Annotated in this window: 77 protein-coding genes, 2 tRNA genes, 1 other RNA gene, 1 pseudogene and 1 CRISPR repeat array; of the genes and pseudogenes, 42 read left to right on the forward strand and 39 right to left on the reverse strand. The window is 61.7% G+C overall.

Features of this window, described 5'->3' with window-relative positions; genetic code table 11:
* The first annotated feature begins 97 nt into the window (after positions 1–97).
* The 3 genes from BUB04_RS08565 (at position 98) to BUB04_RS08575 (ending at position 9,612) form a co-directional block, all read left to right on the forward strand.
* The gene (locus tag BUB04_RS08565; protein ID WP_073038590.1) at positions 98–1,072 is read left to right on the forward strand and encodes an ABC transporter ATP-binding protein; all 975 of its coding nucleotides are present in this window, start codon (positions 98–100) and stop codon (positions 1,070–1,072) included.
* A 46-nt stretch (positions 1,073–1,118) separates the two neighbouring features.
* Positions 1,119–6,563 (forward strand): SIS domain-containing protein, encoded by a 5,445-nt coding sequence (locus BUB04_RS08570; RefSeq protein WP_073038591.1) that lies wholly within the window; start codon positions 1,119–1,121, stop codon positions 6,561–6,563.
* Positions 6,564–6,951: 388 nt separating this feature from the next.
* Entirely contained in the window at positions 6,952–9,612 is a 2,661-nt protein-coding gene (locus tag BUB04_RS08575) for a PAS domain-containing hybrid sensor histidine kinase/response regulator (RefSeq protein ID WP_073038592.1), read from the forward strand.
* Here the strand turns inward: BUB04_RS08575 and BUB04_RS08580 are convergent.
* From BUB04_RS08580 to BUB04_RS19305, 3 genes are read right to left on the reverse strand one after another with little or no spacing between them, the layout of a single operon-like run.
* Positions 9,599–11,110, reverse strand: coding sequence for a DHA2 family efflux MFS transporter permease subunit (locus BUB04_RS08580; RefSeq protein WP_073038664.1), 1,512 nt, complete (start codon positions 11,108–11,110; stop codon positions 9,599–9,601). The genes BUB04_RS08575 and BUB04_RS08580 overlap by 14 nt on opposite strands.
* A gap of 38 nt (positions 11,111–11,148) precedes the next feature.
* Positions 11,149–12,426 carry an HlyD family secretion protein gene (locus BUB04_RS08585; protein ID WP_073038593.1) on the reverse strand — a complete coding sequence of 426 codons (1,278 nt, stop codon included), beginning with the start codon at positions 12,424–12,426 and terminating at the stop codon, positions 11,149–11,151.
* Positions 12,423–13,061, reverse strand: a complete 639-nt coding sequence (locus BUB04_RS19305; protein WP_073038594.1) for a TetR/AcrR family transcriptional regulator — start codon at positions 13,059–13,061, stop codon at positions 12,423–12,425. The genes BUB04_RS08585 and BUB04_RS19305 overlap by 4 nt, the downstream gene beginning before the upstream one ends.
* 631 nt (positions 13,062–13,692) lie before the next feature.
* Between BUB04_RS19305 and glyQ the strand changes: the two genes are divergently transcribed.
* The 3 genes from glyQ to BUB04_RS08605 all read left to right on the forward strand — a co-directional run bounded on the left by glyQ (position 13,693) and on the right by BUB04_RS08605 (position 17,550).
* Positions 13,693–14,571 carry a glycine--tRNA ligase subunit alpha gene (gene glyQ, locus BUB04_RS08595; RefSeq protein WP_073038595.1) on the forward strand — a complete coding sequence of 293 codons (879 nt, stop codon included), beginning with the start codon at positions 13,693–13,695 and terminating at the stop codon, positions 14,569–14,571.
* 178 nt (positions 14,572–14,749) lie between these two features.
* Positions 14,750–16,822, forward strand: coding sequence for a glycine--tRNA ligase subunit beta (glyS, locus tag BUB04_RS08600; protein ID WP_073038596.1), 2,073 nt, complete (start codon positions 14,750–14,752; stop codon positions 16,820–16,822).
* Between the two features lie 413 nt (positions 16,823–17,235).
* Positions 17,236–17,550, forward strand: a complete 315-nt coding sequence (locus BUB04_RS08605; RefSeq protein WP_073038597.1) for a BON domain-containing protein — start codon at positions 17,236–17,238, stop codon at positions 17,548–17,550.
* An 83-nt stretch (positions 17,551–17,633) separates the two neighbouring features.
* On the opposite strand, the gene BUB04_RS08610 is transcribed toward BUB04_RS08605, so the two are convergent.
* Positions 17,634–18,839, reverse strand: a complete 1,206-nt coding sequence (locus BUB04_RS08610) for an MFS transporter (protein ID WP_073038598.1) — start codon at positions 18,837–18,839, stop codon at positions 17,634–17,636.
* A gap of 429 nt (positions 18,840–19,268) precedes the next feature.
* Here BUB04_RS08610 and BUB04_RS08615 point away from each other — a divergent pair, with 429 nt between their 5' ends.
* A complete protein-coding gene (locus tag BUB04_RS08615; protein ID WP_073038599.1) occupies positions 19,269–19,931 on the forward strand; it encodes a YiaD family glycine zipper/OmpA-like lipoprotein in 663 nt (220 codons plus the stop codon).
* 561 nt (positions 19,932–20,492) lie between these two features.
* On the opposite strand, the gene rsmG is transcribed toward BUB04_RS08615, so the two are convergent.
* On the reverse strand, positions 20,493–21,992 hold the full coding sequence (gene rsmG, locus BUB04_RS08620; RefSeq protein ID WP_073038600.1) for a 16S rRNA (guanine(527)-N(7))-methyltransferase RsmG: 1,500 nt from the start codon (positions 21,990–21,992) through the stop codon (positions 20,493–20,495).
* A 61-nt stretch (positions 21,993–22,053) separates the two neighbouring features.
* On the opposite strand from rsmG, the gene BUB04_RS08625 reads away from it, so the two are divergent.
* The 6 genes from BUB04_RS08625 (at position 22,054) to BUB04_RS08650 (ending at position 28,027) form a co-directional block, all read left to right on the forward strand.
* A complete protein-coding gene (locus tag BUB04_RS08625; protein WP_073038601.1) occupies positions 22,054–22,842 on the forward strand; it encodes an RluA family pseudouridine synthase in 789 nt (262 codons plus the stop codon).
* Positions 22,843–22,929: 87 nt separating this feature from the next.
* Positions 22,930–23,472 carry a nitroreductase family protein gene (locus BUB04_RS08630; protein ID WP_073038602.1) on the forward strand — a complete coding sequence of 181 codons (543 nt, stop codon included), beginning with the start codon at positions 22,930–22,932 and terminating at the stop codon, positions 23,470–23,472.
* 293 nt (positions 23,473–23,765) lie between these two features.
* Entirely contained in the window at positions 23,766–25,088 is a 1,323-nt protein-coding gene (locus BUB04_RS08635) for an ABC transporter substrate-binding protein (protein ID WP_143156421.1), read from the forward strand.
* Between the two features lie 64 nt (positions 25,089–25,152).
* A complete protein-coding gene (locus BUB04_RS08640; RefSeq protein ID WP_073038603.1) occupies positions 25,153–26,034 on the forward strand; it encodes a carbohydrate ABC transporter permease in 882 nt (293 codons plus the stop codon).
* Between the two features lie 17 nt (positions 26,035–26,051).
* Positions 26,052–26,882 carry a carbohydrate ABC transporter permease gene (locus BUB04_RS08645; RefSeq protein ID WP_073038604.1) on the forward strand — a complete coding sequence of 277 codons (831 nt, stop codon included), beginning with the start codon at positions 26,052–26,054 and terminating at the stop codon, positions 26,880–26,882.
* Positions 26,883–26,920: 38 nt separating this feature from the next.
* Complete coding sequence (locus BUB04_RS08650; protein WP_073038605.1) at positions 26,921–28,027, forward strand: ABC transporter ATP-binding protein; 1,107 nt, start codon at positions 26,921–26,923, stop codon at positions 28,025–28,027.
* Between the two features lies 1 nt (position 28,028).
* On the opposite strand, the gene BUB04_RS08655 is transcribed toward BUB04_RS08650, so the two are convergent.
* The gene (locus tag BUB04_RS08655) at positions 28,029–28,829 is read right to left on the reverse strand and encodes an HAD-IIB family hydrolase (protein WP_073038666.1); all 801 of its coding nucleotides are present in this window, start codon (positions 28,827–28,829) and stop codon (positions 28,029–28,031) included.
* 32 nt (positions 28,830–28,861) lie between these two features.
* On the reverse strand, positions 28,862–29,377 hold the full coding sequence (locus tag BUB04_RS08660; protein ID WP_084076322.1) for a MarR family winged helix-turn-helix transcriptional regulator: 516 nt from the start codon (positions 29,375–29,377) through the stop codon (positions 28,862–28,864).
* Between the two features lie 149 nt (positions 29,378–29,526).
* On the opposite strand from BUB04_RS08660, the gene BUB04_RS08665 reads away from it, so the two are divergent.
* From BUB04_RS08665 to BUB04_RS08720, 12 genes are all read left to right on the forward strand, one after another.
* On the forward strand, positions 29,527–32,178 hold the full coding sequence (locus BUB04_RS08665) for a DUF3458 domain-containing protein (protein WP_218588404.1): 2,652 nt from the start codon (positions 29,527–29,529) through the stop codon (positions 32,176–32,178).
* Positions 32,179–32,560: 382 nt separating this feature from the next.
* Positions 32,561–32,971, forward strand: coding sequence for a Fur family transcriptional regulator (locus tag BUB04_RS08670; protein ID WP_073038608.1), 411 nt, complete (start codon positions 32,561–32,563; stop codon positions 32,969–32,971).
* A 107-nt stretch (positions 32,972–33,078) separates the two neighbouring features.
* On the forward strand, positions 33,079–33,654 hold the full coding sequence (gene rbr, locus BUB04_RS08675; protein WP_073038609.1) for a rubrerythrin: 576 nt from the start codon (positions 33,079–33,081) through the stop codon (positions 33,652–33,654).
* Between the two features lie 134 nt (positions 33,655–33,788).
* Positions 33,789–34,982, forward strand: a complete 1,194-nt coding sequence (locus tag BUB04_RS08680; protein ID WP_073038610.1) for an FprA family A-type flavoprotein — start codon at positions 33,789–33,791, stop codon at positions 34,980–34,982.
* Between the two features lie 360 nt (positions 34,983–35,342).
* Entirely contained in the window at positions 35,343–36,659 is a 1,317-nt protein-coding gene (locus BUB04_RS08685) for a cytochrome ubiquinol oxidase subunit I (RefSeq protein WP_073038611.1), read from the forward strand.
* A gap of 145 nt (positions 36,660–36,804) precedes the next feature.
* Positions 36,805–37,845, forward strand: a complete 1,041-nt coding sequence (gene cydB, locus BUB04_RS08690; protein WP_073038612.1) for a cytochrome d ubiquinol oxidase subunit II — start codon at positions 36,805–36,807, stop codon at positions 37,843–37,845.
* A gap of 593 nt (positions 37,846–38,438) precedes the next feature.
* Positions 38,439–38,996 (forward strand): menaquinone reductase multiheme cytochrome c subunit QrcA, encoded by a 558-nt coding sequence (qrcA, locus tag BUB04_RS08695; RefSeq protein ID WP_073038613.1) that lies wholly within the window; start codon positions 38,439–38,441, stop codon positions 38,994–38,996.
* Positions 38,997–39,104: 108 nt separating this feature from the next.
* Positions 39,105–41,474, forward strand: coding sequence for a molybdopterin-containing oxidoreductase family protein (locus BUB04_RS08700; RefSeq protein WP_073038614.1), 2,370 nt, complete (start codon positions 39,105–39,107; stop codon positions 41,472–41,474).
* Between the two features lie 15 nt (positions 41,475–41,489).
* Positions 41,490–42,254: a menaquinone reductase iron-sulfur cluster-binding subunit QrcC gene (qrcC, locus tag BUB04_RS08705; protein WP_073038615.1), complete on the forward strand. Its 765-nt coding sequence runs from the start codon at positions 41,490–41,492 to the stop codon at positions 42,252–42,254.
* Between the two features lie 36 nt (positions 42,255–42,290).
* Positions 42,291–43,532: a menaquinone reductase integral membrane subunit QrcD gene (qrcD, locus tag BUB04_RS08710; RefSeq protein WP_073038616.1), complete on the forward strand. Its 1,242-nt coding sequence runs from the start codon at positions 42,291–42,293 to the stop codon at positions 43,530–43,532.
* A 329-nt stretch (positions 43,533–43,861) separates the two neighbouring features.
* Positions 43,862–44,644 carry a hypothetical protein gene (locus BUB04_RS08715; protein WP_073038617.1) on the forward strand — a complete coding sequence of 261 codons (783 nt, stop codon included), beginning with the start codon at positions 43,862–43,864 and terminating at the stop codon, positions 44,642–44,644.
* 13 nt (positions 44,645–44,657) lie between these two features.
* Positions 44,658–45,113: a hypothetical protein gene (locus BUB04_RS08720; protein WP_073038618.1), complete on the forward strand. Its 456-nt coding sequence runs from the start codon at positions 44,658–44,660 to the stop codon at positions 45,111–45,113.
* A 357-nt stretch (positions 45,114–45,470) separates the two neighbouring features.
* Here the strand turns inward: BUB04_RS08720 and nadB are convergent, their stop codons facing one another.
* A complete protein-coding gene (gene nadB / locus BUB04_RS08725; RefSeq protein ID WP_073038619.1) occupies positions 45,471–47,150 on the reverse strand; it encodes an L-aspartate oxidase in 1,680 nt (559 codons plus the stop codon).
* A 154-nt stretch (positions 47,151–47,304) separates the two neighbouring features.
* On the opposite strand from nadB, the gene BUB04_RS08730 reads away from it, so the two are divergent.
* The 3 genes from BUB04_RS08730 to ffs all read left to right on the forward strand — a co-directional run bounded on the left by BUB04_RS08730 (position 47,305) and on the right by ffs (position 49,312).
* A complete protein-coding gene (locus BUB04_RS08730; protein WP_073038620.1) occupies positions 47,305–47,991 on the forward strand; it encodes an HAD family hydrolase in 687 nt (228 codons plus the stop codon).
* Positions 47,966–48,724 (forward strand): hypothetical protein, encoded by a 759-nt coding sequence (locus tag BUB04_RS08735; RefSeq protein WP_073038621.1) that lies wholly within the window; start codon positions 47,966–47,968, stop codon positions 48,722–48,724. Before BUB04_RS08730 ends, BUB04_RS08735 begins: the two co-directional genes overlap by 26 nt.
* A gap of 330 nt (positions 48,725–49,054) precedes the next feature.
* Positions 49,055–49,312, forward strand: an RNA gene (gene ffs, locus BUB04_RS08740) — signal recognition particle sRNA large type.
* A 28-nt stretch (positions 49,313–49,340) separates the two neighbouring features.
* Here ffs and BUB04_RS08745 read toward each other — a convergent pair.
* The 11 genes from BUB04_RS08745 to BUB04_RS08795 form a co-directional block, all read right to left on the reverse strand.
* Entirely contained in the window at positions 49,341–49,787 is a 447-nt protein-coding gene (locus BUB04_RS08745; RefSeq protein ID WP_073038622.1) for a hypothetical protein, read from the reverse strand.
* A gap of 223 nt (positions 49,788–50,010) precedes the next feature.
* A tRNA-Val gene (locus BUB04_RS08750) sits at positions 50,011–50,086 on the reverse strand.
* Between the two features lie 13 nt (positions 50,087–50,099).
* Positions 50,100–51,983, reverse strand: a complete 1,884-nt coding sequence (locus tag BUB04_RS08755; protein ID WP_178371944.1) for a tetratricopeptide repeat protein — start codon at positions 51,981–51,983, stop codon at positions 50,100–50,102.
* Between the two features lie 39 nt (positions 51,984–52,022).
* On the reverse strand, positions 52,023–52,784 hold the full coding sequence (locus BUB04_RS08760) for a pseudouridine synthase (protein WP_073038624.1): 762 nt from the start codon (positions 52,782–52,784) through the stop codon (positions 52,023–52,025).
* Complete coding sequence (gene trpS / locus BUB04_RS08765; RefSeq protein WP_073038625.1) at positions 52,774–53,781, reverse strand: tryptophan--tRNA ligase; 1,008 nt, start codon at positions 53,779–53,781, stop codon at positions 52,774–52,776. The genes BUB04_RS08760 and trpS overlap by 11 nt, the downstream gene beginning before the upstream one ends.
* Before the next feature lie 34 nt (positions 53,782–53,815).
* Positions 53,816–54,466: a site-2 protease family protein gene (locus BUB04_RS08770; RefSeq protein ID WP_073038667.1), complete on the reverse strand. Its 651-nt coding sequence runs from the start codon at positions 54,464–54,466 to the stop codon at positions 53,816–53,818.
* Entirely contained in the window at positions 54,453–57,128 is a 2,676-nt protein-coding gene (locus BUB04_RS08775; RefSeq protein ID WP_073038626.1) for a CBS domain-containing protein, read from the reverse strand. Before BUB04_RS08775 ends, BUB04_RS08770 begins: the two co-directional genes overlap by 14 nt.
* Before the next feature lie 33 nt (positions 57,129–57,161).
* The gene (gene xerD / locus BUB04_RS08780) at positions 57,162–58,046 is read right to left on the reverse strand and encodes a site-specific tyrosine recombinase XerD (protein ID WP_073038627.1); all 885 of its coding nucleotides are present in this window, start codon (positions 58,044–58,046) and stop codon (positions 57,162–57,164) included.
* 45 nt (positions 58,047–58,091) lie between these two features.
* Positions 58,092–59,741, reverse strand: coding sequence for a hydroxymethylglutaryl-CoA lyase-like TIM-barrel protein (locus BUB04_RS08785; RefSeq protein WP_073038628.1), 1,650 nt, complete (start codon positions 59,739–59,741; stop codon positions 58,092–58,094).
* Positions 59,742–60,238: 497 nt separating this feature from the next.
* A complete protein-coding gene (locus BUB04_RS08790) occupies positions 60,239–61,681 on the reverse strand; it encodes an acetyl-CoA carboxylase biotin carboxylase subunit (RefSeq protein ID WP_073038629.1) in 1,443 nt (480 codons plus the stop codon).
* 291 nt (positions 61,682–61,972) lie between these two features.
* The gene (locus tag BUB04_RS08795) at positions 61,973–62,236 is read right to left on the reverse strand and encodes a hypothetical protein (RefSeq protein ID WP_073038630.1); all 264 of its coding nucleotides are present in this window, start codon (positions 62,234–62,236) and stop codon (positions 61,973–61,975) included.
* 166 nt (positions 62,237–62,402) lie between these two features.
* Between BUB04_RS08795 and BUB04_RS08800 the strand changes: the two genes are divergently transcribed.
* Positions 62,403–62,479, forward strand: a tRNA-Trp gene (locus tag BUB04_RS08800).
* An 860-nt stretch (positions 62,480–63,339) separates the two neighbouring features.
* Here the strand turns inward: BUB04_RS08800 and BUB04_RS08805 are convergent.
* Genes BUB04_RS08805 through BUB04_RS08820 form a run of 4 tightly spaced genes read right to left on the reverse strand, consistent with a single transcriptional unit; the run spans position 63,340 to position 68,191 of the window.
* On the reverse strand, positions 63,340–65,475 hold the full coding sequence (locus BUB04_RS08805; protein ID WP_073038631.1) for a S16 family serine protease: 2,136 nt from the start codon (positions 65,473–65,475) through the stop codon (positions 63,340–63,342).
* A complete protein-coding gene (locus tag BUB04_RS08810) occupies positions 65,472–66,620 on the reverse strand; it encodes a hypothetical protein (protein ID WP_073038632.1) in 1,149 nt (382 codons plus the stop codon). Before BUB04_RS08810 ends, BUB04_RS08805 begins: the two co-directional genes overlap by 4 nt.
* Positions 66,621–66,647: 27 nt before the next feature.
* Positions 66,648–67,733 (reverse strand): hypothetical protein, encoded by a 1,086-nt coding sequence (locus BUB04_RS08815; protein ID WP_073038633.1) that lies wholly within the window; start codon positions 67,731–67,733, stop codon positions 66,648–66,650.
* The gene (locus tag BUB04_RS08820; protein ID WP_073038634.1) at positions 67,730–68,191 is read right to left on the reverse strand and encodes a hypothetical protein; all 462 of its coding nucleotides are present in this window, start codon (positions 68,189–68,191) and stop codon (positions 67,730–67,732) included. The genes BUB04_RS08815 and BUB04_RS08820 overlap by 4 nt, the downstream gene beginning before the upstream one ends.
* A 184-nt stretch (positions 68,192–68,375) precedes the next feature.
* On the opposite strand from BUB04_RS08820, the gene BUB04_RS08825 reads away from it, so the two are divergent.
* Both BUB04_RS08825 and csx20 read left to right on the forward strand, forming a co-directional pair.
* Entirely contained in the window at positions 68,376–68,675 is a 300-nt protein-coding gene (locus BUB04_RS08825) for a hypothetical protein (RefSeq protein WP_073038635.1), read from the forward strand.
* 135 nt (positions 68,676–68,810) lie between these two features.
* Positions 68,811–69,200: a CRISPR-associated protein Csx20 gene (csx20, locus tag BUB04_RS08830; protein WP_073038636.1), complete on the forward strand. Its 390-nt coding sequence runs from the start codon at positions 68,811–68,813 to the stop codon at positions 69,198–69,200.
* A 342-nt stretch (positions 69,201–69,542) separates the two neighbouring features.
* Positions 69,543–70,611: direct repeats of the CRISPR family, unit length 36 nt; unit sequence GTCCGAAGGCAGGCCCCGATTTGAGGGGATTGAGAC.
* Between the two features lie 70 nt (positions 70,612–70,681).
* Here the strand turns inward: csx20 and BUB04_RS08835 are convergent.
* Positions 70,682–71,368: a nucleotidyl transferase AbiEii/AbiGii toxin family protein gene (locus BUB04_RS08835; protein ID WP_073038637.1), complete on the reverse strand. Its 687-nt coding sequence runs from the start codon at positions 71,366–71,368 to the stop codon at positions 70,682–70,684.
* Entirely contained in the window at positions 71,356–71,664 is a 309-nt protein-coding gene (locus tag BUB04_RS08840) for a hypothetical protein (protein WP_073038638.1), read from the reverse strand. The genes BUB04_RS08835 and BUB04_RS08840 overlap by 13 nt, the downstream gene beginning before the upstream one ends.
* 291 nt (positions 71,665–71,955) lie before the next feature.
* On the opposite strand from BUB04_RS08840, the gene BUB04_RS08845 reads away from it, so the two are divergent.
* The 3 genes from BUB04_RS08845 (at position 71,956) to BUB04_RS08855 (ending at position 75,270) form a co-directional block, all read left to right on the forward strand.
* Positions 71,956–72,366 carry a hypothetical protein gene (locus BUB04_RS08845; RefSeq protein ID WP_143156422.1) on the forward strand — a complete coding sequence of 137 codons (411 nt, stop codon included), beginning with the start codon at positions 71,956–71,958 and terminating at the stop codon, positions 72,364–72,366.
* A 139-nt stretch (positions 72,367–72,505) separates the two neighbouring features.
* Positions 72,506–74,674, forward strand: coding sequence for an adenosine deaminase family protein (locus tag BUB04_RS08850; RefSeq protein ID WP_073038640.1), 2,169 nt, complete (start codon positions 72,506–72,508; stop codon positions 74,672–74,674).
* The gene (locus BUB04_RS08855; protein WP_073038641.1) at positions 74,671–75,270 is read left to right on the forward strand and encodes a hypothetical protein; all 600 of its coding nucleotides are present in this window, start codon (positions 74,671–74,673) and stop codon (positions 75,268–75,270) included. Before BUB04_RS08850 ends, BUB04_RS08855 begins: the two co-directional genes overlap by 4 nt.
* Positions 75,271–75,648: 378 nt before the next feature.
* On the opposite strand, the pseudogene BUB04_RS19820 reads toward BUB04_RS08855, so the two are convergent.
* The 8 genes and pseudogenes from BUB04_RS19820 to BUB04_RS08900 form a co-directional block, all read right to left on the reverse strand.
* Positions 75,649–76,314: pseudogene (locus BUB04_RS19820) on the reverse strand (putative CRISPR-associated protein).
* Positions 76,315–76,425: 111 nt separating this feature from the next.
* Positions 76,426–78,924: a TIGR03986 family type III CRISPR-associated RAMP protein gene (locus tag BUB04_RS08870; RefSeq protein WP_178371946.1), complete on the reverse strand. Its 2,499-nt coding sequence runs from the start codon at positions 78,922–78,924 to the stop codon at positions 76,426–76,428.
* Positions 78,924–79,520: a type III-D CRISPR-associated protein Csx19 gene (gene csx19, locus BUB04_RS19310; protein WP_073038644.1), complete on the reverse strand. Its 597-nt coding sequence runs from the start codon at positions 79,518–79,520 to the stop codon at positions 78,924–78,926. Before csx19 ends, BUB04_RS08870 begins: the two co-directional genes overlap by 1 nt.
* Complete coding sequence (locus BUB04_RS08880) at positions 79,517–80,980, reverse strand: RAMP superfamily CRISPR-associated protein (protein ID WP_073038645.1); 1,464 nt, start codon at positions 80,978–80,980, stop codon at positions 79,517–79,519. Before BUB04_RS08880 ends, csx19 begins: the two co-directional genes overlap by 4 nt.
* Positions 80,970–82,655 carry an RAMP superfamily CRISPR-associated protein gene (locus tag BUB04_RS08885; RefSeq protein WP_073038646.1) on the reverse strand — a complete coding sequence of 562 codons (1,686 nt, stop codon included), beginning with the start codon at positions 82,653–82,655 and terminating at the stop codon, positions 80,970–80,972. Before BUB04_RS08885 ends, BUB04_RS08880 begins: the two co-directional genes overlap by 11 nt.
* Positions 82,652–83,287, reverse strand: coding sequence for an RAMP superfamily CRISPR-associated protein (locus tag BUB04_RS19040; RefSeq protein WP_073038647.1), 636 nt, complete (start codon positions 83,285–83,287; stop codon positions 82,652–82,654). Before BUB04_RS19040 ends, BUB04_RS08885 begins: the two co-directional genes overlap by 4 nt.
* Complete coding sequence (locus BUB04_RS08895) at positions 83,284–84,906, reverse strand: hypothetical protein (protein WP_073038648.1); 1,623 nt, start codon at positions 84,904–84,906, stop codon at positions 83,284–83,286. The genes BUB04_RS19040 and BUB04_RS08895 overlap by 4 nt, the downstream gene beginning before the upstream one ends.
* A gap of 9 nt (positions 84,907–84,915) precedes the next feature.
* Entirely contained in the window at positions 84,916–86,094 is a 1,179-nt protein-coding gene (locus tag BUB04_RS08900; protein ID WP_073038649.1) for a PDDEXK family nuclease, read from the reverse strand.
* A gap of 280 nt (positions 86,095–86,374) precedes the next feature.
* On the opposite strand from BUB04_RS08900, the gene BUB04_RS08905 reads away from it, so the two are divergent.
* Both BUB04_RS08905 and BUB04_RS20285 read left to right on the forward strand, forming a co-directional pair.
* Positions 86,375–86,590, forward strand: coding sequence for a hypothetical protein (locus tag BUB04_RS08905; RefSeq protein ID WP_143156424.1), 216 nt, complete (start codon positions 86,375–86,377; stop codon positions 86,588–86,590).
* Between the two features lie 9 nt (positions 86,591–86,599).
* The gene (locus BUB04_RS20285) at positions 86,600–86,833 is read left to right on the forward strand and encodes an integrase core domain-containing protein (RefSeq protein ID WP_084076328.1); all 234 of its coding nucleotides are present in this window, start codon (positions 86,600–86,602) and stop codon (positions 86,831–86,833) included.
* A 232-nt stretch (positions 86,834–87,065) separates the two neighbouring features.
* On the opposite strand, the gene csm5 is transcribed toward BUB04_RS20285, so the two are convergent.
* Genes csm5 through cas6 form a run of 6 tightly spaced genes read right to left on the reverse strand, consistent with a single transcriptional unit; the run spans position 87,066 to position 94,572 of the window.
* Positions 87,066–88,757, reverse strand: a complete 1,692-nt coding sequence (gene csm5 / locus BUB04_RS08920; protein WP_073038652.1) for a type III-A CRISPR-associated RAMP protein Csm5 — start codon at positions 88,755–88,757, stop codon at positions 87,066–87,068.
* Between the two features lie 21 nt (positions 88,758–88,778).
* The gene (gene csm4 / locus BUB04_RS08925) at positions 88,779–89,801 is read right to left on the reverse strand and encodes a type III-A CRISPR-associated RAMP protein Csm4 (RefSeq protein ID WP_073038653.1); all 1,023 of its coding nucleotides are present in this window, start codon (positions 89,799–89,801) and stop codon (positions 88,779–88,781) included.
* Complete coding sequence (csm3, locus tag BUB04_RS08930; RefSeq protein WP_073038654.1) at positions 89,798–90,649, reverse strand: type III-A CRISPR-associated RAMP protein Csm3; 852 nt, start codon at positions 90,647–90,649, stop codon at positions 89,798–89,800. The genes csm4 and csm3 overlap by 4 nt, the downstream gene beginning before the upstream one ends.
* 15 nt (positions 90,650–90,664) lie before the next feature.
* Complete coding sequence (gene csm2, locus BUB04_RS08935) at positions 90,665–91,069, reverse strand: type III-A CRISPR-associated protein Csm2 (protein WP_073038655.1); 405 nt, start codon at positions 91,067–91,069, stop codon at positions 90,665–90,667.
* Entirely contained in the window at positions 91,066–93,591 is a 2,526-nt protein-coding gene (gene cas10 / locus BUB04_RS08940) for a type III-A CRISPR-associated protein Cas10/Csm1 (RefSeq protein WP_073038656.1), read from the reverse strand. The genes csm2 and cas10 overlap by 4 nt, the downstream gene beginning before the upstream one ends.
* A 3-nt stretch (positions 93,592–93,594) precedes the next feature.
* Entirely contained in the window at positions 93,595–94,572 is a 978-nt protein-coding gene (gene cas6, locus BUB04_RS08945; RefSeq protein ID WP_073038657.1) for a CRISPR system precrRNA processing endoribonuclease RAMP protein Cas6, read from the reverse strand.
* A gap of 287 nt (positions 94,573–94,859) precedes the next feature.
* On the opposite strand from cas6, the gene BUB04_RS08950 reads away from it, so the two are divergent.
* The 6 genes from BUB04_RS08950 to csx2 all read left to right on the forward strand — a co-directional run bounded on the left by BUB04_RS08950 (position 94,860) and on the right by csx2 (position 102,401).
* Positions 94,860–96,041, forward strand: coding sequence for a putative CRISPR-associated protein (locus tag BUB04_RS08950; protein ID WP_073038658.1), 1,182 nt, complete (start codon positions 94,860–94,862; stop codon positions 96,039–96,041).
* A 217-nt stretch (positions 96,042–96,258) separates the two neighbouring features.
* Positions 96,259–97,686: a tetratricopeptide repeat protein gene (locus BUB04_RS08955; protein WP_073038659.1), complete on the forward strand. Its 1,428-nt coding sequence runs from the start codon at positions 96,259–96,261 to the stop codon at positions 97,684–97,686.
* A 177-nt stretch (positions 97,687–97,863) separates the two neighbouring features.
* Positions 97,864–99,552, forward strand: a complete 1,689-nt coding sequence (locus BUB04_RS08960) for a CRISPR-associated primase-polymerase type A1 (RefSeq protein ID WP_073038660.1) — start codon at positions 97,864–97,866, stop codon at positions 99,550–99,552.
* 105 nt (positions 99,553–99,657) lie between these two features.
* Positions 99,658–100,707 (forward strand): CRISPR-associated endonuclease Cas1, encoded by a 1,050-nt coding sequence (cas1, locus tag BUB04_RS08965; RefSeq protein WP_073038661.1) that lies wholly within the window; start codon positions 99,658–99,660, stop codon positions 100,705–100,707.
* Positions 100,708–100,721: 14 nt separating this feature from the next.
* The gene (gene cas2 / locus BUB04_RS08970; RefSeq protein WP_073038662.1) at positions 100,722–101,006 is read left to right on the forward strand and encodes a CRISPR-associated endonuclease Cas2; all 285 of its coding nucleotides are present in this window, start codon (positions 100,722–100,724) and stop codon (positions 101,004–101,006) included.
* A 75-nt stretch (positions 101,007–101,081) separates the two neighbouring features.
* Complete coding sequence (gene csx2, locus BUB04_RS08975) at positions 101,082–102,401, forward strand: TIGR02221 family CRISPR-associated protein (protein WP_073038663.1); 1,320 nt, start codon at positions 101,082–101,084, stop codon at positions 102,399–102,401.
* The last annotated feature ends 361 nt before the right edge of the window (positions 102,402–102,762 follow it).

Genomic DNA, 102,762 nt, shown 5'->3' on the forward strand with positions numbered 1-102,762 from the left:
CAATTTTCGAGGCCCCTTCAACGGCCTTTCAGATAGTTAGATGAGCAAAATCGGCACACTGTCGCACTATGCAGCATATAGATGACAAACTTGGGTTATGACGGACACATCTCAATTGGTGCAAGTGCACAGGCTCAAAAAGTATTTTCCTATCCGTGGTGGCATCTTTTCAAAAGTCGTGGCTCATGTGAAGGCCGTGGATGACGTGAGCTTGCATATAGCCAAAGGAGAAATCCTGGGCCTGGTGGGAGAATCCGGCTGCGGCAAAACCACTGTGGGACGCTTGATTCTGGGGCTCATGCCACCCACTTCGGGAGATGTCCTCTTTGAAGGAGTGTCCCTCCAGCAGGTATCCCAAAACGAACTGCGGGTTCTGCGCCGACACATGCAGATCATTTTCCAGGATCCCTATGCCTCCTTGAATCCACGCATGAGTGTCGGAGAAATCATAGGCGAGCCCCTCTTGGTACACGGCCTGATGAAAGGCAGGGAAAAAGACGAGCGGGTCGCCCACCTCATGGAGACCGTGGGGCTGGATCCCCGGTACGCAAGTCGCTACCCCCATGAGTTCAGCGGTGGCCAGCGCCAACGCGTAGGGATTGCACGAGCCCTGGCCTTGCAACCCAAATTGATCATCTGCGACGAAGCCGTGTCCGCCCTGGATGTCTCCATCCAGGCTCAAGTCATCAATCTTCTTGAGGAGTTACAGGAAAAATTCAACCTCACCTACCTCTTTATTTCCCACGATCTGAGTGTGGTCAAACACATCTCTCATCGAGTAGCCGTCATGTACCTTGGAAAGTTGGTTGAAATGGCCCCCACCGAAGAACTTTACGGCAACGCCGCCCATCCCTACACACGTGCGTTGTTATCGGCGGTACCCGTACCGGATCCGGACTATCGCCCCGAAGAGATTCTCTTGAGCGGGGAAGTACCGAGCCCCATCGATCCGCCACCGGGCTGCAGGTTTCACACTCGTTGCTTTTTGTCCCGGGATGTCTGTCGACAGGTGGAGCCTGAACTTCAGGAAGTCGCCCCCGGCCATTTTTGCGCCTGCCATGTTTGTGATTGAATCGTCGTCTTTCCCATTCTAACTGGAAAGGAGTGCGCTGAGACTCATGTGCGGCATTGTGGGATATGTGGGAGGTGCCGGAAACAGCCTCACGCGGGTGCTCACGGCCATGTCCGCCCTGGTCTACCGGGCCCCGGACAGCACCGGCGTGGCGACCTTCGGAGATCCCTGGGAACCCGTTCGGGCCCTCAAGGCCGTGGGTCCCGTGGACCGGCTGGCGGAAGCGCTTCTCCACCGATCGTTGTACGGAGGGCACAGCGAAGCCCTGGCGGCCATCTGGTTCGACGCGGGCCGTGAGGCGGACCTGAAGCCCCTTCAGCGCCGCGTGTTGGCTCTGGAAGGTTTCACCCCGGAAGACTTCGAACCCTACCTGAACGGCGAAAAGACCCCTCCGCTCTTTGATTCTTTGGTGGATTTGGATCCTTCCAAGCAGCAAGTTCTCCGGCCCGGGACCCCGGGGCGGCCGGCGCCGCTGCCGCACCATACCATCCGCTCCCGGAAAGGCCTGGCTCAACTGGTGGATACTTTCGCTCTCCACTACGATCTTTCGCCCACCATCACACAGGCTCTCGTGCGCAAAGCCTTCCTGGACCGATTACGCCACCTGGACCCGCCCATGGGCCAAGGTTTTTCCGACGAGCAGATCAAATCGGCCTTCGACATGGTCTTTGAAAGGATCCTTCAGCACCAAGGCCCCCTGAGACGTTCCCGACTGGACTACCCGGCGTCTTCCAGTGCCGCTTCCCTCCACAAGCTCCTGTGGAAGACGTTGATCGGCACCCGGGTAACGATTCCTCCCGACTTTGATCGGGATGGTGTTCGCTGCGTCTTCCGGCTCCTGGATTCGGCCATCGTGGGTGAGCGCCTCTGGGAGGATGAACCCCGGCGGGACCGCATCCAGGCACTCTTCCGAGATCTCATCCAGGCTCCGGCCCTGGGCGGGAGTTCATGGCGTGTCGCCTACTGCGCCGAACGAGGTGCCAACGTCTACGGTTGGGCCGCCGCGGCTGTTCTGGAATTTCTGCGTGGGCATCTTCCTGGCTCGGCGCCGACTTCCTTGATCCAGGACACCCCCACAGAGGCCCGGCAACCCGGGACCACCGGCCCGTCTGCGCTGCGTTTCTTTTCCGCCCCCATCCTGGCCCATGGTCGCTACGCGCTGCAGTCCGCCGTCACCCAGAAAAACTCCCACCCCTTTTTCGATCGAGACAGGCGGCGGGCCATCGTTCTCAACGGCCAGTTCAGCCCCGCCGTGGAAAACGAGATCAAGGACTATCTGCGGCTCGCCGGATATGGCTTCCGATCGGAAAATTCCGCCGAGTACATGTCTCTTCTCTGGGGACACTACTTCGCGTGCTTTCAAAAGGACAAGGATCGGTTCGAGGCGGTCACCGCCCACACCCAGGCCGGGGTGGATCACATCTCGCCCGCTTCCCAGACCATCGACTTCAAGGTCTGGCACGAACTCAGAGACAAGGGCCTCGAGGACTTGGACCAAAAGGCCTTTGTGGAGGCCACCCGGCAGCTCGCCCGGGATGGCGGGCAGATCGCCGTGGCCGGCATCAGCACCCATTCGCCCGGCAGGATGTACGTGGCGTCGCACAATCGGCCCGTTTTCATCGTCCAGCGGCCGGAAAACGATGATTTCATGGTGGTCTCCGACGTGAACGCGGCCCTCGGCCTCTTCCCCCAGAAAATGATCCGTGAAAAGAGCGAACAATTGCGGGCCGCCCGGGAAGCTTTCGCTCGCGAGAGACGAGAGCTGCGTGGACGGGGCGCCTCCCCCGGAGAGCTCCGGGCGCTGGAACAGCGCCATAACGCGCTCCGCGAGCAGATCCTTTCACCTTTCCATGTGAAGGTGTACGCCCTGGAAGGGCCGGAGAATCTCGCCATCATCCACACATACCGCCTCGGGTCGGAGGTTCATCGCCGGGTGGCCTTCAAGAGCTTCGAGGGGGAGTTGCTCGAGGACCCGGAACCATTGGAGACGACCATCCATCCCTTGCAGGGGAGAAAGGATCTCGACCGGTCTTTCTTCGAATCCCACTTGAGCGATATCCCGGACCGCCTGGAGACCATCTTCCGATTCTACGCCCCGGACGGTCGGCCCGACCTCACACAAATACCCCTGCGGGTCCGCCGCCTGGAAAAGAAGTTCGGTGGACGACTCCGAAACCTGGAGCGGCTTTTCCTGGTGGGCATGGGAACCAGCTATCACGTGGGCGGTATGGCCACGGAGATCTTCAAGCAGATCGACCCGTCTCTCCACGTTCACGTGCTCAGCCCGATGGAGATCGAAGATCCTTCCACCCTCTTGGAACCCGATCGGGATCTTGTGATCTTCATGAGTTGGTCCGGAACCACGGCGGATGTGATCGAGTGCGCCAAGGCGTGCCTCGATCAGCGAGTGCCGATTCTGGCCCTCACGGAAAAGCCCTTTTCCGATCTGGCTCTGCTGACAGCCAAGAGCATGGGGGTTTTGCCTGTCATGAGCGGCGAGGAGGTGACCGTTTCAGCCGTCAAGAGCCCCCTGTGCATGCTTCACGGCCTCACCCTCTTCGGTCTCTGGCTGGCGTCGACACGGGGATCCGGCCTGGATCCTGACCAATATCTGCGGGTGGTGGAACAGTTGCCGGAGGCTGTGAGAAGCGTCCTGGAAGGTGAAGAAACACTGGCGTTTGCAAAGGCCATGGCCCGATTCTACAGCGGCAGCCATGCGGCCTTTGTGGTGGATCGCCTGGCCGGTGGATCGCCGGCTGCCGAAATCGCCTTGAAGCTGGAAGAAACCACATGGAGCACCGTGGCACGGGCGGTGGATTCCCAGCACCTGCCGCTCCGGGCCATGGGCGGAAAACCTTCCGAACACCTGGTCTGGGTGCAGGCCACTCGTTCCTCGTGCCTCAAGGCCGCCCGCACCTGCATGAAAGAACTCTTCTTGGCGGACATCGCCTTCATGGCCACAGCGTGCCGTGGACCTGACGACCAGGAACTCAAAGCCCTGTGTGGAGATCGTGTGCATTTCCTGCCGGAACTGCCGGAAGCTTTCCAGGTCTACGTGGATCTGCCTTTCGCCTACCTTTTCGCCTACCATTTCGGCAGGGCTCAGGGGCGACGAGAAGACGACTTCCCGCGCAATCTGGCGAAATCAGTGACCACGTCCCGGGCCCGCAAGGAAACGAGACGTTCCCGAAGCCGTCACTGGACCCGGATCAAAGAGGCGGCCCGCGCGGATGCGGATTTCAGTGAGGCGGTCCGGCGGCTCCGATCTCCTTCACGGCTGGAAGAAACCTCCACGTTTGACTACGAGCGCAGCCGCCTGAAAGCCCTACGTTCAGCAGCCGCAGCCCTTCTTCGCAATCCTTGGGAGCAGGTTGTTGAAGAGGCAAATCTGCCGCTGGAGACGATGCGCTCCCTGCTGGAAGAAGACTCGGATATTTCCGGGCAAGTCCTTCTCGTGCCGTCGGATCCGCCCGGGCTTTCGGCCGCCACCGCCGCTGCGCAAATGTGGAGACGTCTCCTCGGGCGCGCTTTCAGGGTCGTATCGTCCCACGAACTGCACCGCACTCGGCTCCAAACGGACGATTTCCTGATCCCCGTCTCGGGCTCTCCCCCCTGCCCGACGCTGGTGCATCAACTGCAGGAAGCCGGCACATCCAACATTGTGTGGATCGCGGCCGGCCCCTTCGAATCCCTCGCCGGATGTCCTTATAAGGTCCTTCCCACCCGCCGATTCCGACAGGACGGATGGATCGCCTGCTACCTCCTTTTGCTCCTCATGCTCCACAAGGTGGTGGAAGCCGTGCGCCCCGAAAAAGCCCGGATCCTCATGGACGCGTTCCGCGCGGGAGCCGCCGGCCTGGAGAGGCTTTTGAATCGCCCGCCCCTCCGCCAAGAGGTATCCAACGTCATGGGGGCCAATCGGAGCTATGCGTCCGCCTATCTCATCGGATCGGGCGCAAGTCCGGTATCCGGGTGGCTGGCCGCCTTCGACCGCACACGTTCCCTCACCCTCGCTTTTCACCCGTACGGGGAAAGCCCCCATGGGTCCTTGGTCACCGTGGATCCGCGCAGCGAGCTGAAGTACATCCGCATGAAATCCCGAGACCGCATGGTGGCCCGCTACGGGGAATCCGCCGTTTCCTCCTGGGAAGCAATGTTCCTGGGAGGGAGAACCGTGGACGATTTTCTGGCCCAGCCCGATACTACAGGCCTCACGGTCCCGGTTCGCCCCTTCTACGACGAACATTGGTACCTCCCCGTGCTGCGCCCGGACTACGACCCGGCACAGGACAATCTGATCTTTCTCGATGCCACGGACGCGCACACCCTACCCGCCGCCTTGGATGAACTGAACTCCTACGGATGTCGCGCGGCGCGCATCGTTCTCATCACCCAGGGTGCTTTTCTCCGGGGATCCGTCGGCAAGGCGCTTTTGGCCCAGCCCATCAGCCACCTTCTCACCCTCCCTTCCCCGGACACCGAATCGCCCGCACGTCCGATTCCGGACCCGGTCGTGCCCTTGTGCACCCACGCCTTGGCGGCGGTGCTCGCCGCCGAGCGATGCCGCCTGGAGCAGAGTCCGCTCGACGGCGAACCTTGGTCTGAACATTTACTCCGCGCCTTCGGGCCTCTGAGCCTCATTGTGCAGGACCAGAAGGCGGACCTGCCGTGTTTGACCCATCACCTCATCACCTCCCTCAGAAATCTGGCGCCCGTGATCGATCGGGTCCACACCATGACCACCCGGCGGGTCCGCAAGGTATTGGAGGAAAGGGAGTTAAAGGATCTCGCCGCGGCGGGAGCCCTGGCTTCCCCCGCAGAAGCGCTGGCCCGTTTCCGGATGCAAGCAAAGCGGGATGCCCCCTTTTTCCTCATCGCCCAGTCCCGGGTTGAGCCTTCACAAGGTTCACCACCCCCCCCGGCGGCGAAAGGCCATTGGGACACCCCCCTGTGGGTGGAGGCCCATGGCGATCCGTGGCGAGTTCTGGCCCATGGTGTGGTGGGCATGGGACCCGGGCCCAACGGGCAAGGCCTTCTCCTGATCCCCCTGCTGAACGACGGCCCCGGTCGCCTCGTCTTCCTGACCGTCTCTTACAAGGACTGGAGCGCAGAAGGCGACCTTTCTTCGGCCATTGATCAGACCTGCAAAGCCCTCGGCAAGGATGCCGTAACCACGGATTTTCAAAGTCCCCGTTACATGAAAATCGTCAGTCGCTTCAACAGTCTCATGTTTCCCGAAGGGGTTTCCTGGAATGATCGTTTTTTGCTTTCGGTCCCGAGGGCGCGGCTCTTTGTCGACAGGAGCCGGGTGGTGGCGGATTTCATTGCAGAGCAGGTTCGCTCAGCTCTGATGCTCGTGCCGCACAGCGCCGACCGCCCTCGTCTTTTTCTGCGTCAGATGGAGGTCTTTTTTCGAGAAACGTGTGGCGCTGCTGAAGCCCGGCCCGGGCGGCTCCCTTGGTGGGAATCTTTCCTCCGGTTCCTGAAATGACCGTGAAGCGGCTTCCTCGGCCTTCGTCCCCCGAGTGGGGGGAGCGTCCCGGCTCGGCCCGGAACCCTCGACGACGGAAACGGGCCATCCGCCTTTAGCTCCGCCCGCCTCTCCCTGTGCTTCGACTCGAAGGGACGCCGGCCCCTATATTGCCGTCCCACCCAACAGGGAGTGCCACCGTGTTTTGCGAAGTGCAGGTTCCCCCTCATTCGGGGATCCCGAAGCCAACGTAACATGGTTATTCACTTTCCCTCCCCTTTCCCGCCGTCCTCTCCAAAAAAACACTACAGGAACGCTGGAATTTTTCCGATCCATCAGGTACACGGAAGCACTGGGGACTGCAGCCCCAACCAAGCATCGAAATGCAGGAAGGAAACTCCTCAGGCCCATGGACGTTCAGCAAAACCGCGACCGTGTTTTCCCCATCGACCTTTACCGTTCTTTTCTGGAAGCCAGCGACAAGATCGCCCTGCGCATGACCCCGGACGGACGCATCCTCTATATGAACCCTTTCGGACTCCGATTCTTCGGCTACTCGGAAGTGGAGCTCATCGGTCAGAAGCTTTCCGACACCCTGCTCCCCTTCCGCAAGCCCGACGAACCGCTTTATGAGGACCTGGCCCCCCGCATCGCCTCGGATCCCGCCCGGCACCTTCATCACGTGAACCGGAACCGGCGTCGGGACGACTCCCTGGTCTGGGTGGCTTGGACCAACCTTCCCCTCTTCGACTCCGCAGGTCGGGTGGAGGAAATCCTCTGCATCGGGACGGACATCACCGACCTTATGACGGCCCAGAGCCGCTATCGGATCCTCTTTGAACACACCGGGCAGGCCATGGCCCTGCTCGACAAATCCGACACCATCCTCATGGTCAACCGTCGTTTCGAGGACCTGACCGGCTACAGCAAGGAAGAAGTGGAGGGCAGGCTGGCGTGGACGGTACTGATCCACGAGGAAGACAGCAAACACATGCCGGATTGTCGAGAAAGACGCACTACAGGGGACCCCGAAGCCCCGGCGCAATACGAGTTCCGGCTGCGGACCCGATCCGGACGGCAACGTCACGTCCTTGCGACCCTGACCCGGATGCCCGGAACCAAACAGACCATCTGCGCCCTGCTGGACATCACCGACCGGGTACGGGCGGAACGGGACCTGGAACTGCAAAAGGCTTATTTTGAAGCCATCTATCAGAACTCTCCGGACGCCGTGGCCCTGGTGGACCCTCAAGACCGCATCGTCTCGATCAACAACGCCTTCTCGCGGCTCTTTCAATATGAACCCGATGAGGTCATCGGCCTTCCCATCAACGACTTGATCACAGATGCCTCGTCCCGGGCCCATGCCGACAACCTCTCACGCCAGGCGCTGCAGGGCATTCCCTTCGAAGTGGAATCGAAGCGCAAACGCAGGGACGGTTCCCTGGTGGACGTGGCCATCGTGGCCGCCCCCATTCGCCTCGACGGTCGACTCGTGGGGGTATACGCCGCCTACCGGGACATCCGCCCCCGAAAAGAAGCGGAACGGGCCCTCCGGGAAATGGACGAAAAGTACCGGCTCATCGTGGACCATTCCAACGATGCCATTTTCGTTCTCCAGGACGGTTTCGTCCGGTTCTGGAACCCCCGGTTCCGTGCATGGACCGGATATAGCGATGGGGAAATCTCCCGGCTCCCTGCCGAGCAACTGATCCATCCGGAAGACCGCAGCTTCGTTCTCAACTACCACCGACGAAGGCTTGCCGGGGAAGACAACGTTCCTTCCAGCTATCGTTTCCGCGCTCTGACCAAAGATGGGTCCATCCTGTGGATCCACATCAACGCCATCGTCGTAGACTGGGACGGGCGGCCCGCCACGATCAACTTCGCCCGGGATTTCACGAGGGAAAAGGAGCTGGAGTCCCAACTGCTGCAGGCCCAGAAAATGGAAGCGGTGGGGACCCTGGCCGGCGGTATCGCCCACGATTTCAACAACCTTCTCCAGAGTATCCAGGGCTACACGGAGTTGCTGCTGCTCAACAAGGATCCGGACCATCCGGATCGAAGACGGATCCAGCGCATCCTGGAAAGCATCGAAAAAGGCACGGAACTGGCCCGGCAACTGCTCACCTTCAGCCGGAAGCTGGAAAGCCGCCTGAAACCTCTGAATCTCAACCGGGAGATCATACAGATCAAGACCCTCTTGGAGCGCACCATTCCGAAGATGATCCGGATCCGCCTGGATTTGGATCCCAACGTTCCGGCCATTCTGGCGGACACCGCTCAAATCACCCAGCTGATCATGAACCTGGTGGTCAACGCCAAGGATGCCATGCCGGAAGGAGGGCGGATCACCATAGCCACCGAGGGGGTTGCGGATCCGAGCAATCTGCCGCCTTCCCTTCCTCCCGGCTCCTATGTGCGGCTCACCGTGCAAGATACCGGCACCGGCATCCCGCCGGAAGTCCAGGACAAGATCTTCGAGCCGTTCTTCACCACCAAGCCCATCGGACACGGCACCGGCCTGGGCCTCTCCATGGTTTACGGCATCGTCCAGAACCACGGAGGAACCATTTTCTGTGACAGCGAACCCGGTCGTGGGGCGCGCTTTCGCATCTACTTTCCGACCGTTCCCGACAGGCCCGCCAGGAACATGTCTCAGGATTCATTCGGCCCGACGGCGCGGCGGGCGGGAAACATTCTCCTGGTGGACGACGAGGAGACCATCCGCGAGTTCGGTCGGGAGATGCTGGAGTACTGCGGCCACAAGGTCTTCACAGCCCGAGACGGCGAGGAAGCCGTGGACGTGTATCGGCACCACATCGGAACCATCGACCTGGTCGTCCTGGATTGGATCATGCCGGGAATGGGAGGACGGAAGTGTATGGAACAGATCCTGGCCCTGAACCCCCGCGCCAGGATCATCATCGCCAGCGGCTACTCGCCGACCGAAGCGCCCCAGGAGGTGGTGCGCGCAGCGGCTTTTGACTTCGTGGCCAAGCCCTATCAGATGCAAAGGCTTCTCGAGATCATCGACCGGGCTCTGGACTACTCCGTCAGTGAACCATGACCGGCCCCCCGGAAGCCTTGGGGCCCCGCATCACGAAGGTGAGCGGCACCAGGGCCGCCGTGAACCAGGCAAACAGCCAGAAGGTGTCGTTGAAGGCCATCATGGTGGCCTGCCGGATGACTTCCCGATAAATCCCCGCCAGAGCCAGCTTCCGGTCGTAAAAGGATGCGGGATCCCCTCCCAGCAGCGCCAGCATCTTGTCCATGGCCATCTGGAACGGCTTGGCGAACGGCGTCAGGTGGTCCACCAGCATGTTCTGATGGAACTGGGACCGCTGGGAAAGGACCGTGGTGGAAAAGGCCACCCCGAAACTTCCGCCCAGGTTCCGAAGCAGGTTGAAGATCCCCGTGGCGTTTCCCATTTGCTCCTTGGGAATGTTCACGTAGGTGGCGGCGGAAAGGGGAACGAAAAAGAGTCCCATGCCCAGAGCCTGTACGACCCGGGGCAGGGCTACAGTCAGGAAGTCCGCCTGCAGGTTGAATCGCGACATCTGCCACAGGGCCACGGCGGCAAAGACCAGGCCCACGGCCAGCAGCCGACTGGGCCGAACGCCCCGCTTCATGAGATTTCCGGCCACGGGCATGATCATGAGGCTCGCCAATCCGCCCGGTCCCAGCACCAGTCCCGCCCAGAGCGCCGTATAGCCCATGAGGTTCTGCAGATAGAGAGGCAGGAGCACGATGCTGCCGAATAGGCAGAAGAACCCTGTGAACATGATGATGTTTCCCGCCGTGAAGGTGGCGTCCGAAAAGACCCGGAGGTTCACCACCGGATGGCGCACCCGAAGCTCCACCACCACGAAGAGGGTCAAAGCCACCGCAGCGATCACCGAAAGCACCACGATGAAATGCGATTGGAACCAGTCTTCCCGCTCCCCCTTGTCCAGCACGATCTGCAGGCAGCCCAGGCCCACCACCAAAAGCGCCAGGCCCCAATGGTCGATGCGGATCTGGCGGGCCCGGATATAGGGCGGGTCGTGCACAAACAGGAACGCCATGAAGACGGCCAGCAGCCCGATGGGCACGTTGATGTAGAAGACCCAGCGCCAGGACCAGCTGTCCGTGATCCATCCGCCCACCACGGGCCCCAGGATCGGGGCGAACACCACGCCCATGCCGAAGATGGCCATGGCCACCCCGTGTTCCCGCACAGGAAAGGTCTCCAGCAGGATGGCCTGGGACAGGGGCTGCAGGCCCCCTCCCCCCAGACCCTGAAGAATGCGAGCCACGATGAGCATCTCCAGGGTGGGGGCCGCTCCGCACAGGATGGAACTCAACGTGAAGAGCACGATGGAAAAGATCAGGTAGTTGCGGCGGCCGAAGATGCTGGCCAGCCACCCCGTGATGGGGATGACGATGGCGTTGGAGACCAGGTAGGACGTGAGGACCCAGGTGACCTCGTCCACCCCCGCATTGAGGCTCCCCTGGATGTGGGGAAGCGACACGTTCACCACACTGGTGTCCATGACCTCGATGAAGGTGGGGATGATCACCGTCATGGCCACGGCCCACTTGCGGGCCTCCGGGTTGGGGGCGTTCACGACCGGCCTCCTCCAGGTGCCGCACGCAGCCGCGGTCCGCTCTGGTCCGACGTGTCCACCGTCACTTCCAGGCTGAAGCCCACACGCAGAGGGAATTCAGGGGAAAACGGCTCCTCCAGCTCGATGCGCACGGGCACCCTCTGGGTGATCTTCACCCAGTTTCCCGTGGCGTTTTCCGGCGGCAGCAGCGAAAAGGCCGCCCCGGTGCCCGAGCGGATCCCCACCACCCGGCCGCGGAAGGTCTTTCCCGGATAACAGTCCGCCTTCACTTCCGCCGGCTGGCCGATCCGGATCTCCTCCACCTGGGTTTCCTTGAAATTGGCCTCCACATAGACATCCTGGAGCGGCACCACGGCCAGAAGCGGCTGTCCGGGCTGCACCCGCTCGCCCACCTGGATCCGCTTCTGGGCCACATACCCGTCCAGGGGCGCCGTGACCCGACAGTAGGAAACATTGAGGCGGGCCTTTTCCAGCTTGGCCTCCAGTTCCTTTTCCTGGGCCCGCATGGCCGCGATCTTCCGCTCCTGCACCTGAACCTGAAGCCGGGCCGCCTTGGCTTCGTCCAGCCTGGCCCTCGCCAACAGGACATCCTTTTCCGCCGCCTCCACGGCGCTCACGGCAGCCCGGTAGCGGGCTTCCACGGACGAAAGTGCGGCTTCGGCCTTCCGAAGGGCCGTTTTCATGCGGTCCCGGTCCCGAACGGAGGCCGCCCCTTCCCGGGCCAAGGCGTCGAACCGTTCCCAGTCCCTTTTGGCGTGGCGCCAGTCGGCCAGAACCCCGTCGCGTTGTCCCGCCACCTCCTCAAGCCGCTCCTTGGCCCCCGCCAGCTGGGCCTCGGATGCGGAAAGGGCCGCCTGGGCGCCCTGAACGGACGCCTGCGTCGAGGCCTTGAGGTATTCGAGAACCGTGACGGCGGCCTCCATTTCCGCCCGGAGCCGCTTGAGCGCCGCCTCCGCCTCGGCCTCCTGCACCCGGTAGTCCGTGGGATCGAGGCTCACCAGTTCCCGTCCCCTTTCCACGAAGTCGTCGTTTTCCACATGCACGGCCACGATGGTTCCCGGAATCCGGGCGCTCACCGCCGCCACATCCGCCATCACATAGGCGTTGTCCGTGGATTCCTTGTTGCGGACAAAGAACCACCAATAGAAGGCGCCCAAAACCACGGCCCCCGCCAACACCAGGAACAGGACCTTCTTCACGTTGTTTCGCCTGGGAACGGACGTCGGTTCATCAGGCGTTCTCTCTTCCACCTTCTCCACCATGGTGACCTTCACTCCCGCCCTTCCGGGTCTTCACCACGAATCCCCCGCCAAAAGACATCCGCTATGGCGTCGCTCAAATCCTCCAGATCCAGGCCTTTGGTAAAGCCTTCCCCGAACACCTCCCGCAACAGCACCACGTAATGGGCCATGCCGATCAGCAGACGCGCCGCCAAATCCCCGTCCAGATCCCGCACGGTGCCATCGTTCATGCCTTTTCTGAGATAGGAGGATAGAAGCTCCAGAAACCGGGCCCGGGGACCCCGCACAAAGTCCCTGGCCAGCTCATGGCCTTCCAGGGCGCTGAAAAGCACAATGCGAACGAAGGCGGGATCCGAGGCGTGCCGTTGCAGGAAGGAACGGACCACGCGGCGCAGCACCGTGGGGACATCGCCCAGGGCCCCCCAGTCCAGATCCCAGGCCGAACGCATCTCCTCCACCTTCCCTTCCAGGATGGCGTGGTAGAGGGCTTCCTTGCTGGGGAAGTGCTGGTAGAGCATGGCTTCGCTCACCCCCGCCTGCCGTGCCAGGTCCCGGACCGTAGTCCCCTGGAAACCCTTCTGGGAAAAGAGCCGGATGGCAGCCTCCAGGATCTTTCGGCGCCGCTCTTCCGCCGACAGTCTGGATCTGGGTGGAGCCGAAGCCGTCACGCGTCCTGCCTCCCTTCGCACAAGTAAACATTTACTTAGTTTTTTAGACAATCGCCCCTGTCGGATCAACAAAAATCCTGCAAGTGAAGGATCCTCCTCCCCCGCAATGCAAAAGGGCACGCGTGAGGCCCGTCTCCACAATAATGCGTGGACGCCGGAAGCGACCGACGCACCATTTGGGGGACCTCTGAAAGCCGCGACAGGGGCGCCCGACCAGCCAAGAAGCTTTTCTGAGAACGGCATTTTCAAAGGAGCGCGGCCTTTGCGCCCGCTTCTCGTGCGGGCCGGAGGCCCGCATTCCCACGAGACCTTCGGGTTCGTTGTCGCACAGCCTCCGAGGACCGTGCCATCGCACTTCGCAGCACACCCGCACGACGCCCTGGTTTCACCCGTTCTTTCATCCATGCGCCGTGGGGAAACTCGCCCGGATCGTTCAGCTGGCCCCACCGCCGCAGGGGTGGATTGCGCATCCCCCGGACGTTGGAGCTTTTTCCTTGACTTTCCCGGCCGCAAAACACCATATAGTCAATTTTACAGCTTTTTCTTCGCTCATAAGGGGCCACCCCGTCCATCCCCCCGGTGGACGGCACCGGATTTCCAGACGACCCAATCAGGACAAGAGGAGCCGCACATGACGTTTCAGGAACTGATTCTTGCCTTGAACAAGTTCTGGTCCGACCGGGGTTGCGTCATCCAGCAGCCCTACGACCTGGAGGTGGGCGCGGGCACCTTCAACCCGGCCACCTTCCTGCGCGTGTTGGGCCCCGAACCGTGGAACGTGGCCTACGTGGAACCGTCGCGGCGCCCCACGGACGGCCGCTACGGGGAGAACCCCAACCGCCTCCAGCACTACTACCAGTATCAGGTGATCCTGAAGCCTTCCCCGCCCGACAGCCAGGACCTCTACCTGGAAAGCCTCAAGAGCTTCGGGATCGATCCCCTGGACCACGACATCCGCTTCGTGGAGGATGATTGGGAGTCGCCCACCCTGGGGGCGTCCGGCCTGGGCTGGGAAGTGTGGCTGGACGGCATGGAGATCACCCAGTTCACCTACTTCCAGCAGGTGGGAGGCATCGCCCTGAGCCCGGTGAGCGTGGAGCTGACCTACGGCCTGGAGCGCATCGCCATGTATCTGCAGGGCGTGGACAACGTGTATGATCTCATCTGGTGCGGCAACGTGACCTACGGGGACGTACACCACAAGGGAGAAGTGGAGTGGTCCCACTACAACTTCGAGGCGGCCGACGTGGACATGCTCTTCCAGCTCTTCAACATGTATGAAAAGGAATCCATGCGCATGGCCGACCTGGGGCTGGTGCTCCCCTGCTACGACTACTGCCTGAAATGCTCGCACGTGTTCAATCTGCTGGACGCCCGGGGCGCCATCAGCGTGACGGAACGCACCAACTACATCGCCCGGGTCCGCAATCTGGCCCGGCTGGCGGCTCACGGTTACACGGCCCAGCGGGAAGCCATGGGCTATCCGCTGTTGAAGAAGGCAAAAGGTTAAAGGGGAAAGGCTAAAGGGCAAAGGTTAAAGGTTAAAGGGGAGAGGAAAAAGGGAAAGGGGAGGCAAGCGGGTTCGCAGTATCCCCACACCGAGCCCCTTGCCCCTTGTACCTTTTACCTTGGGCCTTTCACCTTGCACCTTGGGTCACTCACCTCCCACCACTGAGACGAGGACGAATATGGGACAGGAATTCTACCTGGAAATAGGCAGTGAGGAGATACCGGCGGGGTACATCGGCCCGGCGCTGGAAGCCATGGCCCGCCAAATGGTGAACTTTCTCGACGATCACCGCATCGGCCACGGAGAGCCTGTGACCACGGGAACCCCGAGGCGGCTGTGCCTGTGGATTCCCGACGTTGCGGAAAAACAGCAGCCCACCAGCACGGAGATTATCGGCCCGCCCAAATCGGTGGCCTTCGACGAGGCCGGAAACCCCACCAAGGCGGCGGAAGGCTTCGCCCGCAACCAGGGCATCGAGGTGTCCCAGCTCACCATCAAGAGCACGCCCAAGGGCGATTACGTCTGCCTGGTCAAGGAAGAGGCGGGCCTGCCCACCAAGGATTTGCTGGAACGCATGCTTCCGGACTTCGTGGCCCACATCCCCTTTCCCAAGTCCATGCGCTGGGGCGGTCTTTCCGTGACCTTTGCACGCCCGGTCCACTGGATCGTTTGCCTGCTGGGCGACCAGGTGGTGGAGTTCACCTACGGGGATGTGGCCAGCGGAACCCGCTCCTTCGGCCATCGGTTCATGGCGCCGGAATGGATTTCCGTCAGCTCCTTTGCGGAGCACAAGAAGAATCTGGCTGCCCTCAAGGTCATCGTGGACACTGACGAAAGACGCGCCATGATCCTGGAGGGGATCCGCCAAAAGGCCGCCGACGTGGGAGGCGCCGTCCTGGAAGATCCCGATCTGCTGGACGAAGTGACCAACCTGGTGGAATTCCCTTATCCGCTCCTGGGAAGCTTCGAAGAAAAATACCTGGCCCTGCCGCCGGAACTGCTCATTACCGTCATGAAAGAACACCAGCGCTACTTCGCCATCACCGATGCCCAAGGGAACCTGATGCCCCACTTTGTCACCGTGGCCAACACGGTCCCGCGGGATCCCGCGCTGGTGGCTGCGGGCAATGCGCGGGTGGTCCGGGCCCGCCTGGAAGACGCCCGTTTCTACTACGAAGAAGACCAGAAGGTGCGGCTGGAGGACAGGGCCGAGGAACTCAAGAGCGTGGTCTTCCACGCCAAGCTGGGGACCAGCTGGGAGAAGGTGGAACGTTTCACCGCTCTGGCCCAGTGGCTCTGCGAGCGCCTCTGCCGCGAAAAGCAAGACCTGGTGGCCCGGGCCGCCTACCTGTGCAAGGCGGACCTGGTGAGTGGCATGGTGGGCGAATTCCCCGAACTTCAGGGCGTCATGGGGCGCGCCTACGCCCGGTTGCAGGGGGAACCGGAAGAGGTGGCCCAGGCCATCTACGAACACTACCTGCCCAACCGGGCCGGCGGGCCGCTGCCGCAGGGCATGGAAGGCACGATCCTGAGCATCGCCGACAAGATGGACACCATCGTGGGCTGCTTCGGCGTGGGGCTACTTCCCACGGGCACGGCCGATCCCTTTGCCCTCCGACGCCAGACCCTGGGCATCATCCGTATCGTGCTGGAAAAGAATCTGCGTTTTTCCCTGGGTGAACTCATTGACCAGGCCATTCCGCTTCTCAAGGAGAAGATGACCGAGCCCGAAACCACTGTGAAGGCCGGTGTCCTGGACTTCTTCCGCGGCCGGCTCCATCACCACCTGGTATCCCAGGAAAGGTTGCGTCCGGATATCGTGGAGGCGGCCCTCTCCGCGGGCATCGACGACCTGGTGGACGCCGTGGCGCGCGTGCGGGCGCTGGCCGCCTTCACGCAGCGGCCCGACTTCGAAAGCCTGGCCACCGCGTTCAAGCGCGTGGGCAACATCATCAAGGACGGCGAAAAAGCACCCGTGGAACCGGATGCCTTCCAGGCGGACGTGGAAAAGGCCCTCTACGGGGCCTACAGCGAAGCGGCCGGGCTGGTGGAAGCCCGGGTGGCTTCCGGCGACTACGACGGGGCTCTGGCGGCGGTCGCCGCCTTGCGGGATCCCATCGACGCCTTCTTCGACGGCGTGCTCGTCATGGACAAAGACGAAAAGGTCCGGCGAAACCGGCTGGCCCTGCTCACGGCCATCCACGATCTTTTCCATGGAATTGCGGACTTTCGCAAGGTGCAGACGGCCTGATCGGCCCACAGGGCAGACGTGCGCCACTGGGAGGATCCCACGGTGCTGAAGCCCCGCGGCTACGGTCCAATCTTTTGAGCCCTTAGGGGCGGTTCGCGAACCGCCCCTACACCGACCTTAGAAGATAACTTTCATGGCATCGCACGTGCGTCACGGCGCCGGCCCAAGGGCCCTTAGTTTTCCTAACGATCATGATCGCTCTTGCACCACCCGGCATGAATGGAAGAACCTGGGGCGGTGTAGTCTCTTTTTGTGGGAGCACCGCAAGACGCTATGAGTTCCCGGCCACACCGCCATTGAGTGGCCGGCCAACCGTTTCGCGGCTTTCGCCGCTCCCACATACCCGTCATTTCCATTTGCGTCTATTCGCGTTCATTCGCGGTTCTCTTTCACATCAAGGAGGGACCACAGCCATGCAACGATTCCGACCTGTCGCCTGTTTCCTGTTGGCGATCGTCCTGGTGGCCGGCCTCACCGCTTGCCAGACCCCGGCCGGCCGCAGCGCCGGCCAGGTGCTGGACGACGCCACCATCACGGCCAAGGTGAAAGCCAAGCTTCTGGACGACCCGCTGGTGAGCGGCCTGGCCATCGATGTGGACACCTTCCAGGGGGAAGTGACGCTCACGGGTGTGGTCAACTCTCCCAAAGCCCGCATCCGTGCCGAAGATCTGGCCAGAAAGACACGAGGCGTCCGTTCGGTGCGCAATCTGCTGCGCATCCAACCGTGAGAAGCGGATGAAGGATTAAAAGATTAAACATCCGAGAAGCGATGTTGGAAAGGCACCACCCGTAGGCAAGGGGGTGCCTTTTTTCATGCGGAAATCTTTTCGGCGGGCTGCACCAGGTGGAGGGTCCTTCGGATGCTCGGCAGCAGCGCCAGGGTGGCGACCAGAACAACCATTCCGCTCACCGCGAAGACCCCCCGGTAGCCCACGTGGGGCATCAGAAGTCCCGCGCCGTAGTTCCCCGCAAAGACCCCAACGGTGCGCACCGCATAAACCACCGCCGAATGGCCCCCCAGCCGTCCCGCCGGGAAGAAGGCCGCCGTCATGATGCTCATGGCCAGCATGACGGGGACATCCCCCAGGGTATGAAAGATCCGGACCAGAATCATCTGGGAAAGGCCGCCCGCAAAGCCCGTCAGCACCTGGAAGACCGAAGAAATCATCAACCCCAGGGCCAACAGCCGGATCACGCTCTGGCGCACGTCGAACCGATGCCCCAATCCGGGCGACACCAACGCCATCCAGACGCCGATGGCCAGGAAACACCAGCCGATCTGGGCATTGGTGAATCCCAGGCCCTTCTTCATGAGAAGCGTAAAGGCGGTGTGTTCCACTCCCAGGTGGGATGCGTAGATGACCCAGATGAGGAGGAACAGGAGGGCGCGGGGCTGTTTGAGGTCCTCCCTGTAGTCCTTGATCCCGAAGTGGATGGGCTCACTGTCCTCCAAGAGAAGCACGATCACCAGGAGCGCCACCGCTCCCACCACGGCGAAGCGAAGCATCCGGACGTAATCCATTTCCCCCCAGACCGTTCCGGCCAGCAGCGGGCCCATTCCGAACCCCAGGAAGGTGCCCATCTGGAAGATCGCGATCTTCAGTCCGCGGTGAGAGGGCTTGATGACCTTGAGAAAAAGGGCCTGCAACACGATCTGAAAGATCGCCCACGCGATCCCTCCCAGGCAGGCCATCACCAGGAAGGCGGCGGTGGTCCGGGCCACCCGCAACCCCAGGAGATGGAAAAGCAGCAAGACCGCCCCCGCCATCAGCACCTTTCTGGGGCTCACCCTGTCGGACAAAACCCCCAGAGGAAGCATCAAAAGGAGAGCGGAAATGGAATAGGAACCCATGATGGTTCCGATCATGGAATCGGAAATCCCCACCTCCTGCAGGTGGACGGGCAGGAAGGAAAGGGTCATCCACAGCACGGTCACGAACGTGAATCCGCACAGGGGGAAGGTGATGAGGCGCATGGGAAACGGGATTACCCGGGGAATCACAAGGGTCAGCTTCATATTATCGGCTCCAATCGCGGTGCACGCAAGACCTCCCACAAGGCAGAGGCGTATACTACAGCGCCCGCCGGGCAATGCAAGGTCATTGTTTCCATTCTTTCGTCTTGTTGCCGGCATGGGAAGGACTTAATATGAAAGAACTGTACTTTCGGTATCTTGCAGGAGCATCGGGAGCTCCAATCAACACCTAACAGGTGCGGCATCACCTGTGGGAGCACCATCACCTGTGGGAGCGGCGAAAGCCGCGAAAGGGATGGCCAGCCGTTCCGTGGCGTTGCGGCCACCACCCCATCGCGCCTTGCGGCGCTCCCACAAAGACTCCTTGCCCGGCCGGTTCTTTCATCTGTGCGGGGTGGCGCAAGGGGGACCATGACCGTTAATATGAAGGGGTCAGCAGGAAAATCGAGTCTTCAACCCGGGAGGTTTGACATGAAGCGTTCTCTTTCTCTTGTTGCTGTCCTTTTGGTGGTCTTCATGCTTGTGAGTGCATGCGCCGGTCCGCGCAACCGCACGGAAAAGGGCGCCATGATCGGCACCGGCGTGGGCGCCGCCACGGGTGCGGTGCTGGGCCAGGCCATCGGCCGCAACACGGAATCCACCCTGATCGGCGCGGCGGCGGGCGCCCTGGTGGGCGGGATCGCCGGCGGGATGATTGGAAACTACATGGATCGCCAAGAACAGGAAATGCGCCAAGCCTTGGCCGGCGTGGAGGCGGCGAGCATCCAGCGGGATCAGAATGTGCTGGCCGTCACCTTCCGATCGGACGTCCTTTTCGACTTTGATTCGGCCGTCCTGAAGCCCGGCGCCTACGATGAGATTGACCGGGTGGCCGGGGTACTCAACAACTACCCCCAGACCTGGATCCGGGTGGAAGGTCACACCGACAGCACGGGTTCGGAAACCTACAACCAGCAGCTGTCCGAACGGCGCGCCATGGCCGTCAAGAACGCCTTGGTGGCCCGCGGGGTGGATCCGGCCAGGATCGATGTGGTCGGCTACGGCGAATCCAAGCCCATCGCCACCAATGCCACGGAAGCCGGACGGCAGTTGAACCGGCGGGTCAACATCGTGATCACCCCGGTTCAGGGCTAGGAGCCTGTCCGACAACGTCGCGGACGATCTCTTTGCTCGTAGCGCAGCCCTTGAGGGCTGCGGAGGAACCCCCGGTCGTCGGATAGGCCTCGCATCCGGCCTGTGACTTCAAGGGGTTCCGATGGCTCTTTCCGCGGGGCTGAAGCCCCGCGGCTACAAAGTGATGGGACATTCCCGGCCTCCTGAGCCGGAAAAACATTCTCGGACCGGCTCCTAGGAGGCTGTCCGAGAACTCCGCAAACCGTCACTCCCGCGCAAGCGGGAGTCCATAGGTTCCCGGAAATCCTGGATCCCCGCTTTTGCGGGGATGACGAATGGGCGTTAAACGGCGCAAATCTGCCGTTCTCAGACATGCTCCCAGGAGCCGGGTATATATAAGATATAGCGATGTCCGTTCGGTACGCCCGGGCTTTAGGGGCGAAGGATCCTTCGCCCCTACCTGCATTTCTGGACATACGATCCCACACTCCCGTCCTTTGTATTTAAGTCTATTGGCGTTCATTCGCGGTTCTCGTTCACATTGGATGGCTGTGTCGGCGGTAGGCGCGGGCCCTTGCGCACCTATGTCTTTTCGGGCCGGGCGTGGTCCTTTTCTCGGGACCGGCCCCGCCGCGCCCATTCGTAGAGGGCCACGGCCACCGCCGTTGCGGCATTGAGGGATTCCACCCGGTCGGTCATGGGAATGGACAGCGCGCTTTTCCTCCATGCGGCGGGAAGCCCCGGGCCCTCCACCCCGGGAAGAAAGGCGAAGGTTTCCGGAAAGACGGCGCGATCCAAGGGCCGCCCCCCCTGGGACAAGGGGATGAGGGGAAGATCCGCGGGAAGGTCCTTGATGCCGGGCCCACGAAAAAGACGCAAATCCAGGGCGGCTCCCGCGGACGCTCGGAGCGCCTTGGGATGGAACGGACTGGCCCCCTCTTCCAGGATCACCACAGCGTCCACCCCGAAGGCGGCCGCGCTCCGCAGTACCGCCCCCACATTTTCCGGGTCCTGAAAGGGCACCAGGAGCGTGACGGGGGCAGGAAGACCCGATCCCGGGTCCCAGGGTTCCAACGCAGGCACGGAGATTTCCAGCAGAGGCGCCTCGGTGCCGAAAACATCCAATTGGCGAAAGAGAATCTTCTCCAGTTCGATCCACAGGGCGGCATCCGAAAGACCTTCAGGAGGCGGCGGCCCTCCCGGCCAGGACACCCAGGCGCGAACCCTTTCCGCATGGCGCCGGATCACATCCCGCACCACTTTCTCCCCGCACACCAGCGCAGCCCCCTCCTTGCGCACACCCTTGGCCGTGAGAATCTTCTTCAGTCTCTTGAAATGGGCATTGGCGGTGCTGGACACCACCTTCCGGCGGCCGGCCGCGTCAAACACCTTCCGGATCTGCGCCGGCCTTTGGGAAACCCGCCGGAAGACCACCAGCCGCCTCTTGTGCTGCGTGCCCGGAATCGTGTAGGCCAGGTCCTCCTTCAGCTCAAAGTGTCCGGTAAAACGCCGGGCGGCGTCGGCCACCTCGTCGTCGCAATGGGGGCCCTTCATGAAAATCGCCAGCCCGTCCCGGCACAGGCACCCTTCGATCCTCGTAAGTGTTTCTCCGATGGTTTCCACCGCCCGGGTGATCACCCCCTTCACCGGTTCATTGAAAGAGGCCGTGATCAGCCCGCCCTCGGTGCGGATACCTTCCAGCTTGAGTTCGTCCAGAACGGTTTGCAGGAAATCCACCCTCTTGGAACGGGCCTCGGCCAGGATCACCTGGAGACGGGGAAAGGCAATCTTGAGCGGGATGCCGGGCATGCCCGGGCCCGTTCCCAGGTCCAGCAAGGGGGACGGCAGGGAAATCAACTGGCCCGGAAGGATGGAATCCGCGTAGAGCTTCTCCACCATGTTTTCGAAATTGTGGATCCGGGTCAGGTTCAGCTCTTCGTTGTACTTTCGGAGCAGTTGGTGGTATGCCCACAGCTGGCGGATTTGCCCGCGATCCAGGGAAATCCCGCACCGATTGAGGATGTCGCCGAGCGGCTCAGGGCCCGGCTTCCGACTTTGGGAGACGCGGTCGGCTTTCTTCATTCACCTGTTCCTTTGTTTGCCGAGCGCCCGAACCGCCTTCGGCCTTTCAGGAGTCGACGTCATGGGGCAAGAAGAACCCAGGATCTTTTTCCACCCCGCCTGGCCGGTTCTCTACGAAGACAATCACATCCTCGGCGTATATAAGCCGGCGGGTCTTCTGGTTCAAGGAGATCGTACCGGGGATCCCTGTCTCTTGGAACTGGCCAGGCGCTGGATCAAGGAAGAGTACGGGAAGCCGGGAAACGTCTTCCTGGGCCTGGTCCACCGCCTCGACCGTCCCGTCTCCGGGGTCCTGGTCTTCGCCCGCACCAGCAAGGCCGCTTCCCGCCTGAGCCGGTCCTTTCGGGAACGGGAGACCGTCAAGGAATACCTGGCGGTGGTGGAAGGCCGTCCGAAGGATCCGGAGGCGACGATCGTCCATCACGTGCACCGGGTGCCCGGAGGGTCCACGCGCGTAACCGCGGGCACGCACCCCGCGGCCCAGCGCGCAAGCCTCAGCTACCGGGTCCTGGAAACGGGGGGATCCCGGTCCCTCTTGTTCGTGCGACTCGACACGGGACGAAAACACCAGATCCGGGTGCAGCTGGCCGCCCTGGGATGCCCCATCGCCGGGGACCTCCGCTACGGAGCCTCCAAGCCCTTGGCCAACCAGCAGATCGCCCTCCATGCCCGGCGGATTTGCTTCCCCCACCCCACGCGAGCGTCCATGGTGGAGATCGTCTGCCCGGTGCCCCGGCAGTGGCCCTGGGACGAGCCGCACATCCTGGAGGCCTCCCCTGCGAACATCCTTCGCCCCCTTTGGGCATGGGCCGATTATGAAAAATCCCCGCATCTTTCCCAAGTCTTGTAACCCCGGCATTCTTGTGAAAAAATGATATGTGAATGAAATTGTCTTTTCCCATTCCTTCAACCCACCTACATGCCAGGGAGGTGCCTCATGGCGGAATTGATGGATGTCATACGGTCCCGAAGAAGCATCCGAAACTTCGAAGACAAGGACGTCCCGGACGATCTTCTCAACCAGCTTCTGGATGCCGTGAAATGGTCCCAATCCTGGGCCAACACCCAGTGCTGGGAAGTGATCGTCGTACGCGATCCGGACACCAAGGCCAAGCTCCAGGAAACCATGGGCAAAGGGAATCCCGCCACCAAGGCCATCGTGGCGGCCCCGGTGGTTTTGGCCCTCTGCGGCAAACTCCAAACGTCCGGCTACTACAAGGGGCAGGTGACCACCAAGTTCGGAGACTGGTTCCTGTTCGACCTGGGCATCGCCACGCAGAACATCTGCCTGGCCGCCACGGACCTGGGGCTGGGCACGGTCGTGGTGGGCCTCTTCGACCAGGACAAGGCCAAGGAGATCCTGGGGGTTCCCGAAGGCTACGAACTGGCGGTGCTCCTTCCCATCGGTTACCCTTCCAAGGTGCCTTCGGCGCCCAAGAGGCGGGAAGTGGAAGAATTCACCCACTACGAGAAGTTCTGACGCGAAAACCGGGCCCCGACCCCTGTCGGGCCCCGGTTTTTCCATTCAAACTCAATTGGACATGGACTGCCACTTTCTCTAGAATCCGCCCGTTTTGACTTTGAGATACACTGTTTGAACACCCGATCCTTCGTTCTTGCGCGCTGTGGGATCCGTCCAAGCCCAAACGGACCCTCGGTGCCCGCTGTGTCATCCTTTTCGGGAACGCCCCGGCCGATGCACGGCCGCGCTCCCGCGGTGGGAGCAACGGAAACGGCCGGGAAACCAGCCTTACCACCACAAAGGAGGGACCGATGAAGTCAGGAAAATTCACAGGTGCGTTGCGAGGGGTCCTGGTGCTTGCCCTGGCCGCGGTGCTGTTTGCGCCGGCCTTGGCCCATGCCGTGACCAAGATCACGTTCTGGCATGCCATGAGCGGCAAACGGCTGCCAGCGGTGGAGCGCATCGTCAACGGCTTCAACGAGGCCCATCCCGACATCCAGGTGGAAGCCCAGTTCATGGGCTCCTACAAAGAGGTTTTGGCCAAGACCATCGCGGCCGTGAAGGCGGGAAACCCTCCCCACTTGGCCCAAGTCTACGAAGTGGGGCTCCAGACCATGCTGGACAGCGGCGTGATCGTCCCCGTCCACACCCTTTTTGAAGAAGGAGAGGTGGATTTCGGGGATGTGGTGGGCCCCATCCTGGACTATTACTCCGTGGACGGGAAACTCTATTCCATGCCGTTCAACTCCTCCACCGCCATCCTCTACTACAACAAGGACCTTTTCAAAAAAGCCGGCCTGGATCCCAACCGGCCGCCCACCACCTATAAGGAACTGGAGGAGATGGGCAAGAAGCTCGTGGAATCCGGGGTGGTTCCCAACGCCTTTTCCACCGGCTGGCCGTCCTGGGTTTTCGAGCAGGCCCACGCCTACCACAACCAGTTCTTCGCCAACAATGAAAACGGCCGCAAGGGGCGGGCCACCGAGGTTCTCTTCAACGGCCCGTTCGGCGTCAAGTACCTGGAAACCATGTCCCGCATGGCCAAGGAAAAGGTCTACATCTACGGGGGCCGGGAGTATTCGCCCAACAAGGCGTTTCTCGCCCAGCAGATCGCCATGCTGATCCAGTCCACGTCTTCGGTGGGCTCCATTGAGGCGGCCACGGAAGGGAAATTCGAGGTGGGCACCACGTTCCTGCCGCGCTTCGAAGGGTATCCGAGGGGCAATTCGGTGATCGGGGGCGCCACCCTGTGGGTTCTCAAGGGCCACAGCGACGAGGAATACAAGGCGGTCAAGGAATTCCTCAAGTGGATCATCCGCCCGGAAGTCACCGCCCAATGGCACAAGGACACCGGCTACTTTCCGGCCACCAACAGCTCCCTCAAGCTCCTCATGGACGAGGGATGGTTCTCCAACCATCCCAACCACCTGACCGCCTTCCTGCAGGTGCTTTCCGGGGTGAAGACGCCCATGAGCCAGGGGGTGCGGTTGGGCAACTTCGTGGAGATCCGGAACATCGTTCAGACGGCGCTGGAAAACTGCTTTGCCGGCAAGACGGATCCCAAGACGGCTCTGGACGAAGCCGCCCAGGAAGCCAACCGGGTTCTCAAGGAGTATTCGGAACTTTACAAGTAGCTTCTCCTTAGCGCGAGGGCCGGGGCGAGGCCCCGGCCCTTTTCAACCATCCCGAAGGACACCCATGGAAAGTCGCTTTCCCAACAAGATTCTTCCCTATCTGCTGGTGATGCCGTCGTTGCTGGTGGTCCTCGTCTTTCTCATCGTCCCGTCCATCCAGTCCTTTTACCTCAGCCTCTTTAGGGTGTCGCCCTTTGGAAACGTGCTCATCTTCAAGGGGCTTCAAAACTTCATCCATCTCTTTCAGGACCCCGCCTACTTGAACAGCCTGATCCGGAGCTTCTTCTTCACGGGCTTCATCGTGGTGGTGGGTCTGAGCATCTCCCTGGGCCTGGCTGTGCTGGCCAACCTGCCCCTGGCCGGAGTGGACATCTACCGCACGGCCCTCATTTGGCCCTTCGCCCTCTCCCCGGCCGTGGCCGGCACCATCTGGGCCCTGCTGGTGGACCCGTCCACCGGACCCATCACCTATTTCGTACAACTGGCCACCGGCTTGCGGCTCAACTGGATGACCAACGGCGACCTGGCTTTGCTCATCGTCACCGTCGCCGCCACATGGAAAATGCTGGGCTACAACGTCATCTTCTTTCTGGCAGGGCTTCAGAACGTTCCCAAGGAATTGCTGGAAGCCGCCCATATGGACGGGGCCGGATCCTTTCGGCGTTTCTGGAACGTGACCTTCCCCCTGCTCTCGCCCACCACCTTCTTTCTTTTCATCATGAATTCCTTGTACGGATTCTTTGAGGTCTTCGGGCTCATCGACGTGATGACCAAAGGCGGACCCGGGAAAGCCACGGACCTTCTGGTCTACAAGCTCTACGAAGACGGCTTCGTCAACTTCCGCACCGGCTACGCCTCGGCCCAGTCCATCGTGCTCTTCGTCTTCGTGGCCATCCTGACCATTCTCCAGTTCCGTTTCGCCGGAAAAAAGGTCTTCTACCGTTAGAGGGGGCGGCTTCCGTCATGCAGATCACCCGAACACAAAGCGTCCTGGCTCACGTCACGCTGATCGTGAGCATCCTTGTGATTGCGTTTCCCGTCTTTTTCGCTTTGATCACCAGCACCCATTCCTTCCAGGAATCCTTTTCCTTTCCGCCCAAGTTCCACGTGGGCTCCCATCTTCTGGAAAACTACCGGACCGCCTGGGAACGGGTGAACCTGGGAAGGCTTCTTTTCAACAGTACCCTCATCTCCGTGGCGGTATCCGCAGGAAAGATCCTCCTCAGTCTTCTGGCAGCCTTCGCCTTCACCTATTTCGGAGATTTCCGGGGCAAGACGACCTTCTTCATCCTGATCCTCATCACCCACATGCTGCCCCTGCCCATCCGGATCGTGCCCACCTTCGAACTGGTGGAAGACTTCGGCTGGATGAACACCTACTACGCGCTCACCATCCCCTTTTTCGCCAGCGCCACGGGCACGCTCCTTTTCCGCCAGTTTTTCCTCACCGTCCCCAACGATCTGGCGGACGCGGCCCGCATGGACGGTGCGGGCCCCATGAAGTTCCTGTGGAAGATCCTGGTGCCGCTTTCCAAGACCAACATGCTGGCGCTTTTCATGATTGAATTCATCTACATGTGGAACCAGTACCTGTGGCCGCTCATCGTCACGCACACGGACGACATGCGCGTGGTGCAGATCGGATTGAAGATGCTGCTGGCCGGCGAAGAACAGGCGGCCGAGTGGAACGTGATCATGGCCGGCACCATTCTGGCGATGCTTCCCCCGCTCATCATCCTGCTCATCCTGCAGGGGAGCTTCGTCAAGGGCTTCGCCATGCGCCAGGAAAAATAGGATTATAGTGCGATTTCCAAGGAGACCGGCAGGCAACCATGGCAGAAATCAAACTGGATCAGGTCAACAAACGATTCAAGAAGAATTGGGTGGTGCGGGACTTCACCCTGACCGTGGCCGACAAGGAGTTCGTGGTGCTGGTGGGCCCGTCGGGATGCGGCAAATCCACCACACTGCGCATGATCGCAGGACTCGAAGAGGTGACCAGTGGCGAGATCTCCATCGGAGGGCGGGTGGTGAACCATGTGCCGCCCAAAGACCGGGACATCGCCATGGTCTTCCAGAGCTACGCCCTCTACCCCCACATGAACGTCTACAAGAACATGGCCTTCGGGCTCATGAACCGGGGCGTCCCAAGAGACGAAATCGACCGGCGGGTGAAACAGGCGGCGGAGATCCTCGGCATCTCGGATCTGCTCCAACGCCGCCCGGCCCAGCTTTCCGGCGGCCAGCGCCAGCGCGTGGCCATGGGCCGCGCCATTGTCCGCGATCCCCAAGCCTTTCTCTTCGATGAGCCTCTGAGCAACCTGGACGCCAAGCTCCGGGTGCAAATGCGGGCCGAGCTGGCCAAGCTCCACGAACGCCTGCAGTCCACCATCGTCTATGTGACCCACGACCAGATCGAAGCCATGACCCTGGCCGACCGGATCGTGGTGATGAAGGACGGCAAGATCATGCAGGTGGGCCCGCCCCTGGAGGTTTACGAACGGCCCGCCAATCGCTTCGTGGCAGGATTCATCGGCAGCCCGTCCATGAACTTCCTGGACGTGCGGCTCGTGGAAGAGGCCGGAGATTTGTGGGTGGACGGAGAGAGCTTTCGACTCAAGGTCCCCCGACATCGCGCTCCCGCCTTCAGGGGCCACGTGAATCGCCCGGTGATCTTCGGCATTCGCCCTGAAGACGTCAAGGAGCGCCCGGGTGATGCTCTGCCGGAAGGGGTCGAGCCCTTGCGGGCGGAAGTGGACGTGCGCGAGCCCATCGGATCGGAGGTCATCATTACGGCCACCGTGGGATCCCACGCCTTCACCGCGCGGATCAGCCCCAATGTGGCGGTGCGCGTTCACGATCCCATCGATCTGGCCGTCAACATGAACAAGATGCACCTTTTTGACCCGGAATCCGAACAGGCCCTGAACGGCCTGTAGATCAGCAAGACAGAAGCGAGAGGATCTTTCGGGCCAGCTCCGCGAAGCCCTCGCCTCCGGTGCTGGGCGTGACATAGGCGGGTAGGTGCTCCATGCGGGAGGCGAACCGGGTGATGTTGGCCACCCCCACGGAAAGGTCAAAGGCGGCGAACATGGGTTCGTCGTTGGGCGAATCGCCGCAGAAGACGGCCCGGCGCCGGATGGTCTCCTCCGGAATTCCAAAGAGTTCCCGGGCAAGAAGCTGCGTGGTCCCCCGCTTGTCGTAATCGCCGAACCAGCCGTTCACGTGGATGGACGACACCTTGCAATGCGCTCCGTGGGTCTCGAAGATCCGAACGATCTCCTCCACCGCCTCCCAGCCCGCGTGCGACACGTCCTCGCAGTAATCCACCGCCAGATCCGCCTCCCGGTAGTGCTGGTCCGAGGCCAGGGCCACCCCGGGAACCCGCGCGCGAATCTCCTCCCACACCGCCTGGAGCCTCCGCCGGTTTTCCCGTCGCTCCGCCTCGTCCGCCAGGTAGCGCTTTCGCAGCTTTCCGGCCTCGGCGTCGTAGAAGAAGTAGAAAGCGCCGTTTTCCCCCACCACGGCGTCCACGGGCCACATGCGCGCGATATGATCGCACCAGCCCGCCGGCCTGCCCGTGATGGGAACGAGCTTCAGGCCCGATTCCTTGAGCGACCACAGGGCCGAATAGGCGCAGGCGGGAATGCGTCCCCGGGTGGTGAAGGTGTCGTCGATATCGAAAAGAACCCCCCACAGGTTCTGCACATCCTGCCTTGCGAGGGATTCCAGGGGCCGCATAACAGTTGAGGATCGACGGGAACCCACGGCCGTCACGACCTTTCCTCTTCCGTCTTGGATACCCCGACCGGTCCGGGCAATCCGGCAACGTCCAGCTGGTCCGGCACTCCCTCGCTGTCGGACGTCAAAAGCTGCACCAACCGCTCGATGGCCCACAGGATCGACTGCACCTCCTCTTCGCCCAGCTGTTGCAGCCGCTCCACGAACGTATCCTGCAGCGGAGTGGGCGCGTTCTTGATGAATTCCACGCCCTCATCGGTGATCTCCACGTGAATCTTTCTTCGGTCCTTGCTCACCCGGGTGCGTCGAACCAGGCTTCTTTTCTCCAGACGATCCACGATGCCCGTCACCGTGCTGCTGTTCAAAAAGACGATCTTGGTGAGCGCTCCCAGCGAAATGGGGCCGTGTTCGTAGATCTCCCGCAGGCAGATGAGCTGGGGCACCGTGATCTTGTAGGTTTCCTGGATGTGCTTGGAATGGATATCCAGCTCGCGGGCGATTTGGCGCAACCTCTTGGTAATGTGCACCACCGTGGGATCAACCATCATTGTTCCTCCGAACTACAAACAAAAATTCTGAAGCCCTCAGGGCTTCCTTGGGTTAAAAGGAATGCAACGCGCACGGGTCCTATAGCATATTTTTTCCCCATCGTCGTCGTGGAATGAAGGTCCCCCAGGATCGAAACGGAGGTCGAACGGTGAACACCCGACGGTTCAAGTACATGCGGTCCGACTTCGGAGAACTTCCCCTGAAGCTTCACCACATGGACATCATCCTTCGCTTTTTCGAAGACCGGGTGGAAGCGGAAAACCGCCTTCACCTGGAAGCCGCCATGGCCCGGGACTCCATCGCTTTGGACGCCAACAACCTGGAGGTCCGTTCCGTCCGGTTCGCCTGGGATTCGGGCAGTGCGGCCCCGGTTCCCTACCGGATCGACTCCCGGAACCACAAGCTCTTCATCACCCCGCCCCGCCCCCTTGAGCCCGGGGATCGTTTCGTGGTGGAAACCCACACCCTCTGCCACCCTTCCGATCACCTTCTGGAAGGGATCTACCGGGACGTGACCCCGCCGGGAGCCCCCCAGCAGTACATGTCCCAGTGTCAGCAATGGGGCTTCCAACGGATCATGCCCGTGGTGGACGACTGCCGGGCCAAGTGCACCATGACCACCACCCTGGAAGGGGACGCCCGCTACACCCACCTCATCAGCAACGGCAACATCAGCCGCACTCACAACCCCGACGGCGTCCCCGTGCCTCTGGAAGACGACCCCGGCCGCAAACGGATCACCTACCACAACCCCATCCCCATGGCGCCCTATCTGTTCATTGCCTGCGCCGGCACCTGGGATGAACTGAGCGATTCCGTCACGTATCCCTCGGGCCGAACGGTGCGCCTGGAATACCTGGTTCCGCCGGGCAAGGTCGACCAGGCGCGGATTCCCATGGAAATCCTCAAGCACTCCATCCTGTGGATCCACGAAACCCAGGGCTACGAATACCCAGGAGAAACCTACCGAACCATCTGCATGACCAAATCCAACTTCGGCGGCATGGAAAACGTGGGCAACACCACCATCGTCACCGACGCCGCCCTGGTGACGGAACACAGCCTGGACAGCCATCTACTCTACGCCCATGCCGTGATCGTCCACGAATTCGAACACAATCAATGCGGCAGCGAAACCACCATGGAAACCCCCTTCGACATGTGGCTCAATGAAGCCTACACGGTGGACGTGGAACGCCGCTATATGGCCTCCGTCTTCGATCCCACCTTCATGCGCCTGCAGCAGGTGGACAGCATCCGAAACCCCCTTTTGGGGCCGCTGGCCATTGAGGACGGAGGTCACGCCGGGCGAATCGTCCGCGAAGGCTTCAACGATCCGGACGAACTGGTGGACGGGGTCACCTACGTGAAAGCCGCCGAGGTGATCCGGATGCTTCGCCTCCTGCTGGGCGAAGACGCCTTCGAGGAGGGAAAGAACCTCTACTTCAGCCGCTACCGGAACGCAAACGCCAACACGGACCAATTCTTCCGGTGCTTTGAAGAGACGTCCGGGCGATCTCTGGAAACCTTCAAAAAGAAGTGGCTCCACACCATCGGCTATCCCAAGGTGACGGCCCGGTGTTCCTATGACGACACGACCGGCGTCTTCACCGTTCTCTTTCGGCAGGAGAACGGCGATGGCGCCGACCCGTTTCCGGTTCCCATCGAGCTGGCCCTGGTGGACCGCCGGGGGCGAGACATCCCGGGCACCCGCCGCACCTTCCTGCTGGAAGCCCCGGAAGCCCGATTGGAGCTGGAGGGCCTGGACGAAGCCCCCGCCTTCGCCTCCATCAACCGGGACATGTCCTTTTACGGTACCTTTCAGATACCGGAGGTTTCGGCCGAAACGCTCGCCCTTCAGGCCACCTTGGATCCCAACGCCTTCAACCGGGTGGAGGCCTTCCGGCAGTTGACGGATCGCCAGCGCCTCCGCCTCCTCCACGACCCCGAAGCGGAAGTCGATCCGGCATGGCTCGACCTCTACGGATCTTTCCTTCGGGACGACTCCCTTCCTGCAGCGCTCAAATCCTACTTCCTTCGGATCGACGAGCAACCGCTGGACCGAAGATTCGCCACGTGGTTTCCTGAACTGGCGGAGGCCCGAGATCGCCTCATGCGCGCCGTCAACTCCAGATACCAGGACGATCTGGTCCGGCTCTTCCGCCAAATCGACACCTATCGGCCTCCCGAACATCCGAGGGACGGTCTGGAAGAGCGTCTCCTCAAGGCAACGCTCACGGAACTCATCGCCGTGGCGGACACGTCCGAAGTCCACGGTCTCCTCCACGAACACTTCCGACGAGCCACCACCGCCACCGATCGCGTCTCGGCCCTCATGGCCCTCAACCGCAGCTCATGGCCGGAGCGCCGGCGGCTCCTGGAAGAGGCCTACCGGGCCTGGCATTCCGACGTGAGCGGATACGCCAACTACCTCAAGGTGGTGGCCTCGGGGACCCATCCGAATGTTTTCCAGGAAATCGCCGAGGAAAAGACCCGCCCCACCTTCGACATCACCCATCCCACCCAGAGCCGGGCGCTTTTCGTGACCATGGCCTTGAACACCAAGATGGTGTGGAGCGCAGAGGGCATCCGATGGGTCCGGGACCGGGTGATCGAGCTGGCGCCGGTCAATGCCACCGTGGCGTCCCGGCTCTTGAACACGTTCCAGCACGTGGGCTCCCTGAAGGAGGAGCTGAAGCGGCCCGTGGCGGAGGCCTTGCGGGAGATACGGGTGCAGGTTTCCGAGGAGGTCTGCCCCACGGTGGCGGGCCAGGTCGCGGCCTATTTGGAGGGGGTCTAGGAGCCGGTCCGACAATGTTTTTCCGGCTTGGAAGGCCGGGATTCCCCTCTCTCATCGTGGCCGCGGGGCTTCAGCCCCGCGGAAGGGGCCATCGGAACCCCTGGAAGTCGCAGGCCGTATGCGATGGCCTATCCGACAACCGGGGATTCCTCCGCAGCCCTGAAGGGCTGCGCTACGAGAAAAAAGATCATCCGCGGCGTTGTCGGGCAGCCTCGTAGGGGTTGGTTTTAGGCCTGCCCGCCGGACCTTTGGGATTGGAAGGAATCGTCCAGTTGATGCAAAAGTTTTTCCTTTGCCCGTTGACAAAGTGGCCCGGCCACCCTAAATAGTAATCGTTACTATTTGAAAAGGAGGAACCGTGCCCCGGAAAGAAGCACTTAAAATGACACCCCAAAGGCGCCACATCCTCCGCGCCCTGCGAAGCCGCCACTGGCACCCCACGGCGGATGAAGTCTATGCGGAGGTGCGTCGCGATCTTCCGCGCATCAGCCTGGGCACAGTCTACCGAAACCTTGAAATCCTGGCCAACACCGGTTTAATTCAAAAATTAGCAACAGCCGGTCCCCAAAAGCGCTACGACGGAAATCCCGTCCGCCACTTTCACCTCCGGTGCCGCCGCTGCGGCAAACTGGAAGACGCTCCCGTTCAGGAAGGGTTCGACCCCCTCGCCTTCCTGGCCGACCCTGCGGGATACGTGGTGGAAGGCTACGTGTTGGAATACCTGGGCCTGTGCGCATCATGCCGTGAGGCCGATGCGCACGCCCGGGATAATCGGAGCCCTGCTCCGTCATGAGAGAGCCGGTCCTCCGAGCCCCCCGTCCGGCGGCTTGGAGGACCCTTTGCAGGCAAAACCATGGAATCTGGTCAACGCCTGATTCAACCACAAGGAGGAGAGAAGAAATGAGTCGACTGAAAGGCACCCGCACGGAAAAGAATCTGCTCACCGCTTTCGCCGGAGAATCCCAGGCGAGAAACCGCTACACCTACTTCGCCTCCCAGGCCAAAAAGGAAGGCTACGTGCAGATCGCCCAGATCTTCGAGGAGACGGCAAACCAGGAAAAGGAACACGCCAAGCGTTTCTTCAAGTTCCTGGAAGGGGGGGAAGTGGAAGTGAGTGCCGCTTTTCCTGCGGGCATGATCGGATCCACCCTGGAGAACCTGAAGGCGGCGGCAGAAGGTGAACATTATGAACACACGGAGATGTATCCGGAGTTCGCCAAGATCGCCAAGGAAGAAGGGTTCGACGACATTGCGGCCGTCTTCATGAACGTCTCCGTTGCCGAAAAGCAGCATGAGAAGCGCTATCGGGATCTGGCGGCCAATATCGAACAGGGCCGGGTCTTCAAGCGCGAAGCTCCGGTGAAGTGGCGGTGCATCAACTGCGGGTTCATCTACGAAGGCGCGGAAGCTCCCGCCCAGTGCCCGGCCTGTGCCCATCCGCAGGCTTACTTCGAGCTGCTGGGCGAGAATTGGTAGTTGACGAATTGTCTTTTCACGTAGGGGCGGGGTTTATCCCCGCCCTTCAGGTACGCAGAGGCCCAGAAACCCAACAAAGAAATCGCTCCGTTATAGGTCATAGGTCCTTAGCGCTGAAGGAGGCCCGAAGATTCATGCATCCGGTTGAGATCAAAAAAGGCATCTACAATGTGGGCGTGGTGGACTGGAACATCCGGGACTTCCACGGGTATTCCACTTACAAGGGAACCACCTACAACGCCTATCTGGCTCTGGACGAAAAGAAAGCCCTTTTCGACACCGTCAAGAAACCCTTCTGGAGTCAGCTACTTCACAACATTCGAAAGCTCGTGGACCCGCGCTCCATCGATTACCTCATCGTCAACCACGTGGAGATGGACCATTCCGGGTCGATTCCCGAGGTGATCGAGGCGATTCAGCCGGAAAAGATCTTCTGTTCCGCCATGGGCAAGAAGGCTCTTGACGCCCATTTCGGGTCGGACCGCTGGCCTCTGGAAGTGGTCAAGTCGGGCCAGCAGATCTCTCTCGGCTCCCGGACCGTCACTTTCCTGGAGACGAGGATGCTCCATTGGCCCGACAGCATGTTCAGCTACATCCCGGAAGAGAAGCTTCTCATCTCCAGCGACGCCTTCGGCCAACACTGGGCCACCAGCGAGACCTTCGACGACGAGGTGGCCCTTCCCGAGCTCCTGCGGCACGCGGCCAAGTACTACGCCAACATCCTGCTCCCCTATTCCCCGCTCATTCAAAAGCTTCTGGGCACCGTGTCGGAGCTGGGCCTTGAGATCGACACGATCGCCCCGGACCACGGGATCATCTGGCGCAGCCGGCCGCAGGCCATCCTGGAGGCCTACGACATCTGGAGTCGGCAGGAAGCCCGACGCAAGGCTCTCATCATCTACGACACCATGTGGCAGAGCACGGAAAAGATGGCCCATGCCGTGGCCTCCGGCCTCGCCGAGGAAGGAGTGTCGTTCAAGATGATGAGTCTCAAGCACAACCACCGAAGCGACGTGATGACGGAGGTCCTGGACAGCCGCGCGCTCATCTTCGGCTCCCCCACCCTGAACAACGGCATGCTCCCCACCATGGCCGACATGCTCTGCTACCTCAAGGGCCTCAAGCCGGCCAACAAGATCGCTGCCGCGTTCGGATCCTACGGCTGGAGCGGGGAGGCGGTGAAGCTCATCACGCAGCAGCTGGAAGAGATGAAGATGGACCTTCTGGAGCCCGGCGTGCGCGTCCAGTATGTTCCGGACCACGATGCCCTGGCCCAATGTGTGGAGCTGGGCCGCAAGGTGGGCCGGGCCGTCAAGGAAACCACGTAGGGGCGAGCGGCCGTTCGCCCCTGCAGGTTCCCGTTTTTTCAAGGAACGTTCCGCTGGACCATCAAAACCTCGCGCTTATATGAAAAGCGACCTCGTTCTGTTCGTGCGGACCGTAGGGGCGAATAATCCTTCGCCCCTACAGGGGCTTGCTTCCCAACCGTGCGTTTGATCCTTCGCTGTCACGGGCCGCCCGTGACGGGGGTTGACGTGATAGCGAACCGCGAATGAACGCGAATAGACGTGAATAAGGAAGCGTTCCACCCGGCGATCAGAACCCTCTCGCAATTTCCGGTGCCGCCGCCGCTCTCCAAGCGGCGCGGCCCATGCAAACCAGGCAAGCCGCACAAAGGAGTCTTCCTTATGGATACCCTGCTTCTTTCCCGCCTGCAGTTTGCTGCAGCCACCTTTTTCCACTTCCTTTTCGTGCCTTTGACGCTCGGCCTGTCCATCCTCATCGCCGTCATGGAAACCAAGTACGTGCGCACCGGCGACGAGGAATACAAGCGGATGGCCAAGTTCTGGGGCAAGATCTTTCTCATCAACTTCGCCATAGGCGTGGTGACCGGCATCACACTGGAATTCCAGTTCGGCACCAACTGGTCCCGCTACTCCCACTACGTGGGCGACATCTTCGGGTCCCTTCTGGCCATCGAAGCCACCGCCGCCTTCTTTCTGGAATCCACGTTCATCGCCGTGTGGGCCCTGGGCTGGAACCGCCTTTCCGCCAAGGCCCACGCCGTCACCATCTGGCTGGTGGCGTTCGCGTCCAATCTCAGCGCCGTCTGGATCCTCATCGCCAATTCCTGGATGCAGCACCCCGTGGGCTACACCATCCGGAACGGCCGGGCGGAACTCACCGATTTCCTGGCCGTGGTCACCCAGCCCTTCGCGTGGCACACCATCTTCCATACCCTGGCCGGCGCCTACATTCTGTCCGGGATGGTGGTGATGGGCGTGAGCGCCTACCATCTGCTGCGAAAACAGCATGTTTCCTTCTTCAATCGATCTTTCCGCATGGCCGCGGTCTTCACCTTCGTCTTCGCCGTTGGCTCCGTGGTCCAGGGCCACGCCCACGGTGCGGAAGTGGCCAAGGTGCAGCCGGCGAAGCTGGCCGCCATGGAATCGCTCTGGGAAACCAAACAGCGTGCGCCCCAATATCTCTTTCTCATCCCCAACGAGAAGGAAGAAACCAACCTCGTGGAACTGGGTGAGCTTCCCGGGGTGCTGAGCCTTTTGGCCTACCACGACATGAACGCCACCGTGAAGGGCCTCAAGGACTTTCCGAAGGAGGAACGCCCGCCGGTGACCATCACCTTTCTAGCCTTCCGCATCATGGTGGGATTGGGATTCCTCTTCCTGGCCTTGGCCTTCTGGGCCTTCTGGAAGCGCAAGAACCCTGGCGACAGCCCGTTGCTCTTGAAAGCCCTTCTGCTGGCCATCCCGCTTCCCTACATCGCCCTGGAAGCCGGGTGGACCCTGGCCGAGGTGGGCAGGCAGCCCTGGGTCGTTTACGGGGTGATGAAAACCTCGGATGCGGTCTCTCCCATTGCCGCCTCCCAGGTGGGCGTTTCCCTGGCGGCTTTCATTATCGTTTATTCGCTTCTCGGTCTGGCGGCATTTTACCTCATGATCCAGCACGCCCGGCGCGGCCCCGAGGCAAAAGAAGCTGAGGCCTAGGAGCCTGTTCGAGAACTCCGCAAAGCGTCACTCCCGCGCAAGCGGGAGTCCATAACCTACTGGACATTCCGGATCCCCGCTTCCGCGGGGATGACGAAGGGCCGCTGAACGGCGCAAATCAATCGTTTTCAGAGGAGGTAATGCGATGCTTCCTTCCATTTGGTTCCTTTTGTGGGGTCTGTTGTGGGCCGTCTATTTCATGCTGGACGGCTTCGATCTGGGGCTGGGCGTCCTCAGCCCCTTTCTGGCCAAGTCGGAAACCGACAAACGGATCATCTACAACGTGGCCGGGCCGTTTTGGGACGGCAACGAGGTGTGGCTCATCGCCGCGGGCGGAGTCACCTTCGCCGCCTTTCCCACGACCTATGCCGTCATGTTCAGCAGCCTCTATTCCGCGCTCATGCTGGTCCTTTTCGGGCTGATTTTCCGCGGCGTGGCCTTTGAATTCCGAGGGAAGGTGGACAGCCCCGGCTGGAGAAAACTCTGGGATGCGGCCCTCTTTGTGGGGAGCTTCCTGCCCGCCTTTCTGCTGGGCGTGGCCTTCGCCAACATCTTTGCGGGCATCCCCATCGACGAAAATGGGGTTTACCAGGGAACACTCTTCACTCTTCTCAATCCCTACGGCCTGCTGGGTGGACTCCTCTTTCTCATGCTCTTCCTGGTTCACGGCGCCCTCTGGCTGGCCCTCAAGACGGAAGGGGAGCTCCAGGAGCGCGCCGGTGCCGCCGCCAAGGCCTTGTGGTGGATTCTGGCGGGCGTGGCCGTGGCCTTTCTGGTGGCCACCTGGTACGCCACCCGCCTCTACATGAACTACATCAAAAACCCCCTGCTCTTTTCCATCCCCATCGTGCTCATTCCCGTGGTGACGGTGGGGGCCCTTTTCGCCACCCGCTACTTCGCCGGCAAAGCGAACTGGGGCAAGGCGTGGGTGAGTTCGGCGGTGACCATCGTGGGGGCCACCTTCTTCGGTGTGGCGGGGCTCTATCCCAACCTGCTGCCGTCCAGCATCAACCCCACCTACAGCCTGACCATCTACAATTCCTCGTCCAGCCCCCTGACTCTCAAGATCATGCTCACGGTGGCGCTGATCTTCGTTCCCATCGTGATCGCCTACCAGGCGTGGACCTACCGGCTTTTCCACCCCAAGGTGACCCAGGAGGATCTGGCCTACGAGGAAGCCTACTGATCGGCATCCTGCGAGATAGATTCGTGCCATCAACGTGTAGTAGGGGCGGTTCGCGAACCGCCCCTGCAACCTATTCCCCCCATTGCTCACTGCCGACGTCCGAATCGGCCCGCTATCATCAGGTAGCTGCCCGCACCATTCGACAACCCGGACGACACGGTCATCGGGAAGGTATCCGCCCCTGGTTCCAGGGCTTCGCTCCACAACCTCTTCACCCCGCCCTCCATGCCGCCACGCCACCAGGAGGATGCCCGAATACTGGTCCAATGCCCATTCTCAGTAAAACGCCAGGGGCAGAGTGAAACAAGGAACGGAATATGTGGGAGCGGCGAAAGCCGCACCGGGATCGGTCGGTGAATGCCAGTGAAAGACGGATATGGTGCAGCACGGATCCCGGACTCCGGCTTACGGATCACGGATCTTGTCTTCTCTTGACAAAGGTTCGGAACTGCGGGTAAAAGGGAAGCGTTTGTGAAATTTTGCTTTTTCGGGGGTGGATCCCGCGCCCCTCACACCAAGAAAATCCTGGCCGTTTAGCGTGGTTGTTCAGTTTTTTCGAACCCGTTAACCTTAAGTCTTTGTGGGGCTGACTCATGGGCGAAGTGAAAAATAGCACGTCAAAAAAAGGCCTCGGCATCGTCTTCTTTCTGGCTGGATTCGTTGGAGCCCTCATCCTGGGATGGGTGGTCTTCCCGAACCTCCTCTATTCCAGCAAGACCCAGCCGGTCACCTTCCTCCATTCCTCCCACGAGGACAGCAGCTGCGAAGACTGCCACTACTTCCGTGACGACGGCTCTTATTCCGGTGTCCCCGGTGTGGCGAAATGCGCCGAATGCCACGAGGAGCCCATGACCGAATCGGAGGACGAGCGGATCCTGGTGGAAGAGTACATCCAGCAGGAACGCGAAATCCCCTGGCTCGTCTACGCCTGGCAGCCCGATAACGTCTATTTTTCCCACGCGGCCCACACGGAAGAGCAGGGCATCGAATGTGTCCGCTGCCACCGGGACGTGAGCGCCGAAGAGAAGATGCCCGTCTACAAGGAGAACCGCATCACCGGCTACAGCAAGAACACCATGAAGATGGTGGAATGCGAAAAGTGCCATGCCGAAAAGGGCGCCAGCAACTCGTGCCACATCTGCCACAAGTAGTGGGCAAACCCGGAATTTTGACGGATTTCATATCGAGGCCACAGGTCTGAACCGACCGAACGCGAGGGATTTGGAATGAGTCTAGGGCGAAGAGCTTTTCTACAGTTTGTGGGTGGTGCCATAGGCGGAACCCTGCTGACCCCCATCCCCTGGAAGCTGGCAGACGACTCCGCCATTTGGACCCAGAACTGGTCCTGGCGCCCCTCTCCGGAACGCGGGGAGATCACGGAGACCACCGGCACCTGCCTCCTGTGCCCCGGGGGCTGCGGCATCCAGGCTCGATTGGTCAACGGCCACCGGGCCATCTATGTCAAAGGCAACCCGGATCATGCGGTGAGCCGCGGCGGTCTCTGCCCCGTGGGAGCGGCCGGCTTGCAGTACCTTTATGCCCCCTACCGAATCACCCAGCCCCTGAAGCAGACGGGAAAACGGGGCGATCCCCAAGGGTTCCAGCCCATCGCCTGGAACGAGGCTCTGAAGATCGTCGCCGACAAGCTCGCGGCCGTCCGCAAAAAGGGCCTACCCCACACAGTGGCCTGCATCACCGGCCAGGACCGCTCCAGTGTGACGGACCTGTGGAAGCAGTTCTTCGCCGCCTACGGCTCGCCCAACCTCTACACCATGCCCCGGCACAGCGACAGCACGCGCCTCGCCGTGGCCCTTGCCACCGGGTATGACGCCGACTTGGGCTTCCACCTGGAAAAGGCCACCTACGTGCTCAACTTCGGGGCGCCCCTGCTGGAAGGCTGGGCCGCCCCGGTGCGGATCCAGCAGATTTTCTCCCGCTGGCAGACGGAGCAGCCCGGGCTACCCAAGACGGAACTGGTCCATGTGGAATCCCGCTGCTCTCTCACCGCCTCCAAGGCCGATCGCTGGATCGCTTGCAAACCCGGCACCGAGGCCGCTCTGGCCCTGGGAATCGCCCACGTGCTCATCCGGGAAAAGCTTTACGATGCCGCCTTCGTCTCCGAGAAGGTCTTCGGGTTCGAAGACTGGACCGATGCCGCGGGAGCCCTGCGAAAGGGCTTCAAAGCCCTGGTCCTGGCCAAGTACTCCCCCAAGGACGTGGCGGCCGTCACGGGGGTGGACGCCCAGGTCATCCAGGAGCTGGCCCGCGAGCTGGCCCGGCAGAAGAACGCCGTGGTTCTCTGGGGACAGTCCTCGGACACGCCCAACAACCTGTACCACGACCTGGCCTTCCTGGCTCTCAATGCTCTGATCGGAGCCCTGTCCGACAAGGCCATGGTCTCCCTGGTTCCCTCGCAGCCGTGGCAGGCGCTGCCGGAACCCGCCATGGACCTGGAGGCCTTCAAGGGACTGGGCCAGAAGCCGCTGGGACAGCCCACGTCGGTCCCCAAAACCAAGGTGCGTCCCAACACCCTGCACGCCTTCCTCAACGCGCTGGCCAACGGGGAAGAGTATCCCATCGAGCTCCTGTTTGTGCACGAAGCCAACCCCGCCTATGGGCTGTCGGAAAACACCTTGGCCGTGCAGGCCCTCCAGAAGGCGGGCATGGTCGTCTCCTTCGCCAGTTATCTGGACGAAACGGCCGCGTACGCCGACCTTATCCTTCCCAACCACAACGCCTTTGAGCGGCTGGACGACGTGATCGGGCTTCCCGGGGCTCCCTTCGCCTTCTACGCGGTGGCCACCCCCATCCTGAAGCCCCACTACGACACCAAGTCCACCGGGGACGTGGTGCTGGGGCTCGCCAAGACGCTGGGCGGCACCGTGGCCCAAAGCCTTCCCTGGAAGAATTACGAGGAAGTGCTGAAACTCCGGGCGGCCAAAATCGCCGAGGGGGCCACCGGGCTGCTCGTGGATGCGACTTTCGATCCGGCATCCGTAGAGCCCGGCGTTTCCCTGAGGGCCAACTTCAAGAAAGCCGCCGACGTGTGGAAGAAGCTCACCGCCGGGAGCTGTTGGGTCGAGGCGCCTCAGGCCTTGGATGCCTGCACCACCCCGTCGGGCCGCTTCGAGCTGGCGTGCCAGGGCCTTCTCGCCAGCGTGTCCACCAACGCGGGCGACGAGCTCTTCATGGCCCACTACAAGCCCTTGCCGCCGTCGGGCAATGCCGGCGAGCTGCCTCTCCTCCTCACCACGTACCGGTCCCTCAGTCTGGCGCCGGGCTACGTTCCCAATGCGCCGTTCATGAACAAGCTCCTCCCCGACGACCTCCTTTTGAAGCAAGACGTCTTCGTGGAGGTTCATCCAGAAACCGCACGGAAGCTCGGCCTGCGGCACAAGGCCAAAGCCGTCCTCAAGACCCCGCTGGGAGAGGCCCCGGTTCGCGTTCGGGTGGCTCCCACCGTCCCGGCGGATGTGGTGGCCCTGCCGGAAGGGCTGGGACATACCGCCTACGACGAGTACGTCCAGGGCAAGGGCGTCAACGCCAACAGCCTGGTTGAGGTACATCTGGATCCGGTGACGGGACTGGGAACCGTTTGGGCCACCAGAGCCCAGTTGCGCTTAGCCTAACAGGGGATAACACCGATGAGTGGAAATGCACATTCTGGACATGCGGAAAGCAAGGTCCGCTACGGCATGGTTATCGACCTAGACAAGTGCACGGGGTGCGGAGCGTGCGCCGTGGCTTGTCAGCAGGAGAACAACGTCTCCTTCCGACCGGATGAGAGCGACAAGCTGCGCACCATCGCCTGGATGACCTTGTACCGTCTCGACAACGGCAAGGATTACCCGGAGCACCGGGAGGCCATGTTGCCGCGCCCCTGCATGCAGTGCGACTCCCCGCACCATTCGCCGTGCACCTTCGTCTGCCCGGTCAACGCCACGGTGCGGGACGAGCACACCGGGATCGTGGATCACATCGCCGTGCGCTGCATCGGCTGCCGCTACTGCATGGTGGCCTGCCCCTACCATGCCCGGAGTTTCAACTGGTGGGATCCCAAGTGGCCCAAGACCATGGAGGCCATGCTTTCTCCCGAGGTGAGTCCGCGCATGCGCGGTGTGGTGGAAAAGTGCACCTTCTGCCACCACCGGCTCAACCGGGCCCGGGACCGGGCGCGTATCAACGGAGAGGACCCCGACGGGGTCGTTTACACGCCGGCCTGCGCGGAAGCCTGCCCCACCGGCGCCATCACCTTCGGGAACCTCAGGGACCCCCACAGCGACGTGGCCAGGCTTGCCAAGGATCCGCGGGCCTTCCGGATTCTGGAAAAGCTCCACACGGAACCCAAGGTCTACTACCTCAGTTCCGACCAATGGATCCATAAGCAGTCGGACAACGATCTGTCTTAAGAAGGGCGCACCCTCAACGTCTTCGAGGAGTCGATTATGGACAAGGCATTGATACCGGAAGGTGTAAAACGCTGCCCACTGCCGGTCTTCGGCCTCTGGATGCTGGTCCTCTTCGCCGTCATCGCCTGGGGCGTCTATGCAGGCCTGACGGTTCTCATCAAGGGCCTCCATGTCACAGGACTCAACAACTACTTCGGTTTCGGCCTCTACATCTGCGTGGACCTGGGAATCATCGCCTTGGGCGCCGGGGCCTTCTTTTCCGGGTTCATGTACTACGGCCTTTCCCGGTTCTTCCCACAGCTCAAGGAGCTCCATAAAATCATCAACCTGGCCGTCATTGTGGGGTTCTGCTGCTACACGGGCGCGTTGCTGGTGCTCCTTCTGGAAATCGGCCAGCCGCTCAGGGGCTGGTTCGGCTACTGGCACGCCAACGTCCACTCCATGCTCACGGAAGTGATCTTCTGCATTTCGTGCTACGCCATTGTCCTGGTGATCGAGTTCGTGCCCATCATCTTGGAAAACCGCAAGCTGGACGCCGTGAAGCCTTTGCACATCTTCGGCCACAATCTCCATGAGATCATGGCCATCTTTGCCATGACGGGCACCTTCCTGAGCTTCTTCCACCAGGGGTCCCTGGGCGGCGTTCCCGGCGTCATGTTCGCCCGCCCGTTCGCCTATCGCGAAGGCTTCTTCGTGTGGCCCTGGACCTTCTTCCTCTTCACCCTGTCGGCCATGGCCTGCGGCCCGGCCTTCACGGCCCTCATCTGCCGGCTCATGGAGAAGGTTACCCGCAAGCAGCTGGTGGACCGCAGCGTCTACGAACTGATCGGGAAGATCGAAGGGGTCCTGCTCCTCATCTATCTCATTCTAAAGGGTCTGGACACTCTCTACTGGGCCCTGGACACGGCGCCGGGCTTCGGCCTGAAGCTGAGCGATTTTTACAAGGAACCTTACGGGATGTGGCTCTTGGTCGCCGAGCTGGGGATTTGCGGTGTCATTCCCGTGATCCTGCTCCTCACCCCCCAGGCCCGCAAGGTCAACGGCCTCCTCTTCTTGGCCTTCTTCCTGGATTGCGCCGGGATCGTCATCAATCGGTTCGCCATGACCGTGGAAGCCCTGGCCATTCCGGTCATGCCCTTCGACCAATGGGCCGTCTACATCCCCACCTGGGCCGAGTGGGCGCCGTGCATTGCCATGCTCGCCTATGGGGCGGTGATCGTCTCCCTGTCGTACCGGTACCTGCCCATCTTTCCCCGGGAACGGGAACTCAACCCTTAACGGATTTTCCCGATGCCCTCGCTTGGCCTCGGTGGAAAGCGGGTACGATCTGCCAGAACACCTCAGCCTTGGGCGGGGTCCATGCGACCCCACCCAAGGCTTTTCTCTGCGCCCTACGGGACCATGCCGGGTGCGTTTCTTTTGCGGTGCTTGCCGGTGGGTTTTGCTCAAGGCTCCGAAGCAGAAGGTCAAGGAGACCCGCCCCATGAGGGGCCGAGAACGCCCTCCAACGCCTCCGGAACGTCCCGCTTTCGGTTTGACACGCCCCCAAGGGGGTGTTAGCTTCAAAGCTCCCGATTGAGGTGCAAGAGCCGAGGCAACGAAGACCCATGGCAACCAAGGCCCGACTGGCAGAGATTTTCGGCGGCAACCGCCACCCCAAGATCATCCTCAGCCTCACCGTGGCTTTTCTTCTCGTGCTGGAAACCCTCATCTACCTCACGGCCGCCAGCCAGGCGGGCGATCAAAGCCGCATCATCATCACCGACGCCTCCGGCGCCAAGGTGTACGAGACGACGGGAAGCACGCTCAGCAGCTACGAGAAGATGGTGTTCGAAAGCACCTTCGGTCCCTTGGAGCGCTACCGGATCCATCTCCAGACGGAATACCGCCCGTTTCCCTTTCGTGCCTGGCTTTCCGCCGCCATCGGCATCCCCATCGGCCTGGTTCTCCTGATCGCCTTCGCCGTCAAGGCCTTCTTGTCCCTCCTCTACGGGGAAGACAGCCCCCGGGCCTCCCAGGGGACCTCGGGAGCCTCCCCCGGTTCCCTCACCTCCTTTTGGCACCTTCTGAACGGAATCTCCGTTTTCCACGTGGGCGTCCTGGTGGTCGTGGGGGTCCTTCTCTTCTGGATGGTTCCCAACTTTCTGGGAGATCTGGGACGTGTCGCCGCTGGGTTCCTGGAGGAATACAGGATCCTGGTCCTCGGAGGTGCCGCTTTTTTGGCGGGCGTCTTGATTTGGGTGATCTATCTCCGTTACCGTTTATCCAAGCAGGTTCTCCAGAATCAGATGGAGATCGAAAGACTCAGGATCGAGCAAATGCGCTTACTCCCTAAGGATTCCTCCGAGCTCCTTCCTTCCCCGCAGGATGAAGCCGGCACGGACCGTTGAAAGGAATCGGAAGATGTTCTTCAACCGACGCAAGAAGAAAAAAGATGAGCCTGAGGAGAAGAAGCCCACCGTCAATCAGGGCATTTTCTACCTTTACGCCATCATCGGCCTGCAGGTGCTGTTCGTCTTCGGCCTGATGGCCGTCATCATCACCCTGGGCAAGGTTCTGGCCACTCCATTGTGGGTCTTCCTTTTCAGCTTGGCTGTGGGCGTCGCCGGCATCGCCTACGTCTATCGAAAGGCCAAAGCGCAGCTTCGCAAGGTCCGGGACGCCCTTAAGCACGTGGACCTTTCCGACCGAAACTACGAAATCAGCTTCATGGGCGGAGTGTTGACCATGCGGGTCGAGCACAACCCGCAGCGGCTCCTGGAGGATCGGTCCAACCCGCTGGTGGAGGCCGAGGTGGACGCGGAGCCCGTGGAAGCTGCGGCAACCCGCCCGGCCAAGGTGGTGGGCATGTCCAACTGACCGGAAGCAGCACCGCGTTTCGCGCCAAGGCGCGAAGCCGCAAAAAAGAATCGGGCTTTCACACACCCCGGAATACAGGGGCAAAGAATCTTTCGCCCCCTACATTGAACACCAAAACGACCGCTTGACACGCAGCGCAGCCCGTCAGGGCTGCGAAGAGACCCCGGACGACAGGCGGACATTCGCGCATTTCGCACGAGTCAACGAAACGGCGAGAACTCCTTTGCGCGGGGCGAAGCCCCGCGCCTAAGAAAAAGCGAAGTTTCCTGCCACCCGGGACGGCAGAGCCACCGTCTGGCAATCCTCCGCCCCCCGCTGGAACAGGACGGCATGCCCGGGACATGGGCATGCCGATCGTCATTCCGTGTTGTCCAGACCCCGCGGAACCCCCAGAAGCGGGATGCGGGGCTCCCGCCATTTGGCGATGACCGTATCCTTTTTCCAGTTGACATCGTCCTTCCGGGGATGGTCCAGGTTATAGTGGAGCCCCCGGCTTTCCTTGCGCATCAAGGCACACCGTACGATCAGTTCCGCCACCAGAGCCAGGTTCTGCAGCTCCACCAGATCCGTATTCAGGGGGATGTTGGGGAGATGCTCCCGAATCTCCATGCGGATCTGGGCGATGTGCTGGCCGGCCAGCTTGAGCCTCTTGTCGGTGCGCACGATCCCCACGTAGTTCCACATGAGCCGGCGGATCACGTCCCAGTTGTGGGCGATGAGAATCATCTCGCTCTGGTTGCCGTTTCCCGTCGGCAATTCCTTGGGCCAGCTGGGAATGTCCGGGAAAGCACGCTTTCGCCACTGCTGAATATTTTCGGTACAGTGCACCGCGCCCCGATGGGAAAAGACGGCCGCTTCCAGGAGGGAATTGCTGGCCAGGCGGTTGGCTCCGTGCAGACCTGTACAGGCGCATTCTCCGATGGCATACAGGTTGGCAATGGACGTCTGGGCCCACAGGTCCGTGACGATCCCACCGCACATGTAGTGAGCCGCAGGCACCACCGGGATAGGATCCTTGGTGATGTCGATCCCCAGGCTCAGGCACTTCTTGTAGATGTTGGGGAAGCGCTTCTTCAGGAATTCCGCGTCCCGGTGGCTGATGTCCAGATAGACGCAGTCGTCGCCCGTGCGCTTCATTTCCGTATCGATGGCGCGGGCCACCACGTCCCGGAAGGCCAAGTCCCTGAGAGGGTGGTACTTTTCCATGAAGGCGTTCCCGCGCTTGTCGATGAGACGCCCGCCTTCGCCCCGCACCGCTTCCGAAATCAGAAAATTCTTGGCGTGCGGGTGGTACAAGCAGGTGGGATGGAACTGGACGAATTCCAGATTGGCCAGTCGGGCCCCGGCCCGATAGGCCATGGCCAGACCGTCTCCTGTGGCCACGTCGGGGTTGCTGGTGTACAGGTACACCTTCCCGGCCCCTCCGGTGCACAGCAGGGTGGCGTGGGCCGCAAAGGTGTGCACCATGCCGCTTTCCGTGTCCAGCACATAAGCCCCCCAGCAGTACTGGTGCTGCTCCACCGGAACGGAGCCCACCCGGATGGCGTCGTGCTGGATGATGAGATCCAACGCCAGGTGGTTTTCGAAAATGGACACGTTGGGATGGGACTCCACCGCCTCGATCAGAACCCGCTCGATGGCCTGCCCCGTCATGTCTTCGGCGTGGACGATCCGGTTGCGGCTGTGGCCGCCCTCACGCCCCAGATCAAACGGGCAGGCCTGGGAGCGCCCGGGCGAAAACGGCACGCCCACCTGGGCCAGCTCGTGGATCCGCTCGGGAGCCGAACGCACCACCAGCTCCACCACCTCGGGCTTGCACAGGCCGTCGCCCGCCGTCAGGGTGTCCTCGATGTGCAACTGGAAAGAATCGTCGGGTCCCAGGGCCGATGCGATCCCCCCCTGGGCGTAGTTGGTGCTCGTCTCCAGCTTGTCCTTCTTGGTCACGATGGCCACCGTGGCGTGCTTGGCCACTTTGAGAGCGAAGGTCAGTCCGGCGATGCCGCTTCCGATGACGAGAAAATCGAAACGATGCTCCATGAATCTCCGCCTTTCCCTGTGAAAAGTCCCGACAAAGCTCCATCCGCGCGCCCTGCTTGACACGGTGGACTCTATTCGATTACAGGTCTGCTGTAAAGTATTGGAAGCTCAACGAAAATATGGTAACGCCGACAAACGGAAAGCGAAAGGGTTTATGAACGATTCCGCACCCCTGCAGACGCCCCACCGGACCGAGCCCATCTTCGAACCCGGCAGCCCCAGGGTGGTGGTCTTCGACTGCGACGGAGTTCTCTTCGACTCCCGGGAAGCCAACGTCCAGTTCTACAACCACATCCTGACCCGGTTCGGCCGTCCCGGAGTGCGACGGGAGCAGCAGGATTTCATCCATATGCATTCGGCTCGCGAATCCCTGGAATACCTGTTGGGCTCGGGCCCCGAGCTGGAGGAGGCCTGGCGGTACTGCCAGAGTATCGATTTTCGGATCTTCAACAAGTATCTCCGAAAGGAACCCCACTTGGAGGAGCTTCTCGCCTTTCTCAAGCCGCGATGCCGGATCGCCCTGGCCACCAACCGGACGGTTTCCACGCCCCAGCTCCTGGAATCCTTCGGTCTGAGGGACTACTTCGATCTGGTGATCACGGCCGCCGACGTGAGCCGGCCCAAGCCGCACCCTGAATCCATGGAAAAGATCCTGCAGGCTTTCAGCGTGCCTCCGCGACAGGTGCTCTTCATCGGCGATTCCCAGGTGGATGCCCTCCTGGCCGAGAACACGGGGGTGATCTTCGCCGCCTACAAGAACCCCGAACTCACGGCGGACATCCATGCGGACTCCTTCCGCGACATCCAACAATGGCTTGCCTCGTCCCTGGGGGACCACTGAAGCGCCGTCCCGTGCCCGGGTCATCCTGCTGGGCGCCTGTCATGGGGATCCCAGAGGGTACCGGCGCACCGCCGAGATCCTTCAGGCGCTCAACCCGGACGTGGTGGCCGTGGAAGTCAGCCCCTTCGCCTTGTGGTTTCGCAGGCACCATCGCCGCTTCCTCATGGACCGGCTTCGAAGGAGCATCGCCGTGGCATCGCGGCGACTTGGCATCCCCCCGGCCCAGGCCTACGGACATCCCCGGGTGCGCCGTCTTTTCATCCAGATCGCCCCGCCCTACGAATGGCGGGCCGCCCGGGCCCACCGCGCCGCCTTCGGAACGCCCTGCTATCCGGTGGACAGTTCCACATTCAGCCGGGCCTTGATTTCCCACTGGCCGGAACTATTGTCGCCGGACAACGTGACCGTCCTTCTCTCCCTGCCTTCCGATGAAACCCCTTCGGCTGATGCGGAATACCGCCGGGCGGCCTGGACGCTGAGCATGGGTCGATCCCTCCCCTTCTCGCCACCCGCCTCTCACGCCGCCCCCCTCTTTGAAGAACGCGAGCCGCATCTGGAGACCCAAGTGCGTGCCATCCTGCGGGCCCTGAAGCCTGCGCGCCTGGTCTACCTGGGCGGCTGGGAACATCTCCTCCCCGGCGCTTCGTCGCCCTCCCTCGCCCAGCGACTCCGGGACCTGCAGCCGACCCGTCTCCTTCTGGATGGAACCGTGGCGGGGGCGGTGGATGAGTGATGAGTGATGAGTGATGAGTGATGGGTGATGGGTGATGGGTGATGGGTGGGGTAGAGGGATATGGGGTACGGGGTATGGGGTGCGGGGTGCTGTTGAAGGTTCGGTCGGGGGCTTGGCCGGGCGGCCGATGACCCGCACCGGGCCCTCCCCCTTTTCAAACGGGGGCCGGGGAGGATTCCTTTCCACGCACGACGGGCTGGGAACGATGGTCCGAGGAATGGCGTTGAATTGCCCCCCCGTTTCTGATATCCTTCGCCACGCTTCGGGTGGGGAGTGGTAAACTCCTTCCCCGGGCATGGATCGTCAAGGAGGATCATCTTTCGCCCTTGGTCGTGCTAGGCGGGGAGCTAGCGGTTCCCTGAACCCGAAATCCGCTCAGCGGGGCTGAATCCCCCTTCGAGGGCTCGTGCCAGGACGATCCGTTTCGCTCTGCGGCGTCGGTCGGACACCGCGCAACAGACGGATGTGAACCCCGTCAGGTCCGGAAGGAAGCAGCGGTAAGCATTGCGGTCTGTGTCGTGGTTTACTCTGGCCAAGACCCGCAGGGATGGCGGATCGACACCGGCCGGTTCGACAAGGGGTGCACGGCCAAGGGTCTTTTGTTGCCCCTGCCCGGTCAAAGCATCTTTTCCTCGTCCAACGTGTGTTCCACGATATTGTAATGCTCGGCAAAGACGGGCCCGCGCCCCTTGAACATGCTCACGTGGGTCAGGATATATTCGGCCGCTTCCCGCCTTTTTTGTTCCGATAACGAGTTGAAATAGCGAAACATCTCCTCGTCACTCGGGGCCGCTTCCATGTGTCTCCAGACCTCTTCCGGCGTCACGTCCTCTTCTCCCTTCGCTTGGGTCTCCAGCTCCCGCAAGGCCGCGGCTGCCTTCTCCACCAGCCGGTCCGCTTCACGCTTCAAAGAATCCACCAGGCGGGAAAGATCCTCCACGCTGTTGCAAACGGCCAGCACCGCCCCCTCTTCCATCCCTTCCGCCGACACCCGCACCTCCAGGCTCGGCCCCGATGCATTCGGACCGGCCTCCCGAACCTTCAAATCAAGATACTTGCCCATGGATTCACCTTTCTCTACGCACGCAGTGACCCGCTGTTCGCATCAATGGTCTAAAGCTAACGCCCGCCCCGCCCAAAAACAACGGGGCAGGGCCCATCCTCAATTTCCCCCCCGCCCCCCAAACCCCATACCCCTGACTCCTCACTCCTCACTCCTCACTCCTCACTCCTCACTTCAAAACAAAAAGGGGTTGCGACCTTACGATCGCAACCCCTTTTCTTTCTGGTGGGCGGGGGGGGATTCGAACCCTCGACTTCCACCGTGTGAGGATGGCACTCTCACCGCTGAGTTACCCGCCCGAAACGTTGAGCCTTATACAACAAGGCTCCGTTCATTGCAATAGAAAAAGCCGGTTTTCTTGCTGCCCAAAAGCAGGAGCTTGAGACGCAGGTAGTCCTGCTTGGCTTCCTCATCACCCGGTGATACGTCCAGGATTCGCTTCGTCTTTTCCAGCGCCTCTTCGTATTGGCCCAGGCTTTCGTGGATCCGCGCCGCCTGCCTCAGGTACTTGACCTCCTTGGGCAGGAGGCGGCTGAGCTTTTCCAGGCTGCGAAGGGCCTTCTTCTGGTCGCCCTTCTTGAGGGCCCCGTAGAGCACGTACTGGTGGAAGGCAGCCACCTGCGGGTGCTGTTGCGCGGCCTTTTCGAAGATCTCCACGATGGCGTCGTAGTTCTTGGCCTGGTCGTAGAGAACGAACAGGGTATCGTAAAGGGAGAGATTGTCCTTGTCCAGCTCGATCAGACGCCGGAGTATCCGCACCTGCCCCTCTGCATCCTTTCGTTTCTGGTATAGGGCCAGGAGATAACGCAGGGGCTCGGGATTGGCCGGCTCCAGCTTCGCTGCCTTCTCGAAGGCCTCTTCCGCCTTCTCCCATTGCTCCAGCTCGTAGCTGAGGAGCGCTCGGTTGAAGTGCACCACGGCGTTTCCCGGTTCCAGGGCGGAGAGCATTTCGTAGGCCTTCAGCTGTTCCTTCCTGTCCCCCGCCTTGTCCAGGAGCGCCACCAGGCGGACCAAAGCCGTCTTCTGCTTGGGGTTCTTTTCAATCACCTGCTGGTAGATCGTCCTCGCCTTGTCCCTCTCTCCCAGCCTTTCATACAGAGCGGCCAGTTTCATCCGGTTGGCCTCATCGGTGGGATTGGCCTGCAGGTACTTTTCCAGGTCCGCGGCCGCCGAACGCAGATCCCCCGTCTTCGCCTTCACCACCGACAGATTGTAGTGGATGTTGGGATCCTGCACGCCCGCCTTGAGGGCCGACTCATAGGCCGAGGCCGCCTCCCCCCAACGTTTCTGCCGGGAAGCCAGTTCCGCGCGCACCAGGTGCCAGGGTCCCCGGTACCGGGCGGGCACCTCCTGCAGGTTTTTCTCCAGGAAGACCAAGGCGTTCTTGGGCGAAAGGTTCTTGTTCAGATAGGTCAGAAGAGATTCAAAGACGGCCGGATCGTCGGTGAGGCGCAAGAGCTCCAGGTAAGTCTTCAGGACTGCGTCGTGTTTCTTCTGTTTCTTGTAAACATCCACCAGGCGCTCCAGAACGGGCCTGGAGCGGCCCATCTGGAGGATCTCCCCGTAGAGCTTTTCGGCTTCCGCCAGGCGGCCCTGCTCGGCATAAAGGGAAGCCAGCTGGGTCCTCGCCAATGCATTCCCGGGATCCTCCGCCAGCGCCTGCTCCAGGTAGCGGGCCTTCTCGTCGGGGCTCCCGGCCGAAGCAGCCTTTTGCAGCCAGTCCTTGGCTCCCAGTTTCGCCGTAAAACAAACGGATCCCAGCTCCCGGTCGAACCACCGCACCCGGAGAGGCACGGTCACCGGCGATTCGAATTCTTCAGCCGGCAGAAGCTCCTTCAGGGTCAGGGAGGCGTCCGGACCTTCCGGCCACGGCTGTTCCCCCGCGGCAAGCTTCAGACCCCAGCGGATCCAACCGTCCGTTTCCACCCGAACGACCTTCAGGCGGTCCTGGGGATGGACGGTGCGCTCGGCTCCGGCCGGCAGGCGCTCCCGTTTTCCGTTGATCTCCACCTGGAGGCTCACAAGGGTGTGGGGCACCGGAAGATGCTGCAGAACCCTGTCGGTCAGCTGTGGAGTTTCCTGGAACCAAAAGACCCCGGCCGCCACCAGTCCCACAAGAAGGACCCACTTGAAAAAGGTCTTCGCCCGACTTTCTCTTCGCCTGGGTCGAAAGAGCGAGGTTTCGTAGTCTTTCACGTACCGCCTCCGGCGCCGGCCCCACATGGTTCAGGCCCCCTACCCGTTAACGTGCCGTCCGACCTCCATCCTCAGCCGATCCAATTCGTCCCTTCTCAGCGGGCGCCAGTGTCCGACCCGCAGGGTTCCCAGTTTAATGGGCCCGTAGGCCGTCCGGTGAATCTTCAGCACGGGGCATCCCACGGCCAGGCCCATCCTCTTGATCTGCCGGTACCAGCCCTGGTGCAGCACCATCCGGATCCAGGTGGCCTTTTCCCCCCGCCGGAGGATCTCCACCAGGGCGGGGGCGGTGACCCCCTCTTCCAGGCGCACTCCGGTGCGAAGCTTCTCCAGGGCCTCTTCGGAGGGAACCCCCTGCAGCTTCACCTCGTAGGTCTTGGGCACCCCGTAGCGCGGATGCAGGAGCCGGTTGGCCAGTTCTCCGTCGTTGGTGAGGATCAGGGCTCCCGTGGCGTCCCAGTCCAGGCGCCCCACGGGAAAGACTCTCCACGGCACGTCTCCCAGCACGTCCATGACCGTGGGCCTCCCTTGGGGATCCTTCACCGTGGTCAGGCAATAGCGCGGCTTGTGTAGAAGCAGGACGACCTTTTCCTGGCGGGGCTCCACCGGCCGGCCGTCCACCTCCACCCGGTCCCGCGAAGGATCGACGCTTACGCCCAGCCGGGTCACCACCCGGCCGTTCACGGACACCCGGCCTTCCTGGATCCACCGTTCCGCCTCCCGGCGGGACGCCAGACCGGCCTGGGCGATGTATTTATGGAGCCTTATTTTCGGCGTCTCTCTTTTCTCCTTAGATCCCATTTTCCACGCCGAGTCCCACGGCGGATCGGACCCGTTCCATGGTCTTTCGGGCCTCCTCCCGGGCCTTGGCCGTGCCGTCCAGAACCGCCCGGCGCACCTTGTCCATCTCCCGTTCCATCCGCTCGCGCCTTTCCCGGATGGGACCGAGATGGGCCAGCAGGTGTTCCAGGAGAATCTTTTTACAGTCCACGCAGCCGATGCCGGCCGTCCGGCACCCTTGGCTCACGTGGTCCATTTCCCCGGCCGTGGAATAGAGCTTGTGGTAGTCGAAGACCGGGCACTTTTCCGGATCGCCCGGATCGGTCCGCCGCGCCCGGGCCGGGTCGGTCATCATCTGGAGGACCTTGCGCCGGACGGTCTCTTCGGGTTCGGTGATGTAGATGCAGTTGTCGTAGCTCTTGCTCATCTTGCGCCCGTCGGTCCCGGGAAGCACGGGCACCTCCGTGAGCAGCGCATCCGGGACGGGAAAGATCTCCTTTTCATAGAGATGGTTGAACCGCCGCGCGATCTCCCGGGTCAGTTCCACGTGGGGCAGCTGGTCCTTTCCCACGGGCACGCCGTGGGCGCGATAGATGATGATGTCGGCGGCCTGGAGCACCGGATAGCCCAGGAAGCCGTAGGTCGAAAGATCCTTGGTGGTCAGCTGCTGCTGCTGCTCCTTGTAGGTGGGGTTCCTTTCCAGCCACGGCAGCGGCGTGATCATGCCCAACAGCAGGTAGAGTTCCGCGTGCTCCTTGACGTCCGACTGGATGAAGACCGTGCACTTGTCCGGGTCCAACCCGGCGGCCAGCCAGTCGAGCACCATATCCCAGGTGTTGGCCCGGATGGCGCCGGGAGTGGCATAGTCGGTGGTCAGGGCGTGCCAGTCGGCCACGAAAAAGTAGCAGTCGTATTGTTCTTGAAGTTGAATCCAGTTCTTGAGCGCGCCGTGAAGATTTCCCAAATGGAGACGGCCCGTGGGCCGCATTCCGCTCAGAATCCGCTTCTTCTGGGTCATTTTCCGCGTCACCTCCCCATATCATCCAACATCTCTAGAGAAAAAACCGGGCAAACAGGCTCACCACCGGATTCAACAGATGCCCCCACCACCCGGTGGCCAACAAAATCACCACGATCAGCATCCCGTAGCGCTCCAGACGCGCCACCTGCCAGGCCATCCGGGGCGGCAGGATCCCCGCCAGCACGCGCCCGCCGTCCAAGGGCGGTACGGGAAAGAGATTGATCACCATGAGAACCAGGTTGAACATGACCGAAAACTGGGCCATGAGAAAAAGCGGCCTCAGAATCATGGCCGCCGCCCCCACGGCGAAGCCCGAAGCAAACAGAAAGAGGATGAACCGGTAGATCAGGGCGCTGGCCGCGGCCAGCATCAGGTTGGTGAGCGGCCCCGCAACCGCCACCCAGGCCATGCCGCGTCGCCCCCCCCGAAGCCGGTGGAACTGCACCGGCACGGGCTTGGCCCAACCGAACATGAAGGGAGCGTTGGTCACCAGGAGCAGCAAGGGGATGATCACCGTCCCCACGGGATCGATGTGCACCAACGGATTGAGGGAAATCCGCCCCAGCATGCGCGCCGTGGGATCCCCCAGCTTTTCCGCCACCCACCCGTGGGCCACCTCGTGGCTGATGACCGCCAGAAGCAGCGGCACGGCGTAGATGCAGACGTCTCTAATCAGATCCATGAACATGTGATTCCTTGCCTTCCCCGGCCTCCAGCTCCCGCCAGGCCAGTCTTCGCGCCAGGGCCGCCTCTTCTTCCCGGCTCCTCACCTCCCCGTTCAAGCGGGCATCCAGGATGCGGTTGAGGATCTTGGCGTAAACGGGGCCCGGGGGAATGCCCATCTCCTTGAGATCCCTCCCCCGGATTTCCGGCTGCACGTGACGGTACCGGTGGAAATAGTGGCTGATGGCCCGCCGGACCTCTTCCCGCTGCGTGGTGGCCATCATGAACAGGATCTCTTCCGGCCTGAACGGTTGGAGTGCCCGATAGATAGCACTGGGGCGTTGGTGAGGCAACCGTAAAAAGTCCCCCAGGACCTGGTTAACCCTTTGAAACGTCCAGGCAATTCGCTCGCGCATGTTCTGCGCCAGATCCAGGCGCTCCATGACCTTCTGAAGGTCCTTGTGCGGCAGCCGGGAAAGCAGCCCCAGGAAATAGACCCACCACGATTCCAGCGGCTCATCGAGAAAGCTCAGTTCGTACCAGGAGAGCACCTCCTTGATCTGCAGAAGCGTCTCCTCGGCCTTGGCATCGAAGCACACGCTGGGGCAGATGACTCCCAGCACGCCGAATTCCGCCATCCGACGGATGGCCGGCACCGGGTCCTCCTCCATGAGGATGTGCTGGATCTCGTGAAAGAGCCTCTGTCCCCCCAGCCGCTCGATGAGCCCGATCTTCACCGCGTGCCGGATGAGGCTGGCCGTCTGTTTGCCCACCCGGAACCCGAACCGCTGTTCGAACCGGATGGCGCGAAGGATCCGAGTGGGATCCTCCACGAAGCTCAGGTTGTGCAGGACCCGGATGGCCTTTTCCTTGATATCCCGCTGGCCGCCGAAAAAGTCGATGAGCTGGCCGAATTCGTCGGGGTTGAGGGCCAGGGCCAGCGTGTTGATGGTGAAGTCTCGCCGGTAGAGGTCCATCTTGAGGGAGCCGAACTGCACCACGGGAAGGGCGGCCGGGTACTGGTAGTATTCCAGGCGCGCCGTGGCCACGTCCACCTTCAGGTTGTCGTCGAAGATGAGCACCGCCGTGTTGAACTTCTTGTGACACCGCGCCCGAATCCCCGCCCTTTCGGCGAACGCCTTGGCGAAGGTGATCCCGTCGCCTTCCACCACGATGTCGATGTCCAGGTTGGGGCGGCGGAGCAGCAGATCCCGAATGAACCCCCCCACCGCGTACACCTTATAGCCGAGCTCCTCGCCCAGTTCACCCAGGCGCCGGAGCAGCTCGATGATGTCCCGGGGCAGCTGCTCGGCCAGGACGCTGGTGATGTTCTTGCGGCGTCCCCACTGGCCCGCGGCCATGTCCTCCTTGAGGGCCACGGGCTCCCGGGACCGGTCCGTGATCAGGTGGTTCAGAAGATCCCGGCGGGTCACCACCCCCACCAGCTTGTCGTCTTCCATCACGGGCAGGATGCGCTGCTGGTGCTCCACCAGGTGCTCCTGGATCTCCACCAGGGTGGCCGTAGTCTGCACCGTGTTGAAGTCCCGGCTCATGTAGTCGGCCACCTTCTCGTCCCGCAGGCCGTGGTAGATGGCCTTTTCCACCACCTGTCGGTTGATGAGGCCCGCCACGCGCCCCTCTTCCAGCACGGGCATGGCGTTGATGTTGTAGCGCACCATGATCTCTTCCACCTGGCCCAGGGTGTTTTCCACGTCCACGGTGAGCACGGGGGAGCTCATGAGGGTGCGGGCGGTCACCGACGGCTTGATGGTGCTTTGGAGGAGCTCGAACAGGCGGTCTTCGGCCTGAATGAGGGTGAGGTCCCGGATGGTGGCGGACGCAGCCGTGGCGTGGCCGCCTCCGCCGAAGTAGGCCGCGATCTCGCCCACGTTCACGTCGGGGACCCGGCTTCTCGCCACCAGGTAGATCCGGTCCTCCATGCGCGCCAGGGCGAAGATGACGTCCAGGTTTTCCATGTCCTTGAGCTTGTGGACCAGGACGGCGAAATCCCCCACGTACTTGTCCACGGAGACCGTGGCCACGCACACGTCCACGCCGTTGATGTTGTAGGTGCGGGCGGACTGGAGCAGCTCATTGAGAAGCGCCACCTGTTCCGCCGTGAGTTCCCGGGTCACCAGGTCGGAGACCATGTTGAGATCGGCCCCCTGTTCCACCAGGTAGGCGGCGGCCCGAAAGTCTTCCGGCGTGGTGGACGAAAAGGTGAAGGACCCCGTGTCTTCGAAGATCCCCAGGATGAGCATGGTGGCCTCTTCCGGGGTGATGGAGATACCGCGCTCCCGGATGAGTTCGGTGAGCAGGGTCACCGTGGCCCCCACGGGCTTCACGATCTCCACCGACCCGTGCACGTCGTCTTCCGCATCGGGGTGGTGATCGTAGATGTGCACGTCCACCCGGCCCGCCTCGATGAGCTCCCGGAACTTGCCGATGCGGGACGCCTGGCGCGTGTCCACCAGCACCAGCCGGGTCACCTGGTCCAGGTCCAGTCCCTTCAGCTTGGTGAAATCGAAGAGATACCCGGCCGTGCTCACGAAAAACTCCCGCAGGTTCTTTTCCTGCGATCCGGGAAAGACGAGCAGGGCGTCGGGATAGAGCTTCTTGGCCGCCACCATGGACGCCATGGCGTCGAAGTCGGCATTGAGGTGGGTGGTGATCACATCCATTGGAAAGCACCTTGATTGCGTATGTCGGGACCCTCATCCCCGCGGGTGGTGGGCCTGGTGGATCTTCTTGAGCCGCTCCCGGGCCACGGCCGTGTAGATCTGGGTGGTGCTGATGTCCGCATGGCCCAGCATCACCTGGAGCAACCGGAGATCGGCGCCGTTTTCCAGAAGATGGGTGGCGAAGGAATGGCGGAGCACGTGGGGACTCACCTTCCCGGACACCCCGGCGGCCGCGGCGTACTTTTTCACCATCTTCCACACGCCCTGTCGGGACAGCCGTGCGCCCTGGGCGTTCAGGAAGACCACGTCCCGATCCTTCCGGCACGCCAACTGAGGCCGTCCCCATTCAAGATAAGTCTTCAGGGCGTCCACGGCATATTCGCCCAAAGGCACCAGGCGCTCCTTGTCCCCCTTGCCGCGAACGATCAGGTAGCCCGCTTCCAGGTTGAGCTGCGGGAATCGCAGATCCACCAGTTCCGAAACGCGAAGTCCCGTGGCGTAAAGGATTTCCAGGATGGCCCGGTCCCGCATCCCCAGAGGCGTGGCCGTATCGGGCATGTTCAATAGGGCTTCCACCTGCTCTCCGTTCAATACCTTGGGAAGCAAGGCCGGCATCTTGGGGAAGGTGATCCGGGCGGCGGGATTGGCGTCGATCAGGTCCTTCGATTCCAGAAAGCGGAAAAACGAGCGAACGGCGGCCAGACGCCGGGCCCGGCTCCGGGGATTCAGGCCCTTCACAGCCTGGCGGAAGTAGCCGGAGAGCTCTTCGCGGTCCACCTCGCGCCAGCTTTCCACGCCCCGCTTGGAAAGGTAGTCCGTCAGGTGCGCCAGATCCGACGCGTAGGCGCTCACCGTGTGCGAACTGAGCCGCCTTTCGGTCACAAGGTAGGTGAGAAAGCGATCCACCAACCGGTCCACCGCACCTCCTCGCCGCACGCTCCCGTCCGCCGTCCTGCACCGGGTCTACTGTTTCTTTCGTAACGGCACCGAGTAGGTCTGGAAGTGGAAGTCCACCAGGAGGGAGGTTTCCACTTCGTCCGCCTTCCGGTGCGTGGAAACCACGTCGATCTGGTGGGTCCTTCCCTCCTCGTCCGGCACCCGAATGGTCTCGCCGTCCCGAAAGCCCCCCCGCCGGTACCACACCTGGGGCGGCAGCAGCCAGGCCTTGCCGAAGGTGTCCTCGAACCGGAAATAGTCCAGGGCGTCCTTGGGAAACTGCACGTAGAGACAGAGCTCTTCGTCGGTGGCGGGACGGCGCAGCTTCTCTTCCAGATCCCTTTTCCTGGCGTCCAGATCCACGTCCGGAAGGTCCTGGATCCCCGCCTCGTCGGCCAGGATCTGGTACCATTTCTTGCCGTCCCGGCGCCGATGCTCCAGCACCTTCTCGTAGATCCACTGCTGGGGTTCGTAGAACGGAAAGGGTCCGTAGCGGCCCAGCAGCAGGTTTTTCAGGTCGTCCGTGGGGTTCTCGTAGCGGCCGTAGATCACGTTGCTCACCGCCGTACTCCACAAAATCTGGCTTCCCGGCGTGACCGACCAGATGTTGCCCAACTCGCGGTTCACCTCCATGAGCTCACTGAAGATCTCGTGGATCCGCTCCAGCAGGCCCAGCTTTTCCGCCTGCTCGAAGGCGATGCTGGCCGCCCCCCCCGTGAGCTTGTGCCGCTTGACCGTGGGGTCGAACCCGCGAAAGGGCGTCTCGAACCGCTCGTAATGGCGCCGTTCTCGGCGAAGCAGGTCGGATGCGTCCACGATGGGCTGCACCTTGAGTCCCGGCGCCTTGTAGCCGTCATCGTTCAGGGTCTGGATGAGGCTGAGAGCCGGGGCCTGGGAATACATGCCGCCGAAGCCGTGGTCGGCCACCTCCACGATCTTCACCCCGTTTTCCACCGCCGCCACCATGCGCCCCAGGTCGTTCCCGTCCGTGTTGTGGCCGTGGTAGGCCAGGATGAGTTCCGGGTACCGGGCCTTGATGGCCGCCACCAGCGAAGCGATCCTCCGGGGGCTTCCCACGGCCGAATGGTTCTTGATGCCCAGAATGATCTCGTCGCCGAAGGTGTCGAGGATTTCGCCCACCTTGGCCACGTAGTACTCGTCGGTGTGCCCCACGCCCGTATTGAAGCAGATGCAGGGCATGAGGAGCCTGCCGGCCTCCTGGACCTCGCGCCCCACCACTTCCAGGTTGGGAACGTGGTTGAGAAAGTCATACACCCGCCACACGTCGATATAGCGGGCGAAGAGGCGCACCGTCATGCGCAGCACGTTGTCCGGATACGGACGGTAGCCGAAGAGGTTCCTCCCCCGGCAGACGGTCTGGATGAGGGTGTGGGGCATGCGCTTTTTCACCAGCCGAAGCTTTTCGAAGGGATTGATCTGCTTGTTCATGAGGTCCAGGTGGACCGAAGCGCCGCCGCTGATCTCGAAGGCAAAGTAGCCCGTATCGTCCCGGTAGGGAGCCACCCGCAGGGTGGTGCGCGGTAGAATCCGGCACTTGAAGTCCGACTGCGACACGTCCCGTTCGTTGTTGGTGAGAAAATATCCGGGAGTCTCCCGCAGGAAGGCGAGGATCTCCCGAACGCTCATCTTCGGTGTGACCCGTTCTCTATCCGGCATGGCCCTTCACTCCGTCGGTGTTTCCGCGATCTGCCCCGCCCCCTTGCATCACCTCGCGCAGCATCTTTCGGGCTAGGACGGGGAGCGTGGATCTAACGCTTTCTCCAGTTATAGACACCTAAATTGGACAATTCTTTCCCATCGCGAGGTTCCGGCGGGCGGGCGTAAAGCCCGCCCCTACGCAGGCGGATGGACCTATTGAGTAGGGGCGGGGTTTATCCCCGCCCGCTCTTCGCACGAAGATGAGAAGAATACAGCAAAAGAATCGCTCCATTTAGGAAACTCCAGCTTCCGCGGTGCGTCGGTTCGTAGAATCCTCGGGACACCCTCCTAGGAGCTTGTCTAAAAATGGCTCATTTGCCCCTTCCAACGTCCATCCGTCATCCCCGCGAAGCTTGTCCCCGGCTTGAACGGGGAGCGGGGATCCAGGGTTTCCGGCATCTTATGGACTCCCGCTTGCGCGGGAGTGACGGGTGGCGGCGTCCCCGGACACCCTTCTACGCGCTTTCGGCGTAGGGATTGTACCCGTAGGCGTTGATCTCCGCGATGAGCCGCGCCAGGCGGTCCAGCTCCGGCACTTCCTCCCGGTAATCCAGCAGCTGCGGATGGGTGTCGATGTAGGACGTGTCAAAATTCTGGTGGATGAAGTCCGGGTCCTCCACGATCTGCTTGTAGAACGGGATCGTGGTCTTGACACCCACGATGCTGAACCCGTCAAGGGCGCGACGCAGCCGGTCCACCGCTTCCCGCCAGGTGAACCCGTACACGGTGAGCTTGACCAGCATGGAGTCGTAATAGCGGGGAATTTCGTATCCCTGGTAGATGCACCCGTCCAGGCGCACGCCGTGGCCTCCCGGGGACTGGTAGATGCGGATGAGCCCGGGACTGGGCATGAACCCGTTTTTGGGATCTTCGGCGTTGATGCGCAGTTCGATGGCGTAGCCGCGCACCTGCACGTCTTCCTGCCGGAAGGACAGGGGCTCCCCGGCGGCGATCCGGAGCTGCTCGCGCACGATGTCCACCCCGGTGACCATCTCGGTGACCGTGTGTTCCACCTGGATGCGCGTGTTCACCTCCAGAAAGTAGTACTGGTCTTCGGAATCCACCAGGAATTCCACGGTTCCGGCGTTCACGTAATCGGTGGCTTGGGCCGCCCGGACGGCGTCGGCGCAGATCCGCTCCTCCACCAGGGCCGGCAGGCTGGCCGGAGCGATCTCGATCATCTTCTGGTGACGGCGCTGAATGGAGCAGTTGCGTGTGCCCAGGTGAATCACGTTGCCGTGGCCGTCGGCCAGGATCTGCACCTCCACGTGGCGCGGGTTTTGGAGGCCCTTTTCCAGGTAGATCCGGTCGTCCCCGAAGGCCATGCGCGCTTCCGAGCGGGCGAGCCGCAGTCCCTTGATCAGTTCCGCCGTGTCCTTGACCGCCCGAATTCCCCGGCCGCCTCCGCCGGCCACGGCCTTCACCATGATGGGAAAGCCGTGAAGCCGGGCGAATTCCAAGGCCTCCTTTTCCCCGTCCTGCCCTTCGGCCAGAACCCCGCTTCCCGGAATCACCGGGATGCCGGCTTCGGTCATGACCTTTCGGGCGATGACCTTGCTGCCCATGTCGGAAATCACCTGGGGGGGCGGCCCCACGAAGATGAGTCCGTTGTCGGTGCAGCGCTTGGAAAAGAGCGGGTTTTCCGCGAGAAAGCCGTAGCCCGGGTGGATGGCGTCGGCCCCCACGGCCTTGGCCGCCTGGATGATGCGATCGATGTCCAGATAGTCCTTGCGCGGCCCGGACCCGATGCACACCGCCTCGTCGCTCTTCATGATGTGCATGGCCGTCTTGTCGGTTTCCTCGTAGATCGCCACGGTCCGGATCCCCAGTTCCTGGGCCGAACGCATGATGCGAATGGCGATTTCCCCCCGATTGGCCACCAGAAGCTTTTTGAACATGGGCTGCCCTTTCGTTGCCATACAGGACCGCTCGGGCTCCGGACATGCCGGCGCCGGATCTCCAAACCTCTTTCATGGTCCAAGGGACCGGAAGACGATAATCCCTCAGGGTGAAGCGCGCCGTCACACGGCGGCTGCAGACGCGGCACGGAGAAGACCGTCGGCCATCTCGTGCGAGTGGCTAGCACTCATAGCATAGAGCCTTGGGGGGATCAACGGCGCAATGGCGGGGCTGTCTCAGGCATGCTCGAAAGGCGGGAACCCATGGACCGCGGAAGGAACCCCGTCCGCTTACGGCCGGGGAGCGGGCCGCCGCCTCTGTTCACGCCGTCGTCGGCTCATCTGGTTGAGATACTCGCGATCCAGCAGACTGCACTTGTAGGGCTTGATCACCTCGGTGACCTCCCACTTGGGCCGATTCACGTCCTGGAGAAGCTCCTTGATGCTGTTCCAATAGCCCGGGCTGTAGAACTCGCAGTCCTTGCCTTCATTAAAGAATTCACAATGCTGCTGGCTCACGTACTTTTCGTACTTCTTGCAGTATTTGATTTTCATCCAACTTCCTCCTTCTTTCTCCGAGCCCCCTTGGGTGAGGGGGCCGTGGAACGCTCGTACGGTATTTTAAGCACAAACCGTGCCGACGGCAAGGCGCCCCACCCCTTTTCCAGTACATATTTTCCTTTACAACGGGCCCGCAAGCCGCTATAAAGGCCACGGCTTTAGGCCAGTAGCTCGAACGGCTAGAGCACCGGACTCCAAATCCGGGGGTTGGGGGTTCGAATCCCTCCTGGCCTGCCAGAAAAAACAAGGGGTTGCAGCTTCACGGCTGTGACCCCTTTTTTCTTGCGCACCCGCCGCGTCCCTGGGAAAAGCTGCCCACCCCTCCCCGCACGCCGGCCGTAGAGACGAATCATCATTCGCCCCTACGGGTGCCTCTTGGCCCCCAAGACCTCTCAGCTCTCGCCGTGCAGGACTCCCGGAGCCGGCTGAATGTGACACCCGTTGGACGATTTCTTCCCTCCAGCGATCCGCGCCGGCGGGCATAGCGCCCGCCGCTACGAGACGCATTGCGCCCCTTGGGTAGGGGCGGGGTTCATCCCCGCCCGCCAACCCCGCAGCGACGAGAGAATCCGCCAAGGAAATCGCCCGATTTTATTTGCAACGCGACCTTGCTCCGTTCGTGTGCGCGTCCTGTAGGGGCGAATCATCATTCGCCCCTACAGGTGCTTCGTTTTCAAAGGTGTGCTTCATGCTTCGTTGGCACACGATCCCCGTGATGGGAGTCGAAGTGAAGGAGTAGCGCTTTCGGCGCCTTGGGGGAGCTTGTCCGAGAACGCCGGGGATGATCTCTTTTCCCGTAGCGCAGCCCTTTAGGGCTGCGGAGGAATCCCCCGCCGCCGGATGGCCCATCACATACGGCTGCCAACTTCAAGTGGTTACGATGCCCCTTCCCCGCGGCTACGAAAAGAGCGGCAATGCCCGGGCTATTCTGTCGGAGAGTTATTCTCCGAGAAGCTTCCGGAGCGGCCCCGACCGCGATCCGGATCGCCGGCAAGCCGGCTCCCACGGAAAACGTTTCTCGCTTCGCCCTGTCATCCGGGCGGGGCGGCGAGTCCCGCCACGACCGTTGGATGCGAAAACGAAAGGTGCTTGCCGTCTCACCGATAGGTGAAGGGAAAGTATCGGGCCGAGGCGGCAAGGATCTCCTCCAGCGCGTGGGCCCAGGAGCGGGCCGAGAGCAAGGGACGGAAATGGTCCTTCCAGAGAGGACCGTTTTCCAGGTCGGCGAGGATTTCCTCCACCGTTGTGCGAATCTTTTCCGCCGGAGCCAGGCCTTCTTTCCAGAGCCACGCCGCATGCAGCAGTCCCATGGGGCGGGCCGTCGGTCCCAATCGGCTGCAAAGCCGCAAACCCTGCTCCCAGGCCAGCCGCTTGCCTTCGGCATCGGTCAGTATGCGGCCGACATTCCACAGCCACAATTGCCAAGGGTGGCCTTCCAGACCTTTCCGGAGAAGGGATCGGCAAGCGGCCCGGTAACCCGGCGGAAATCTCCCGGTTTCGGCCCCGAAACGCGCCAGCGCCGCATGCTCATAAGGTGAAAGATCCGACTCTTTCCTCCCGAGATAACGCTGCAAGACGCCTTCCGCCTCTTCCAGCCGCCCGGCATCCAAGAGGGCATGGAGCAGATAATGGAGCTGGCGCTTACGGTCCTGTTGGAATGGAGGCACACCGTCCCCGCCGAAGGCCTCCAAGGCCAGGTCCACGTAGCGCCGGGTGTCCGCCAGGTAATCCGGCCCGCAAAATCCGTAGTTTTGGGCGATGGTGCCGTAGAGCTTGGCCAGCGCGGGAATCACCGGGACCGTGTCTCCCATACGCTGAGCGTCCCGGCACGATTCCAGCCTCCCGACGATCTCCTGGACGGGCTTTGAAAGCTGCGGATCGAACCGGTACAGGGCATGCCGTTCCGTGATGAAGCGCCGGTTCCAGAAGTCCCCCACCAGGTACAGCCCCCGGTCGAACACAACCACCGAATCGCACAGGGATTCGCAGCAGGCGGCCCAACGGGCGGCTTCGCCGGGATCGCCCCTTCGGGTGGCCACCGCCCAGGCGCATTGGGCCAGCCGGAAGGCCGCCACGGCGGAGATTTTCGCCAACCCGGCGACGACGGATTCATCCACTGGATCCAGAAGCTCCGCCAGCCAATGGACGGGCACGCTGGGGTCGCGGCTCATGCGCTCCAGTTGTTTTACGAAAGAGGCGGCATGGTCCGCATCGGTCCAAATCCGCCCCAGGGTTTCCCGGTACGTCCGTTGAAAACGGCTCCAGCCCGCCATCCGGGGATCCATGCGATGCACGCCCGCGGCCAGATCTTCCGGGGAACGCAGGCGGTCCAGATCCTTCAGGCGGCGCGAACCCCGTTCCCGCCGGCACGACTCCCAAAGATACCAAGCCGTCTGCAGGTCCCCGGCTTCCAGGAACTCCATACGTCCTCCGGCCTTGCGGTCCCGTGCCGCCTCGGCCGGGACGATCATGGCGCGGAACCCGAAACGGGCGGCGGCTTCCGTCTTGGCCTCCAGCCCCGCCACGGGAAGGATCCTTCCCGCTTGGTCCAGCGATCCGGTGGCGGCCACATCCCCCGGTTCACACGCCGCTCCCCTTCTCCGCTTGGCATCCAGCGCTCCCAGCAATACGGGAAGAGCCAGCGACGGCCCGCACATCCGGGGCTGAACGGCCGGGCCGCCCCCGGATGCCTCTGTTGGCGGCAAAAGAATGGGCAGGAAAAGAAGTCGGGCGTCCGCTTCGCTTTGCAGAAGCCGGTCCGCCAGAATCAAGGCCTCCCGGGCGTGGGGATCCAACATCTGCCGGCACCAGGGCGGAAACGGTTCCCGCGCCCCGAGCGGCGCCGCGCCCACCAGAGCCCACACCACATCCCCGCGATCACCGGACGCCACGGGAATGGGGACGACGGAAAGGGAGGCCTGACGGAGATCGGGCCAGTCGTCCGGCAGGCCCAAGAGAAGCGGGAGAGGAATCCCGGGAAGTTCCCCGAAAGCCCGGATCCCCTCGCGGCCCTTTCGGCCTATCCCGGCGGCCAGGCAGGACAGGGTCACCAGGCGCCCCACGTGGTCCGGAACCGCCTGAAGCAGCGCGTGAAGCTGCTCGGCGAATTCGCCTTCTTCCCGCGGCGCTCGAAAGAGCCTCGGATCGCGCACCTGCTCCAGGCGTTCTTCGAGACATCCCCAGGATTGCCAGACCAGGAGTTCGTCCAGGGACCAGCTGGAAAATTCCCTCATTTCGAGATCACCAGAAGATGGAGGTCCCCCGGTTCGGGATCCCTTCCCTCCAGATCCGGCGCTGGAAAAAGGAGGCGAAAGAATCCTGAGGAAGAATCCAGCGTAACTTCCCGCGGGGCAACGGATACGCCCGCCCACATCAAGCGGGCCTCCAATCGGGCTTTGGGACCGAGCGGGGATCGGATGCGCCCCCCCAGAAGGAGCCCTTCGGGAAGGCGCTGCCGGAAGGTGAGTTCCACCGGTACGGCTTCCAACACACCATCGCTCCGGCCGGGATAATAGAGGCGGGCGAACAGCGTGGTTTCTCCGGCCGCGGCCAGGGGCAGATACGCATCGGTCCAGGGGGCGACGACGAGATCCTCCAGGGAGGGTTCCCGGTCTCTTTCCAGCCGGATGTATCGGCTGAACCGATTCAGGAACTCCTGCTCATCCCGGGGAATGCCGTCTTCCTCCTGCCGCCCTTCCTCCGGCGTTTCCGCCAGCACTTCTTCCGCCAAACGCAGGGAGAAATAGGCGGACGTCTCCACTTCCAGGCGGCGGAAAGCCGCCACGTACGGGCTTTCCGGAGTGTCGTCCTCCCGTTCCGACCCCGCCGCACCGGGGTCCGGCCTTTTCCTCACGGCCCGGAGAACGCCCTCCAACACGGCCCCGGGCACCATCCGGACGGCCGGGCCCAGCCGGTCGACGGGCGCCGGGAAAGAATTCCACGATTCCGCAAAGAGGCCGGGCGCCAGTTCCACGTCTCCCGGGCCGGCGAGACGGGGGAAGTCGTGAACCAGGCACACCCTCACCGCCCCGGCCATTCCGGGCAGGGGCTCCAGAACCAGCACCAGCGGGGACCTGTAATATCGCCCGCGGGGGCCCCAACCGCCCAGGACCGCGGAAAGGGCGCGAACGTCTCCCGGCCGCACCGCCCCGCGCTCTGCGGCCTCTTCCCCGGCCGAAATGGGCGGTTCCGGCTCGACGCCCAGCTCCATCAGCAGATCCCGTTCATCCCGGCAAAAAAAACACGAGGCCAGATGGAAGGCCAGGGCTTCGTCGGGGTGCTGTTCGGCCAGGATCTCCGCCGGGGGACAGCCCCGCACCCGCACGGCCTCCTCCAGGGCGGCCCGCAAAAGATCAGGCCTCAGCCGATCCGTCGTCATGGATGCCTCATTTGCGTCTATTGGCGTTCATTCGCGGTTCTCTTTCACACTATCCTTACGGCTCCGGTTTCCTTCCTTACAGGCCCGGATCACCTCTTCCACGAAGGCGGCCCAGAGGGTCTTGTCCAGATCCGGCGGCGACAGCCCCGGCCAAAGGAGGCAAAAGTCGGCCATGCGATCCTCCAGGCTCGAAAGCAGGTACTTCACCCCGGAAGGCCCGCCGTAGCCCAGCTCCCGGGCCACCGCCGCCAGGGACATCTCCCGGCCGTAACGGGCGAAAAAGGCCTGCTTCTCCCGCTCACTCCAGGCCGCGGTGAGCGTAAGGGCCAGTTCCGGCAGCCGAGCCGCCGTGGCGGCCTGCTCCTGGGTGGCCTCCACGGGAAGGTCCCGGTCCGGAGCCGGACCGTCTTCCTCTCCCGGTGCCTGTCCCGCAAGAGAGACCTGTGTGGGGGCCGGGGCCATATCCAGGTGGCACACCAGGTATCGGGTGAGCTCCCGGACGGGAAGCCAGCACGGGCCGCCCAAGCGATCCCGTGCCTCCCGCCAGAAAAACCGCGCCGCCTGCACCACGGCGGTGTGACTGAGCGCGGATTCTTCCGGCCCGTCCGCCGGGGGTGGCGGCCAGTCCTGGTAGGGAATCTGCGTGAGTCGGCCCAGGTCCGCTTCCGGAAGGTCGCCTTCTTCCAGAGCAAAGAAGGAACCGGCCCTTTGGGCCTTGGTTCGGACGCCGGGCTCGCTCTGCAGGCACTGGCGCACCCGCCGGTAGAGGGCCCGGTGGGGATCCGTCCGCTTGGTGCGCACTTCGTCCCGAAGCCGGTTCACGTAGCGGCTGGAAATGAAGAGGGCCACGCGGTCCGCCCCCTGGGCTCGAAGCGCCTCCAGGCAGGTGCTCTCATCCCACACGGCGGCCTGATCCCGTGCGAAAACCCACAGTTCGTTGACCAGCTCCTGCACGCACCGGCGGCCCCATTCGGGAGACGATTCCTTCAGTCCGCCGTCCGGGAGAACCGACAGCGGAATCCCGTAGCGGGGCACCGCTCGCACCACCCGCACCGCCGCCCTGCGGAGCACGGGGAAACATTCCCGGGATTCCAGCCAGGAGCTCCAGTTCATGGGCTTTCCACCTGTTCCAGGCAACTTTCCGGAACCCGGCCCCAAAAGCGCAAAGAAACCCAAAAGGCGGGATCCCGCGGGAGAAGAAAGGCGCACTCTTCCACCAGGTAAGACGTTTTTTCCATGGTTCGCCCCGTGATTTCCAGAACACACCCTTCGCGAATGCAGCGTCTCGCGTTCCAGCGCTTGGTGGAGCAAGGGCAGACCCGAACCGCCCCGGGATCCGTGCTGAGAACGAAAATCGGATGGGTACCTCGACTCCGCGCACCCCCGGCGGGAAACGTTCCGGTGATCCGCTCCACGTGCGGGTCCCGAGCCCCTCCAAAAAACATTCTCTCCTTCCAATGGACCGGCCCGAGTCGAACAAGGGACGACGCCAGCTCTTCCAGCTTGGGTTCCGGGTAGAGCCTTTCGGGCGCACGCCAAAACGCGTCGGGATCCTTGAGTCGGGACATCATGCCGTCGCACCGTGGTTGATGGGTTGCTTTCGGGCCATAAAAGCAGAAATTCACAAACCGCACAAGAGCAGGCGGAAGCGCCCTTTGAAAACCTCCTTTCCGAAGCCGTAGAGCGGGATATGGAAAGGACGACGGGACCCGGCGGGGTCCCCCGGCGGAGAAGGCAGGCTACGGGAGGATGGCCATGGGAGCGGACTGCGGCTGGGTGGACGATGAGACACATCGCGCGGCCATGGATTATTTGGAGCGCGAGGGGCTGGGGATGCCGTCCGCGGCGAGCACGGGCGTTCGAGCCGGGGAGATCATCGTGGGCGTGTGCGAGTGCAACTGGGGGCTCACCATCCGAGTGGCCCGGGACTTCGCTCCGTGCTACAGTCCGGTCTTCACGTGCCGCCATTGCCTGGAGGACGCGTTCAACCTTCACAACTTTGTGGTGTTCCGTCCCGAATGCCGGGAGGCTCAGCCCCGGCCGTTTGGAAGATGAGTGACTGTGGCGCCTTGCGGTGCTCCCGGGAAGAGCCCTGGGGCGGCCTGGCCATTCCTCCACGCGGGGGGCTCCAGGGCGACCACGACCGGTAGGCTCCATGTACCCGTCCACTCCAACGGAGGATTCCACCCCATGCCTTCTCTTCTCGTCCTTTTCAACCACACCCTGACGGAGCAACAACTTCATGACGCGGAGAACAGCTTGGGCATAACGCGTTTCGTGGAACCGCCCCCTTCGGTTCGAGCCCTTTGGTCTTCCATCCCCGCCGATGCGGAGGCTCTGGAGCCCCTGCTGGAACCGGTTCGACGATGGATCGACGCCGCCGCCGTCCCCGGAGACCACGTGCTGGTGCAGGGGGATTTCGGCGCCACCTATCTCATGGTGAACCATTGTCTGGAACGGGGACTCGTGCCCGTCTATGCCACCACCAGGCGGAAGGCCACCGAGGAACTCCTCCCGGACGGATCCGTGCGGTTGACCCACAACTTTGAGCACCGGCGCTTTCGGCGGTACGGTCTTTGAGCGGCATTCCAACGACGGCCGCGACCGTTGAGGCCGCGTGTTGACTCCATGGCGTGCGGCCCCGGGGTGGACCACCTCCCCTGAACATGGCTTTCCCATGGGCCTGAAATACCCGTTGCAGAGGACCTCCGGGGTTTTTGGCCCCGTGAAGCTAACCGGCTGAATATACTCAGCACAGCGAAAAGAGGTCCTCTGCACCTTAAACTCATAGTACTTTCGGGCAGATAAGAATCTTCGGCGGCCCGTGTGTCCATTTTTTCAACAGCCAAAGCCCGACCCTCGCGGGAGGTGCTCTGCAGCGGCCCTCTCGGGCTAGACACCATGCGGGTTTTCAGCTATAGAGTCCGAAGGCAGGCCCCGATTTGAGGGGATTGAGACTTCCTTATGCCTTCCCGGATCTCCTTCATTTTCTTCGTCCGAAGGCAGGCCCCGATTTGAGGGGATTGAGACGGGTGATCCGGTGCCCCGCTCCCCTCCACTGCCACCGTCCGAAGGCAGGCCCCGATTTGAGGGGATTGAGACCCGGTTAACCCCGGAACCGGCCACGAAAAGACCATGGGGTCCGAAGGCAGGCCCCGATTTGAGGGGATTGAGACTCGCCGGGGACGTTCACGTCCTCTAGAATCCCTTTGAAGGTCCGAAGGCAGGCCCCGATTTGAGGGGATTGAGACTAGTCCGGGCAGGGAAAGCCGTTTGTGCAGGCTTCGCAGTCCGAAGGCAGGCCCCGATTTGAGGGGATTGAGACACCGGTCCCGTCGACATCCGGGACCGGTCCACGGACTGTCCGAAGGCAGGCCCCGATTTGAGGGGATTGAGACTGGGGCGGACCCAAGCTCTGTGCCCGCGGTCCGTTCTGGTCCGAAGGCAGGCCCCGATTTGAGGGGATTGAGACTCCGTCATCTCTTTCCCTCCATCGCATATATTATACACGTCCGAAGGCAGGCCCCGATTTGAGGGGATTGAGACTTGAACCTGCTTGAATCAGCAGGTTCTTGGCCTTGTTAACCGTCCGAAGGCAGGCCCCGATTTGAGGGGATTGAGACAATTCTTCCTCCGAGCAGGGCGAACCGTCTGCCCGGGTCCGAAGGCAGGCCCCGATTTGAGGGGATTGAGACGCTCAAAATTAACCCGAAGCCCTTTGTGAAGGCTTCGGGGTCCGAAGGCAGGCCCCGATTTGAGGGGATTGAGACAAAAACGCCACACCTCTCCACGTCGTTTGAGCTGGGTCCGAAGGCAGGCCCCGATTTGAGGGGATTGAGACGTGAATTCACCACAAGCGGAGCAGTATGAGAACTCCGCGTCCGAAGGCAGGCCCCGATTTGAGGGGATTGAGACTATTCCTGTTCCTGCTCCTGCTCCTGATTAGGCATAGTCTGTCCGAAGGCAGGCCCCGATTTGAGGGGATTGGGGTGTGGAAACCCCACGGCATCTCAGCAAAAGGGTTTCAAATGCTCTTTGCGGGTAACCGGGGGAGACGGCGGTTATCTTTCGGAGCGCAGGGTTCGGCCTTGGGAGGACGGTCGGTGAGGGGCTCGGCGAATTAACTCATCCAAAAGCACCGGTCGGTCTTCGCTAAAGTCTTTTAGGAAATCTGGATCGATCAGTTTCAAGGTGGAGAATGCCTCTTCGGGAAACGTTCTGAGGCGCACGGCAAGGATGTCGTCGCTGAAGCAGGCCTTCTTCTGCGCCGCATCGAGGATCTCCGCCCAGGAGAAGGCATAGAATTTCCAAATCAGATAGACGTCGAAAACATCCTTGGGATCGTCTCTTGCGACGACGGCGGTCAACTTGTTGGCCAGAATGTTCTCAATGTTATCGATGACGCGCCCTTCAGGAGTCACAACGACTTCCTTCCATCTCGGGGCATGCTCATTGACAAAATCAACCTGCAAGAAATCATTGATTCTGAAGCGGGCGAAGTCTTTCGACTCCACCTCCACCCGCACACGATGCCTCTCGGCAAGTCTCAATCGTACCCTTCGAAGCGCAAAAGGATATCTAGCCGAAGAATCTGCGAAAAAATCCAGGTCGTCGGAATACCGCTTGGCCTTGTAGAACCGGCTGAGACAAGTGCCGCCGGTCAGATAGAAGATGTTTTCGCTCGCAAAGACGACGTCCAAAACCTCATCCTGCAAGCGATACAAGGCCCGGTAATCTACAATACCCATTGCAACTCTTCGGCGGTCAGGGGTTGATCGAAAAACCACGCCTCCACCATGTTCTTTCTGAGGGCTATATGCTCACGGTTAAAGGCCGGCACCTGGTATTCTTCCAGCATCTTCTTCAATTCGTCTCTGTCGAATAGAGACATATCTTCCAACAGGCGCGTGCTGTTGCCGAGGATCTTCTCGAAAAGGAATCTTTTCCGGCCCAGGTCATGCCCCGCCAGAATGGTCAGAAGGTCCTCTTCGGATACCTCGTGGTCCCAAAAGCATTCTCTGATGATTCTTCTGAGGTCTGCCATGAAACGGATCCTCCCATGACCCAGGAATCATAGGAGATCGCGCAAGAGAAATCAAACGAGAGCTGAAACCGTAATGGCGCATGGCTCGGGGTGGTCAAAATTCGGTTGCCACACATGGTCAATTTTCGGTTGTCACTCCGAGCCGGCATCGCTGGGGGGGTTAAAGACAGCCGTCCGAAACGGTCTCGACAACAACGGTTGGCGCGGAAAATCCCTGGTTCTTTCTAAAAAAGGCCACGCGGGAGCCGTTATCCAGCTCAAAGGCGATGAACTGGATAACGGGAGGCTCCCATGAAGAGAACAGCACTGATGCTTACGGTTTTGGTCTTGTTTTCCGCCGGCTGCGCAAGCAAGGAGATCCTGAAGCAGAAATACATTCAGGACATGGCGGCTCGCATCGACATGGGTTCCGTTCAGGACAGGGCCCAATTCCAAAGGGATCTGGCCACCTGCGCCGACCTCGCGGCCGAATGGCACTGCCGGGCCCAGAACGAAGCCATGGCCAACGGCCTGGCGGGGGCCCTCCTGGGCGCCGGGCTCGGCTACGGCTTGGGCCGCGCCTGGGGTGGACATAACGATGCGGGATGGACAGCCACCGGGGCGGCCGCGGGTGCGGCGGGAGGCATGGGATCCGTTACCAACCATGCCGACACCGTGTTCAAGAACTGCATGCAGAATCGGGGCTATAAACTCCTCTGGTAACCGATGGGGGAAGTTCTCAAAGGCTGAAACAAGCGCCAAAGGTGATGAGAGTCCTGCACATTCGTGGTATTCTGCCGATTACACGACGGCCAAGAAGGTGCGACCACGTCCATACTTCCATTGAGGCAGCGGATAGCCCATGGCGCACGTTCTCATCACCACGTTGGGAAGAAACTGGGAGATCGTTCCGGAAATCCTCGGGTGGACCAACCCGGATTTGGTGGACCTCTACGCAAACCATCCCAACCGGGACGAATTGGAGACCCTTCGGGCCGAGTACGGCATCGAACCCGTTGAAATCCTCTGGATCATCACCACCGATGATTTGGAGATCGGAAAGGCACTGGAACGGCTCAATGCCTGGCGACAGGCCGTGGGGACCTGCCGTGTCCGGTTCCGGGTGGTTCGGGTGAGTGGGATTCACGACCTGTCGTCTCTTGCCGAATGCCGCCGGATGAGAGAGGCCATCCACCAGGTGGTCCTTCGCGGATCCGCGGAAGCGGGCGCGGAAGGCTCTCTCGTGCTGTCCCTCACCGGCGGCCGCAAGACCATGAGCAGCGACATGCAGGCCGCGGCCGCCTTTTTCGGGTGCCGCGCCCTGGTCCATATCGTGGGCCGGGACGACAAGCTGTCACACTTTAGAAAACTGGACGTCCAAGACTTCTGCAAGCCTTTACCGCCGGCGCTCGCCGACGCCGCCACCCCCGTGGTGGTGGGTCGGCATGCCCCCAGCCCCCTCCTGGATTATCCGGATCCCCGCGAAGAGCCCCTGTCGGATTGCCTCCAGGAAAGCCTTCGAACCGATCCGGCCCCCCGTTCCCTCTGGGCGGATCACAGCCTGTGCGTGGAAGACACCCGCCTGCTCGATGCCCTGGAAAACCGCCTGAGGGCCGCCTCCAACCTGGCGGCCAACCACGCCAGCCGCATCATCCAGCAGGAAACCTCGGCCAACTTCCTGGCTCTCTACAGCCTGCCTCCCCGGGAGATCCAAAGGCTCAAGGAGGTCGTGGTGGGCGCCGACCCGGACCCGCAGCGGCAGGAAGCGGAACTGGACCTGCTTCGCCGGCTTCCCAAGGCCGAACTCCACTGCCACCTGGGAGGCGTGCTGACCGTCGGGGAAATCATCCAAGTGGCCGACTCCGTCCGGGAAAGAATCGAGGAATACCGGACGAACCTCCAGCCGTGGCTCGAGCGGCGGAAATCCCGCCTGGAAAACGAGGATCCCGACCGCTTGAGGGAAACGATCCAATGGAAGGAATTGCGACGGCCCGTTTCGGGCGTGCCCGAGCCGCTTCCCGTGGCCGCCTTCCTGCTTCTTTTCGAGTCCTGCCCGCACGTTCTGGAGAAGATGATCTACGGCAGGTACCTGAAGGAAGAAAACTTCGTGGGCATCGGATTCGAAGACTACGAGCGCCTGGGCGATCTTCAGGGATCGGCCCTGCTGCAGTGCGAAGAAACCCTTCGGGCCACCTGCCGAATCCTGGGCCACAAGGCCCGGGAACACAACGTGCTCCACCTGGAAGTGCGCTGTTCTCCCAAGAACTACACGCGAGGGGGTTTGAGCCCGGCGCGCGTACTTGAAATCATTGCGGACGAATTGGCCCGAAGCGGCCCGGAATCCACCGTGCTGCTTCTCATCGGCAGCCGCCACCGGGACTTGACGGCGCTCAAGGAAAACGTGGCCTTGGCCCAAGAGATCTTGGCGAACGCCGGTGCGGCCTCCCGGATGCTGGTGGGCTTCGATCTGGCCGGGAACGAAAAGGCTCTGGAGCCGGCGAAAGTACGTGAGGCCTTCCTGCCGCTCATGGAACGGTGCCTGCACGCCACGATCCATGCCGGGGAGATCGCGGACGCTTCCAGCATTTGGCAGGCGGTCTATCATCTCAACGCGGAACGCATCGGGCACGGCCTCACTCTCCAAGGGAATCCGGGCCTTCTGGAGCGGTTCCGAGACCGGCGGATCGCCGTGGAGATGTGCCCTGCCAGCAACTGCCAGATCGTGGGCTTTCGGGACGCTCATCTGCCCGGCACGGCTTCTCGGCCGGTCTATCCCCTGTCCACGTATCTGAGGAAGGGGCTTCGAGTCACGGTCAACACAGACAACCCGGGGATCTCGCGGACCGACTTTTCCCGGGAATACCAGCGGGCGGGGCGCCTCAGCCCGGGAGGACTGAGCCTCTGGGACCTTCTGCTGCTCATCCGAAACGGCTTCAAGGCGGCCTTCACCGAGGCCCCCAGGCGCCACGATCTCCTTCGAAAGGCGGAAAACAGGATCCTTCACGTGCTGGAAAGAGGCTTTGAGCTATGAGCTTGGAAGAACAAGTCTTGTGTGTCCCGCGGCAGGCTTTGCCGGCCGCCTGGCTGGAACGACGGGCCGCTCTGGCCCTTCCCTACGAACGCTGTCTTGAGGTCCTGGACGCGGCGGGCTGCTGCTACAAGGCCCGAGGAGAGGTGGAAAAGGATCCGCGCTACAAGCAGATCATCCCTTACGCGGTGGTCCTGGATCCCCGGGATTCCAGGGTGGGTTGTTATCAGCGCAAGGGCTCGGAAAAGAGACTCCATGGAAGGGCCTCGGTGGGACTGGGTGGCCATGTGATCCGGGAAGACGCCCTTGCGGCCTCCAACGGCCTGGCGTCGGTGCTGGCATGCGGCCTGCGCCGGGAACTTTCCGAGGAATTTGCCATTCTACCCGAACCCTACCGGTTGACCTTTCGGGGAATCATCAACGAGGAGGAATCGGCCGTGGGAGAAGTGCACCTGGGACTCGTCTTCCGCATGGACGTTTCGACCCCGCAAGCCCTCCGGCCCGGCGCCGAACTCCATCGGTTTCAGTGGGTCCCCCTTTCCCAGGCGGGCCGGCATCCCCTGGAGCTTTGGTCCCGGCTGGCCCTCGAAATTCTTTAGAGGGTTGTCCGTAAACGAGCAGTTGCGTTCGCCTGTAAAGCCCCCGAAATCCTGTACACGGTTTTGCACAAAATTCATGCCGCCTTCTCCAAAGGCACGCTGGCAGTGCGCACTTGGGCGGGGGTGGCATAGCCATGCCGCTCAAGGAGCCAGAGTTCATTGAACCGTTCCTTGAACTCGAGCAAAGCCTGACGGAGTTCCGCGTTGGGCCACGTCGCCCGTGGCCGCATGGATGGCCGTTCTTTGGCCACCCGGAAAAGAAGGTCTCCAGCCGCTGAAACCTGAATTGGACGGTTCTTTCTCATGGACAGGTCCTGAAGGGCGGGCGTAAAGCCCGCCCCTACAAAAAGCCCCGGACCCATTGGGTAGGGGCGGGGTTTATCCCCGCCCGCTAATCACGCGGTGTAAGAGACACCCGAAGAAAAAATCGCTCAGATTAGGTGAAAGATAGGTGCAGCCGTCCTCTCCGTCTTCCACCGGCGACCTCAGTTCGGGGCGCCCTTTCAACCAGGATTCCACATCGACGCTCTTTCGGTGTTCTTCGTCGATCCACTGGAAAAAACCCTTGTTTTGGACGACGAACCCGTCATCCCAGGTAAGCGGCAGGCGGGGAAGGCGCACCAGTTCCCGGTGCAGCTCGTGAAGGTAGACAACCTCGATTCCCAGCAGGGCTCCCATGAGGTTGAGGAAAGCTGTCTCGGCCTTGAATCCGCCGGTGGCTCATAAGGTCGTTTGAAACCCCTTTTTCCGGCCCTCGTGGACCTGACGGATCGCAGCATCCACCAGGGCCTTAAGCCCGGATGTGAACTGGGCCGCCCCGTAACCAAGCTTGCCGATGTGGACGAACACTGTATCCCTGACTTTCCCGTCATAGAATGTCTTGAGCCGCTCCGCACAGTAACGGCCCTCGGGAGTATCGGAATGCAACAACACGAGGCTGTCCCTTTCGGCAAGCTCGAGCTTGGCCAGGGTGTTGGTCCCGGCGCTGGCCGCAGCGGCGTCGGCCGTGCTCAACCAGCGGTCTACTTCATCGGCGGCAGGCAACGGATCTTGGTTCCGCGGATTCCAGCCGCCCTAGGGACGGTTGTCACGGTTGGTCAGAAGCGAGGTGCCGACAGTGCAAAGGATCTGGCGGGGCATCAATTTCTCCTTCCCTCACGTCTTCCGGCCGAAGCTTGGGGGGTCCTGGATGATAGGCAGACCCTTGTCATGCGCAAGATTGGCAAGGGCAAAACGGGCACCATCCTTCTCGTTAGCCAAAAACCACCTGTAAGACTCGCCGTCCTCGCTGGGTTGCTTGGTGACCCTGGGGTAATGAACCGGCAATCGGTCGTCGAACCCTTTGCAGGCCTTGAGGAACGCCTCGATGAAAGAGACCTGTTCAAAGGAACCGCTGGCGGCTTGGCCGTAGGCACGAACGACCGCCTCTTTGAAGGCTTTCACGGCATCGGACGGGATGTCTTCCGGGCTTCCTTGCGATTTCCACGAACGGTACCTTTCGCCAAGGGCTTGGCCCGTCCTCAGCGTGCAATCCGAAATCTCCAACCGCACGCTGCCGAACCCCAGGGGTTTTCCTCCGCCGAAGCGATGGTAACGGCCTTCGGGAAGCTGCAGAAGGAACAGCAAAGCCCCCAACTCCACCTTGGATAGATTGCTCACATGGATATCGAAAGCAAAACGCGCACCGGGTTTCACCCAGCCGAGGATGGAGCGATTTTGATCGTCACGCTGTTCTTGCCGGTCTTTCCTGGGCCGGCGGTACTCCTGCGAGGGGCTTTGCGGGTTATTGGTCGGATCTTCCAGAGGGTTTTCCCAGTAACCGGCCGGAAGACCGCCGTGGTGCGGGTAGACCTTGCGTCCCCGCAAACCCTTGCCGAGCGAGTATCCGGCCTCGGCCTTCGAGAGGCCGTCGCGTTGCGCCTCCCCGTTCGATGAAGCCGCCACGTAAAATCTTCCCTGCTGCGGCTTAGGCGCCGCCAGGATGGCCAAGGGCAGACCGTCTCCCGGGAAGGTTTCCACAGATTCCTCTGCTGAGGACTCACACGTTACCGGTCCGATGCGCAAGAGCCCCCTGACCGCCGGGGAATCTTTTTGCTCCCCACCTTTGTCGCCGGAATCCATCCTTACCCACCCAAAGACGCGGTCGGCAGGAGAAAGCTCGCCGATGCTGGAAGCAGGGCGAAGGGAGGGATCCAGTAAATCCCACGGAGAGACTGGGTAGAGTTCCCTTGCGATCATGACGGGGAAAAGGGCTTCCACGGCGGAGGAATCCCTGGTCAAGCGGGCGTAGCAGAGGGTACCGTCCCTCAATTCGCGGTCCTCTTGGGTGTACACGTGGCGCGACCAGGCGGTCTGTCCCGGATCGGAGCCGAGGTAGGCGTCGAAACCCTGGCGGTTTCGCCGCCTTTTCTCAAGGTCCTCTGCGTGGATTTCCTGGTAGTTCTCAATGAGCTCTTTCCATTGTTCCTGCAACTCATCGGTTAGTGGAAAAGACCTGGGCTTCCCGTCTATGAAGAAAACCCTTTCATCGTGCTTGCGGTTGATGTTGGCGTTGGTGATGCAGACCCAGCCGTGGATGTTCTTTGTCACACCTTGTGGTTCATGCCAAGATCCCCTATCTTGCTTGAGTCCAGCAGGAACACTGGGCGATTTGCTCGGAAGACTTCCTCCTACTTTTGTAATGGCACGGACTACCCAATATCGGAAATCTGAGACATGCTGTTCGCTTTTTTTATCCCAACGATGATGCTGGACCAGCTCAACCCAGCACTCTACCTCGTCGCCATGCTGGGGAAGAGTCCCGTCGGAGTACCTGAGAGCCTGATTCGTGCTTTTATTTCGACCGCTGTACCTGGGAAGCCAGGCGGCATACTGGGGACCGTTGGGCGCTCCGTTCGTTCCCACGGCGGATGTCCCAGTGAGAAGGTGGACTTGTCCATGCTCGATCCGGGCCGGGATCAGACGGAGCCCCTCCTTCGCCTCCATCCGGTAGGCCAGGCGCTTTTTGTGCTCATGGTCGAAACGGCCGAATCTGGAATTCGTGACCGCCTCGTAAGCCGAGCGCAGCATGCCTCGGATACTGGATGAAGGAATGAGCGGTTTTCCGTCACTGCCAAGCGGCAAGGCAAAGGTCTTGTGCCCGTTGTCGTCTTCCCGGCAGGTATTGGGATCGGGGACGAGGAGCGGGGTGATGGCTTCCATCTCGACACGGATGCAGCCGGTGATGCGATCCTGGTGGAAACGGTCCTGCGCCACGGGTTCATGATCGCCCAGGTCTGGATCGTCCGTTTTTCGTGGCGGTGCCGGGATGAAGTTGTACGGGTTGTGGAAATCACGACCCACGGTATCCGGTCTGCCGGTTGATTGTTGGCGCCAGTAACCGCTGCGATCGCCTTGCCGCGAGCGGCCGGCAGGGGCTGCGGAAGTGGACGTGGGCACGAAATCCGATCCCACTTCGCGAATTCTCCTCGGCTGGCCGCCTTCCATCTCAAACTCCACCTCCACGCCGTTCAGCTCCTTCAGCCTTTCCATGATCGTCCGGGAGATCTCCCCGGTAGCAGGGTTGGCGGTCACAAGTTTGCCCTTCTTACTGGTATATTGAACTTGAGGCTTGCCTTTGTTGCTCAGCACCAGCTTGCCGCGTTCGATGGCCATCAGCGCACCTCCTTGAAGACATCCACCAGGCGAGTGGCGGTCACTCGGACCGCGCCGGTTTCCGGGTCCTGATCGAAGTAATGCCGCACCCTGAGCCGAAGGGGCCAGCGGCCGCCCTTGAAATCGGTGTCCGTGCATTCCAAGGCAACGGCCTGTTGGGTGCCTGCTGCCGTGGCCACACGAGAAAAACCGTCTCTTGGCCCCTCCACGAGTCGATCGCCCAGGAGAATTCGTACCTCCTCGTCGGGCCGGGCCGGGGAGGTTTCGTCCGGGTTGGGCGCATCCACCAGGCGCCGCCCCCGGAAGCCCTCCTCGATCCGCCAGATCAGAATTTCCCCTTGCTTTCCGAACAGGCGCAGTTCGAGAAGATTGGTCGGTAAAACCGCCGGACAGAGGTCCGGAAACGGCCTAGAAGACAATCGCCACCCGGCGCCGTCGCGCCTCCCCCAGGTGACGCCGTCCCGGCAATGGGCCAGAAGCCAGGTGAAACCGTCGTCGGCCGGATAAGAACTCCGGCCGCCGACGATCCAATCCAACACCTGCTTGCAGGCTTCCTGGTCCAGGGGTTCGAGGGCGCATCCTTGGATCCGGTTCATGGCCGCACCTCCTCTGCTTTCAACGGCTCCGCGTTGTGAAAGCCTGTAATCTTTTCGTCAAATACCTTGCGGGTCTCTTCTTCCACGTGAAGGTCCTTTGCGATTCTGTACGTCTTTCCATCTGGCAGGCGAAGGCGGGCGGCTCCTTTCAGGACTCCGCGGCCTACCGAGGCCGCGCCGCCCACCGGGATCTCTCCAGAAAGCAGGTCCTTGAGCAGCAGCAGAACCAGCCCGACTTCAGCATCTTCCGGATTGCGAATCTCAAGCCGTACCTTCAGCGTTCCCCCCGCCTGCACCTGCTCATCGAAGAGAGCCCCGCGGACCACCCCGCCGGTAAAGCGATCGATAGCGATCCGCGTCTGCCTCCGTGCCGTACCATTTTCAATGAACGACTCGGAGATCCTCAGCCTCGAGGCCTTGGCCTGGCCATTTGAGGCCTTTTCGTCTTCTTCCAGTCTCGGTCCAAAAAGGCGATCAACCCAACGGTCGCCGTCTCCTTTGCCTTCCCTTACCAGGCGGGCGATCCGCAAGGCCTGGGCCCGCAGCGCGCCCGCCATCCCGGTGCCCGGAAGAACGGGCCGTCCCGCGCTATGAAGGTGGACCACATCGGGCGCCCCGGGCTCCGTTGCCGGGCTTCGAACCAGCAGATCGCCTTCGACCTCCAGATCGAGGTCAGCGAGCAGGCGGCGGCGCTTATCCTGGCATTGTTCGATTTTCAAGGATGGACAGGCGGCTTGGATCGCTTCGGCCGCCGAGGCGTGCGCCGGAACGCCGTCAACAATAGGCATCTCGTGATCGGAGGTGAGCCAGGAGAGCCAGCCCTGAGCCGTAGCGAGATCGTGGCGGAGGGCCTTCCAGTTGTTAACTTTCACGCTGCCAAGACCTCGTGAACGCCGCATTCCCAAAGCTATGTCTCCGTTCGTCAGCCCGTCCAGGGCGGCGCTGAGCAGCCCGAGCAGCCGAGGTTCCAGGTCCGTTCTTTCAACAATCAGTTCCACCCTGACGGGAAAGGTGGTTCCGGCAGGCAATACCTCGAAGTCGAATTTCTTATGGGCCTCGGCGGTACCCAGGGCAGGATCGATGGCCACTCCATCGCGGATTTCCATCGCCCTTCCGCCGGGCAAAGTGCCCAATGAATCAAAGACGATCAGGGGGCTTTGGGAGCCTGCGTCATCGCTTCGGGCCGCGCCGAACAAGGCTGCCACTTCCTCTTTCTCACGGGATCGGTATCCGCCGAGGATATCGGCCAGGTGGCTGCGCAGCGCTCCCGCCAGCGAGGTGCCGGGAAGCAAGGGGAGTCCTTCCTTGGGATCGCGCAAGACCGCCATATCCAGCGCAGCATCACCTTCACCGCCAAAGTGCGCGGCCGTCTCGAGCCGCATCTCACCCGTGACCACCCAGCGCGCCGCCATGGCCCGAATGCCGCCGGCGCTTTCCAATCGCAAGGATCTATTGTCCATCACCGGCCTCCCTTGTCTTGTTTCTGACAGCCAACGCGGCCAGCACGGCGTCAATGAGTTTTCCTGAAATCTCCAGGGATCTTTCCTTCAAGACGCCCTTCGCCGATTCCTCCGACACGATATGGCAGCGCTGGGCCAAGACATCCGCATTCAGCCATGCCAGAACCTTTTCGCCATGGATGGCATCCATGATCCATGCCGCCAAATCCTTCCATTCACTGTCCACTTTCACCCGGCAGCGTTCCAGTTGCTCCATGGCCGGCCGCTTCAATCGTTCGGCTTCATTTTCGCTCCTGAGCCAAGTGGTCAAGGTGCGGATCGCTTCTTCGGGTTTGCCGCGCAGGGGGGTCCGCAGGCGGCCGATGAGGCTGTTGGTCGGCAGGTTTACGGCTCTCTCTGCGAAGACTGCCGCTGCCTCTTCGATCTTTCTCGCCACGTGCGCCCAGACGATTCGCGCTTCAATGTCCGAAACCAGTTGGGGCGGCTGCCCGGTTCCGGTGTTGATGGACGGTATCTCTTGGGGTACGCGCAAGGTGATGGAGGCGAGCGGCGCATCGAGGAACAGGATCCGGCCGTAGCCTTCTTCCCTTCGTTCGCCCAATCCTTCGTTTTCGATCGCGCGAAGGTCGTCGGCCGGGATGTCTTGAACCGCTTCCAGCAGAAACACCGATCCGGCGGAAACGGCCAGTACTTGCGGCAGTTCCAGCCGCCACTTGCGGTTGAAACCGCCGATCGGTTCAAAGGACCACCTTCTGCGCACCACCCTGGCCCGGCCGTCCAGCCGCCCTTGGATCAACTCCACAACCGCCGCCGGGTCGATCTGCCCGGTGTGGGCATGGCGCGCAATGCAGGCCGAGGTGAGGAGCAGGCGAAAGTGCTCATGTTGAGAGATATCCCTGGCCACAGGCTGCAATGCCCTGGTCCCCGACCCCACAATCTCGCGCCCTCGGCTGCTCTCCCACTGGATCTCAGCGGTACCCCCGTATCCGGCCCTTCGGGATCGCCCGACCAGGATCACGGTCCCCAGCAATGCCCGGATGCGCTTTTCGGTCTGCTCCAATTCTTGGTCGGTTTCACCGCGGAGTTGGATCACCCCTTGGAAAGATTGTCCGGCGTCCAGGGACTCAAAAGCGAAGATCGCCCCGTGGGTGTTCCCTTGCGCGTCTTTCCACGCCCGGCCTTTTTGTCGGTCGCGCTGGTGATGGATGCGGGCACTCATCCTGAGGTAAAGGAGCACCGGTTGGGCGGCCCCGATGGTGATGAAGCATGGACCGAGGGGTACCAGTTGTTCCTCAGGCCAATACTCACCCGGATCCTTGTCGACGGCCGGATGTCCGTCAAAGGAAGTGAGGTCCATGACATTCATAGATGCACGGCCTACCGGCTCATCTTTTTTCCGCCGCAAGGGTACGGGAACCGGCAGGGCCCTGCGGCCGTCCGCGAACGGATAGGCGTGCAGATAGCGCACCTTGCCGCCCAGCACGAGATCATAGAACTCCTGCTGCCGGGATGCGTCCTCGCCCGGATCGCCCAGGGCTCGGGCCACGGCCCCGCGTACGGCGGATCCTGGGATAAAGGGCAGGGTGGAGGAGCTGTTGGGGTCGCCCCCAAGGGTTGTGATGATGGCCGGGGATTTCAGCGTCAGGGTGTAAGGAAGATAACGGTAGCACGTCATGCCGCCCCTCCTTTCGCCGCGCGCCTGGTTTTCTCAAGGTCTCCATCGAGGGTCAGACGGATATGGCCGCGGCCGCGGTTGCGGCCCAGCCCCGCGTGCCGGGTCGCCAGGAGGGCCAAAGACAGGCAGCGGACATCCTCGGCGGAGGGGTCGGCCAGCCAATGGAGGGGCGCGCGCAGAGTCAGTCCCCGCACAATCACCCGCACCGCCCGCAGGGTGGTCCTGGCCGGTGCTCCCGTGCGCCTGTCCTCCGAGGTCTGGCGCCGGATATCGGTCAGCGCCTCCAGCACGGCCGCTGGTGAAACGGGATGGTTCTCTCGGGTCTCCGCCGCCTGGATCCACTGCTTGGTTTCATCGTCCACCACGCCGTCACCGATGCGTAAAATGGAACATTCGTCACAATCGGCTTCAGGGCCGAATACCCGCAACGCGGTTTGAGACAAATCCGGGAAGCAAGGCCCCATGGAGAGCCAGGAATCACGCAAGAGGCCGCGGATGGTCTTGCCGCCCAAAAACGGAAGCCCCCATTGGTCGTGCTCCACCTCCACGTCCACCACCCCGGCGGTCCCTTCGCCCCGGCTGAAGGCGGCGTCGGAGAGAAGCTCGATCTGAATGAACTGATTTTGGCTCATGGCGTCTTTTCCTCCTTGCCCTGGTGATCTGGGGCTGCATCCAGCTCCAGGTGCAGATCAAGCAACTCCAGGGCGTCGATGAGCGGCGTGCGCGTCGCAGCGAAGAAGCCGTTTTCTTCGATGGCGGTTGGAAACTTGAGCACCTTGTCCACCACCTTCCACGCTTTCAAGGTTTCCTTCACGCTGTCCGGCCCTTCGCGGGCCAGTTCCGCCAAAGCCTTGACCTTGTTTCGCCGCCCGGCCCAGGGTCCCTCCCTCAAGCCCGCCGTCCTGTCGTGAAGGAGCGTCCCGGAGAGCCACCGCCAGGTCTCGGCCTCGGCCCTTCCGGAACCCAACCGATAGGGCCGGCAGGTCAACCGACAGCCGGCGGCTTGATATTGCCTCTTGCGGATGGCTTCCACCGATTCCCCCGGCCGGCAGGTGCCGATGTGCCAATCCACGGCGCAGCCGGGATCGTTCTGTTGCCTCAACATGCCTTTGGCGGAGGCGCACAGGGCTTCCGCCAAGTCATAAGCCCTGGCAAAGGGCGCATGGACGCGGACCATGGCCACGCCGGCGCAGGCAGTAATCCTGCCGAGGTGCGGAACATTGCTCTTCTCGAACACGCTGAGGGCTGTTGCGGCCAGGTCCAGGGCGATACGGCCGTCGCAAACGAAGGTCAGGTCGTCCCCCCCAAGCAGGATGGGGCGCAGGGGGAGCATCCATGCGCCACCCACCTTTTTCAGTTCAAAACCCAGTCGAGCCGGTCTCCCTGTGATCTTCACCCTTTCCGTGCCGTTTTCGACCTTTTTCTCTACGCATTGCTGGACGCGGCCTACCACTACCTTCAAGGCTTCCCTTCCCAGTCGGTCTATGGCCTCCGACCACTCACGGTATTCCCTCCGAACGGTATCGTCATCGGCTCCGTTTTCGGATTTTTTCTTAAGCCACTCCTTGATCTTTTGCCCCACGCTGTTGCCGTCTATGTGAACCACCCCGATCTTTTGCCCCACGCTGTTGCCGTCTATGTGAACCACCCCGATCAAGCTGGTATCGCCCAGGGTCCGGGCCAAGTCATCGAGTTCCATGGGGAAGGCAAATTCGTTCTTGTCCTTCAAGTAATCTCTCCAGTGACGCGCTGCTTCGTCCCGCTTCTCCCGGCGTTTCAGGATTCCCCTCGAAAGGGGTACGGTAGATTCGTTTGGATCGAAACCAGATGCGGGAAGACCGGTTTCCCGGCACGAGGCCGTGACGGACAAGCCGAGAAGAGGTGCGGAAGGCGAGCGTTCGGTCTTCACCCGGGCCAGTTCGATCTGGACCTCCTGAATCGCTTTGGCCAAACTTCCCTTGTTGTATTCCTTGTGAACCAGGGCTACTTCAAGGCCTGGAGCCTCGTCGTGCAATCGGCGGGTGTAGCGGGCTGCAAGCGAGCGGGCCTCTTCCATGGAGGTGCTCTCGAGAAGGGCGTTTCCGCCGCCGGCCAGGAGGATCTTTTCCAACGCAACCAACCCCTTCAGCGCCCCCTCTCCCGACGTGCCCCAATGCACCAGGTACGACCCGGCCACCACGTCCCGAAGCCGGTTGGACTGAAAGATGAAGCGCTGCACGCCCAGCACATCGATCGCCGTCAAGACAGGCATGGCCACCTCCTATGAATCGAGCCACCGTTTCAGGGAGTCTGTGTTGGGGTCGGCGTTGACTCCCGCCCATTCTTTCACGTCATCGAGGCCGAAAACCTGCGGGGTGTTGGGCGCATCCCAGACATCGGCCACATCGTTTCGCAGTTGATCCACGAAGGCCCCCTTGGAATCGTCGCCATCCAGCAGGCAGACCAGGGCCGAACGGGCCAGATCCCCTCCCAACTGGCGCGCCCTCATGGCCACCTCGAACAGTTTGGATTTGCAGAGGCGGATCGTTGTATCCGTCGTGCAAGAGACCACATAGAGCCGGTGGCCTCGGACGAGCGCCACGTCGATTTCACACTGCCGACCATTGGCGAGCTGACAATCAAGGCCGACGGCCATCTCGTCGCCGTTGGCGATGTGCCTAACCAAGACTCCGCACCAGGTCTCCAACCAACCGCCTCCCAGAAAACCCAGCCAGGTTTCGTAGGTCTTTTTGTTCCAGTGGGCTTCCGGGATCTGCTTGATGCTCAGACCGCAGGGCACCATTTTATTGAGCATTACGGCATCGGCCTTTGCTTTTCCAAAAGACAGGCGCTTATTGTTATCGTCACGATGGATGCTGTAGAGCTTTCCTGCGAGACTCGGGTCATTCAGGACCGCTTTTGCGATTATCTCCGCATCCTTGTCGGTGGGGCGGCCGTCCGGTTGCTGTATGCCTTGCTCGATACGCATGATCCCGTGCAGGGCAAGAACGTCGTCCAGAGTCAATTTGAGCTGTTGTTTTGACAGATCCATTTCATAGCCGTCGTCAAAGCGCAACAGACCTTTGCGCTCATCCAGGTAGGACGCATGTTCATCTTTCCCTCCGGCATCCCGGAAGGCCATCCGGGCATGGGCCGCCATGATCTTGGTTCCCCCCGTGTAGTGCAGGTGAGCATCGCTAAGGTCTTTTGACGGAAATGCATTTCTCACCTTAGAGGCGCTGGTTACCTCCTCGATGCATGTTTCCTCTATGCTTGGTTTCCCATCCGCAAGTCTTGCCTCCAGCCTTTCCCGAAGGCGGTTCTTCACCTCCTCCGTTTCCGGGCTGTAGAGCAAGCAGATCCTTCGGGGTTTCAGTATGAGGGCGGCAAGATAATTGGGCAGAGGGTTGGATCCGACAAGCAGGAGGAGCCGCTCACATGTCCTTTCTTTTTCAGGCATCAGTTTTCCCTCCACTGTTCTTTAATCTGGCGGCATGGTTATCGTCTCTTCTCCAGGAAGCGGCCGAGAGGGAATCTCGGGTTCGTGGATAATCGCAATGCCACGAGCCTTCCGGGGGTCGCTATACGGTACGCCGCCTGATGCGCGAGCATGGTCTGCAGGCTCCGCACAGAAGGGGCTCTGATCGTGGTCCCTGGGTCCATGACGGGACCATCATCCCAGATGGTCCGAACCGGATGTGGGGCCCGATGCCACCCAGGTGCATACCCGGCACGACGGCTTGGCTACGGTGTTCGTCGCCGTAGACCGCTTCGTCGCCGACGTGGTCGGCATCCATGCTGCCCGACCCGGAACGCGTTCCGAAGCGCTGGAGCCGATCTACCAGGGTATTGTGAAACACCTTGCTCCGCTGACGGCCAACATTGCCAAGGGGCTGACCCTGCGACACGATCATGACCCACAGTACATGAGCTACGCCTTCCAGCAAGAGATGTAGTTCCTCGGCATCGAATCGAGTCCCAGCTTCGTCAGAGCGCCGGAGCGTAACGTAGCGGCTGAGCGTTTCATCCGCGCCCTGAAGGAGCAGCTATTGTGGGTCCGAACCTTCGACACGGTCGAAGAGATCCGTCAGGCTTTGCTCGAGTCCAAGGAACGGTTCAATGAACACCGGCTCCTTGAAGGGCATGGCTATGCCCCCCAAGTGCGCGCTGCCAGCGTGCCTTTGGAGAAGGCGGCATGAATTTTGTGCAAAACCGTGTACAGGATTTCGGGGGCTTCACAGGCGAACTCAACTGCTCGTTTTCGGACAATCCACTAAAGAATTTTGAGGGCCAGGCGGACCGGCACCCCCTGGAACTCCGGTCCCGCCTGGCGTTGCAGATTCTTTGGATTCCTCGAAAAGGGGACTCCCGCATCTCGGGGATCGGTATCTCCATGCCGGCTTTTGAGCAAACCATCCCAAAGGCCCAGATTCAATCCAGGTATTCTTGGATGGAAACCTGAAACGGCGTACTCTTCCAAAGGTTTTGCCGCTGCATTCGATCCTTCAGCACCTCAGCCGCTTTCCGGGCCAAGACTTCATCTGCTCGCTCCATTTCCTTGAAAAGCCGTTCCATGGCTATTTTATCCGTCAGAGAGACGGTTTTGGCTTTTTCCACAAGGCCTTTGGAAGGAACAGGCATGGCGGCACCGCCCACAGGTCCGTGGTGGGGAGGAGTCGGTGCTTTTGGAGGCTGCTTTCGGGCTTCTTCCATCCCAGCGGTTCTGCTCGCTTCAGCAGCTGAAGTCGCGGATGATGCCCGCTTTTGCCTTCTTGTTTCCGGCAACCCCTGGATCGGGTCTTCCGGTGCCCCTGAGGCTCTTTCCTTATCTGTGGATTTCTGAGCCTGCCCGCCGACAGAAGGAGCCGGCGCGGCACTTTTCTTGTCCGGCCCTTCGTCTTCGACAATTCGGATGCGCGCCCAGCCCATGGGCAGGCACTCTTGCTTACTCTTCACCCACACCCTGCGGGACTTGGGAGCCGGGTCGGTTCCCCGGTGCAGACCGCAGACGTTTCGGATCCGCTGGCGCAGCGACTCGCTCCACAGGAGATTCACCGTGGTGGAAAGCATTCCCGAGCCGAACCCGATCCGGAAGATCGATCCCCCCAACGCCTCGTACCAGCTCTTGAGGAAGCCCCCTTGAGGTTCACCTCTGGCGGTGTAGAAGGCCTTTTCATGTTCTGCAATGTCCCGGTTCATGCGATCGGCCAGAAGAAGGACACCTTTCACGGTCGACGCTGGAGCCTTCTTACTCCGATTTTCTTTTAAAAACATCCGCCAGAGTTCATGGTCCCAAAGGATTTCCGTCTGGAACGTGCCCGCGGTCACGGCTTCCACCCAAACGACCAAGTCTCCCTTTCCTTTGGGCTTTTGGCTCCAGTAATGGCTCCCATCGGGCTTCTTGGACAAAAACTGAATGGGGATGACCCGGGTTTCGACCTTTCCGTTGACGGGATAGGCATCCCGCACCTTGAGACAGCGAAGAATGTCCCGGTTCTGGTCATTGGCTTTTCCTGCAATGTCCCAGCTCTGCAGAACCTCCTTTTGAAGCGGGGCAGACAGAAATTTTTTTGCACGTTCTTTCTTGTGTTCATTTTGAAGTTTCTGAATCCACTGATTCACTTGGGCTTCACGAGGATGCCTTGCCTCCCCGGAGCCGGTGAGCTCAGCCTTCATAGCTCCGTAGAGAAACGCGGTGCGCAAAACCCCCTTGATAGATGTACCGGGAAGATAAACCCTCCCGAAACCGTCCCGCACGAACGGCCGGAAATCGGACATGTCCGGACCTCCGCCGGGTACGGAATACGCCGCCACGGCCGGGCCGATCTTCTTAAAATCCGTGCCCCGGGCTTTTTCTTCAAGGAACTTCCCCAAGCCCTTCCTGCGCAGGTGCCCGGAGAAGGCTTGATGGACGAAGTCGTCCATGAGGTTCCTTTCCATCAGAAAGCGGCCCAGCTTGGCCTCGTCCACCACATGCACCCGCTGACCGTCGTATAGGAATTCCATGGGGAGCAGGGAGCCGTCCCGCGTCCCAATATGGATGGGGGAAAGGACCGTGAAATTCACGATCAGTTTTTCCAACACCTTTTCCGCCGCAGGGGACGGTGCCGCCTGAGTGGCCATAAAGCGCCTCCGAAGAACCCTTTAGGGAAACCAAAAGCCCATGCCGCTGCGATAGACGCGATGAGGCAGACCCAGGGCCGGGCCGTGTTCCGGCGTCACATCCACCAAACGCCCTGCCAGGGGTTCTGTCGCCACCGAACCTTCGGTGATGAAACGCACCCGTTTTCTTTTGAGGGTCGTGGCATGGCGGCCTGAGACCACAAATCCCCGGCTTTCCTCCATCTCCCAGGCGGTTAGCGTTTCCGTGAGCCGCCCCAATTCCTCGGGAGTGGGCGCGTACCGGGAAAGCAGTAAATACCTGCCGGGCTTTCGAAGATCCCCAAGATCGCCCCACACCTCTTCCAAAGGGACAAACCCGTCGAATCGAAAAGTCCCCAGACCATAAGTCCGTTCGCCCCCGAGCCCCATATCCCCGAGGAGCCGAAACGCTGCCTCAAGCCTCTTTCCACAATCGTCGTCCCGGATACGCACTAGTCCGTAGAGACCCGCCCCGCGTCGAAAGTGCACCACGCCGCACCACCAGATGGAACTGTTCTGGGAGCTCCGATCCAAAGCCACCCGGGGGCGCAGCTCATTGATGAACCATCCCTCACCGGACTCAGCATCCCAGGGTCGTGCCAATGGACGGGCCCTCTCCCGAAGGAGACCCAGATCTCTTTCACCGAGGGGCCGCCCACCGAGCCAGCGAAGCACATCACTTGGCTGGAGGTAGCGGATTTTTTTGATGTCCTTCCCCGCACGTTGCAGAAGCGTCGAATCCTCCACAGGAGGGGACGTCAGAGGTCGTGGTAAGGCGTAGAGCCGGCCTTGGCCGTTCCCAGCTCCCGGACCGAAAGGAAAAAGCGAACTGAGGGTGAATGGGGGGGGTTGGTCGTTCAGCTCACGAAGAACCTCCTCTGCTTCCCCCAGGAGGGCCAGCGCGTTGACAATCCCCGAAAAGAGAGAATCCGACGGAACGGTCTCCCTTGTCTCTTCCAACCCGATCCCCTGCCGCCCAAAGTGGGCCCCGGCCGGAAATTCCAGATGATAGAGATAGGTTTTCATGAAACCCTCTCCACATTAGCGCTTTTGGAACCATTAAAGAAACCGGCCAGGCGGGCCAGGTCCTCCAGTCCGCCCACACTCGTCGCCTGGCCTGGTTCGCCTCGATAATGCCCAACAGTGCGCGCTTCGATCTTGGTGAACTCAAAACGCACTTGGCCGTACCCGCGCGACCCGTGTCCGCCCAGGGCATCGTCCTGGAGCAAGGACAGGGCCAACTGGAGGTTGCGCAGATCTTCACTCAGGGTTTCCATATCCTCCACATCGTAAACCAGGGAAAAATCAAACTTGGTGCCTCGGGGCACCCGTTCCAGGTTCCTGGGGTTCGCAGCGGAGGTCACCCGATCAATGCCGTTTTCGAACTTCCATTCGGTGAAAAGAAGCCCCGTGTCGATGCTTTCCAGCTCCTTGCGGCTTTGGGAGGACAGCCGCAAATCCCGCACCTTGAGGCGGGCCGGAAAGTTTCCGCCTTCCCCCGCCGCCGTGGACCCGAAAAGGCGGCACACAGGGCACTGTAGCGCCCCGGGATAGGTCAACTCGGCGTTGTAATTCTTGTTCCGGTTTTTCCCCGGCTCCCAGTCGTTGCATTCGTGGCGGCTGATGCCGCTGCCGCCGTCCCGATTGGGCAAAAGCTCGGGATGGGCCTTTTCCAGGAGTGCCCGGAGCTTCCCCTTCAGGGAGCTGCCCGGCACGTAGGGCTCGGACGTGATGGGATCGCGCACCACGGGACTGTCCAAGGATCCGATCTCCAGGTTTTCCTTGGAAGCTCCGATGTGGAGTCCGCTCAGGCATTCCATGACCCCTTCCAAAGCGATCTTCCCCAAGAGCTTCCGGTAAGTCTTCGGTGCCATGGTTGTGTCCTCCTTCTAATCCCTTCCGCCGTGGAAGCGGTGGTAGGCGATGATGCTTTCCATGAACCTTAGAAACTTCGTGAAGTTCTCCTGGGTTTGGGCCGCCGATTTCACGGCAGCATCCAGGATTTCCGCCAGTTCCTTTACGTCCTCATGCCTCCCGGCGGCATAGGCGAGCTTGGGCCGAAGCAGGATGATCTGATCTTTTACTTTTTCGAACGGCAGATTGTTTTTCAGCTCCGCCTCCACCTTCCGCGTCCCGTCGAGAAATCGCCGGATCTGATTCGTTTTGACCTTTCGGGAGATGGCGGCACCGACGGCATCGGCGATTTCCACCAGCCGCTCCATACTGAGCTTCTTAAGATCGCTCAGCTCTCCCTTGAACCGGCCAATGCCCTCATTTTGCCTTCCTCCGTTCATGGTTTCGACCCTCCTTCGCGCATCATCATCAAAAGGATGAGGAGCGCCGCTTCCACGTGACGCCACCCATCGGCCTTGCTGGAAAAGATGTAATGCTTCAGTGCACCCCAATGTTCTTCCAGCGAGCCGTCCACCTTCGTTCTACCAAACAAATAAGCCAATTTAGGCAACAGCCACACGCCGTCTTGCCGCTGACGTCTCACCAGCTGCAGCAGCTTGTAATAGAAACCTTTGGAAAGGCCATGCGGCCGGGTCTTCAGGGACCTTCCATCAACATCCACGAACGGCTCCAGATGCTTCAGAGCCTCCAGAACCTTCGCCACATCGGGCTTCTTCGAGTCCTTCCAGGGAAAGACATGGCGACCCAACAAGGTGAAGGACTGCCTTCCAGCGATGGTTTTGGCCCCTTCCCGGCGCTCTCGCTTGGCCAAGCGTTCCGCCTCGCCCGCCGCGTCCGCCAGGCGGTAAACCGGCTCATGGGGGCTTCCCACGGCCATCCCCGCAGAAATCGTGATGAAAGGATTGGCCGTGAACGCGGCGAAAGCCTTCTGGATATCCAGGGCCGCTTCCAAGGTGTCCAACCAATGGCCGATAAGAAAGAGATCGTCGCCGCCCGAATAGACCACGGTGGTGAGCCTCGGGCCGGCAGGGCGTCCGGCCAGCAATGTTTTTTCAGGATAGCCTTCCGCGCCTTCCAGAATGCCGTTGATGTGGTATTTGAAAAAAAGGCTGAGCTGCCGGGACAAGGAAGCCGTCAGAGAAAAGGTGCGTTCCCCCGGCGGAAGCGAGAGGGAGAAGATCCTTCCCAGTCGGTCCACGTCCATCCGAACCACACCGATGCGGCCCATGCCGAAACCCCTTTCAGCCATGGATTCCAGGTCCCGGGGCGCGTCTTCCGGCGGGAGGTAGACCCCGGCAAAAAGAGGACGGCTTCCGGGATGTTGGAAATGGGATAGATCCCAATCGTTCAGATGAAATACGGCATCTGCGGCCCGATTCAATTCCTCGTGTTTGCGGCCGAAGTAACCGGCTGCCGGCTGATAAAAACGGTCTTCAATGCGGATGTAACGGTTTCGGGGAATTGCCTCCGGCTCCCGGTCCCATCGGTAAATGACCGGCAAGTGCCCTTTTCGAGCAGCCTGTTGGAGGAGATCTCCCAGGTAGTACTGGTCGCGGCATGGCTCACAGACCGTAATGGCCGTTTCCCTGATGGCCAAAATCTCCAAGGCCCGGTCTTCGCGGCCGCACACCTGGCACTTGTCGGTATAACAGTCGGGGTGGGGATCCTGAGGCTCACCCAATAGCTCCGCAAGGAAATTTTCTCCCTTCCTTTTCTTGGCTTCCTCCAGAGCCCCGGACAGACGCTGCCAAGGTTCCGTCACGTCCTTCAGGTCCGCCTTCCGAAACGGAACCCAGCAGAGAAATAATTCCAGGGCACCGTTGAAATCATGGAAAAGATACCGATTCAGGCGCCCTTTCACCTCTCGGAGGGCCTCTTCGGTTTTCCGGGTATTGGCGGCCACCAGGTAGAAATGGCCTCCGCCCGTGAAAATCACGTTGCAGCGGAAAAGCCCCAGAGATTCCAGGACAGTGTCCACCGCGTGCTCCAGGAACAGCTCCAGGAAGAAAGACCGGCCCTTAAGGGACTTCAAAGCGCCCTTGGCCGAGATGGTGTAGAGAAAACGCTGGACACCGGAAAGATCGCCTCCCACCAATAGGAAAGGAGACTCGGCGTCTTCTCCCCACGTCGCAGCCCCGGCGATTTCCTCTTTCAGCGGACGGCGGCTCCACTCGTCGCCGTATTTTTCCCAGCAAAAGTCGGCCAGGCACAGGGTGAAGGCGGCCGTGGTCTTCAGATGGTCGAAAAGAGAAACATCGGGGTGTTTCCGATAGGTTTCCTTGTCGTCGGTTCCTCGCACCCGGAGGGTCATGGAGGGGACGGTGCCGGTATATTTCTCCAAAAGATGCATCACCGAGTCCACGTTGTGGTGATTCCCGCAGGCTTTGAGAGCTTGGAACTCCAGCTCGAATCCCTGCCAGAGCGCGCCGTAGGCGTCCGATGGATTTTGCCCTTCCTCGGCTTTTGGAGGCTGCCAACCCAAGCGGGGCCCGATGCGACGAGGGAGCTCCCAAAAAGCCGGCGGCGGGAGCGCATGCGGATCGTCCTCATGGGGATTTCGCACGCGCGAAAAAACCGAAGCCAAAGGTACGTCCCGCTGCCAGACGGCGGAAACGTCCTTTTTGTTGTCATATGTGGTACGCCGCTCGGACGCGGAACAGTTATCCGCCTCATAAAGGACCAGGAAATCATTCACCTCCCACACGTGCTCATCGGAGGCGTGGTGGTTCTTGGCCCCAAGCGCCACCAGGTTTTCTCCGTAATGGCCCTGAAGCCATCGGTAGCCGATCTCTCCATGGGTTTTCCCTCGATCTTCGGATCGTTCGGCACGCTGCTTGAATTTTCCCAGATCGTGAAAGAGCCCCGCCAAGCACAAGGATCGTCGCTTTTCATGGGAAAGCATGGATCATTCTCCCTCGGTAGTTTGGGCCACCTCATATCGGCCGAGGCCGAAGCTGGTGCCTTTGCCCACGTTGACCCACCGACCAGCGCTGAGATAAGGCTCAAATTCCAGCAGGTCTCCAGCGTAGACCACCTCGCCCACGAGACCTCCCAGGCGCATCTTTCGGCGCTGCCGGTGCGAATACCGTTCCCAGTCGAACCAACGGGTGCGGTTTTCCACGATGGCCACCGAGCGGGCTTTATCCAAAAGCTCCCGGAAAGGCAGTGAATCGCCGGTTTCCCCTTCGCCGTGAAACCGCTGGAGATTTTCCAAGCGGTTCAGCAGCCTGGAAAAGAAAACGGGGAATTCCGGCACGCGCACAGGTTCGCCTTGCGAGACCAAACGAACGGGCGTGAGAAAGCGTAAAGAGAAAGCGTTGCCCTGTGACGCGCCACCCTGCCCGTTTCCGGCCGTCAGAGGGAGTCGCTTTTCCGGAAGACGCAAGACGCCTTCGGCGTAAACCTCCTCCCATGGATCACCGGATCCGTCCAAGGAAACCACACGCTCCAGGTCGAAAGTTCCGCGACCTTTTCCGATTCCTATCTCCCCCATTCGCTGAACAGCCATGATCAGATAAGGGATCCATTGCATCGCCCGTCCGATGACCGTCATGCCGAACGACCACAGTGCACCGGGTTCAAGCGTCACGGGGCCGTCCATATTGATCTGGAGGACAAAGGGATGGGGAGCATTGCGGTAGCGGAGATCCAGAGGCGACTCTCCGACAAGGGGTGTTTCAAAAAGGTAAACATACAGGCACGAAGAGCGCAGAACACATTCCTGGCAGGGCCGTCGCCGTGCGGCGCAGCAACTGTGCTTGAGCGCCATGCCGAGCGCACCCCTGAGCGTGCTCCCTTTGTAGGAGGGAAGCTCCACGCGAGACCTGGCCCGGATGTCCACCCGGAGGCGCACGCAGTGAAATCGGTCCAAGAGGGTCTTCATCTTTTGTCTCCCCGGAAGTCGATCAGGCCCGTTCTGGGCTTTGCCCACCTTTACGGCATGGTTCGGGGGATTTTCAAAGAAATGAACCGAAAGATATTGTGCTTTATTTCGCATACAAAAACTGTATTGTCAAGGAACGGCCGAACCGGAAAGAAGACCATATCCTATTGAAATAATCGAGTTTAACGATCTGGACACCCCCCGGACCCTTGGGTATAGACGCACTTGAACGACCGAAGCGGAGCCGACAAAAATCGCCCGGCCCACATCCTTAGAGGAGGTTTTTCATGAACATTCTGCCCGGCACCCTGGTCTGCACCGTGGGAACCAGTCTCTTCTATCCCAACCTGGAAAGGCTCGATCCGGACTTGACGGAGATGACAGGCGGGGCCCGGTCCGCGGCGTTCAGAAAGTGCAAAGAGCATTATATCCAAAAGGACTGGCCCGCCCTGGGTCGCGCCCTGATCCGCATCCCGCCCGACCACAGGCTCTGCGGGGCCGAGATCAATTCCATCGAAGCCATGGTGCGAAAGGGCTTCCTGGGTGAAGACCGGGTGCGCCTGATCCTGCTCATATCAGACACCGAAGAGGGAAAGGCCATGGGGCGGGTGCTGGAGGCCTACTTTCTAGATCCGGACTGTCCCGTGCGTTTCCAGTACGTCAGCAGCCGCGTCGTGGCCGGCCTTCAAGATGCCGAGCCCCTTCGGTTCCGTCGAGAAGGCCTCGGCAACCTGGTCCGGGCGTTGGGCGAGGAGCTTCGAAAATGGGGGGCTTCCTCCATGGCCGTCAACGCCACCGGCGGTTACAAGGCACAAATCGCCCTGGCCGTGGCCTTCGGCCAGGCCGCTGGCTGTCCCGTCTACTACAAGCACGAAAAATTCGACCAGGTGATCCGGTTTCCCCAGGTGCCCTTCGCGCTGGATCTCGGCCTGGTGAACGACCATGCGGAACTATGGGCCGACCTGGCGGAACCCGACGCCGCCGTCCCCTATGAGGACCTCCTACGGGCGCTGGGGGCCGGATCCCCGCAGATGGAAGCCATGGAACCCTTGCTGGAGATCGAGGCGGTGGACGCGGAACGGCTCGCCGCCCTCTCCGCTCTGGGCTTGGTCTACTGGGAGGCCTATCTTTCTCAAAACCCGGACAAGATGATCGAACCTCCCAGGACGGCCCATCGCATGGGGTGCCGGTTTCCTCAGCACCACTACCCCAAGGGATTCATCGACTACGTGCAAAAGGTCTACGAAGCCTTCCCTCACTGGATCACAGGATGCCACACCCTTCCCTACTCGGGCCAGGCAGCCCTGAACCACGGCCGGTTCCTGGAGCGGGACCGCGCCATCTGCGGCGAATATGTGGATGCCGGCGGATTCGGAGCCCGGTTCGAGGTGCGGACCACCGCCCGGAACGCCCTGCATCGGCGTTTCGTCCTTCACCAGCTCAACCACTGGAGCAAAGGGAACAATTGAGGGGCAATCCCGGAATCTTCGGCTGTACCGGAAACGGCCCAACGCCCAAATCGTCATAGGTTCTTCGCCCTGGACTTTGGGCCCCGCTTCCCCCAAGAAGGATTCTCGACCACTCCCCATCCTCCCAACTCGCCACTCACGCCTTCTGAAAAAACGGCCTCCGATGCCGTGATCGCCCGTAAGAGGCTTCACAGGCAACCAGCAAGGAGGACCTGTCATGGCGGAAGAACACAAAGCCGCGGTGATCGCGCACCCCGCCGCGGGAGAGACGGTAAAGAGGCATGGGGCGGCCCCTTCCCCCACCGAGGAGGAAGCCGGCTTCCTGGATCGGTTGGCGGCGCAGGCCGTAGGCGCCGACCGGCTCAAGAAAGAATTGGACCGGATCCTTTCCGAGCTGGAGGTGCTCCGGTCCGAGAACCGATGGCAGGAGATGGTGGACCTCTTTCATCCCGTGGAGGAGCGCGTTCCGGAGCTGGAAGAGGCGGGCTTGGGCTTCGCCGTCCGAAGCGAGATCGCCTTCGCCATGGGCCATCTGGGCCGTCACGAAGAGGCCATCGGGCTGGCGCTGCGCTGCGTGGAGGAACGCCCGGACGACTTCCAGGCCCACGCGGGACTCGCCTACGCCGCCTACGACAGCCTCTACGCGGCCAAGAACCGGCAGATTCTGCTGCACCCCGAGGAGAAGAAGGCCCGCATCGAGCTGGCCCACAAACACTTCGCCAAGGCCCAGGAACTTCGGCCCGACGGAGTCACCAACTTCTACCGCCAGGGCATGCTCTACAAGGCGATCCAGAACAAGCCGGACCGGGCTCTGCCCCTTTTCGAAACCGCCGTCCGAAACTGGGACCGTCTGGATCCGGACCAAAGAAGGGTCCGGCACCAGGAGCGAAAAAATTTCATCAAGGCGCTCTACCAGGCGGCCTCGTGCCATCAGAAGGCGGCGAGAAACGCGGAGGCCCTGCAACGGTTGGAACGCTGCATCGAGGAGGACCGGGAAAGCGGGCATCTTTCCGTCGTCCACAAGTACTTTGCCCTGGGAAAGGTTCACTTTTCCGCCGGCCATTACGAAAAGGCCCGGCACGCCCTGGAATTCGCCGCCGCCCAGGCCGATCCGGCGGAGCACGACTACGTTTTCGAACTCCTGGCGCGAACGGCCTTGGCCCAGGGGGCTCCCGATCGGGCGCGCCGAGCCCTGGAACGCATCCCCGGAAACCGCCGCCGTCCCTACGTGCTCTGGACCGAAGCGGATCTTCTCATCGCGGAGAGAAAAACCGTGCAGGCCCGGGCGGTGCTCAAGAAAGCGGCGGAAAAGGATCGCCGCGGCCGCCACAGGGCCCTCCTGCGCCTCGCCCGCCTGGACTTTCGCGAAAACGACTACCAGGCGTGCCTGACGCACTGCGGGGAGGCGGACCAGTTCTGCCGCACCACCTACGGGAACCCCTGCGACGAGGCGCTCTTTTGGACGGCGGCGGCGCTTCTGAGGCTGGATCGACATCAGGAGGCGTGGCGGACGGCATGCGATCTCGAGGCGTTTCGCCCCCGCTACCCGCATCTTCTGCCGCTCAAAAAGAAGATCGCCGCGGAGCTGGCAAGGAAGAAGAACGCGCACAGGGAGCCGCGGGAATCCCCCCCAACCCCCCTTTGAAAAAGGGGGAGGGATCCCGCCCGGCCCCCCTTTGAAAAGAGGGGGGAGGAATCCCCCGGCGCCACTTTGACAAAGGGGGGAGCGTCGAGGCCGTCTTGTGGGAAAGGGGGAGATTCCCCGCCGGGCGACCGGCACCCCCCACAACGGCCAACGGATCACGCATTACGGATCACGGTCATGAAAGAGAGGCTCACTCCCCGAACCGATGCGGAACAGGCCCACAACACGCCGGAAAGGACCGTGGATTACGACCTGCTGCTCCGGCGGCTGGAACGGCGCCTGCTGGAAGAATCGGATCCCGCGCCGGTCCTTCGGGTCCTGTCCCGACGTGAGCTGTGGGAAAGGCTTCCGCCCGAACAGGCCCTTCGCTGCGCCGGGCTCGCCCAGGCCGCCGGGGATGCGGACTTGAGCCTCCACATCCTGGAATGGCTGACCGAGCGGCACCCGACCTTTTCCGAAGCCTGGCGCCGGCGCGTGGCCCTTCTGGAAACCCTGGCCCGCACCGAACCCCAACGAAACGCCCCCGGGGATGGCGTTTCCCGTGCGCCGACGGTTCCGGCTTCGGCGCCCCAAAAGGAAGGCGGCCACTCGGCTCCTGATGAGACCCTGCTGCAGGAGCCCTTCTCGGAGCTTCGCCGGCGGGAGGAGGCCGTCGCGCGTTATCTCCGGCTGTTTCAGGGCCGGGAAGACTGCTTCGCCCGCCAGTGGGCGGATCGGTCCAAAGGGACCCAGGGCTACGTCCCCGTTCGGCGCCCCATGGAAGACCAGGACGTGTTGGATCATCTCCAGGGACGTCGCACCTACGGCATCTACCTGTTGCAAAAGGACAGCCGGGTGCGGTTGGGCGTTCTGGATGCGGACCTGGTATCCGCCCTGCGCTCCACGCCGCTCACCCCGCAGCAGCGGGATCTTCTCCGCCGGGAGCAGCGCTACCTGCTCACCCGCCTTCCCGAGCTGGGTCGGGAAGCGGGACTTCCCTGTCTGGCGGAGTTCAGCGGCGGCAAGGGTTTCCATTTCTGGTACTTTTTCCGGGACCCCGTGGAAGCGCACCTGGTGCGGGAGGCGCTGCACGTGCTGGCCGGCAGGATCCAGCCAGACCTTTCGTGCTTTCAGCTGGAGGTCTTCCCCAAGCAGGACCGTCTGGCGGGAAAGGGCCTGGGAAACCTGGTGAAGCTTCCCCTGGGCGTCCATCGGCTCACGGGCCGGCCTTCCTACTTTCTGCCGTCGCGCAACAGGAACTGGGAAGCCCAATTGGAACTCCTGCGTTCGGTCCGCCCGGTTTCCCGGGAAGCGCTGGCACGCCTGAAGACGCCCGGCGAATCCGCCGCCGTGGTGGTCCATCCCAAGCGGCGGCGCTGGGCGGAGGAATATCCGGAATTGGCCGTGCTGGAAGAACGCTGCACCGCCCTGGGCCACATCCTGGTGGGGTGTCGTCGCTCGGGCACCCTCACGGTGCGGGAGGAGAAGATCCTTCTGGGAACCCTGGGCTTTCTTCCCCGGGCCCGCCATCTCCTCCACCACGTGTTCGGGCGGCTGCCCGAATACAATCCGCACTGGGTGGATTACCAGCTTTCGCGGCTGCGCGGCACCCCTCTCGGCTGCAAGAAGATCCACCGGCTCCTGGGCCTGGACGGCACCTACTGTCCCTTTCCCCAAGTGCCCCGCTATCCTCACCCGCTGCTGCACTGGCCCCGGTGGACGGAGCCCGACGCCGCGCCCAAGGGCGAGCGGGTGGAGAACCTGCAGGCCGCCCTGGACAACCTGAGGACGGCCCTGCGCATGGTGGAACGGTTCCTGGGACGCGAGGCGCCGGAACCCGACCCCGGGCCTCCCGCTGCCGGCGGCCGCCCGGAGGAAGGAAGTTGAGGCACCCCGGGAACCATTCGTTCCCAAGGTGCGGCTCCGTCGGGCGGGCGTAAAGCCCGCCCCTGCGAAACGCGTGAACCCGCCGCCCTTTGTAGATAGGACACCATGGACCGCTACTACGTCTTGGAGCCCGGCACGTACGTGCGCAAGTCGGGAGAAAATCTGCTGATCATGAAGGGCCAAGAGGTGCGGGGCTCCATCCCCCTCGCCGGCCTGGATCAGCTGGTGCTGGTGGGGGCGTCCATGAGCGGCGCCGTCCTGAGCGAACTGGTGCGGCGTCGGGTGGAGACGGTGCTCCTGAGCCCCTGGGGGCGTTTCCGCGGCCGCCTGATTGTGGACGAGCACAAGCACGTGGCCCGCCGCAAGGCCCAGTACCTTCGGCTGAGCGACCCGGCGGAGGCCGCCCGCATCGCGGGTCTCCTGGTGGCGGCCAAACTCCGAAACGCGGCCCGTTTTCTCCAGCGCCGCGGCACCCAATACGGGGACGAGTCCCTCAACCAGGCGGCCGCCCATCTGCAGGGTTTGGCGGAACTGGCCCAGCGCCAAAACGACTTGGAGCTCATTCGGGGGATCGAAGGCCGGGGAGCCAACCGCTATTTCAGTGTCTTCGGCCGTCTCATCCGCGTGGAGGGGTTTCCCTTCAACGGCCGGTCCCGACGCCCTCCCCTGGATGCCGTCAACGCGCTCTTGTCCTTCGTTTACACCCTTTTGACCAACGAGGTCCTCACGGCCGTAAAGATCGCCGGACTGGACCCCTACCTGGGAACGCTTCACGCCGAAGAGTACGGGCGTCCGTCCCTGGCCTGCGATCTGGTGGAAGAATGGCGCACCTATCTGGGCGACCGCCTGGTGCTCACCCTCATCAACCGGCGGGTGATCCGCCCCGATGATTTCGTGTATCGGCCGGTGGAAAATCCCGACGGGGTGGACGAGGCCGATCTTCGCGCCAAACGCCCCGTGGAGATGAAGCCCCGGATCGCCCGGGCCTTCATCGACGCCTACGAGCGCTGGATGCAGACTCCCGCCGCCTGCCCCTTCACCGGCGCGGGGACGTCCTACCGGGGGATCCTCAGGTCCCAGGCGCGCCGTTTCCTGAAATTCCTCATGGGAGACGAGCCGGACTATCAACCCTTTCCCTGGCCCCGGATCGGCTGAAGGAGGTTCGTCCCATGAAGCGGTTTTACGTGGTCTGCTTCGACATCAGCGACGACCGGACCCGGTACCGGGTGGTCAAGGTACTCAAGGGCTACGGCTACCGGGTGCAGAAATCGGTTTTCGAGTGTCCCCAGCTCACGGAAAAACAACTCCTGACGCTCATGGACCGCCTGGAGCGCCTCATCGACCTCACCACGGACACCGTCCGGTACTACCGGCAGTGCCGCGCCTGCCTGGACGATTTCGAACAGACGGGCATCGGGCAGCCGCCGGATGTGCGGGACTACGGAGTCTTGTGAAGGGCCGATGAAAGGGGTAAAGGAGACGGCAATTCCTTGTTGCGAAACCAACCGGCGGAAAAAGGAGGACGATCCATGGCCCGAGTTTTTCTCAGCACCCTGGGAACGAACAAGTATTTGCCCTGCCGCTACGAGATCGACGGCTGGACGTCGGCGCCCACCCCTTTCGTGCAGGAAGCCCTGATCGAGCATTTCTGCCGGGATTGGACCTCCGACGACCGGATCCTCATCTTCTGCACGGAAGAGGCCCGCAAGAAGAATTGGGAAGATGGAGAGAACTTCCCGGCGGGGCTCGGCCGCAGAATCCGAGATCTCCCGCTTGCCGCTCGCTGCGAGCGGGTGGCCGTTCCGGAGGGGCGGAACGAAAAGGAAATCATGGAGATCTTCATGACCCTCATGGATTCCCTTCGCCCGGAAGACCAGGTGCTCCTGGACATCACCCATTCTTTCCGCTCCCTGCCGCTCCTCAACGCCGTGGTGCTCAACTACGCCAAGGTTCTCAAGGGCATCGGCGTCATCGGAATCCATTACGGCGCCTTCGAGACCCTGGGGCCCCCCGACCAGGCCAAGGAGATCCCGGAGCAGGAACGCATCGCCCCCGTCTTCGATCTCTCGCCCTACGACACCCTGCTGGACTGGGCCCGGGCCGTGGACATGTTCGAGACGGCGGGGCGCGCCGAGGCGCTTTCCCGCTTGGTGAACCGGGGCGTCGGGCCGCTCCTGGCCGACAAGAAAAACCGCAACCAGGTGGCCATGGATCTGGCCCAACTGGGCCGGTCCCTCGACTCCTTCAGCCTCAACCTCAGCGCCGTTCGCGGTCGGGAAATCGAAAAGATCCGGGGGCTGGGGGACCTGGTCGACGCCCTGGAGCGACAGGATATTCTTCCTCCCCTCTCCCCCCTGCTGGAGCGCATCCGGGAAAAGACCAAGGCCTTTGACGCCGAGGATCCCGAGGACAAGGGATTCGCCGCTGTCCGCTGGTGCCTGGCCCACGACCTGGTTCCGCAGGCCTACATCCTCATGCGTGAGACCATCCTGAGCGGGTTGTGTCGCTTGGAAGGCCACGATCCGCTGGACGAGGACCTTCGGGAAGGTTTCTGGAACGGTCTTCTGAAGGTGGTTGCCGAGGGAAAGGGCGAGGAGGAGTGGAAAGGGGCCCTGGCGGAACGCCGGGAGGAAGCGAGAGTCTTGATCCGCGATCATGGGCCGGAGTTGAAGGAACTGGCCAGGGTCTATGAGGCGCTCCGCCCCAGGCGGAACGACTTCATGCACGGAGGATTCAAAAAACAGGCGGCGTCGGCCAAGAGCCTCGTGGATTACCTGCCCGGAGGGTTGGAGGCGCTGGAGCGCGCCTGGCAGGCCTACCGCGAAGCGCGCCTGTCACGGAAACGCTGAGGCGAGGCAATGGCACCTTGGGCGCACCGCAGGGCATCCTCCGGCAATCTGAAAGAGAACCGAAAATGAACGCGAATGGACGCCAATGCGAATGGGCGGGATGGGGGGGGCGTCAGGCACCTCCATGACATTTGAATGGAAACCGGCGATAAGGACCTGGCGCAGAGGACCTCCGGCCGATTCGGCTCAGATTCGCCAAGTTGTTGATTTTATTACAACGACGCAAAAGAGGTCCTCTGCAGCCAAACTCTTAGTCATTCCGGGCAGATACCAGATGGCTCCGGGACACCTGTTTACATTTTCAACACCCAAGGCCCTACCCTCACGGGAGGTGCTCTGCAGCGGCCCTCTGGGCCTAGAC

It is taken from the genome of Desulfacinum infernum DSM 9756, assembly GCF_900129305.1.
Taxonomy (GTDB): Bacteria; Desulfobacterota; Syntrophobacteria; order Syntrophobacterales; family DSM-9756; genus Desulfacinum; species Desulfacinum infernum.

Bases quoted from the DNA above. Each gene is read 5' to 3' on its own strand.
- BUB04_RS08565 (WP_073038590.1), top strand. From the start codon at position 98: ATGACGGACACATCTCAATTGGTGCAAGTGCACAGGCTCAAAAAGTAT.
- BUB04_RS08570 (WP_073038591.1), top strand. From the start codon at position 1,119: ATGTGCGGCATTGTGGGATATGTGGGAGGTGCCGGAAACAGCCTCACG.
- BUB04_RS08575 (WP_073038592.1), top strand. From the start codon at position 6,952: ATGGACGTTCAGCAAAACCGCGACCGTGTTTTCCCCATCGACCTTTAC.
- BUB04_RS08580 (WP_073038664.1), bottom strand. From the start codon at position 11,110: ATGACGGTGATCATCCCCACCTTCATCGAGGTCATGGACACCAGTGTG.
- glyQ (WP_073038595.1), top strand. From the start codon at position 13,693: ATGACGTTTCAGGAACTGATTCTTGCCTTGAACAAGTTCTGGTCCGAC.
- glyS (WP_073038596.1), top strand. From the start codon at position 14,750: ATGGGACAGGAATTCTACCTGGAAATAGGCAGTGAGGAGATACCGGCG.
- BUB04_RS08605 (WP_073038597.1), top strand. From the start codon at position 17,236: ATGCAACGATTCCGACCTGTCGCCTGTTTCCTGTTGGCGATCGTCCTG.
- BUB04_RS08610 (WP_073038598.1), bottom strand. From the start codon at position 18,839: ATGAAGCTGACCCTTGTGATTCCCCGGGTAATCCCGTTTCCCATGCGC.
- BUB04_RS08615 (WP_073038599.1), top strand. From the start codon at position 19,269: ATGAAGCGTTCTCTTTCTCTTGTTGCTGTCCTTTTGGTGGTCTTCATG.
- rsmG (WP_073038600.1), bottom strand. From the start codon at position 21,992: ATGAAGAAAGCCGACCGCGTCTCCCAAAGTCGGAAGCCGGGCCCTGAG.
- BUB04_RS08625 (WP_073038601.1), top strand. From the start codon at position 22,054: ATGGGGCAAGAAGAACCCAGGATCTTTTTCCACCCCGCCTGGCCGGTT.
- BUB04_RS08630 (WP_073038602.1), top strand. From the start codon at position 22,930: ATGGCGGAATTGATGGATGTCATACGGTCCCGAAGAAGCATCCGAAAC.
- BUB04_RS08635 (WP_143156421.1), top strand. From the start codon at position 23,766: ATGAAGTCAGGAAAATTCACAGGTGCGTTGCGAGGGGTCCTGGTGCTT.
- BUB04_RS08640 (WP_073038603.1), top strand. From the start codon at position 25,153: ATGGAAAGTCGCTTTCCCAACAAGATTCTTCCCTATCTGCTGGTGATG.
- BUB04_RS08645 (WP_073038604.1), top strand. From the start codon at position 26,052: ATGCAGATCACCCGAACACAAAGCGTCCTGGCTCACGTCACGCTGATC.
- BUB04_RS08650 (WP_073038605.1), top strand. From the start codon at position 26,921: ATGGCAGAAATCAAACTGGATCAGGTCAACAAACGATTCAAGAAGAAT.
- BUB04_RS08655 (WP_073038666.1), bottom strand. From the start codon at position 28,829: ATGCGGCCCCTGGAATCCCTCGCAAGGCAGGATGTGCAGAACCTGTGG.
- BUB04_RS08660 (WP_084076322.1), bottom strand. From the start codon at position 29,377: ATGATGGTTGATCCCACGGTGGTGCACATTACCAAGAGGTTGCGCCAA.
- BUB04_RS08670 (WP_073038608.1), top strand. From the start codon at position 32,561: ATGACACCCCAAAGGCGCCACATCCTCCGCGCCCTGCGAAGCCGCCAC.
- rbr (WP_073038609.1), top strand. From the start codon at position 33,079: ATGAGTCGACTGAAAGGCACCCGCACGGAAAAGAATCTGCTCACCGCT.
- BUB04_RS08680 (WP_073038610.1), top strand. From the start codon at position 33,789: ATGCATCCGGTTGAGATCAAAAAAGGCATCTACAATGTGGGCGTGGTG.
- BUB04_RS08685 (WP_073038611.1), top strand. From the start codon at position 35,343: ATGGATACCCTGCTTCTTTCCCGCCTGCAGTTTGCTGCAGCCACCTTT.
- cydB (WP_073038612.1), top strand. From the start codon at position 36,805: ATGCTTCCTTCCATTTGGTTCCTTTTGTGGGGTCTGTTGTGGGCCGTC.
- qrcA (WP_073038613.1), top strand. From the start codon at position 38,439: ATGGGCGAAGTGAAAAATAGCACGTCAAAAAAAGGCCTCGGCATCGTC.
- qrcC (WP_073038615.1), top strand. From the start codon at position 41,490: ATGAGTGGAAATGCACATTCTGGACATGCGGAAAGCAAGGTCCGCTAC.
- qrcD (WP_073038616.1), top strand. From the start codon at position 42,291: ATGGACAAGGCATTGATACCGGAAGGTGTAAAACGCTGCCCACTGCCG.
- BUB04_RS08715 (WP_073038617.1), top strand. From the start codon at position 43,862: ATGGCAACCAAGGCCCGACTGGCAGAGATTTTCGGCGGCAACCGCCAC.
- BUB04_RS08720 (WP_073038618.1), top strand. From the start codon at position 44,658: ATGTTCTTCAACCGACGCAAGAAGAAAAAAGATGAGCCTGAGGAGAAG.
- nadB (WP_073038619.1), bottom strand. From the start codon at position 47,150: ATGGAGCATCGTTTCGATTTTCTCGTCATCGGAAGCGGCATCGCCGGA.
- BUB04_RS08730 (WP_073038620.1), top strand. From the start codon at position 47,305: ATGAACGATTCCGCACCCCTGCAGACGCCCCACCGGACCGAGCCCATC.
- BUB04_RS08745 (WP_073038622.1), bottom strand. From the start codon at position 49,787: ATGGGCAAGTATCTTGATTTGAAGGTTCGGGAGGCCGGTCCGAATGCA.
- BUB04_RS08760 (WP_073038624.1), bottom strand. From the start codon at position 52,784: ATGGGATCTAAGGAGAAAAGAGAGACGCCGAAAATAAGGCTCCATAAA.
- trpS (WP_073038625.1), bottom strand. From the start codon at position 53,781: ATGACCCAGAAGAAGCGGATTCTGAGCGGAATGCGGCCCACGGGCCGT.
- BUB04_RS08770 (WP_073038667.1), bottom strand. From the start codon at position 54,466: ATGGATCTGATTAGAGACGTCTGCATCTACGCCGTGCCGCTGCTTCTG.
- BUB04_RS08775 (WP_073038626.1), bottom strand. From the start codon at position 57,128: ATGGATGTGATCACCACCCACCTCAATGCCGACTTCGACGCCATGGCG.
- BUB04_RS08785 (WP_073038628.1), bottom strand. From the start codon at position 59,741: ATGCCGGATAGAGAACGGGTCACACCGAAGATGAGCGTTCGGGAGATC.
- BUB04_RS08790 (WP_073038629.1), bottom strand. From the start codon at position 61,681: ATGTTCAAAAAGCTTCTGGTGGCCAATCGGGGGGAAATCGCCATTCGC.
- BUB04_RS08795 (WP_073038630.1), bottom strand. From the start codon at position 62,236: ATGAAAATCAAATACTGCAAGAAGTACGAAAAGTACGTGAGCCAGCAG.
- BUB04_RS08805 (WP_073038631.1), bottom strand. From the start codon at position 65,475: ATGAGGGAATTTTCCAGCTGGTCCCTGGACGAACTCCTGGTCTGGCAA.
- BUB04_RS08810 (WP_073038632.1), bottom strand. From the start codon at position 66,620: ATGACGACGGATCGGCTGAGGCCTGATCTTTTGCGGGCCGCCCTGGAG.
- BUB04_RS08815 (WP_073038633.1), bottom strand. From the start codon at position 67,733: ATGAACTGGAGCTCCTGGCTGGAATCCCGGGAATGTTTCCCCGTGCTC.
- BUB04_RS08820 (WP_073038634.1), bottom strand. From the start codon at position 68,191: ATGATGTCCCGACTCAAGGATCCCGACGCGTTTTGGCGTGCGCCCGAA.
- BUB04_RS08825 (WP_073038635.1), top strand. From the start codon at position 68,376: ATGGGAGCGGACTGCGGCTGGGTGGACGATGAGACACATCGCGCGGCC.
- csx20 (WP_073038636.1), top strand. From the start codon at position 68,811: ATGCCTTCTCTTCTCGTCCTTTTCAACCACACCCTGACGGAGCAACAA.
- BUB04_RS08835 (WP_073038637.1), bottom strand. From the start codon at position 71,368: ATGGGTATTGTAGATTACCGGGCCTTGTATCGCTTGCAGGATGAGGTT.
- BUB04_RS08840 (WP_073038638.1), bottom strand. From the start codon at position 71,664: ATGGCAGACCTCAGAAGAATCATCAGAGAATGCTTTTGGGACCACGAG.
- BUB04_RS08845 (WP_143156422.1), top strand. From the start codon at position 71,956: ATGAAGAGAACAGCACTGATGCTTACGGTTTTGGTCTTGTTTTCCGCC.
- BUB04_RS08850 (WP_073038640.1), top strand. From the start codon at position 72,506: ATGGCGCACGTTCTCATCACCACGTTGGGAAGAAACTGGGAGATCGTT.
- BUB04_RS08855 (WP_073038641.1), top strand. From the start codon at position 74,671: ATGAGCTTGGAAGAACAAGTCTTGTGTGTCCCGCGGCAGGCTTTGCCG.
- BUB04_RS08870 (WP_178371946.1), bottom strand. From the start codon at position 78,924: ATGGCCATCGAACGCGGCAAGCTGGTGCTGAGCAACAAAGGCAAGCCT.
- csx19 (WP_073038644.1), bottom strand. From the start codon at position 79,520: ATGAACCGGATCCAAGGATGCGCCCTCGAACCCCTGGACCAGGAAGCC.
- BUB04_RS08880 (WP_073038645.1), bottom strand. From the start codon at position 80,980: ATGGACAATAGATCCTTGCGATTGGAAAGCGCCGGCGGCATTCGGGCC.
- BUB04_RS08885 (WP_073038646.1), bottom strand. From the start codon at position 82,655: ATGACGTGCTACCGTTATCTTCCTTACACCCTGACGCTGAAATCCCCG.
- BUB04_RS19040 (WP_073038647.1), bottom strand. From the start codon at position 83,287: ATGAGCCAAAATCAGTTCATTCAGATCGAGCTTCTCTCCGACGCCGCC.
- BUB04_RS08895 (WP_073038648.1), bottom strand. From the start codon at position 84,906: ATGCCTGTCTTGACGGCGATCGATGTGCTGGGCGTGCAGCGCTTCATC.
- BUB04_RS08900 (WP_073038649.1), bottom strand. From the start codon at position 86,094: ATGCCTGAAAAAGAAAGGACATGTGAGCGGCTCCTCCTGCTTGTCGGA.
- csm5 (WP_073038652.1), bottom strand. From the start codon at position 88,757: ATGGCCACTCAGGCGGCACCGTCCCCTGCGGCGGAAAAGGTGTTGGAA.
- csm4 (WP_073038653.1), bottom strand. From the start codon at position 89,801: ATGAAAACCTATCTCTATCATCTGGAATTTCCGGCCGGGGCCCACTTT.
- csm3 (WP_073038654.1), bottom strand. From the start codon at position 90,649: ATGGCACCGAAGACTTACCGGAAGCTCTTGGGGAAGATCGCTTTGGAA.
- csm2 (WP_073038655.1), bottom strand. From the start codon at position 91,069: ATGAACGGAGGAAGGCAAAATGAGGGCATTGGCCGGTTCAAGGGAGAG.
- cas10 (WP_073038656.1), bottom strand. From the start codon at position 93,591: ATGCTTTCCCATGAAAAGCGACGATCCTTGTGCTTGGCGGGGCTCTTT.
- cas6 (WP_073038657.1), bottom strand. From the start codon at position 94,572: ATGAAGACCCTCTTGGACCGATTTCACTGCGTGCGCCTCCGGGTGGAC.
- BUB04_RS08950 (WP_073038658.1), top strand. From the start codon at position 94,860: ATGAACATTCTGCCCGGCACCCTGGTCTGCACCGTGGGAACCAGTCTC.
- BUB04_RS08955 (WP_073038659.1), top strand. From the start codon at position 96,259: ATGGCGGAAGAACACAAAGCCGCGGTGATCGCGCACCCCGCCGCGGGA.
- BUB04_RS08960 (WP_073038660.1), top strand. From the start codon at position 97,864: ATGAAAGAGAGGCTCACTCCCCGAACCGATGCGGAACAGGCCCACAAC.
- cas1 (WP_073038661.1), top strand. From the start codon at position 99,658: ATGGACCGCTACTACGTCTTGGAGCCCGGCACGTACGTGCGCAAGTCG.
- cas2 (WP_073038662.1), top strand. From the start codon at position 100,722: ATGAAGCGGTTTTACGTGGTCTGCTTCGACATCAGCGACGACCGGACC.
- csx2 (WP_073038663.1), top strand. From the start codon at position 101,082: ATGGCCCGAGTTTTTCTCAGCACCCTGGGAACGAACAAGTATTTGCCC.